The organism is Baekduia sp. Peel2402 (assembly GCF_052567285.1).
The window spans coordinates 3,864,042-3,976,104 of record NZ_CP199582.1; the positions used below are offsets into that span (position 1 = coordinate 3,864,042).

The 112,063-nt window shown below is 72.2% G+C and carries 102 protein-coding genes, 2 tRNA genes and 1 riboswitch (2 of these 105 only partly in view); of the genes, 67 read left to right on the plus strand and 37 right to left on the minus strand.

The window, feature by feature from the left end; genetic code table 11:
* Window positions 1-1,215: the 3' portion of an MFS transporter gene (locus tag ACT01A_RS18865; RefSeq protein WP_445148639.1), read on the plus strand. Its footprint begins 192 nt before the window's first position; the window shows 1,215 of its 1,407 coding nt (coding positions 193-1,407); its start codon lies beyond the left edge, outside the window; it ends in the stop codon at window positions 1,213-1,215.
* On the opposite strand, the gene ACT01A_RS18870 is transcribed toward ACT01A_RS18865, so the two are convergent.
* Both ACT01A_RS18870 and ACT01A_RS18875 read right to left on the minus strand, forming a co-directional pair.
* Window positions 1,163-2,143, minus strand: a complete 981-nt coding sequence (locus ACT01A_RS18870; protein ID WP_445148640.1) for a hypothetical protein — start codon at window positions 2,141-2,143, stop codon at window positions 1,163-1,165. The two genes, ACT01A_RS18865 and ACT01A_RS18870, sit on opposite strands and share 53 nt — an antisense overlap.
* Window positions 2,143-4,248: an FAD-dependent oxidoreductase gene (locus ACT01A_RS18875; protein ID WP_445148641.1), complete on the minus strand. Its 2,106-nt coding sequence runs from the start codon at window positions 4,246-4,248 to the stop codon at window positions 2,143-2,145. The genes ACT01A_RS18870 and ACT01A_RS18875 overlap by 1 nt, the downstream gene beginning before the upstream one ends.
* Window positions 4,249-4,380: 132 nt before the next feature.
* On the opposite strand from ACT01A_RS18875, the gene ACT01A_RS18880 reads away from it, so the two are divergent.
* Window positions 4,381-4,836 carry a universal stress protein gene (locus ACT01A_RS18880; RefSeq protein ID WP_445148642.1) on the plus strand — a complete coding sequence of 152 codons (456 nt, stop codon included), beginning with the start codon at window positions 4,381-4,383 and terminating at the stop codon, window positions 4,834-4,836.
* A 128-nt stretch (window positions 4,837-4,964) separates the two neighbouring features.
* Entirely contained in the window at window positions 4,965-5,276 is a 312-nt protein-coding gene (locus ACT01A_RS18885) for an NIPSNAP family protein (RefSeq protein WP_445152848.1), read from the plus strand.
* Here ACT01A_RS18885 and ACT01A_RS18890 read toward each other — a convergent pair.
* Both ACT01A_RS18890 and ACT01A_RS18895 read right to left on the minus strand, forming a co-directional pair.
* Window positions 5,273-6,364 (minus strand): alkaline phosphatase family protein, encoded by a 1,092-nt coding sequence (locus ACT01A_RS18890; RefSeq protein WP_445148643.1) that lies wholly within the window; start codon window positions 6,362-6,364, stop codon window positions 5,273-5,275. The two genes, ACT01A_RS18885 and ACT01A_RS18890, sit on opposite strands and share 4 nt — an antisense overlap.
* A gap of 10 nt (window positions 6,365-6,374) precedes the next feature.
* Window positions 6,375-7,340: an aldo/keto reductase gene (locus tag ACT01A_RS18895; protein ID WP_445148644.1), complete on the minus strand. Its 966-nt coding sequence runs from the start codon at window positions 7,338-7,340 to the stop codon at window positions 6,375-6,377.
* Between the two features lie 172 nt (window positions 7,341-7,512).
* On the opposite strand from ACT01A_RS18895, the gene ACT01A_RS18900 reads away from it, so the two are divergent.
* Window positions 7,513-10,758: a diguanylate cyclase gene (locus tag ACT01A_RS18900; RefSeq protein WP_445148645.1), complete on the plus strand. Its 3,246-nt coding sequence runs from the start codon at window positions 7,513-7,515 to the stop codon at window positions 10,756-10,758.
* On the opposite strand, the gene ACT01A_RS18905 is transcribed toward ACT01A_RS18900, so the two are convergent.
* Window positions 10,742-11,071: a hypothetical protein gene (locus tag ACT01A_RS18905; RefSeq protein WP_445148646.1), complete on the minus strand. Its 330-nt coding sequence runs from the start codon at window positions 11,069-11,071 to the stop codon at window positions 10,742-10,744. The genes ACT01A_RS18900 and ACT01A_RS18905 overlap by 17 nt on opposite strands.
* A gap of 151 nt (window positions 11,072-11,222) precedes the next feature.
* On the opposite strand from ACT01A_RS18905, the gene ACT01A_RS18910 reads away from it, so the two are divergent.
* Window positions 11,223-12,122: an EamA family transporter gene (locus tag ACT01A_RS18910; RefSeq protein WP_445148647.1), complete on the plus strand. Its 900-nt coding sequence runs from the start codon at window positions 11,223-11,225 to the stop codon at window positions 12,120-12,122.
* A 35-nt stretch (window positions 12,123-12,157) separates the two neighbouring features.
* On the plus strand, window positions 12,158-12,751 hold the full coding sequence (pgsA, locus tag ACT01A_RS18915) for a CDP-diacylglycerol--glycerol-3-phosphate 3-phosphatidyltransferase (RefSeq protein ID WP_445148648.1): 594 nt from the start codon (window positions 12,158-12,160) through the stop codon (window positions 12,749-12,751).
* Between the two features lie 6 nt (window positions 12,752-12,757).
* On the opposite strand, the gene ACT01A_RS18920 is transcribed toward pgsA, so the two are convergent.
* Window positions 12,758-15,235: a diguanylate cyclase gene (locus ACT01A_RS18920; protein WP_445148649.1), complete on the minus strand. Its 2,478-nt coding sequence runs from the start codon at window positions 15,233-15,235 to the stop codon at window positions 12,758-12,760.
* A 43-nt stretch (window positions 15,236-15,278) separates the two neighbouring features.
* Entirely contained in the window at window positions 15,279-16,280 is a 1,002-nt protein-coding gene (mptA, locus tag ACT01A_RS18925; protein ID WP_445148650.1) for a GTP cyclohydrolase MptA, read from the minus strand.
* Window positions 16,281-16,526: 246 nt separating this feature from the next.
* On the opposite strand from mptA, the gene ACT01A_RS18930 reads away from it, so the two are divergent.
* Complete coding sequence (locus tag ACT01A_RS18930) at window positions 16,527-17,684, plus strand: sigma-70 family RNA polymerase sigma factor (protein WP_445148651.1); 1,158 nt, start codon at window positions 16,527-16,529, stop codon at window positions 17,682-17,684.
* Between the two features lie 139 nt (window positions 17,685-17,823).
* On the opposite strand, the gene ACT01A_RS18935 is transcribed toward ACT01A_RS18930, so the two are convergent.
* Window positions 17,824-18,915 (minus strand): sigma-70 family RNA polymerase sigma factor, encoded by a 1,092-nt coding sequence (locus ACT01A_RS18935; protein ID WP_445148652.1) that lies wholly within the window; start codon window positions 18,913-18,915, stop codon window positions 17,824-17,826.
* A gap of 70 nt (window positions 18,916-18,985) precedes the next feature.
* On the opposite strand from ACT01A_RS18935, the gene ACT01A_RS18940 reads away from it, so the two are divergent.
* Window positions 18,986-19,067, plus strand: a tRNA-Tyr gene (locus ACT01A_RS18940).
* Between the two features lie 16 nt (window positions 19,068-19,083).
* Here ACT01A_RS18940 and ACT01A_RS18945 read toward each other — a convergent pair.
* Window positions 19,084-20,433 carry an ATP-binding protein gene (locus tag ACT01A_RS18945; RefSeq protein ID WP_445148653.1) on the minus strand — a complete coding sequence of 450 codons (1,350 nt, stop codon included), beginning with the start codon at window positions 20,431-20,433 and terminating at the stop codon, window positions 19,084-19,086.
* Between the two features lie 250 nt (window positions 20,434-20,683).
* Between ACT01A_RS18945 and ACT01A_RS18950 the strand changes: the two genes are divergently transcribed.
* Together ACT01A_RS18950 and ACT01A_RS18955 are read left to right on the plus strand one after the other, a co-directional pair.
* Complete coding sequence (locus ACT01A_RS18950) at window positions 20,684-21,694, plus strand: hypothetical protein (RefSeq protein ID WP_445148654.1); 1,011 nt, start codon at window positions 20,684-20,686, stop codon at window positions 21,692-21,694.
* 23 nt (window positions 21,695-21,717) lie between these two features.
* Window positions 21,718-22,272, plus strand: a complete 555-nt coding sequence (locus ACT01A_RS18955) for a cupin domain-containing protein (RefSeq protein ID WP_445148655.1) — start codon at window positions 21,718-21,720, stop codon at window positions 22,270-22,272.
* Here the strand turns inward: ACT01A_RS18955 and ACT01A_RS18960 are convergent.
* Window positions 22,269-22,676 (minus strand): YidH family protein, encoded by a 408-nt coding sequence (locus tag ACT01A_RS18960; RefSeq protein WP_445148656.1) that lies wholly within the window; start codon window positions 22,674-22,676, stop codon window positions 22,269-22,271. The two genes, ACT01A_RS18955 and ACT01A_RS18960, sit on opposite strands and share 4 nt — an antisense overlap.
* 65 nt (window positions 22,677-22,741) lie before the next feature.
* On the opposite strand from ACT01A_RS18960, the gene ACT01A_RS18965 reads away from it, so the two are divergent.
* The 4 genes from ACT01A_RS18965 to ACT01A_RS18980 all read left to right on the plus strand — a co-directional run bounded on the left by ACT01A_RS18965 (window position 22,742) and on the right by ACT01A_RS18980 (window position 24,994).
* Entirely contained in the window at window positions 22,742-23,350 is a 609-nt protein-coding gene (locus ACT01A_RS18965; RefSeq protein ID WP_445148657.1) for an FKBP-type peptidyl-prolyl cis-trans isomerase, read from the plus strand.
* Window positions 23,351-23,485: 135 nt separating this feature from the next.
* Window positions 23,486-23,929 (plus strand): hypothetical protein, encoded by a 444-nt coding sequence (locus tag ACT01A_RS18970; RefSeq protein WP_445148658.1) that lies wholly within the window; start codon window positions 23,486-23,488, stop codon window positions 23,927-23,929.
* 64 nt (window positions 23,930-23,993) lie between these two features.
* Complete coding sequence (locus tag ACT01A_RS18975; protein ID WP_445148659.1) at window positions 23,994-24,608, plus strand: response regulator transcription factor; 615 nt, start codon at window positions 23,994-23,996, stop codon at window positions 24,606-24,608.
* Between the two features lie 313 nt (window positions 24,609-24,921).
* Window positions 24,922-24,994: transfer RNA gene (locus ACT01A_RS18980), tRNA-Thr, on the plus strand.
* Window positions 24,995-25,050: 56 nt separating this feature from the next.
* Here the strand turns inward: ACT01A_RS18980 and ACT01A_RS18985 are convergent.
* Window positions 25,051-26,247, minus strand: coding sequence for an ROK family transcriptional regulator (locus ACT01A_RS18985; RefSeq protein ID WP_445148660.1), 1,197 nt, complete (start codon window positions 26,245-26,247; stop codon window positions 25,051-25,053).
* Between the two features lie 103 nt (window positions 26,248-26,350).
* On the opposite strand from ACT01A_RS18985, the gene ACT01A_RS18990 reads away from it, so the two are divergent.
* Genes ACT01A_RS18990 through ACT01A_RS19010 form a run of 5 tightly spaced genes read left to right on the plus strand, consistent with a single transcriptional unit; the run spans window position 26,351 to window position 32,077 of the window.
* Window positions 26,351-27,517: a Gfo/Idh/MocA family protein gene (locus ACT01A_RS18990; protein WP_445148661.1), complete on the plus strand. Its 1,167-nt coding sequence runs from the start codon at window positions 26,351-26,353 to the stop codon at window positions 27,515-27,517.
* A complete protein-coding gene (locus ACT01A_RS18995) occupies window positions 27,514-28,458 on the plus strand; it encodes a sugar phosphate isomerase/epimerase family protein (RefSeq protein WP_445148662.1) in 945 nt (314 codons plus the stop codon). Before ACT01A_RS18990 ends, ACT01A_RS18995 begins: the two co-directional genes overlap by 4 nt.
* Complete coding sequence (locus ACT01A_RS19000) at window positions 28,455-29,975, plus strand: sugar ABC transporter ATP-binding protein (protein ID WP_445148663.1); 1,521 nt, start codon at window positions 28,455-28,457, stop codon at window positions 29,973-29,975. Before ACT01A_RS18995 ends, ACT01A_RS19000 begins: the two co-directional genes overlap by 4 nt.
* Complete coding sequence (locus ACT01A_RS19005) at window positions 29,972-31,000, plus strand: ABC transporter permease (RefSeq protein ID WP_445148664.1); 1,029 nt, start codon at window positions 29,972-29,974, stop codon at window positions 30,998-31,000. Before ACT01A_RS19000 ends, ACT01A_RS19005 begins: the two co-directional genes overlap by 4 nt.
* Before the next feature lie 51 nt (window positions 31,001-31,051).
* Entirely contained in the window at window positions 31,052-32,077 is a 1,026-nt protein-coding gene (locus ACT01A_RS19010; protein WP_445148665.1) for a substrate-binding domain-containing protein, read from the plus strand.
* A 76-nt stretch (window positions 32,078-32,153) separates the two neighbouring features.
* Here the strand turns inward: ACT01A_RS19010 and ACT01A_RS19015 are convergent, their stop codons facing one another.
* Genes ACT01A_RS19015 through ACT01A_RS19025 form a run of 3 tightly spaced genes read right to left on the minus strand, consistent with a single transcriptional unit; the run spans window position 32,154 to window position 36,056 of the window.
* A complete protein-coding gene (locus ACT01A_RS19015) occupies window positions 32,154-33,959 on the minus strand; it encodes a glycoside hydrolase family 15 protein (protein ID WP_445148666.1) in 1,806 nt (601 codons plus the stop codon).
* 2 nt (window positions 33,960-33,961) lie between these two features.
* A complete protein-coding gene (locus ACT01A_RS19020) occupies window positions 33,962-34,909 on the minus strand; it encodes a TIGR03557 family F420-dependent LLM class oxidoreductase (RefSeq protein ID WP_445148667.1) in 948 nt (315 codons plus the stop codon).
* A gap of 52 nt (window positions 34,910-34,961) precedes the next feature.
* Window positions 34,962-36,056, minus strand: a complete 1,095-nt coding sequence (locus ACT01A_RS19025; RefSeq protein WP_445148668.1) for an SDR family NAD(P)-dependent oxidoreductase — start codon at window positions 36,054-36,056, stop codon at window positions 34,962-34,964.
* Window positions 36,057-36,176: 120 nt separating this feature from the next.
* Here ACT01A_RS19025 and ACT01A_RS19030 point away from each other — a divergent pair, with 120 nt between their 5' ends.
* The 3 genes from ACT01A_RS19030 (at window position 36,177) to ACT01A_RS19040 (ending at window position 38,626) form a co-directional block, all read left to right on the plus strand.
* A complete protein-coding gene (locus ACT01A_RS19030) occupies window positions 36,177-37,367 on the plus strand; it encodes a zinc-dependent alcohol dehydrogenase (protein WP_445148669.1) in 1,191 nt (396 codons plus the stop codon).
* A gap of 20 nt (window positions 37,368-37,387) precedes the next feature.
* Entirely contained in the window at window positions 37,388-37,621 is a 234-nt protein-coding gene (locus ACT01A_RS19035; RefSeq protein ID WP_445148670.1) for a hypothetical protein, read from the plus strand.
* A 180-nt stretch (window positions 37,622-37,801) separates the two neighbouring features.
* Window positions 37,802-38,626: an alpha/beta fold hydrolase gene (locus ACT01A_RS19040; RefSeq protein WP_445148671.1), complete on the plus strand. Its 825-nt coding sequence runs from the start codon at window positions 37,802-37,804 to the stop codon at window positions 38,624-38,626.
* A gap of 29 nt (window positions 38,627-38,655) precedes the next feature.
* On the opposite strand, the gene ACT01A_RS19045 is transcribed toward ACT01A_RS19040, so the two are convergent.
* On the minus strand, window positions 38,656-39,576 hold the full coding sequence (locus tag ACT01A_RS19045) for a methyltransferase domain-containing protein (protein WP_445148672.1): 921 nt from the start codon (window positions 39,574-39,576) through the stop codon (window positions 38,656-38,658).
* 177 nt (window positions 39,577-39,753) lie between these two features.
* A riboswitch (SAM riboswitch) is annotated at window positions 39,754-39,873 on the plus strand.
* Between the two features lie 37 nt (window positions 39,874-39,910).
* On the opposite strand from ACT01A_RS19045, the gene ACT01A_RS19050 reads away from it, so the two are divergent.
* The 3 genes from ACT01A_RS19050 to ACT01A_RS19060 are packed head-to-tail and all read left to right on the plus strand — an operon-like array spanning window position 39,911 to window position 45,244.
* The gene (locus ACT01A_RS19050) at window positions 39,911-41,383 is read left to right on the plus strand and encodes a dicarboxylate/amino acid:cation symporter (RefSeq protein WP_445148673.1); all 1,473 of its coding nucleotides are present in this window, start codon (window positions 39,911-39,913) and stop codon (window positions 41,381-41,383) included.
* A gap of 25 nt (window positions 41,384-41,408) precedes the next feature.
* The gene (locus ACT01A_RS19055) at window positions 41,409-42,476 is read left to right on the plus strand and encodes a hypothetical protein (RefSeq protein WP_445148674.1); all 1,068 of its coding nucleotides are present in this window, start codon (window positions 41,409-41,411) and stop codon (window positions 42,474-42,476) included.
* 44 nt (window positions 42,477-42,520) lie between these two features.
* Complete coding sequence (locus tag ACT01A_RS19060) at window positions 42,521-45,244, plus strand: Ig-like domain-containing protein (RefSeq protein ID WP_445148675.1); 2,724 nt, start codon at window positions 42,521-42,523, stop codon at window positions 45,242-45,244.
* Window positions 45,245-45,290: 46 nt separating this feature from the next.
* Here the strand turns inward: ACT01A_RS19060 and ACT01A_RS19065 are convergent, their stop codons facing one another.
* Window positions 45,291-45,608 carry a hypothetical protein gene (locus ACT01A_RS19065; RefSeq protein ID WP_445148676.1) on the minus strand — a complete coding sequence of 106 codons (318 nt, stop codon included), beginning with the start codon at window positions 45,606-45,608 and terminating at the stop codon, window positions 45,291-45,293.
* Window positions 45,609-45,660: 52 nt separating this feature from the next.
* Between ACT01A_RS19065 and ACT01A_RS19070 the strand changes: the two genes are divergently transcribed.
* From ACT01A_RS19070 to ACT01A_RS19120, 11 genes are all read left to right on the plus strand, one after another.
* Window positions 45,661-46,950 (plus strand): zinc ribbon domain-containing protein, encoded by a 1,290-nt coding sequence (locus ACT01A_RS19070; RefSeq protein ID WP_445148677.1) that lies wholly within the window; start codon window positions 45,661-45,663, stop codon window positions 46,948-46,950.
* Between the two features lie 25 nt (window positions 46,951-46,975).
* Complete coding sequence (locus ACT01A_RS19075) at window positions 46,976-47,515, plus strand: hypothetical protein (protein ID WP_445148678.1); 540 nt, start codon at window positions 46,976-46,978, stop codon at window positions 47,513-47,515.
* Window positions 47,491-48,267 (plus strand): nitrilase-related carbon-nitrogen hydrolase, encoded by a 777-nt coding sequence (locus ACT01A_RS19080; RefSeq protein ID WP_445148679.1) that lies wholly within the window; start codon window positions 47,491-47,493, stop codon window positions 48,265-48,267. Before ACT01A_RS19075 ends, ACT01A_RS19080 begins: the two co-directional genes overlap by 25 nt.
* A 115-nt stretch (window positions 48,268-48,382) precedes the next feature.
* Window positions 48,383-48,937 carry a PadR family transcriptional regulator gene (locus ACT01A_RS19085; RefSeq protein ID WP_445148680.1) on the plus strand — a complete coding sequence of 185 codons (555 nt, stop codon included), beginning with the start codon at window positions 48,383-48,385 and terminating at the stop codon, window positions 48,935-48,937.
* 5 nt (window positions 48,938-48,942) lie between these two features.
* Window positions 48,943-49,659: an ATP-binding cassette domain-containing protein gene (locus tag ACT01A_RS19090; protein ID WP_445148681.1), complete on the plus strand. Its 717-nt coding sequence runs from the start codon at window positions 48,943-48,945 to the stop codon at window positions 49,657-49,659.
* A gap of 14 nt (window positions 49,660-49,673) precedes the next feature.
* Window positions 49,674-50,375 carry an ABC transporter ATP-binding protein gene (locus tag ACT01A_RS19095; RefSeq protein WP_445148682.1) on the plus strand — a complete coding sequence of 234 codons (702 nt, stop codon included), beginning with the start codon at window positions 49,674-49,676 and terminating at the stop codon, window positions 50,373-50,375.
* Complete coding sequence (locus ACT01A_RS19100) at window positions 50,372-52,936, plus strand: ABC transporter permease (RefSeq protein ID WP_445148683.1); 2,565 nt, start codon at window positions 50,372-50,374, stop codon at window positions 52,934-52,936. The genes ACT01A_RS19095 and ACT01A_RS19100 overlap by 4 nt, the downstream gene beginning before the upstream one ends.
* Window positions 52,937-52,959: 23 nt before the next feature.
* Window positions 52,960-54,084, plus strand: a complete 1,125-nt coding sequence (locus ACT01A_RS19105) for a DUF2600 family protein (protein ID WP_445148684.1) — start codon at window positions 52,960-52,962, stop codon at window positions 54,082-54,084.
* Between the two features lie 186 nt (window positions 54,085-54,270).
* Window positions 54,271-54,729 carry a helix-turn-helix domain-containing protein gene (locus ACT01A_RS19110; protein WP_445148685.1) on the plus strand — a complete coding sequence of 153 codons (459 nt, stop codon included), beginning with the start codon at window positions 54,271-54,273 and terminating at the stop codon, window positions 54,727-54,729.
* 81 nt (window positions 54,730-54,810) lie between these two features.
* Window positions 54,811-55,242, plus strand: coding sequence for an autotransporter (locus ACT01A_RS19115; RefSeq protein WP_445148686.1), 432 nt, complete (start codon window positions 54,811-54,813; stop codon window positions 55,240-55,242).
* A 7-nt stretch (window positions 55,243-55,249) separates the two neighbouring features.
* Window positions 55,250-56,032 (plus strand): hypothetical protein, encoded by a 783-nt coding sequence (locus ACT01A_RS19120; protein WP_445148687.1) that lies wholly within the window; start codon window positions 55,250-55,252, stop codon window positions 56,030-56,032.
* On the opposite strand, the gene ACT01A_RS19125 is transcribed toward ACT01A_RS19120, so the two are convergent.
* From ACT01A_RS19125 to ACT01A_RS19145, 5 genes are all read right to left on the minus strand, one after another.
* Entirely contained in the window at window positions 56,023-56,775 is a 753-nt protein-coding gene (locus tag ACT01A_RS19125) for a hypothetical protein (RefSeq protein ID WP_445148688.1), read from the minus strand. The genes ACT01A_RS19120 and ACT01A_RS19125 overlap by 10 nt on opposite strands.
* A 114-nt stretch (window positions 56,776-56,889) precedes the next feature.
* A complete protein-coding gene (locus tag ACT01A_RS19130) occupies window positions 56,890-57,459 on the minus strand; it encodes a helix-turn-helix domain-containing protein (RefSeq protein WP_445148689.1) in 570 nt (189 codons plus the stop codon).
* A gap of 135 nt (window positions 57,460-57,594) precedes the next feature.
* The gene (locus tag ACT01A_RS19135) at window positions 57,595-58,908 is read right to left on the minus strand and encodes a sensor histidine kinase (RefSeq protein WP_445148690.1); all 1,314 of its coding nucleotides are present in this window, start codon (window positions 58,906-58,908) and stop codon (window positions 57,595-57,597) included.
* A complete protein-coding gene (locus ACT01A_RS19140; RefSeq protein WP_445148691.1) occupies window positions 58,905-59,600 on the minus strand; it encodes a response regulator transcription factor in 696 nt (231 codons plus the stop codon). Before ACT01A_RS19140 ends, ACT01A_RS19135 begins: the two co-directional genes overlap by 4 nt.
* Window positions 59,601-59,670: 70 nt before the next feature.
* On the minus strand, window positions 59,671-60,168 hold the full coding sequence (locus tag ACT01A_RS19145) for a DUF1269 domain-containing protein (RefSeq protein ID WP_445148692.1): 498 nt from the start codon (window positions 60,166-60,168) through the stop codon (window positions 59,671-59,673).
* Window positions 60,169-60,414: 246 nt separating this feature from the next.
* On the opposite strand from ACT01A_RS19145, the gene ACT01A_RS19150 reads away from it, so the two are divergent.
* Entirely contained in the window at window positions 60,415-62,808 is a 2,394-nt protein-coding gene (locus ACT01A_RS19150; protein WP_445148693.1) for a LuxR C-terminal-related transcriptional regulator, read from the plus strand.
* A gap of 78 nt (window positions 62,809-62,886) precedes the next feature.
* Window positions 62,887-65,574 carry a LuxR C-terminal-related transcriptional regulator gene (locus ACT01A_RS19155; RefSeq protein ID WP_445148694.1) on the plus strand — a complete coding sequence of 896 codons (2,688 nt, stop codon included), beginning with the start codon at window positions 62,887-62,889 and terminating at the stop codon, window positions 65,572-65,574.
* Here ACT01A_RS19155 and ACT01A_RS19160 read toward each other — a convergent pair.
* Both ACT01A_RS19160 and ACT01A_RS19165 read right to left on the minus strand, forming a co-directional pair.
* Complete coding sequence (locus tag ACT01A_RS19160; RefSeq protein WP_445148695.1) at window positions 65,571-65,780, minus strand: hypothetical protein; 210 nt, start codon at window positions 65,778-65,780, stop codon at window positions 65,571-65,573. The genes ACT01A_RS19155 and ACT01A_RS19160 overlap by 4 nt on opposite strands.
* Before the next feature lie 6 nt (window positions 65,781-65,786).
* A complete protein-coding gene (locus ACT01A_RS19165) occupies window positions 65,787-66,008 on the minus strand; it encodes a hypothetical protein (RefSeq protein ID WP_445148696.1) in 222 nt (73 codons plus the stop codon).
* Window positions 66,009-66,097: 89 nt separating this feature from the next.
* Here ACT01A_RS19165 and ACT01A_RS19170 point away from each other — a divergent pair, with 89 nt between their 5' ends.
* Both ACT01A_RS19170 and ACT01A_RS19175 read left to right on the plus strand, forming a co-directional pair.
* Window positions 66,098-67,330 (plus strand): NAD(P)/FAD-dependent oxidoreductase, encoded by a 1,233-nt coding sequence (locus ACT01A_RS19170; RefSeq protein WP_445148697.1) that lies wholly within the window; start codon window positions 66,098-66,100, stop codon window positions 67,328-67,330.
* A 163-nt stretch (window positions 67,331-67,493) separates the two neighbouring features.
* Window positions 67,494-69,176 (plus strand): PucR family transcriptional regulator, encoded by a 1,683-nt coding sequence (locus ACT01A_RS19175; protein WP_445148698.1) that lies wholly within the window; start codon window positions 67,494-67,496, stop codon window positions 69,174-69,176.
* Window positions 69,177-69,196: 20 nt separating this feature from the next.
* Here the strand turns inward: ACT01A_RS19175 and ACT01A_RS19180 are convergent, their stop codons facing one another.
* Window positions 69,197-70,834: an amidohydrolase gene (locus ACT01A_RS19180; protein ID WP_445148699.1), complete on the minus strand. Its 1,638-nt coding sequence runs from the start codon at window positions 70,832-70,834 to the stop codon at window positions 69,197-69,199.
* 119 nt (window positions 70,835-70,953) lie between these two features.
* On the opposite strand from ACT01A_RS19180, the gene ACT01A_RS19185 reads away from it, so the two are divergent.
* The 5 genes from ACT01A_RS19185 to ACT01A_RS19205 all read left to right on the plus strand — a co-directional run bounded on the left by ACT01A_RS19185 (window position 70,954) and on the right by ACT01A_RS19205 (window position 76,810).
* The gene (locus ACT01A_RS19185) at window positions 70,954-72,318 is read left to right on the plus strand and encodes an NAD(P)/FAD-dependent oxidoreductase (RefSeq protein WP_445148700.1); all 1,365 of its coding nucleotides are present in this window, start codon (window positions 70,954-70,956) and stop codon (window positions 72,316-72,318) included.
* A 140-nt stretch (window positions 72,319-72,458) separates the two neighbouring features.
* Window positions 72,459-73,577: an ABC transporter ATP-binding protein gene (locus ACT01A_RS19190; RefSeq protein WP_445148701.1), complete on the plus strand. Its 1,119-nt coding sequence runs from the start codon at window positions 72,459-72,461 to the stop codon at window positions 73,575-73,577.
* Between the two features lie 74 nt (window positions 73,578-73,651).
* Window positions 73,652-74,671 (plus strand): ABC transporter permease, encoded by a 1,020-nt coding sequence (locus ACT01A_RS19195; protein ID WP_445148702.1) that lies wholly within the window; start codon window positions 73,652-73,654, stop codon window positions 74,669-74,671.
* On the plus strand, window positions 74,664-75,623 hold the full coding sequence (locus ACT01A_RS19200; protein ID WP_445148703.1) for an ABC transporter permease: 960 nt from the start codon (window positions 74,664-74,666) through the stop codon (window positions 75,621-75,623). Before ACT01A_RS19195 ends, ACT01A_RS19200 begins: the two co-directional genes overlap by 8 nt.
* A 26-nt stretch (window positions 75,624-75,649) precedes the next feature.
* Entirely contained in the window at window positions 75,650-76,810 is a 1,161-nt protein-coding gene (locus ACT01A_RS19205) for an ABC transporter substrate-binding protein (RefSeq protein ID WP_445148704.1), read from the plus strand.
* Here ACT01A_RS19205 and ACT01A_RS19210 read toward each other — a convergent pair.
* A complete protein-coding gene (locus ACT01A_RS19210) occupies window positions 76,789-78,267 on the minus strand; it encodes an amidase (protein WP_445148705.1) in 1,479 nt (492 codons plus the stop codon). The two genes, ACT01A_RS19205 and ACT01A_RS19210, sit on opposite strands and share 22 nt — an antisense overlap.
* A 24-nt stretch (window positions 78,268-78,291) precedes the next feature.
* Here ACT01A_RS19210 and ACT01A_RS19215 point away from each other — a divergent pair, with 24 nt between their 5' ends.
* From ACT01A_RS19215 to ACT01A_RS19230, 4 genes are read left to right on the plus strand one after another with little or no spacing between them, the layout of a single operon-like run.
* Entirely contained in the window at window positions 78,292-79,434 is a 1,143-nt protein-coding gene (locus ACT01A_RS19215) for a C45 family autoproteolytic acyltransferase/hydolase (RefSeq protein WP_445148706.1), read from the plus strand.
* On the plus strand, window positions 79,431-80,741 hold the full coding sequence (locus tag ACT01A_RS19220; RefSeq protein ID WP_445148707.1) for a flavin monoamine oxidase family protein: 1,311 nt from the start codon (window positions 79,431-79,433) through the stop codon (window positions 80,739-80,741). Before ACT01A_RS19215 ends, ACT01A_RS19220 begins: the two co-directional genes overlap by 4 nt.
* A complete protein-coding gene (locus ACT01A_RS19225; protein WP_445148708.1) occupies window positions 80,738-81,817 on the plus strand; it encodes an NAD(P)/FAD-dependent oxidoreductase in 1,080 nt (359 codons plus the stop codon). Before ACT01A_RS19220 ends, ACT01A_RS19225 begins: the two co-directional genes overlap by 4 nt.
* A complete protein-coding gene (locus tag ACT01A_RS19230) occupies window positions 81,810-83,315 on the plus strand; it encodes a gamma-glutamyltransferase family protein (RefSeq protein ID WP_445148709.1) in 1,506 nt (501 codons plus the stop codon). The genes ACT01A_RS19225 and ACT01A_RS19230 overlap by 8 nt, the downstream gene beginning before the upstream one ends.
* A gap of 13 nt (window positions 83,316-83,328) precedes the next feature.
* Here ACT01A_RS19230 and ACT01A_RS19235 read toward each other — a convergent pair whose 3' ends face one another.
* Genes ACT01A_RS19235 through ACT01A_RS19250 form a run of 4 tightly spaced genes read right to left on the minus strand, consistent with a single transcriptional unit; the run spans window position 83,329 to window position 86,528 of the window.
* Window positions 83,329-84,264 (minus strand): VOC family protein, encoded by a 936-nt coding sequence (locus ACT01A_RS19235; RefSeq protein ID WP_445148710.1) that lies wholly within the window; start codon window positions 84,262-84,264, stop codon window positions 83,329-83,331.
* Window positions 84,261-84,884 (minus strand): 4-carboxy-4-hydroxy-2-oxoadipate aldolase/oxaloacetate decarboxylase, encoded by a 624-nt coding sequence (locus ACT01A_RS19240; RefSeq protein WP_445148711.1) that lies wholly within the window; start codon window positions 84,882-84,884, stop codon window positions 84,261-84,263. Before ACT01A_RS19240 ends, ACT01A_RS19235 begins: the two co-directional genes overlap by 4 nt.
* A complete protein-coding gene (locus ACT01A_RS19245) occupies window positions 84,881-85,594 on the minus strand; it encodes a PIG-L deacetylase family protein (RefSeq protein WP_445148712.1) in 714 nt (237 codons plus the stop codon). The genes ACT01A_RS19240 and ACT01A_RS19245 overlap by 4 nt, the downstream gene beginning before the upstream one ends.
* The gene (locus ACT01A_RS19250) at window positions 85,587-86,528 is read right to left on the minus strand and encodes a DUF6282 family protein (RefSeq protein WP_445148713.1); all 942 of its coding nucleotides are present in this window, start codon (window positions 86,526-86,528) and stop codon (window positions 85,587-85,589) included. The genes ACT01A_RS19245 and ACT01A_RS19250 overlap by 8 nt, the downstream gene beginning before the upstream one ends.
* Window positions 86,529-86,609: 81 nt before the next feature.
* Between ACT01A_RS19250 and ACT01A_RS19255 the strand changes: the two genes are divergently transcribed.
* Window positions 86,610-87,251 carry a GntR family transcriptional regulator gene (locus ACT01A_RS19255; RefSeq protein ID WP_445148714.1) on the plus strand — a complete coding sequence of 214 codons (642 nt, stop codon included), beginning with the start codon at window positions 86,610-86,612 and terminating at the stop codon, window positions 87,249-87,251.
* A gap of 51 nt (window positions 87,252-87,302) precedes the next feature.
* On the opposite strand, the gene ACT01A_RS19260 is transcribed toward ACT01A_RS19255, so the two are convergent.
* Both ACT01A_RS19260 and ACT01A_RS19265 read right to left on the minus strand, forming a co-directional pair.
* Complete coding sequence (locus ACT01A_RS19260) at window positions 87,303-87,638, minus strand: hypothetical protein (RefSeq protein WP_445148715.1); 336 nt, start codon at window positions 87,636-87,638, stop codon at window positions 87,303-87,305.
* A 16-nt stretch (window positions 87,639-87,654) separates the two neighbouring features.
* Window positions 87,655-88,431 (minus strand): PepSY domain-containing protein, encoded by a 777-nt coding sequence (locus ACT01A_RS19265; protein ID WP_445148716.1) that lies wholly within the window; start codon window positions 88,429-88,431, stop codon window positions 87,655-87,657.
* Window positions 88,432-88,529: 98 nt separating this feature from the next.
* Between ACT01A_RS19265 and ACT01A_RS19270 the strand changes: the two genes are divergently transcribed.
* The 9 genes from ACT01A_RS19270 (at window position 88,530) to ACT01A_RS19310 (ending at window position 94,971) form a co-directional block, all read left to right on the plus strand.
* On the plus strand, window positions 88,530-89,456 hold the full coding sequence (locus ACT01A_RS19270; protein WP_445148717.1) for a VWA domain-containing protein: 927 nt from the start codon (window positions 88,530-88,532) through the stop codon (window positions 89,454-89,456).
* 64 nt (window positions 89,457-89,520) lie between these two features.
* Window positions 89,521-89,718: a hypothetical protein gene (locus ACT01A_RS19275; RefSeq protein WP_445148718.1), complete on the plus strand. Its 198-nt coding sequence runs from the start codon at window positions 89,521-89,523 to the stop codon at window positions 89,716-89,718.
* Window positions 89,719-89,723: 5 nt separating this feature from the next.
* Entirely contained in the window at window positions 89,724-90,377 is a 654-nt protein-coding gene (locus ACT01A_RS19280; protein WP_445148719.1) for a response regulator transcription factor, read from the plus strand.
* Window positions 90,374-91,261, plus strand: a complete 888-nt coding sequence (locus ACT01A_RS19285) for a sensor histidine kinase (protein ID WP_445148720.1) — start codon at window positions 90,374-90,376, stop codon at window positions 91,259-91,261. Before ACT01A_RS19280 ends, ACT01A_RS19285 begins: the two co-directional genes overlap by 4 nt.
* A gap of 28 nt (window positions 91,262-91,289) precedes the next feature.
* Window positions 91,290-92,321, plus strand: a complete 1,032-nt coding sequence (locus ACT01A_RS19290) for an AAA family ATPase (RefSeq protein ID WP_445148721.1) — start codon at window positions 91,290-91,292, stop codon at window positions 92,319-92,321.
* Window positions 92,322-92,419: 98 nt separating this feature from the next.
* Complete coding sequence (locus ACT01A_RS19295; RefSeq protein WP_445148722.1) at window positions 92,420-93,211, plus strand: DUF58 domain-containing protein; 792 nt, start codon at window positions 92,420-92,422, stop codon at window positions 93,209-93,211.
* Window positions 93,208-94,167, plus strand: coding sequence for a VWA domain-containing protein (locus ACT01A_RS19300; protein ID WP_445148723.1), 960 nt, complete (start codon window positions 93,208-93,210; stop codon window positions 94,165-94,167). Before ACT01A_RS19295 ends, ACT01A_RS19300 begins: the two co-directional genes overlap by 4 nt.
* A 10-nt stretch (window positions 94,168-94,177) precedes the next feature.
* Entirely contained in the window at window positions 94,178-94,510 is a 333-nt protein-coding gene (locus ACT01A_RS19305) for a hypothetical protein (RefSeq protein ID WP_445148724.1), read from the plus strand.
* Window positions 94,507-94,971: a hypothetical protein gene (locus ACT01A_RS19310; protein WP_445148725.1), complete on the plus strand. Its 465-nt coding sequence runs from the start codon at window positions 94,507-94,509 to the stop codon at window positions 94,969-94,971. The genes ACT01A_RS19305 and ACT01A_RS19310 overlap by 4 nt, the downstream gene beginning before the upstream one ends.
* On the opposite strand, the gene ACT01A_RS19315 is transcribed toward ACT01A_RS19310, so the two are convergent.
* Window positions 94,968-95,903, minus strand: a complete 936-nt coding sequence (locus tag ACT01A_RS19315; protein ID WP_445148726.1) for a helix-turn-helix domain-containing protein — start codon at window positions 95,901-95,903, stop codon at window positions 94,968-94,970. The genes ACT01A_RS19310 and ACT01A_RS19315 overlap by 4 nt on opposite strands.
* A 90-nt stretch (window positions 95,904-95,993) precedes the next feature.
* On the opposite strand from ACT01A_RS19315, the gene ACT01A_RS19320 reads away from it, so the two are divergent.
* From ACT01A_RS19320 to ACT01A_RS19330, 3 genes are all read left to right on the plus strand, one after another.
* Window positions 95,994-96,464, plus strand: coding sequence for a pyridoxamine 5'-phosphate oxidase family protein (locus ACT01A_RS19320; protein ID WP_445148727.1), 471 nt, complete (start codon window positions 95,994-95,996; stop codon window positions 96,462-96,464).
* Window positions 96,465-96,752: 288 nt separating this feature from the next.
* Window positions 96,753-98,789 (plus strand): hypothetical protein, encoded by a 2,037-nt coding sequence (locus tag ACT01A_RS19325; protein WP_445148728.1) that lies wholly within the window; start codon window positions 96,753-96,755, stop codon window positions 98,787-98,789.
* Between the two features lie 97 nt (window positions 98,790-98,886).
* A complete protein-coding gene (locus tag ACT01A_RS19330; RefSeq protein ID WP_445148729.1) occupies window positions 98,887-100,545 on the plus strand; it encodes an EAL domain-containing protein in 1,659 nt (552 codons plus the stop codon).
* A gap of 8 nt (window positions 100,546-100,553) precedes the next feature.
* Here the strand turns inward: ACT01A_RS19330 and ACT01A_RS19335 are convergent, their stop codons facing one another.
* Complete coding sequence (locus tag ACT01A_RS19335) at window positions 100,554-101,210, minus strand: peroxiredoxin (RefSeq protein ID WP_445148730.1); 657 nt, start codon at window positions 101,208-101,210, stop codon at window positions 100,554-100,556.
* Window positions 101,211-101,306: 96 nt separating this feature from the next.
* Complete coding sequence (locus tag ACT01A_RS19340) at window positions 101,307-101,570, minus strand: hypothetical protein (RefSeq protein ID WP_445148731.1); 264 nt, start codon at window positions 101,568-101,570, stop codon at window positions 101,307-101,309.
* Window positions 101,571-101,650: 80 nt separating this feature from the next.
* Between ACT01A_RS19340 and ACT01A_RS19345 the strand changes: the two genes are divergently transcribed.
* A complete protein-coding gene (locus ACT01A_RS19345; protein WP_445148732.1) occupies window positions 101,651-102,700 on the plus strand; it encodes a diguanylate cyclase in 1,050 nt (349 codons plus the stop codon).
* On the opposite strand, the gene ACT01A_RS19350 is transcribed toward ACT01A_RS19345, so the two are convergent.
* Window positions 102,697-106,125, minus strand: a complete 3,429-nt coding sequence (locus ACT01A_RS19350; protein WP_445148733.1) for a SpoIIE family protein phosphatase — start codon at window positions 106,123-106,125, stop codon at window positions 102,697-102,699. The genes ACT01A_RS19345 and ACT01A_RS19350 overlap by 4 nt on opposite strands.
* A 43-nt stretch (window positions 106,126-106,168) precedes the next feature.
* Between ACT01A_RS19350 and ACT01A_RS19355 the strand changes: the two genes are divergently transcribed.
* The 3 genes from ACT01A_RS19355 (at window position 106,169) to ACT01A_RS19365 (ending at window position 108,783) form a co-directional block, all read left to right on the plus strand.
* A complete protein-coding gene (locus ACT01A_RS19355) occupies window positions 106,169-107,338 on the plus strand; it encodes a carboxylate-amine ligase (protein ID WP_445148734.1) in 1,170 nt (389 codons plus the stop codon).
* 171 nt (window positions 107,339-107,509) lie between these two features.
* Window positions 107,510-108,304: a SigB/SigF/SigG family RNA polymerase sigma factor gene (locus ACT01A_RS19360; RefSeq protein WP_445148735.1), complete on the plus strand. Its 795-nt coding sequence runs from the start codon at window positions 107,510-107,512 to the stop codon at window positions 108,302-108,304.
* Window positions 108,305-108,351: 47 nt separating this feature from the next.
* Complete coding sequence (locus ACT01A_RS19365) at window positions 108,352-108,783, plus strand: SRPBCC family protein (protein ID WP_445148736.1); 432 nt, start codon at window positions 108,352-108,354, stop codon at window positions 108,781-108,783.
* On the opposite strand, the gene ACT01A_RS19370 is transcribed toward ACT01A_RS19365, so the two are convergent.
* Together ACT01A_RS19370 and ACT01A_RS19375 are read right to left on the minus strand one after the other, a co-directional pair.
* Window positions 108,767-110,065: an EAL domain-containing protein gene (locus tag ACT01A_RS19370; protein WP_445148737.1), complete on the minus strand. Its 1,299-nt coding sequence runs from the start codon at window positions 110,063-110,065 to the stop codon at window positions 108,767-108,769. The two genes, ACT01A_RS19365 and ACT01A_RS19370, sit on opposite strands and share 17 nt — an antisense overlap.
* A gap of 117 nt (window positions 110,066-110,182) precedes the next feature.
* Window positions 110,183-111,700: an MFS transporter gene (locus ACT01A_RS19375; protein ID WP_445148738.1), complete on the minus strand. Its 1,518-nt coding sequence runs from the start codon at window positions 111,698-111,700 to the stop codon at window positions 110,183-110,185.
* A 125-nt stretch (window positions 111,701-111,825) separates the two neighbouring features.
* Between ACT01A_RS19375 and ACT01A_RS19380 the strand changes: the two genes are divergently transcribed.
* A protein-coding gene (locus ACT01A_RS19380) for a hypothetical protein (RefSeq protein ID WP_445148739.1) crosses the window boundary here: on the plus strand, window positions 111,826-112,063 show its 5' end (the start). Its footprint extends 335 nt past the window's final position; only the first 238 of its 573 coding nucleotides appear in the window; the start codon lies at window positions 111,826-111,828; the stop codon falls past the right edge of the window.

Genomic DNA, 112,063 nt, shown 5'->3' on the forward strand with positions numbered 1-112,063 from the left:
CTCGGCGATCGGCTCGGGCGCCGGCGGGTGCTTGTCGCCGGTCTGATCATCTTCGGTGGTGCGGCGCTCGTCGCCACGACCGTGAGCGACGCGAATGGGTTGATCGCCGTGCGCACGGTGATGGGCGTCGGCGCGGCGCTGATCATGCCGACGACGCTGTCGGTCATCACCGCGACGTTCGGCGAGGGTGAGCGGGACAAGGCGGTCGGCGCGTGGGCGGGCGTCGCGGGCGGGTCGGCGATGCTCGGCGTCCTGGCGTCCGGCGTGTTGTTGGAGTGGTTCGACTGGCCGTCGGTCTTCGCGCTGAACGTCGTGCTCGCGACGGTCGGTTTGTTGATGACCTTGCGCTTCGTGCCCGCCAGCGCGCCGGAGCCGGCTCGGCTGGATGGCGGCGGCGCGGTGCTCTCTGCGCTCGGCCTGGCCGCCGTGGTGTGGGCGTTCATCGAGGGCCCGACGCGCGGGTGGACGTCGGCGACGGTCGCGGGCGGGTTCGTCGGGGGCGTCGTCCTGCTGGGCGCGTTCGTCGCCTACGAGTTGCGCGCCCGTGAGCCGATGCTCGACCCGCGCCTGTTCGCCCAGCGCGGCTTCGCGGCCGGGTCGCTGTCGGTGTTCGTGCAGTTCTTCGCGATGTTCGGGTCGATCTTCGTCGTGCTGCAGTTCCTGCAGTTCGTCATGCGCTACTCGCCGCTGGAGGCGGGCGGCGTGCTGGCGCCCGCGGCCATCGGGATGATCGTCGTGGCTCCGCGCGTGCCGCGGCTGGTGCAGCGCGTCGGGATGCGCTGGGTCGGGCCGACGGGCCTGCTGCTGATCGCCGGCGGGCTGACGATCGCCGCCACGATGAACGCCGGCTCTTCGGTTTGGACGCCGTTGGCCGGCTTCCTGGTCCTCGGCCTCGGGATGGCGCTCGCCGCACCGCCCGCGACCGCCGCGATCGTGTCGTCGCTGCCGGCGGACAAGCAGGGCGTCGCGTCGGCGGTCAACGACACCGCCCGCGAGGTCGGCGGTGCGCTGGGCATCGCGGTACTCGGCTCGGTGCTGGCCGACCACGTCGGCGCGCTGGGGCCGCAGACCGACCCGCAGTCCTTGGTCGACGGCTACCAGGCGGCGCTGCACGTCGGCGCCGCGGTGCTCGTCGCGGGCGCGGCGCTGGTCTTCGCCCGGCTCAGCCGTTCGTCGTCCCAGGTGCGCTCCAGCGCACCTGTCCCGCTTCGATGAGGAAGTTGAAGTGCATGCGCAGCGCGAGCGTGACGCGCTGCTGGGGCACGATCCCGAGCTCGGCCTCGAGCGGATGGCTGTCGAGGTGCTGGAGGACGAGGTCGTAGTCGTGGCGCATCTGGGTCACCTTGATGTCCTTGGTGACCGCTGGCGCCACGACGACCTGCTGGATGTCGGCGCGGCGGCCGTCCTCGGTCGCGCGGATCTGCTTCAAGAACACCTGGTTGACCTTGTGGTCGTGCAGCGCCTTGCCGAACTCATAGGCGAAGTGGAAGCCGAGATCGACCTGCGGCTGGTCGAAGAGCACGTCCTTGATCCACTCGCCGACCGTGTGGATGTCGCCGATCGCCAGCTCGGCCTCGCTCAGCTCGGGGCCGACCGGCGCGAGCTCCATGAGGCGGCGGCGCGCGGGCGCCTCGCCGGACCCGTAGTTCATCCCGAAGACGTCGAGCGTGAAAGAGGCGCTTGAATCCGCAGGTGGCATCTCAGACCAGCCCATGGTCTTGGGGTAGCCGTAGTCCTCCCGGCCGCTGAGCAGCGAGATCGGGTTGTCCAACATCATGGCCGCGCAGAACATCCCGAAGTCCTGGCCGACGAGCTTGCCGTCGTCGTGCTTGACCCGCACGACCGGGATCCAGAACCCCACCTGTGGCTCGCGGACGGAGCCCATCGAGTGCCACGGCTCGAGCGTCGGGGTGATCGCGCCGACGACGCCGAAGGTCACGATCACCTGGTCGCCGAGCGGGCGGTAGTCGACGGCGCCGCCGGTCGGCGTGTTGAACACCTTCTGGCAGAGCGCGTCGAGCTTGGCGTGGTCGGCCTGTAGGCCGAAGACGTACAACGTGGTGTCGTCGCACTGCAACGGGCCGGGCGCCACCGCCAGGCCGCCGTACTCGACGTACTCGGGAAGCTCGTTGTTGGTGCTCATCAGTCTTCTTCCAGCCAGCCTTCGGTTCCGGGGACGACGGCAGGGCTGCCGCTCAGGTGTTGGGCCGCGAGCTTGCCGGACGTGACCGCCGCCTCGACCGAGCCGCCGCAGACCCCGTTGCGGGTCCAGTCGCCGGCGAAGGCCAAGTTGGTGGCCTTGGCCTCCGAGGGGCGGATGCGGTGCTCGACGGAGCCGGGCGGCGTGATCACGTAGCGCTCGCTGCCGAAGATGTTGGCCCGCCAGTACTGGGCGCGACCGCGCTCTTGGCCCTCGCGATCGTCGTAGTCATACAACAATTCCCAGTCGAAGTCCCCGTTCTGGTCGGCGTGCTCGGCGCCGGGCCAGAGCACGCACGCGTGCTCGCGGAGATGTTGGAGGCCTTCGTTGTAGGCGCGCTCGTCGGCGGCCTCTTGGGTGTCGTGCTCGGGCTGGAGCATGGTCCCGCAGAAGTAGCCGATCGAGTGCACGGCGGTGTCTTGCGGCCACCCCTCGCGCGGGAGCAGGTGCGACATGTCGCACAACGTGTCCAGCGGTTTGACGAAGGCGCCGGAGACCATGCCCAGCGGCTTGACGCCGAGCTTCTCCGGATCGCGGTGCATCCAGACCTGGAAGGCCTGGGTGGCGACCGTGCGGCCGTGGTGCAGGGCGCCGGCGAACTTGGGGTCGGTGGCCTTGATCTGCTCCGTGACGGGTGGCAGCGAGGCGAGCGACATGCCGCAGACGACCAGGTCGAAGTCCTCGCCGACGCGCAGCGTGCGGGTGGTGGCGCCGGGGACGGACTCGCAGGCCTCAAAGCGCGTGGCGCGCAGGACGTCGTCGGGGGCGGCGAGCTGCTCGAAGATCGGCTCCGCAGGCCAGGACGGGAGGCCGCCGACGTCGTAGATCAGCGGGTCGTACTCGGTCAGGCCGGAGGCCAGCTCGGCCTGCTGGCGGACGGTGATCGCGTCGACGAGCGTGCCGTCGTCGTTGGTCCCGATCTCGGTGACCTCGGAGAAGAACTCGAACTTCACGCCGCGGGCCTTCAGGGCCTCGTAGATCGGCGCGAAGATCGCGTCGCCCATCCCGGCCTGCATCTTCCACATGATCGAGCCGCGGTAGCCGAGGCACATGCGCAGCATCGCCTGCAGCGCCTTGCCCGCGGCGACGGAGGGGCGGTCGCGGTTACCGTCCTCGTAGGCGAAGCACAGCTGGTAGAAGGCGCGCAGGATCGGCGACTCCTCGATCGTCTCCGGGCGCGCGCCGTGCCGGGCCAGCCAGGCCGTGAACTCCTGGTCGTTGACCTGCGCGAAGCCACCGAGCGAGCGGTCGTCGAGGTGGTCGGAGAGGATCCCGCGGAAGACCGTGGTGGTGAGGTCGAAGGTCATCGCGTAGCGGTCGCCGTCGGTGATCGCCCAGATGACGTCGGTGAGGATCCTCAGGAAGCGGCAGACCAGGGGCTCTTCGGGGCCGTGGCCGTCGGAGTCGCCGAGGTGCAGGATCGGCTTGGCGAACTTCAGGAAGCGCTCCAGGAGCTCGGCCATGTCGGAGTCGTCGTCGGCGCCGAGCAGCTTCTCGAGGCCGGCGAGGAAGGCGTCGAAGAACTTGTCGAGCGCCCGCAGGCGAAGCTCGGTGTGGTCCGGCGGCTCGACGTGGCGGAGCTGGTGGATCGCCTCGCGCAGCATCCGGTGCAGGTCCGGCGGGGTGGTCGGGAGGCCGGGCTCGCCGTCGTTGTCCGGGAAGTGGAAGTGACGCGGGATCCAGCGGCCGGCCTTGTCGGTGTCGTCGAGGAGGACGACCTCGTTGGTCGGGTGAAACGCGTCGCGCCAGGTTCTGAGGGCCGCGCCGGCGGGGCGGTCGAGCTCCCCGTACACGCGGCGCATGACGTCGAAGGCGTTCTCGTAAAAGCCGAACCAGACGTGGAGGCCGTGCTCCTCGATGCGCAGGGCGCTGTTGACGTCGCGGCGGCCCGAGGCGCCCTTGCCGCCGAGGCGCCAGCCGAGCTGGTGCACGGTGACGTCGTAGGTGGCGCGCAGCTCTGGCGTCGCCGTCAGCTCGAAGGCGGCGACGAGGCTTCCAGCGCCGCCTCCCAGGATCGCGACCTTTCGCCGTGCGCTGGTCCCTTCCATAAGGGCCGCGACCGTAGTGGAAGGAACACGGAGGCACAACCGCTGAGCCGTTTAGTGCAGATGTTCGGTGGGCCCGATGAACGCCGTTCCGTCGGAGTGAACGCCTGGACGGTGCACGGAAGAGCGCAAGCAATGCTGGAGACCGCCATCATGACCTCAAACATCGTCGTCCCCGCCGACGGCTCCCCGGCCGCAGAAGCGGCCGCCTGGTACGCCGGCGCGGTCGCCGAGGCGCGTCGTGGGACGGTTCACGTCGTGGCGGCATGGGAGCCGCCCGGCGCACGGGCGCAGGAGCTGGCAAGGACGCTGGGTCGGCGCGCGGAAGTGGACACGGTTCTGGCGGACGTGCAAGGAGCGCTTTCGGCCGCCGGGTTGACGGTGAACGGCCACGTGCGCCGTTGCGGGCTGGTCGCGGCATTGTGCGCGGTCGCCAGCGAGCACGACGCCGAGCTGATCGTGGTGCCCGCGGGATGGACCTCGCTGGCCCGCGAATTGCGCTGGCGCGCAAGCTGTCGCGTCGACATGCTGGTGGTCGATTCGGGACGCCATCCTGGCTTCCGACCGTTCCCCGTCGCCGTAGCACGCTAAAAATGTCTTAACCGACGGCCTCCGTGGTCGTCGCCGAGTGGCGAGTTCAGGCGCCACTCGGCGACGAGCGCGGAGGCTGTTCGCGGTTCGAGCCCGGTTTCGAGGGATGCTCGCCTAGCATCGGCCTCATGCCGCCCGTCACCTGCCACCTGCGTTACGAGATCGATCCGAGCAAGATCGAGGAGTTCGAGCGGTTCGGTCGGGCGTGGATCGGGTTGGTGAACAAGAGCGGTGGGACGCATCACGGCTACTTCTTGCCGTCGGAGGGCGCGAGTGATGTCGCGTATGCGCTGTTCACGTTCCCGAGCCTGGCGGAGTACGAGCGATATCGGGAAGGGTTCGGGAGCGATCCGGAGTTCGTGGCGGCGGATCGGATCCGGGAGGAGAGCGGGTGCGTCCGGCGGTATGAGCGGACGTTCTTGAGGCCGGTGTTGAGCTAGCCCAGCTCGATCGCGCCGAAGGTCGTCGTGGCCTCTTCGGGCGTGCGGCCGCCGTGGTGGCCGAGGAAGGTCTGGGAGTGGCCGTAGTGGGTTGCGAGCCAGGTGGTGTGGTTGCCCGACGGCAGGATGCAGATCGGCGCCAGGCGGGCGAGGAGGCGGGGGCCGGCGATGGGGAAGAGGTCGCGCGACGCGTGGACGGTGGCGCGGGAGCCCAGCGCGGAGGAGAGGTCGGCGATGGTGCGGTCGACGTCATCCGGTGCGACGTGGAGGAAGAGGTCGCGGGGTGAGCCGGCGGGCGCGGCGGTCAGGCGGTCGGCGAGGTCGGGCACGAGCTGGTCGACGTCGAGGATCGTCTGCGGCGACACGTCGATCTGGCCGTGGTCGGCGGTGAGGATCAGCGTCGTGTTCTCCAGCCGCGGCGCCTGCGGCCCAAAGAAGGCGGCGTAGACGGCGTCCAGGGAGCGCAGGGCGATGTCGTCGAACTCCGGCGACGAAGGGCCGAAGACGTGGCCGGTCGCGTCGATGCGGTCCCAGTAGAGGTACGTGTAGAGGCGATCGGCGTCCGCGAGGGCTTCGGTCACCGCCCCCAGGCCGTCGGCCAGCTCGCCGAACTGCGCGCGCGTCGTGCCGCGCAGCGCGACGTCGTCGTACTTCGACGCGGGGAAGGGATGCCAGATGCGCGACGGGACGCCGAGGGTCGCGAGGCGATGGTGGAACGACGGGCCCTCGGGCAGGAGCAAGCGGACGTCGACGTCGGCGAGGTCCTTGTCCACGAACGGGCGGATGACGCGATCGACCGATGGCTCGTAGATCTGCCACTCGTAGAGCCCGTGGGCCTCGACGGGCAGGCCGGTGTGCATCGTCGTCACGTGCGCGACGGTCGTCGAGGGGAACTGCGAGGCCATCGGCGCCAGGACGCCGTCGCGGGCGAGCTTGGCCAAGAGCGGGTGCTGGGCGTGGCGCTCGGCGAACGTCCACCCGAACGCGTCGAGGAAGACCACCGCCACGCGCCGTCGCCCGTCGCGCAGCTCGCGGGCGACGACCGCGGGGACTTCGGCGAAGGAGGGCGGCGCGGCGGCGGTGGTCACCCCGGCGACGCTAGCTGCTGCGCAGCAACCGCAGCATCTCCTCGCCGTAGCGCCCACCGGCGGGCTCCGGCAGCGAGGAGGCGATGGTGGCGAGGTCGGCGTCGGTCAGCTCGACGTCGAGAGCGCCGAGGTTCTCCTCCAGGCGCGAGCGGCGCTTGGTGCCCGGGATGGCGACGATGCCGTCCCACTGCGCCAGGACCCACGCCAGCGCCAGCTGCGCCGGCGTGACGCCCTTGGACGCGGCCAGCGACTCGACCACTGCGACCAACTCCAGGTTCTTGGTGAAGTTCTCCGCGCTGAAGCGCGGGTTCGTGCGCCGGTAGTCGTCCTCCGGCAGGTCGTCGATCGACTTGAACGCGCCGGTCAGGAAGCCGCGCCCCAGCGGCGAGTAGGCCACCAACGTGATCCCGAGATCTCGGAGCACGGGCAACACGGACTCCTCGACGTCACGCGACCAGAGCGAGTACTCCGTCTGCACGGCGGCGATGGGGTGGACCGCATGCGCCCGGCGGATCGTCTCCGGCCCGGCCTCGCTCAGCCCCAACGACCGGACCTTGCCCGCGTCGACGAGCTCCTTCATCGCCCCGACCGTCTCCTCGATCGGCACGTCGGGGTCGACGCGGTGCTGGTAGTAGAGGTCGATCGTCTCGACGCCGAGCCGCCGCAGCGAGCCCTCGACGGACGCGCGGACGTACTCGGGGCGGCCGTTCACGCCGCGCGCCGTCGGATCGGACGGGTCGAGCACGATCCCGAACTTGGTGGCCAGGAAGACCTCGTCGCGACGCCCGGCGATCGCGCGGCCGACCAGCTCCTCGTTGGTGTGCGGCCCGTACATGTCGGACGTGTCGAGCATCGTCACGCCCAGCTCCAGCGCGCGGTGGATCGTCGCGATCGACTCGTCGTCATCGCGGTCGCCGGTGTAGAACGCGCTCATCCCCATGCAGCCGAGGCCGAGGCGGCCGGTGTCGATCGTCATGTCCCCACCGTAGGAGGCGCAGCGCGCGAGACCCTGGCCCCACGAGGACCGGGACCGCCGGGGCCTCCCCCGCTAGGGGGACCCCACTTCTGTGGCGCCAGACCCAACGGATGGCCATCGGACATCGCCCCGGCGCCGCAACGGTCGTTGAACCGGGACAGGAGCCTTCCGGATGCCCTCCCGCCCCGCCGACACCCTTGCTGCGACCGCGCGCCGCCTCGCGTGGTGGTCCGCGTTGCTGGTGACCGCCATCGGCACGATCACGCTCTTCGGCTGGGCCACCGGTATCGAAGGCGTCTCGCGGCTGCTGCCGCATTCCCCGCGGATGTCGCCGAACGCCGCCCTCGCGCTCGCGCTCTTCGGTCCCGCCCTGCTCTGCCACGCCCGCCCGCCGCGCAACCGCCGCCTGCGTCTGGCCGCCCGCGCCGCCGGGACGTTCGCCACCGTGCTGTCGGGCGCCGTTGCCGCCGAGTGGATCCTCGACGTCAACCTCCACGTCGACGCGCTCCTCTTCGCGCTGCCGTCGCACGGCTCGGCCGGCCACCCCGGCCGCCTGTCGCTGACGATGTGCGTGGCGTTGATCGGCCTCGGGCTCGCCCTGGAGCGCGACCGCCGCCGCTCTCCGACGCTGCTCGGCCTGGCCCCGCTGGTGGTCGGCGTCGTGTCGCTGGCCGGCCACGCCAGCGGCGTCACCGCGTTTACCGAGTGGGGTGGCGCGCTGCGGACCTCGCCGCCGGGGGCGATCGCGCTGATCGCCGCGTCCGCCGCGGTCCTGCTCGCCCATCCCACGCGCGGCGTCGCCCGGATCTTCGTCTCAGACGGCCTCGGTGGCCTGATCGCCCGCCGCATGGTGCCCTTCGCGGTCGCGTTGCCGATCGCGCTGGACGGCGCGCGCTCCGGGCTGATCCACCTCGGCACGTTCTCCGGGCGGACGGCCGACTGGGCCTACGCGTCCGCGCTGGTCGTCGTCGCGACCGTCGTCGTCTACCGCCTCGCTCGCGCGCTGGACTTCGCCGACGCCCGCCGCCGCGCCGCCGAGGAGCGCCTGCGCCACAGCGAGGCCCAGGCCCGCTCGGTCACCGACACCGCCCACGACGCGATCGTCGGTGCCGACGCCGACGGCCTCATCACGCTCTTCAACCCCGCTGCCGAGCGCCTGTTTGGCTGGACCGCCGCCGAGGTCCTCGGCCGCCCGGTCACGTTGCTGATGCCCGAGCGCTACCGCGAAGGCCATCGCGCCGGGATCCGGCGCCTGGCCGCGGGCGGCGCCGTGCCGACGCTCGGCGTCGACGCGCCGCTGGAGCTGCACGGCCTCACGCGCGCCGGCCGGGAGTTCGACCTCGAGCTGTCGCTCGCGCACGTCGACGACGGTGGTGGCCGTCGGGTCATCGCGATCATGCGCGACATCTCGGCGCGCAAGTTGTTGGAGTCGCTGGCCCGGGACGAGACCGCCCGCGGCGCACGCGTCGTCGCCGCCCAGAGCGCGATCGCCGAGGGCGCCGGGGAGCTGGGCCCCACGCTCGATCTCGTCGCCCGCGAGGCGCGCACGATCGTCGGCGCCGACGGCGCGGTCGTCGAGCTGCCCGACGGCGACGACATGGTCTACCGCGCCGCCGACGGCGCCGGCCTCGAGCACCTCGGCGTGCGCGTGCCGATCCACGGCAGCCTGGCGGGCGCCGTCCTGGCCACGGGCGAGACCGCGGTCTGCCACGACACCGAGACCGACGCGCGCGTCGACCGCGAGGCCTGCCGGCGCATCGGCGTGCGCTCGATGATCTGCGTCGCGCTGCGCCACCGCGGCACGACGGTCGCCGTGTTGAAGGTCTACTCCGGCCACGCCGGCGCGTTCTCCGAGCGCGACGCCAGCACGCTGGAGCTGCTCGCCGGCCTTGCCGCCGCGACCGTCCACCGCGCGCAGGTCGAGCGTCGCGTCGCCGCGCTGCACGCTGTCGGCGAGGCGCTGGCCGGTGCCGGCTCGCTGGAGGCCGGTCTGGCCGGCGCGCTGCGCGGCGTCATCGAGCAGCTCGGTTGGGGCCTGGGCGCGGTCTGGCTGACCGACGCCCGCGACGGCTCGCTGGCCTGCGCCGAGACCTGGCACCACAACGCGCTGGCCGCCGGGCCCTACCTGGCGCTCACCGACGCCCCCGAGCCGCACGGCGCCGGTGGCCTGCTGGACGTCGTCCGCCGCGCGGGCGCGCCGGTCTGGGTCGAGCGCGCCGACCACTCGCCCGACGTCGCGCTGGATCCCCGTCGCGCCAACGCCGCCGCGCAGTGCGGGCTGCGCACGCTGGTCGCCGTCCCGATCGTCAGCCGCGGCGAGACGCTCGGCGTGGTCGAGCTCGCCTGCGGGCAGCCGCGCACGCACGAGTCCGCGACGCTCGACCTGCTCGCCGACGTCGCCGCCGCGGTCGGCCAGTTCGTGCAGCGCCGACGCGCGGAGGAGCGCATCACGGTCCAGGCGACGAACCTCGCGGCGGTCGCCGAGCTGAGCAAGCTGCTCGGCCGCTCGGACGATCCTGCCGACACGCGCCCGACGCTGGTGCGCGCGATCCGGGACCTCGCGCGGGCCGACTCCGTGCTGCTGGTCGAGCCCGACGGCCCCGGCCATCTGCAGGTGACCGCGGAGGCCGGCGGCCTGGTCGAGCCCGGCCTGCGGTTGGACATGGACAACGAGGAGGCGGTCTCGATCGACGTCTTCCGGGCGGGCCGTGGCCGCTTCGTCTCCGACTTCCTCGACGAGCAGCGCGTCCACGACGCCCAGCGGCGCTCGGGCCTGCGCTCGGCGCACTACGAGCCGGTCATGCGCGACGGCGTCGTCGCGGGCGTGCTGGTCGTTGCCACGCGCGAGCTGCGCGCCAAGGACGCCGGCGGCGTCGGCGCGCTGATGCGCCTGCTGGCCGGCGAGGCGGGCACGGCGCTGGCGCTGTCTGACCTGCTCGCGCGGCTGGACGAGCAGGCGCGGACCGACCAGCTGACCGGCGTGGCCAACCGCCGCACCTGGGACCACGAGCTGCCGCGCGAATTGGCGCGCGCCCGTCGCACCGGCGAGCCGCTGTCGCTGGCGATGCTCGACCTCGATCGCTTCAAGGCCTACAACGACGCTCACGGCCACCCGGCGGGCGACCGCCTGCTGCGCGGCGCGGCTGCCGCGTGGGGCGAGCGCCTGCGCACGACCGACGTCCTGGCCCGCTACGGCGGCGAGGAGTTCGTGGTCCTGCTGCCGGCCTGCGACGGCCTCAACGCCTTGCAGGTCGCCGAGCAGCTGCGCGACGCGGTCCCGGGCGCTGAGACGTGCTCGATCGGGATCGCGACCTGGGACGGCGCGGAGTCCGCGGACGAGCTGGTCGCCCGCGCGGACACGGCCCTCTACGAGGCCAAAGCGGCCGGGCGCGACCGCGTGGTCAGCGCGGCGGTCTAGCGGCCTTTGGCGGGATATATGCACGCATTGTCGCGCCTATGATCACTACGCCGACGAGGCCATGGGGCAGTTCGGCCAGATCCTTTTCGACCTCGAAGGGCGTGACGACGTCAGAGTGCACGGGGCCCTCGTCGTAGCCGACAAGCTTCACGCCGTAGTAGTCCTCCGGGACAATCCCGATCGGCAACGGCTCCAGCACCACGCGCATCGGCCACGGCGTTTCGCCTCGGATCACCACCTGGAACCCGCCCGCGAACATCGGGTGGACTTCGAGGGTCTTCCAGTCCAGCGTGTGTACGACCTGCACGTCCATGCCACGTCCCTCTCTCGCTCGGCGGTCGAGAGATTCGACCACGGTCGGTATAGCGCGTCAAGGTCAGCAATGTTCTTCGTTAAGAAAAAATCAGCGTTAGGGTGGCGGTTGCAGGGAGAACTGCGCTTCCGTAGCGCTACCGTCACCCGTCGTGGAGCCGGCGACGCAGACGGCGCCTGCTCAGGGTCTGCCCGGCCTCGATCGCGTCCCTCCGATCGGTCTGGTCCTGGGCGGCATCACGTCCATCCAGTTCGGCGCGGCGCTTGCCGCGACGCTGTTCGACGACCTCGGCCCGGCCGGGACGTCGGTGCTGCGGCTCGGCTTTGCGGCGATCATCTTGATGGCCTTGTTCCGACCGCGGGTGCGGTCCTACTCGCCGCGCGCGCTGCGGCTGGTCGCGGTGTTCGGGCTGACGCTCGGCGCGATGAACCTGTGCTTCTACGAAGCGCTGGATCGGATCCCGCTCGGCGTCGCGGTGACGATCGAGTTCGCCGGGCCGCTGGGCGTCGCGGTCGCCACGTCGCGGCGGCGGCTGGACCTCGTGTGGGCGGCTTGCGCGGCGGTCGGCATCCTGCTGCTGTCCAACCCGTTCGGCGCGGGGATCGACACCATCGGGTTGATCCTGGCGCTGGCCGCGGCGGCGATGTGGGCGGCCTACATCTTGATCGCGCAGCGGGCGACCGCGCACTTCCAAGGGTCCGACGGCCTCGCGCTGGCGATGGTGATGGGCGCGCTCGTGCCGCTGATCCCCGGCGTCGTCGAGGCGGGCGCGACGCTGCTGGAGCCCCAGTGGCTGGCGATCGGCGCGGGCGTCGCGCTGATGTCCAGCGTCATCCCCTACAGCTTGGAGACCGAGGCGCTGCGGCGGCTGCCCACCAGCGTCTTCGGCGTCCTGATGTCGATCGAGCCCGCGGTCGCGGCGTTCGCGGGCTTCCTGGTCCTGGGCCAGTCGCTCGGCGCGCGCGAGCTCGTGGCGATCGGCTTCGTCGTCGCCGCGTCGGTCGGCGTCTCGCGGACCGCCGCGCCCGCGCCCGCGGCGCCCGAGGCGTAACCGCCGCGCGGTTCGGCGATACTGGGCGGCAAGACGTGCTTCCGCTGAACCTCCCCAATGTTCTGACGGTCGTCCGGATCCTCCTGGTCCCGGTGCTCGTCGTCGCGCTGCTCGGGGAGGCCGGCAACGACGTGCTGGCCGCGAGCGTCTTCGCGGCCGCCTCGGTGACCGACGCGCTCGACGGCTACATCGCCCGCTCGCGCAACTCGATCACCTCGTTTGGCAAGTTGATGGATCCGATCGCCGACAAGCTGCTGGTCGTCGCGGCGCTGTTCGCGCTCGTGTCGCTCAACCGGCTAGAGGCGTGGATCGCAATGGTCATCGTCGCGCGCGAGCTAACCGTGACGATCACGCGCATGGTCGCCACCGCCCAAGGCGTGATCATCCCGGCCGCGGGCTGGGGCAAGATCAAGACGATCGTGCAGGTCGCGGCGATCTTCTTCCTGATCGCCTTCGACCCGACGCCGCTGTGGGTCGACCTATTGGTCTACGCCGCGGTCGGCGTCACGGTGATCTCCGGCATCGACTACTTCTTCGGCCTGCGCCGGATGCTGCGCGAGGCCGACGAGCGCCGTCACCGGGCGGCGGCCGAGGCGGCGGCGTCCGCGCCGAACGCCGAGCGGCCCTAAGCGGCTCTAAGCCGCCGCGGCGACGTCCGTGGCGTCGGTCAGCGCGCCGCGCGCCGCCACGCGCTCCAGCGCCGCGACCGCGTCCGGGTGGAACTGCGCGCCGTCGCAGCGGCGGACTTCGGCGAGCGCGTCTTCAGACGACATCGCCTCGGAGTAGACCCGCGCGCCGGTCATCGCGTCCCAGCCGTCGGCCAGCGCGAGCAGGCGCGCGCCTTCGCTGATCGTGTCCGCCGCCAGCCCGTCCGGGTAGCCGCGGCCGTCGTGGCGCTCGTGGTGGCCGCGCACCCACGCGGTCTGCTCGGCGTCGAGCATCCCGGCGACGATCCGCGCGCCGAGGTCGGCGTGGCGCTTGATGACGTCGTACTCGTCGTCGGTCAGGCGACCCGGCTTGGACAGCACCGCGTCCGGGACGCCGATCTTGCCGACGTCGTGGACGAGCGCCGCGTCGTGCAGGCGCGCGACGTCGGCCGGCGACCAGCCGGACTCGACCGCCAGCTCGCAGGCCAGCGCGGCGACGCGCTCGGAGTGGCGGATCGTCGCCGGATCCTTGGCGTCGATCGCCTTGGCCAGCGCGCCGAGCGCGGCCAGCGCGCGGGCGTGTTCGAGGCGGTCGGCGCGCTCGGTGGCGCTCAGCTCCTCGACGACCTGCGGCGAGTAGCGCACGCACGCGTCGCGGCCGTGGGCCTTGGCCCAGTAGAGCGCGCCGTCGGCCAGGCGCAGCAGCTCCTCGGGGTCGTCGGTCTGGGAGAGGTCGCAGACGCCGGCCGACATCGTCATCGCGCCGGCCAGCTCGAACGGGCGCGCGGTGACGGCGCGGCGGATGCGCTCGGCCGCGGCGTGCGCCGCGTCGCCGCTGACGCCTGGCATCAGCAGCGCCAGCTCGTCGCCGCCGATCCGCGCCACGATCTCCCCGGCGCGGGCGGCGCCGGCCATCCGGCGCGCGGTCTCGGCCAGGACGACGTCGCCGCCGACGTGGCCGAGCGTGTCGTTGACCTGCTTGAAGCGGTCCAGGTCGAAGACGGCCAGAGAGAGGTCGCGGTGCTGGCGGCGCGCGAGCGCGGTCTCCTCGCGCAGCCGCTCGTGGAAGGCGCGGTGGTTGACCAGGCCGGTCAGCGGGTCGGTGGTGGCCTGGGCGACCAGGCGCGTCTGGGCGTCGGCGTTGGCGATCGCCATGCCCATCAACTCGGCGAAGCCCAGCAGCCGCGCCTCGGTGTCGGCGGGCAGGTCGTCGGTGCGGGTCGTGCAGACGATCATCGCGCCCCAGAGGCGGGCCTCGGTGACGATCGGCGCGGCGACCCGCTGCGTGAACGGCGGCATCGACAGCGTCAGCGCGCTGCGCTCGTCGAAGCGCTCCGGCTCGCGCGTGCGCTGGATGCGGTCGATCGCGGAGCCCGGGTGGATCGCGACGTGCTCGGGCTGGGCGGGCATCGGCGCACCGGTCGCGGCGCCCTGGCCGATCACGCGCACGCGGTCCACGCCCGGCTCGAAGGCGACGACGACGCCGACGTCGAGGTCCATCAGCTCGGCGACCTCGCGGCCGGCCAGCTCGGCGACGTCGCGCAGCGTCGCGCCGCCGGCGACCGCGGTCGCCACGCGCCGCAGCGCCGCCGCTTCCTCCGACATGCGCTGGTGCTCGATCAGCATCCGGCGGCGGTCGGCGGTCAGCGCGGAGAGCAGGTAGAGGCAAACCGAGATCAGCACCGCGAAGCCCTGCGCGTGCAGGACGTCGGCGTCGCCGCCGAACGCGAGCGGCCCGTTGTGGTGCACGGTCATGCGCACGGAGATGATCGTCAGGCCGATCGAGCCGATCGACACCGCGGCGGTCGAGCCGCGCAGGACGAGCCAGACGCCGATCGGGATCAGCAGCCAGATCTGGCCGTGGTCGTGGGTGAAGATCAGGCGCGCGGAGATCAGCAGCGCGGCGACGGTCAGCACGTCCTCGGCGATGCGCAGCGGGCGCAGGCGCGGGATCGGCTGTCCGATCGCCAGGATCAGCGGGGCGACGAGCATCATCCCGACCAGGTCGCCGAGCGCCCAGCGGGCGACGGCCTCCGGCCAGGGGCCGTGGAGGCGGTCGGTGAGCGCGAGCGCGGTCTGGCCGATCGCGCCGGAGACCAGCGCGCCGCTGGCCAGCGCCAGGACCGCGGCGAAGCGCCCGAATCCGGGGCGGGTGGCCATGATCGGGCGGACGTAGCGGTCGATCACGCCGACGGCGAGGACCACCTCGACGGTCGGGGCGATCGCGCCGGGGAGCGCCGCGAAGACGCCGTCGTTGCCGAGCTTGGCGGCGAAGGCGCCGATCAGGACGCCGGGCCAGAGCCCGGTGCCGCCGCGCAGCAGCAAGCCCAGCGCGACGCCCGCCGCGGGCCAGACCGCGACGAGGTCATTGCGAACGGGCAGCTCCAGCGCCAGCCGGACGGCGGCCGCATAAGCGACCGCGACGCCAACGATGCGCAGGAGGTGTCCTTGAGAGCCTCGCCCCACAACAGGGACGTCGGCATGCCGCGTCGGGAGTTGAGCGGTGTCGTTAGGCGCCCGCGCCATCGAGCCACTCGCGCATCGTCGTGTGGCGCTCGGCGTGCTCGCCGGAGGTCAGCTCGTGGGTCAGCTCCGAGTGCAGTCCGAAGCGCTCGGCGACCACGTTGTGCTGGTGGATGGTCTCGAGGTTCTCCTGGCGGGCGGAGACGAACGCGCCGGGCGCGAGCCCGTCGAGCCCGTCGACGACGCCCTTGATCATCTCGCGCACGCAGTCCTCGACGAAGCGGGGACGGCGGTGGGCCTTCTCGACGACCGCGCCCTCGTCGGAGCGCTTCATCATCTCGTAGATCTCCGAGGACATCGAGTCCTCGACGATCGCCAACAGCTGGGCGGCGTCGATGTCGAGGGTGCAGTCCTCGGGGCAGCCGATGTGGAGCGTTCCGAGGCCGCGCTGGTTGTGCGTGGCGACGGGCACGTGCTCGAAGATGCGGGCGATCTGATCGTCGTCAAAGCCGTCCGCGGTCAGACGTTGCCGTGCCGCTCCGGCAACTAGTTCCTGGGCGCATGGGCAAGCGGTCATGCCCTGGGCGGCGACGCCGATGAGGCGGCGGGTGCCTTTCTCGGTCGCCACCGCGGTGCCGAACATCGTGTACAGCTCCTGCGTCTGGATGCCGCTGACGGGCGCCGGCTTGTGCTCCGGGTAGCGCGCAGCAATCGTCACTTCGGCGCGTTTGGCGTCTTGGCGCTCGCGCACGAGCTCGGCGATGTTCTGCGCCAGCTCTTCAGCCCGGAAAGCGGAGGATCCAAGGATGACCTCGCCGATCGCGTCGTTGACCGTCTCCTCGAAACGCGACATATGCGCGCCCTTCTGGAGTGGTCCGAGATCGACGAAGCACTCCAGCTTGGCCCAGTAGAGCTGCTCCTGGTCGCCGCGGCGGATGCGGATGACCTTCTCCACGTTCGTGACCCCGACGCGGGACAGCGAGACGTGGACGGTGGGCCGCTGGGCCTGGACGTCCGGGGAGTTCACGAGGCTCGTGGTCGGCTGCATGACGCTTTTCAGCCTATCGCCACCACTTTTTGGGATTCCCTGCTCGTCCTAACGTGTGCTAACAATCCCGACGTCGGCTACGAGCCCCTCCGTCAGAGGACGAAGAGGACCAACGGCTCAGCCTCTGCGGATCTACATCCGCGCGTTGCACCCAGGGGTGCGTTCCGAGTTCGCAGCACCGGGAAGAGGAGAGGGGTCCGGCACGGGGGAGTGCCTGGCCCGGGAACGACGTCCACAAGGATCGGGTTGAGCACCAAGACCGACGTTCTACTCGCTGACGAGGCACCCATCACGGAGCTCGACGAGCTCCGCACGCTCATCCACGAAGGGCAAGAGCGCGGGTTCCTCACCATCGAGCAGATCACCACAACGCTCGAAGAGGTAGAGATCACCAAGGAGCAGCTGTCTGAGCTCCATGCGCATCTCGACGAGCAGGGGATCGCCATCGTCACGGCTGAAGGCAAGCCGGTCACGTCCGAGGCTGGGCGGGCTGAGGCCGCCGCCGAGGCACGCCAGTCGTCTGCGGGCGCAAGCACCGCGGAGACGCGCAAGAAGCCGGAGATCGACCTCACGGTCGAGCCTTCGCTTGACTCCTTGCGGTTGTACCTGCGGTCGATCGGCCGCGTCGCGCTGCTGACGGCCGAGCAGGAGGTGTCGCTGGCCAAGCGCATCGAGCGCGGGGACATGGCGGCCAAGCAGGCGATGGTGGAGGCCAACCTGCGGTTGGTCGTGTCCATCGCCAAGGGCTACCTGGGCCGCGGCCTGACGTTCCTGGATCTGATCCAGGAGGGCTCGCTGGGCCTCATCCGCGCCGTCGAGAAGTTCGACTACCGCCGCGGCTACAAGTTCTCCACCTACGCGACGTGGTGGATCCGCCAGGCCGTGACGCGCGCGATCGCCGACAAGGGTCGGACGATCCGCATCCCGGTCCACATGGTGGAGAAGCTCAACAAGGTCGTGCACGTCGAGCGCCAGCTCGTCCAGTCGCTCGGTCGCGAGCCCTCCCCGGAGGAGATCGCCAAGGAGCTGGAGTGCACGCCGCGCGAGGTGCGAGACATCTTGCGGATGAGCCAGCAGCCGATCTCGCTGGAGAAGCCGATCGGCGACGAGGAGGAGTCCGAGCTGGGCGACTTCGTCGAGGATCAGACGGCGGAATCGCCCTTTGAGCTGGCTGCCGAGAACCTCCGCAAGGAGAACGTGCACCGTGCTCTGGCGGCCCTTCCGCAGCGCGAGCGCGAGGTCATCGAAATGCGCTTTGGACTTACCGGGGGTCGACCGCGTACCCTTGAGGAAGTCGGACGTGCCTTCAACGTCACCCGCGAGCGGATTCGCCAGATCGAGAACCACACCTTGAAAAAGCTCGAGTCGCTCCCCGAGGCACAGCGCCTCAGGGACGCCTCGTAGTCCGGGGAGAATTTCCCGGAGGAGGAGAGGGGTCAGAGGGGTGTGCTGGGGAGCGCATCCCTCACTTTCCCGAGAGGCCGCGCTGGGGAGCGCGGCCTCTCACTTTTAACGGGCGGTCGCGGCGCGCCGCGAGGGTGGCTCAGCTGGTCCAGCTGGCCTGCAGCAGCGCCTGGCGGCAGGAGTCGTACTCGCCTGCGCCGGAGCCGGAGTGGGCGATCGCGGTGAGCAGGGTGGCCTTGGGCCAGGGTTGGTCGATGGTGCCGTCGGTGCAGTCGTCGTGCAGGCCGTCCGGGATCTTCGTGGCGTTCGCGTCGCCCTCCGGCTTGGCTTGTGGTGCGCCGGCGTCCTTGGAGGACGTGGACGACGACGACGGCTGCGTCGCGTCGCCGGAGGGCTTGGCGGCCGCAGGCGCGGCCTCGACCTTCTTGGAGACCGGGGCCTCGGCCACGACCGCCGCGCTGGCGGTCGCCTCCTTGGCCGGCGCCGGCGGCGCGACCTTCGTGCCCGACACCATCGGGATCGATCCCGCGACGACCACGGCCGCGCAGGCGACCTTCGGCGTCGCAGTCGCGGCGACGGGCTCCCAGAAGGCGGCGGCGCGCTCGACCAGCCGGCCGATGAACGGCACCGGCATCCAGGCGGCCACGCGGCGGTCGTCCCGCGCGCGCTTCAGCCCGGCGCGGGCGCGCACGAGCAGCGACTTCACCGCGGGCACCGTCACGTTCAGCTCGTCGGCGATGTCGACGTAGGACTTGCCCTCCAGCTCGCGCGCCACCAGCGCCGAGCGCTGGGTGTCGGGCAGGCGCCCGACGTCGGCGACGAGGCCGCGCATGCCGAGCGAGCGTTCGACCGCGGCGCCCGCGTCCTCGGCCGGCGGATGCGCGTGGTCGACGAGCTCGACCACGGGATGGCGCCGGCGCGACGCGGTCAGGTCCAGCGCGCAGTTGCGCGTGATCCGGTGCAGCCACGGTCCCAGCGAATCCGGCCGCGAGCCGTTGCGCAGCGCGCGCACCGCCCGGACCATCGCCTCCTGGACGACGTCCTCTGCATCGGCCTGGCCACCCGGCACGAACCCACGCGCGAACCGCACCAGCCGCCGCCGGTAGCGCTCGTCGAGCGCCGCAAAGGCGTCATCGCTGCCCGCGGCGATCAGGCCGACGAGCGTGTCATCGCCCATTCCCGCGAGCATCGAGGGCGGCAGGGCAGGGGGTAGGGCATCGATGGCGGCCATCGCGACTAAGACCGTCAGGCGAGACGAAAGGTTGCGGTAGTTCCCGCTAAACTCCGCGCTCGCACCGCCTGGCGGGATACCCGAGCGGTCAAAGGGGCCTGGCTGTAAACCAGGTGGCTACGCCTTCGAAGGTTCGAATCCTTCTCCCGCCACTTTCGTCCTCGCGCTTCATGGCGCAAGCGTCCCGATCGGGATCACGTGCACGCCATCAGGTCGCACGTAGCCGTAGCCCGTCCCCACCACGATCGCTAGGGCCGCTGGCTCGCCGCGTTTCGAGGTGTCCACCCGGCCGGAGAACTTCCGCAAGTTCGCAGCCGCCGCATCCAGGACCTCCGCGCTGGATCCGAGCTTGACCTCGACGGCGACCCACGCGCCAGCGTCGGTCGTCACGATCGCGTCGACCTCCAGCCCGCTGCTGTCGCGGTAGTGGGAGACCGTTGCGTCACACGCCTGGGCGTACACCCGCAGGTCGCGCACGACCAACGACTCGAACAGCAGCCCGAAGGTGTTGAAGTCGGCCAGCAGGTTCTCGGGTGTCGCGCGCAGCGCCGCGGCCGCGAGCGACGGATCGGCGAAGTGCCGCGTCGGACCGGTGCGCAACTGGTAGCTCGAGCGCAGATGCGGCGCCCATGCCGGCAGGTCCTCCACGATCATCAGGCGCTCGAGCGCGCTCAGGTACGCGGCGACCGTCTCGTCCTTGATCCGTGAGTCGGGACCTGAGGCGTCGCGTGCGATCGTCGTGAGCTTCGCCGATGTGGCCGTGTGGCGCGCGAGGCTCTGCAGCACGACCCGGACGCCTTCCGGATCGCGCCGGATGCCATCGACCGCGCTGACGTCCGTCCTACGGACCTGGTCAAGGTAGTCGCGGACCGCACGCGTCGCGGCCGGGCGCTCCAGTCCCCGAAACCCGGGCCACCCGCCACGCACCACCTCCTCCATGAGGTCGTCGACCGTCAGCCCCGGGTCTGGGCTCTGCGTCGTCGCACCGTTGAGCAGCTCACGCAACGAGACCTCGCGGTTGCTCACGCCCGACTCGGCGAGGGCCATCGGCCGCATCCTCAGCCGCCCGAAGCGCCCGGCGCCGGTGTGGCGCGTCGCATCGTCGGCCGGGACGGCGGAGCCGGTCAAGACGTACATGCCGGGCTGTCGCTCCGCGTCGACCGAGCGCCTGACGTGGTTCCACAGCGCTGGATGCGACTGCCACTCATCGAGCAGGCGCGGCCGGTCGCCCGGGAGGACCAGCGCCGGATCCACTGCGACCGCCTGCTGCGCGTTGGCGTCAACGTCGAGCAAGACCTCGCTGGCCGACTGCTGCCGAGCGGTCTCGGTTTTGCCGCACGCCTTCGGGCCCTCGACGACAACCGCCCCGTTGGCGGCGAGCAGGGTCGTGAGCTCGGCATCGACGACGCGCGGAACGTAGCTCATCTCAGAGGGGAGAATATCAAGATTCCAAGGGGAAGAAAGAGAGATTAATAGGGGGGAGAAAAGGAGCGTCGCAGCGGTGAGAATGTCGAGCAATCGACGACCGCCTCCTCGCCCTGCTCGACGACCTCTACCGAGAGGGACAAGAGCACAATGCGCGCCAGGCCGACAATCGGCTCGCGCGGCTGCTGATTCTGCTTCCGGCCTGACGCGCACGTCCATGAGAATTCACCGCTCCTTTCTCATAGAAGGCGGGTTCCGAACGGCGTCAGACGGGGAACAGGTCCCTCGCACAGGTCCAGACAGGGAGGCACCTCAATTGCAGTATCAGCGTCTTCGCCGTGGCATGGCTGCCGCAGCGACGTCCACCCTCATCGCGCTTGCCGGCGCGAGCGCCGCGCAGGCTGCGGCCACGGTCACCGTCACCGGTGACGACGGCAACCCGCTCGCGCTCGCCCAGGGCGCGCCCGCGGCGATCCGCAACATGAGCCCGACCGTCGGGATCGGGTTCGCCAACAAGGAAGGCCGCTTCAGCGTCTCGGTCACCGGGCCGGACGGCGTCGCCGTCGCCAACCCGCTCAGCTGCTTCCTGAACGACAACTTCACGCGCATCGTCGACTACCGCGGCAACGGCAACTACACCATCTCGGTCGTCAACTACGCGAAGGCCGACACGACCTGCAAGACGCCGACGTCGACCGAGACCTACGTCTTCGCGGTCAACGCCTCGGTGGCGGTCACGCCGCCCGCGGGCCCGTTCCTGCGCCGCACGCCGAACACGTACACGACCAACACGCTGTCGCTGCCCGTCGGCCTCAACCCGGGCGCGTCGACCTATGAGGTCCAGTACGCGGCCGGCGCCGTGCTCGCGCCCGACGGCTCGATCAACGGCCCGTCGTCGTCTGGCTACGTCAACAGCTCGACCGGCATGCTCGACCTGACGTTCCCCGCCGCGGGCACGTACACGATCGTCGCGCGTGCGAAGGTCGGCCAGTACACGTCGCCGTGGAGCGCGCCGGTCAACGTCCAGGTCCTGGTGCCGTTCGACCTCAGCACGGTCACGTTCCCGGACTCGATCGGCCCGCGCTACACGCTGCGCGGCTCGCTGCGCGAGACGGCGCGCATCCCCGGCAAGGTCTCGCTGGCGATGGCCCGCCGCGGCGCGAAGAACCGCTACGGCAAGTACCGGTCGATCGGCTCCGCGACGATCACCTCCAAGAACACGTTCACGAAGTCGTTCACCCAGCGCAGGACGGGCTACTACCGGATCCGGATCTCCTACAAGGGCTCCGCGACCGCGCCCAAGACGACCGCGTACGTCAGCGGTCGGATCAGCCGCCGAGCGATCGGCCGCTAGCCGGCACGGGTACGGTCTGCGCCATGCGTGAGGCGAGCATGGCGCAGACCGACGCCGGCCTGGTCCCAGAGGGCGAGGGCTGGTTCATCATCAACGTCGCCGAGGCCGCCTGGCAGACCACGCCAGGCGGCGGCACGTGGTCGCTGCTGGAGCCCGAGGACAGGCGCTTCGGCCAGTTCGGGATCGGCGTCCATGTCCTGCCGCCCGGCGAGGTGCCGGGCTACTACCACTGGGAGAGCGACCAGGAGGGCTTCCTCGTGCTCGCCGGCGCGTGCGTCGCGGTGGTCGAGGGTCAGGAGCGGCGCATGGAGCGCTGGGACTACCTGCACTGCCCGCCGGGGACGCGGCACATCACGATCGGCGCGGCCGGCGACGAGGTCTGCGCGATCCTGATGGTCGGCGCGCGGACGGGCGGCAAGATCACGCGCTATCCCCCCGATCCGGTGGCCGCCCAGCACGGCGCTTCAGTGACGACCGACGCGGCCGATCTGGACTCGCACTCCGCCTACGCGCAGTGGCCCCATCAGCCGCGCGTGTTCGAGACGGTCCGCGCGCCCTGGCCCGCGCCCGCGCCCTAGGCGTCAGCGACGATCACGATCGCCGCCAGCAACCCCATGCCGATTGTCAGCGCGCCGATCAACCACATCGCGCGCGAGTCCATCGGCAGGTAGCGCCCCTCGCGGATCGCCCGGTCCACCTCGCGCCCGCGCCACAGCCCGTAGGCGACGATCAGCACGCCCAGCAGCCCGTAGCCGGCGCCGAGGACCACGAACGGCCACTCGGTCCCGCCGGCGCGCAGGTCCGGCACGACCTTGCCGACCGCCAGCGCCACCGCGGTCGCCGTCAGACCGGTCCGCAGCCACGCCAGGACGGTCCGCTCGCTGGCCAACCACGTGCGCCGCGAGGCGTCGCCGTCCTCGTCGAAGCGGCGGTGCGCTAGCGCCGGCGGAGGGTCGTCGATCGTCCGGCGCTCGGTCGGCACCTGCCAAACGGTATCGATCTGACCACGTGGCCTTAAGAAATTGCGGTTAGCATGCCGCCTTCCTCATGACCAGAACGAGAATCGCACTGTCCCTGAGCGTTCTGTCGCTGGCCATCGCCGGGTGCGGCGGCGGCAGCGACGATGACGGCTTCCGCAAGGACGGCTCCAAGATCGACGGCGACCCGGGGACGACGCTTCCCGCGGCGCTGGCATCGACCAAGTCGACGGTCAAGACCCGCGCGGCGGGCGAGCCCTTGCCGGAGCAGAAGAACATCACCGGGGTGAGCACCGACCTGAAGACCAAGCCGACGGCACCCAAGGCCACCGGCACGGCGCCTAAGGAGCTGCAGGCTTCTGACGTCGTCACCGGCACGGGCGTCGCAGCCAAGGAGGGTGACAAGGTCACCGTCGCCTACGTCGGCCAGCTCTTCGCCGACGGCAAGGAGTTCGACACCTCCTGGAAGAAGGGCCGCGAGCCGTTCGAGTTCACGATCGGCCAAGGCGCGGTCATCCAGGGCTGGGACCAGGGCGTCCCGGGCATGAAGGTCGGCGGTCGCCGCATCCTCGTCATCCCGGCCGACCTCGCCTACGGGGCCGCCGGCTCGCCGCCCACGATCCCGGCCAACGCGCCGCTGGTCTTCGTGGTCGACCTGAAGAAGATCGCCAAGGCCTAGCGCCACTTTCGGCGAGCAGGGCTTCGCAGGGACACCCGCGCGCCGGGCCGGACCTTCCGGCTGGCGCGCGGGCCCTCGCGGTGGGACGATGGTCGCGGCTGACATCGTCATCGCGAGCAAAGGAGTTCCTGCCCCATGGAGTCCTCCACGCCGACCCGGGTCCTCGTCGTCGCGCACCGAACGGCGGCGACACCTGCGCTGCTCGACGCGGTCCGCGAGCGGGCCGCCCGCGGGCCCGCCACCTTCACGCTGCTCGTTCCGAACGCCGCGCACGGCCTGCACCGGGTCATCGACGCCGAAGACCAGGGCGACGACGGCGCTCAGGCGGTGCTCGAGCTCGCGCTGCCGCTGCTCGAGGACGCCGCGGGCGCGCACGTCGACGGAGTGATCGGCGATCCCGAGCCGCTGAGCGCGATCCAGGACGCCGTCAACCTGCACGGGTTCGACGAGATCATCATCTCGACGCTGCCTGCGCGGGTGTCGAAGTGGCTGCACCTCGATCTGCCGTCGAAAGTCGGAGGGCTTGGTCTGCCGGTGACCACGGTGACCGCCAAGGAGCGTCCGAGTACGCCCGTTTAGGGGGGACGCTTGACGGACGCCTCTACAATCCGGCTCGTGCCGCAGGGGAGGCGGCAAGGACGCCATGAGCAACGGCACGAGGGTCAGGGTTTACGTCGCGGATGACCATCCCGTTTTTCGGGATGGCGTCGTATTGGCACTGCGCCGCCGACCGGAGTTCGAGGTCGTCGGCGAAGCCGAGGACGGCCGCACCGCGCTGGAGGAGATCCGGGTCATCAAGCCCGAGGTCGCGCTGCTTGACGTCAAGATGCCGGGCCTCGACGGGCACACGGTGTTGCGGGCGATCCAGCGCGACGACCTGCCGACCGCGGTCGTGCTGCTCAGCGCGACCGTGCTGCCGCCGGAGGCGCGCGAGGCGCTGGCCGCCGGGGCGATGGCCTACCTGTCCAAGGAGGTCAACCGCGACGCGATCTGCGACGCGGTCGCGGCCGCCGCCCGCGGCGATCGTCTCCAGGTCGACGTCGCCGAGCCGGTCTGGGAGCGCCCGCTGCTGTCGCCGCGCGAGCTCGAAGTGCTGCGGCTGACCGCCGGCGGGCAGTCCGCGCCGTCGATTGGCCGCGAGCTGCACCTCAGCCCCGAGACGGTCAAGACGCACCTCAAGAACGTCTACGAGAAGCTCGGCGTGAGCGACCGCGCCGCCGCCGTGGCCGAGGGCATGCGCCGCGGCCTCGTCGAGTAGACGAGCGCGTCTCCACGCTCAGCCGGCTCCCAGGAATTTCCCCCGCTCGGGGGATGAGGAGCGCTCCGAAGACCGCCGATCCTATGGCTACAACGGACGAAGCCCCCACCGACTATCCCCTTCACCAGGTCCCCTCTGGTGGCGTCGGAGTTGTTCGTCCTACATCAGCGATTCGGTCATCCCTGCTCTGGACCGCGTCGTGCCGCGAATCGAGATGGGCGGGCGTGATTCCTGCTCTGCACGCCCGCCCATCTTCGCGTTTGGCGCCTGGCCTGCCACCTGGCAGGTTCTCGCTAGAATTCGCCGCTCGCCCGCCCTCTTAGCTCAGCTGGCAGAGCACTTCCATGGTAAGGAAGGGGTCATCGGTTCGAATCCGATAGAGGGCTCTCACCGAATCCCCGCCTTGAGCGGGGATTTTTTCGTTCCCGGGCCGTCTTGCGTCTTAGGCGACGGACGAGAGCTGTAGCGCGCGGTCCACGGCCTCGGGGGCGAGGACGTGGTCGATGACCATGATCGCCGCGCCGATGACGCCGGCGCGGTCGCCGAGGCGGGAGTTGGCGATCGTCAGGTCGCGGGTCGCGAGCGGGAGGGAGCGCTGGAAGACGACCTCGCGGATGCCGGCGAGGAGGTGGTGCTGGGCCTCGGCGATGTCGCCGCCGACGACGATCGCGCCCGGGTTGAAGAAGTTGACGCAGCCGGCGAGGACGTCGCCGAGGACGCGGCCTGCCTCGCGGACCTTGAGGATCGCCTCGGGACGTCCGGCGCGAACGAGCTCGACGACCTCGCGGCTGCCGGAGGCGTCGATGCCGTCGGCGCTCAGCGCCAGGGCGAGCGCTCGGCCGCCGGCGACTGCCTCGAGGCAGCCGAGGTTCCCGCAGCGGCAGACCGCGTCGTCGTGGTCGCTGACGCGGATGTGGCCGATGTCGCCCGCGGCGCCGTCGGCGCCGCGGTGGATCGTGCGGCCCGAGACGATGCCTGATCCGATCCCGGTGCCGACCTTGACGTACAACAAGTGGTCGAGCTCGCGCCAATGCGACCAGTGCTCGCCCAAGGCCATGATGTTGACGTCGTTGTCCACCAGGACGGGCGCGTCGTAGCGGCTCGCGAACCAGCCCGGGATCGAGAAGCCGTCCCAGCCGGGCATGATCGGCGGGTTGACCGGGCGGCCGGCCGGGAAGTCGACCGGGCCCGGGACGCCGACGCCGATCCCGCGGACCTCGCCGCCATGGCGGCCCGCCCGCTCCAGCAGCGCTTCGAAGTGCTCGCAGATCGAGCCGAGCACCGCCTCGGGACCGTCGGCGATCTCCATGTCGAACGCGACCTCGGCCAGCGGTTGGCCGCTGAGGTCGCTGAGCGCCAGCCGCGAGTGCGTCGCGCCGAGGTCGGCGACGAGCACGACGCCCGCGCGGTGGTTGAAGGCCAGGACGGTGGCGGGGCGGCCGCCGGTCGACGCCTCGTCGCCCGCCTCGTAGACGAGCTGGTGGGCCAGGAGCGCGTCGACGCGCTGGGCGACGGTGGAGCGCGCCAGCCCGGTCCGCCGCGCGATCGCCGCGCGCGTCACGGCGTCGCCGTCACGGATCAGGCGCAGGACGGATCCCGCTCCGAGGATCGGTCCGCTGCGTCCGGGTCCCGTCGCCATGACCGGAAGTATCGCATGATCTCTGGCCCAAGTTGCCTGGGAAATGAAGAATCTCGAAGACTTCTGCTTGACTTTCGAACAAAGTCCGCATTACGGTCGGCCTATGACGAGGAGCGGACTTCGGGTGGGGATCGCGGGCGCCGGGTTCATCGGCGCCGTGCACGCCCGCTCGGCCCGCCTGGCCGGCGCGCACATCGCGGGCGTCGCCGCCTCGACGCCCGACAGCGCCGCCCGCGCCGCCGACCGCCTCGGCGCCGCCAAGGCCTACACCTCGGCCGAAGAGCTGGTCGCCGACCCGGACGTCGACGTGGTGCACATCTGCACGCCGAACCACCTCCACGCGCCGCTCGCCCACGCCGCGCTGGCCGCCGGCAAGCACGTGGTCTGCGAGAAGCCGCTGGCCACGAGCCTCGCGGAGGCCGAGGCCCTCGACGACGCCGCCCGCGTCGCCGGCCGAGTGGCCGCGGTCCCGTTCGTCTATCGCTATTACCCGACGGTCCGCGAGGCCCGCGCCCGCGTCGCGGGCGACGAGCTCGGCGCCGTGCACCTCATCCACGGCGCCTACCTCCAGGACTGGCTGCTGTCGGCCGAGGACCACAACTGGCGCGTGGACCCGGGCCTCGGCGGCGCGTCGCGCGCGTTCGCCGACATCGGCTCGCACTGGTGCGACCTCGCCGAGTTCGTCAGCGGCCACCGCATCGCCCGCCTCGCCGCGCGCACGCACACCGCCGTGCCCGAGCGACGCGACGGCCCGGCGCGCGCCGCGTTCGCCGCGACGGCTGGCGAGGACGACGGCGCGGGCGCGCTGCGCGCGGTGGCGACCGAGGACGTCGCGCTGGTGCAGTTCGAGACCGATCGCGGCGCGGTCGGCTCGCTGGTCGTCAGCCAGGTCTCCGCCGGCCGCAAGAACGCGCTGTGGCTGGAGGTTGACGCCGCCGATGGCGCGCTGGCCTTCAACCAGGAGGAGCCCGAGTCGCTGTGGTGGGGGCGGCGTGCCGCGGCGACGCTGCTGCGCCGCGACCCGGCGACGCTCTCGCCGTCGGCCGCCCGCCTGGCCACGCTCCCGCCCGGTCACCCGCAGGGCTACGCCGACTGCTTCGACCTGTTCGTCGCCGACGTCTACGCGGCGATCCGTGAGGGCGTGGAGCCCGACGGCCTGCCGCGCTTTGCCGACGGCGTCCGCGCCGCGCGGCTGACCGAGTCCGTCATGGCGTCCGCCCGCGACCAGCGCTGGGTCGACGTTCCCGCTCCCGTGGAGGTGTCGCGATGAAGTTGGGGTTCTTGAGCGCGTGCATGCCCGAGCGCACGCTGGAGGAGGTTGCCGCCTGGGCCGGCGCCCACGGCTACGAGGCGCTGGAGCTGGCGGCGTGGCCGCAGCTCGGCGACCGGCCGTTCACCGCCAGCCACCTCGCCCTCGACTCCGGCTTCGGCGAGCGCGAGGCCGAGCGCGTCCTGACCATCTTGGACAACAACGGCCTCGCGCTCAGCGCGCTGGCCTACTACGACAACAACCTCGACCCGGACCCCGCGGCGCGCGCCGCCAACCACGCGCACGTGCGCGCGTGCATCGACGCCGCGGCGCTGCTCGGCGGCGTCCCGGTCGGGACGTTCGTCGGCCGCGACCCGACGCGCTCCGTCGCCGACAACCTGCGCGAGGCCGAGCGCGTCCTGCCGCCGCTGGTCGACCACGCCGGCGAGCGCGGGGTCAAGCTGATGATCGAGAACTGCGTCATGGAGGGGTGGACCCCCGACGGCGCGCCCGGCAACCTCGCCTACTCGCCCGAGCTGTGGGAGTGGATGTTCGCGCTCGGGCTGTACCTCAACTTCGACCCGTCGCACTTGCTGTGGCTGGGCATCGACCCGGTCGCGGCGCTGCGCCCCTACGTCGCCAACGTCGCCCACGCGCACGCCAAGGACGCCGAGACGTTCCCGGAGCGACGTAATCACTATGGGTTCTTCGGGCGCTTGAGCGAGCGCGCGAGCGACCCGTGGGACATGGGCTGGTGGCGCTACCGCATCCCCGGCCGCGGCCAGGTCGACTTCCCCGCCTACGTCGACGCGCTCTATGAGGGCGGCTTTGACGGCGTGCTGTCGGTCGAGCACGAGGACCCGGTCTGGGGCGGCAGCCCGGAGAAGGTCGAGCAGGGCCTGCGCATCGCGCACCGCACGCTGCGCGAGCTGGTCCTCGAAGAGCAGGAGCACGGCGCATGAGCGAGGCCGCCGTCCTCGAGGTCCGCGGCCTCGTCAAGGAGTACCCAGGCGTCCGCGCGCTCCAGGGCGTCGACCTCGACGTCCGCGCCGCCGAGGTCCACTGCCTGCTGGGGCCCAACGGCGCGGGCAAGTCCACACTGATCAAGTGCGTCAGCGGCGCCGTGGAGCCGACCGCCGGCGAGATCCTGTTCGACGGCGAGCCGCTGCCGGCCGGCGATCCGGCCGGATCGCTGAAGCGCGGCGTGGCCACCATCTACCAGGAGCTCGACCTCGTCGAGGACCTCACGGTCGCCGAGTCGATCTTCCTCGGCCACGAGCCGCGCCGCGGCCCGCTGCTGGACCGCGAGCGCATGCGCCGCGACGCGTCGGCGCTGCTGGAGCGCCTCGGCCACGGCACGATCTCCCCGCGCGTGAAGGTCGGCGCGCTGCGCCCGGCCGCCCAGCAGATCGTCTCGATCGCCCGCGCGCTGTCGGGCGACGTGCGGCTGCTGATCATGGACGAGCCGTCGGCGATCCTGGACGACGGCGAGATCGAGACGCTCTTCGAGGTTGTGCGCCGGCTCACCGCCGAGGGCGTCGGCGTCATCTACATCTCACACCGTCTCGACGAGATCCGCCGCATCGGCGACCGCGTCACGGTGCTCGCCGACGGCGCCACGGCCGCGACCGGCCTGCCCGCGACGACGCCGACCGACGACCTCGTCGCGCTGATGGTCGGCCGCCGCGTCGAGCAGCTCTACCCCGAGCGGCCGGTCGGGACCGACACGGTGGTCTTGGAGGTGCGCGGCGCCCGGCGACTGCCCGCGGTCCGCGGCGTCTCGCTTAAGGTCCACGCGGGAGAAGTCCTAGGCCTTGGTGGGCTGGTCGGCTCCGGGCGGACCGAGCTGCTGCGCCTGATCTACGGCCTCGACGTGCCCGAGGAGGGCGAGGTGCTTGTTGATGGCAAGGCCTTGAAGCCCGGCTCGCCGCGGCGCGCGATCGAGGCCGGCCTCGGCCTCGCGCCCGAGGACCGCAAGTCGGAGGGGTTGGTCCTGGACTGGTCGTTGGCCAAGAACGTCAGCCTCGCCGACCTGCCGCGCTTCGGTCGCGCGCTGCTGGACGTGGGGGAGGAGCGCAGCGAGGCGCGCGCCCAGCTGCGCCGGCTCAACACCGTCCCCGACGACGTCGATCGGATCGCGCGGCTGCTGTCGGGCGGCAACCAGCAGAAGGTCGTCCTGGCCCGCTGGCTGCTGCGCCGCTGCCGCGTGCTGCTGCTCGACGAGCCCACGCGCGGCGTCGACGTCGCGACCAAGGCCGAGTTGTACCGCTTGATCTGCGACCTCGCCAAGGAGGGGCTCGGCGTGCTCGTCGTCTCCTCCGAGCTCGAGGAGCTGGTCGGCATCTGCTCCCGCGTGCTGGTGATGCGCGAGGGCGAGGTGGTCGCCGAGGTCGACGGCGCGACGGCCACCGAACGAGAGCTGCTGCGCCACGCCGTGGCGCCCACCGACGCCCCTGATCTCGCCGAGGAGGTTGCATGAGCACGACCGCAACGAGCACGCCCCCGGGCGCCGGCCGCCGCCCCGCGGCGCTGGCCCGGCTGCGCGGGCTGGAGCTGCAGGAGTACGCGCTGGCGCTTGTCGTCGTCGTGCTCTTCGTGACCGGCGCGATCCTCAAGCCGGACACGTTCCCGACCTGGGACAACATCCGCAACATGCTCACCCAGGCCAGCGTGGTCGGGGTGCTGGCGATCGGCATGACCTTCGTGATCGCGACGGCGGGCATCGACCTCTCGGTCGGCTCGGTCGTCGCGGCGGCCGGGCTGTTCGGCGGGATACTGGTCAAGGACGGCAGCGGCGGCACGTTCCTGTTCATCTTGGGCGCGATCCTGTTCGCGACGGCGCTCGGGACGGTCAACGCGACCGCGGTCGCCTACGGGCGCGTGGTCCCGTTCATCGCCACGTTGGCGATGTTCTCGATCGGGCGCGGGCTGGCGCTGTTGTTGAACGACAAGCTGCCGGTCGGCCTGCTCGACCTCAACGGCGGCGCGTTCGGCGAGCCCAAGGCGCTGTCGCTGCTGTGGTTCGGGTCGGGGCGGATCGCCGGGATCCCGGTCTCGGTGTACGTGTTCCTATTGGTCACGATCGGCGGCTGGATCCTGCTCAACCGAACGCGCTACGGCCGCTACGTCGTGGCGGTCGGCGGCAACCGGGAGGCGGCGCGGATCGCCGGCGTCCCGGTGCGCCGGATCATCTTCAGCGTCTACGTGCTCTCGGGCCTGCTGGCGGGAGTGGCGACCGTGCTGCTCTGCGCGCGGCTGGGCAGCGCGTCGCCGGTCAGCGGCAACTTGTACGAGTTGGACGCGATCGGCGCCGTCGTCATCGGCGGCACCAGCCTGGCCGGCGGCCGGGCGACGATCGTCGGGACGCTCCTCGGGGTCCTGACGTTCGCGTTGATCTTCAGCTTGATGACCCAGCTGAACCTTTCCACCGAGGTCCAACAGGTCACCAAGGGCGCGATCGTGCTGGGTGCGGTCCTGCTCCAGCGTCCCGAGGCCCGGTACTAGATGTCATCCATCAGGAGGAGGAGACACCACATGTCGCGCAAGCGGCTTCCCATGATCACCACGGCGGTCGTCGCGCTATCGGGGCTTGGCCTCGCCGCGTGCGGCAGCGACGGTGACACCAAGACGGTCACCGTCCAGGCGCCGGCGGCGCAGACCGCCGACACCGAAGGCGGCGGGACCGGCAAGACCGTCCGCATCATCGCCAGCGTCCCGCCCACCGACCACGGCTGGTTGGGCGCGATCTCCAAGAACGCCAAGGCCGCGGCCAAGCTGCACCCCGACGTCAAGTTCGAGCTGCTGCAGGCCGCCGACGCCGACTCGCAGGCCCAGCAGATCGAGCAGGCGATCGCGCAGAAGCCCGACGCGCTGGTCGTCCTGCCCCAGGACGGCGAGGCCCTGACGCCCGTTGCCCAGAAGGCCGAGGCCGCCGGCATCCCGGTCGTCAACATCGACCGCACGTTCAGCAAGCAGGACGCCGCCACGGCGACGATCTTGGGCGACAACTACCAGATCGGCACGCTGGCGGCCGACTACATCGGCGACCAGCTGAAGTGCAAGGGCAACGTCGTCGAGATCCAGGGCCTGGCCGGCATCTCGGTCACCGAGGACCGCTCGAAGGGCTTCACCGACGAGCTGAAGAAGAAGTGCCCGGACGGCGGGATCAAGATCGTGGCCTCGCAGCCGGGTGACTTCAACCCGGACACGGGCCTCAAGGTGATGGAGAACATCCTCAACGCCCAGAAGCAGATCGACGCCGTGTACACGCACGACGACGACATGGCCCAGGGCGTCGTCCAGGCGATCCGCAACGCGGGCCGCGACAAGGACATGTTCCTGACCGGCGTCGGCGGCTCGTCGGACGCGATGAAGCAGATCAAGGCCGGCGGCCTCTACCGCGCGACCTTCCTCTACAACCCCAACATGGCCGCCTCGGCGGTCAACATGGCGCGCTTGATCGCGCTCGGGCAGGGCCTGCCTGAACTGGTCCCGCCGGAAGTCCCGCGTCAGGTCATCGTGCCCGCCGCGGTGGTCACCAAGGACAACGTGGCCAAGTACGAGAAGTACGCCTTCAACTAGGCACGCTGGCGAACGGCGCGGCGGCTGCATGGGCCGCCGCGCCGGCACCGGCAACGGCGTCGACGAGGACTGCCGATCACGACGCGATGGCCTCCTCGTCCCGCGCCTCGGCGGCGGCCAGCCGTGCGACCGCGCTGATCAGCGCGACATGCGACAGCACCTGCGGGACGTTGCCCATGGGCTTCGACGTCAGCGGGTCGCCCAGCTCGGCGAGCAGCCCGAGGTCGTTGGCGCAGGCCAGCGCACGATCGATCGTGGCGCGAGCAGTCTGCGTGTCGCCGGCCTGTGCCTGGACGGCGGCCAGCCAGAACGTCGTGGGCAGGAACGCGCCGGCGTCGTCGATGCGCTCGACGCGGTGCAGGAGCCCGTCGGCGCCGAGCGCCTTCTGAAGCGCGCGCACGGTCGCGACCATGCGCTCGTCGTCGGCGTCGATGAAGCCGACGAGCGGCAGGATCAAGACGGCCGCGTCGAGCTCGTCGCCGCCCAGGACGCCGGTGAACGCGCCCCGCTGCTTGTTGTAGGCCTCGCGAAGGACGGTCGCGCGGATCTCGTCGCGCGCCGTGCGCCAGCGGTCGGTCTCTGTGGCGGCGCCGAGCCGGTCGGCCAGTCGCAGCCCGCGATCCAGCGCGACCCAGCACATCACCTTGGACAGCGTGTGGTGGCGCTCGCGGTCGCGTTCCTCCCAGATCCCCGCGTCGGGCTGGCGCCATTGCTCGGCGGCCCGGTCGACGAGCTGGCACAGGAACTCTCGAGTGCGCTCGTCCAGCTCCAGGTCGTCGCCGAGCGCGTCGGCGACGTCGAGCAGCTCGCCGAAGGCGTCGAGCTGGCGCTGCTCCCAGGCGGCGTTGCCGATCCGGACCGGGCGGCTGGACGCAAAGCCATCGAGATGGTCCAGCTGACGCTCACCGAGATGGCGCTCGCCTTCGACGCCGAACACGATCTGCACATCCTCGTCCTGCCGGCAGCTGACCGCGGCGCTCATCGCCCACTCGAAGTAGCGGCGGGCCTCGTCAGAGCAGGTCACGCGCAGCAACGCGCGGGCGACCATGCCGCCGTCGCGCAGCCAGGCGTAGCGGTAGTCCCAGTTGGCCTCGCCGCCCGGGACCTCGGGCAACGACGTCGTCGCTGCGCCGACGATCGCACCGGTCGGCTGATAGGTCATGCCCTGCACGACCAGCCGCGCGCGGGCGACCTCCTCGCGGTAGGGCCCGTCGTAGTCGTCGTGCTGCGCTGACCAGGAGCGCCAGGCCTCCGCGGTCGACGCCAACGCACCGTCGGCGTCGATCGCCATCGGCGCGCTCGCCCGCGGACCGGTGACCCGTTGCAGGACGAAGCCGTGGCGTTGTCCTGCGCGCAGGACGAGTCGACCGCGCGCGCCGCGGTCCGACAACTCGAGGGCCTCGCCGCCGGAGAGGAACAGGCGCTCGGGTCCGCCCTCGGTCTGGACCAGGCCGAGGTCGCGGCCCACCCACGGGACGACGAGCCCGTATTCGAGGCGCGGTATGAACGCGACGTCCAGCTCGACCTCGCCCTCCAGCGCTTCGACGACGCGGACCAACGCGTGCGGCGACGCCATCCCGATCTCGTGGCCGCGCGCCGCCGGGTCGAGCGCAAGGGCGTCGGTCACGGACACCGCGCCGGTCGCCGTGCGGTGCTCGGTGCGCAGCACGAGCGTGCCGTCGAGGTAGGCGCGGGTCGTGCGCGCCTCGGCGACGGGGGCGATCGAGAAGTGCCCGGCGTCGGCGTCGAGCAGCTGCGAGAACGCCGAGGGCGAGTCGAACCGTGGGCCGGGCCACCAGACGACCGCGCCCGCCATGGAGACGAGCGCCGCGGTCTGGCAGTCGCTGAGCAGCGCGAGGTCGCCGACCTCGGGAGCCGCCACCGTCAGGCGAACTTCGAGAGCACGGCCGGCGCCCACTCGTCGAAGAACAGGTCCTGCTCGGGTCCGATCTGCTGGACGAACAGCTCGTCGGTCCCAGCCTGCTCGTACTCGCGCAGCGCCTCGACGTGGCGGTCGAGGTCCGGCCCGCACGGCACGGTCTCGGCCACCATGTCCTCGGTCACCAGCTCGCCGGCCTGCTCGAAGTGCGTAGGCGTCGGCAGGATCTGTGCCAGCTCGCCGGGCAGGCCGACGTTGGGCCAGAGGCGATGGGCGGTCGCGCGCGCCGCCTGCTCGTCGCGGCCGAAGCAGACCTTCGCGCCGGCCTGGACCGGGCCCTTGCCGCCCTCGGAGCGGTAGAGGCCGATCAGCTCCTGGTCGGGCGTCGTGGTGCAGTAGCCGTCGCCCAGCCGGGCGGCCAACTTGGTGGCCTTGGGTCCGAAGCCTGAGATGTAGACCGGCGGCGGCGTGTCGGGCAGGTCGTAGACGCGGGCGTTGGAGACGCGGTAGTGGACGCCCTCGTAGGTCTGCTGGCCGCCGCCCCAGAGCAACCGCATGATCTCGATCGACTCCTCCAACATGTCCAGGCGCTCGTCGGCCTCGGGCCAGGCGTCGCCGAAGATGTGCTCGTTGAGCGCCTCGCCCGAGCCGACGCCGAGCACGAAGCGCCCGCCGGTGAGGACGGCGCTGGTCGCCGCCGCCTGTGCGATCACCGCAGGGTGGATGCGCACGGTGGGGCAGGTGACCGCGGTGATGATCGGCAGGTCGGTCGCCTGCGCGATCGCGCCGATCACCGACCACACGAACGGGCTGTGGCCCTGCTCGTCGTTCCACGGGTGGTAGTGGTCGGAGATCCACAAGGCGTGGAACCCGGCGGCTTCAGCGCGCTTGGCCTGGTCGACGAGGGCGAGGGGCGCGTTCTCCTCGCAGGAGAGGGCAAGACCGATCTTCATATTGCGTGGCGATGTTCCCGCTGGCGCGGGCGGGTACTCGGGAGGCGACCGCTCACACGGTGACGCGCCCCGCCCGCTCCGGCGATCGGCGCGCGGTGGCGCCGAGGCTGGCAACTGGCGTGCGGCGCTCCGGCACTGACCGCACGAGCGAGCGGGCGACCGTGGGCAGCTTGCGGGCGGCGAGCGCCAGGTGGGCGGCGAAGCGCAGCGGCGTGCTCGGAGCGGGGAGCATCCGGCGGCCGAGCTGCAGCGGCGCGAGCAGGCTGTCGCGGGCAGGGATTCCGCCGCTGGCCTGCGGGCGCCGCGGCGCGACCCACAGCGAGCCGGGGCGGGCGGCGGCCTCGGCGCCGCTGCGGTACCAGCGGTCGACGAGCAGCAGCACGGCCTCAGCGGCCGGGCGCGTGAGCGAGAACATCAGGTCGAGCAGGCGCGTCTCGCCGCCGAGGACGACCTCGGGCCGAGGCCGGACGGCGACCTCGACGAGCGCCTGGGCGACGACGCCCGCCGCGTAGGCGTCGGGCGCCACCCGCGGCTGGAATGTGGTCGCGCTGGAGGCCTGGGCGAACAGCGGTGTGTCGATCGGCCCGGGATGGACGATCGACACGCGCACGCCGGTGCCCTGCTCGCGCTCCTCGATCGCCAGGCTGTTGAGGAACCCGCGCAGCGCGTGCTTGGCGGCGCTGTAGGACGACCACGTCGGCAGCGGCACGCGCGCCATCAGCGACCCGGTCGCGACGACCAGGCCGTGCGACTCGCGCAGGTGCGGCAGCGCGGCGCGGATGACGTTGACCGCGCCGGTGAACGTCACCGCGAGGGTGCGGTCGAAGTCCTCGGCGTGGACCTCAAGCACATGGCCGAACACCGCCGACGCCGCGTTGGAGACCACGACGTCCAGGCCGCCAAGCGCCTCGGCGGCTTCAGCGACCGCCGCCTCTACCGCGGCCCGGTCGGTGAGATCGACGGGCAGGACGAGCGCGTCGAGGCCGTGCTCGGCCACGACCGCGCGCAGCGCCTCCTCGCCGCGGGCCAGCAGCGCGAGGCGGGCCCCCTCGGCGCCGAAGCGCCGCGCCGCTTCCAGGCCGACGCCGGAGCTGGCGCCGGTGATGAGGACACGGCGGCCGGTGAGACGAGCAGGATGCTGGGACACGATGATCGATCCGGTTCGGGGGACGCGGTAGCGCGTCCTTCGGCTACGGGTCACGGCTCGATCGGGATGACCGCCGAGCCCAGGTGTGCGTCCTCGTATCCGCCGGGTAGCGCAAAAAACATGAAGGCATTGACATGGCAGGGCGTCCACGACGTGCGCGTCGAGACCGTTCCCGATCCGACGATCCAGGAGCCGACCGACGCGATCATCCGCGTCACGTCCTCGGGGCTCTGCGGATCCGACCTGCACCTGTACGAGGTGCTCGGCGCCTACCTCGATGCGGGCGACATCCTCGGCCACGAGCCGATGGGGATCGTCGAGGCGGTGGGTTCTGAGGTCACGCACATCGCGCCGGGCGATCGCGTCGTGATCCCCTTCAACGTGTCCTGCGGGCACTGCTACATGTGCGGCACCGGGCTGCAGTCTCAGTGCGAGACCACGCAGGTGCACGAGTACGGCACCGGCGCCTCGTTGCTGGGCTACACCAAGCTCTACGGGCAGGTCGCCGGCGGTCAGGCCGAGTACCTGCGCGTGCCCCAGGCGCACTACGGGCCGATCAAGGTGCCCGAAGGCCCGTCCGACGACCGCTTCGTCTTCCTCTCCGATGTGCTGCCGACCGCCTGGCAGGGCGTGGCCTACGCCGACGTCGGCCCCGGCGACAGCCTCCTGGTGCTCGGGCTCGGACCGATCGGCGAGATGGCGACGCGCATCGCCCAGCACAAGGGCGTCGAGCACGTGATCGGGGTCGACCTCGTCCCCGACCGCCTGGAGCGCGCCCGCGCCCACGGCGTCCAGGCCATCGACCTCAACGAGCACGACGACCTCGCGGCCGTCATCCGCGAGCAGACCGGCGGCCGCGGTCCCGACGCCGTGCTGGAGGCCGTCGGCATGGAGGCCCACGGCGCCCCGGTCGGCAAGCTCGCTCACCGCCTCGCGGGCCTCCTCCCCGACGCCGCCGCCCAGAAGGTCATCGAGACCGCCGGCATCGACCGCCTGTCGGCGCTGCACAGCGCGTTCGACCTCGTCCGCCGCGGCGGCACGGTGTCGGTCTCCGGCGTCTACGGCGGCGCCGCCAGCCCGATGAACCTGATGCAGATCTTCGACAAGCAGGTCCAGATCCGTGGCGGGCAGGCCAACGTCAAGCGCTGGATCGACGACATCATGCCCTTGCTGACCGGCGAGGACGATCCGCTGGGGACCGAGTCCTTCGCGACCCACCACGTCCCGCTCGACGATGCCCCGAAGGCCTACAAGGACTTCCAGGGCAAGGAGGACGGGACGTTCAAGGTGGTCTTCAAGCCCGGCGCCTAGAGCACGAACCGATCATCGCCATGCCGGAGCGCACGCCTGACGGGCGTCACGTGGTGATCGACGGACGCCGGTGGCGTGCCACCGATCCGTCGATCCCCGAAGCGCGGCGCCGTGAGCTGGTCAGCGAGCTGATGTCGGCGCGCTCGCAGGTCGGGCACGCCAAGCGCCGGGGCGACGCCGCCGCCGAGGCGGCGGCGCGCCGGCGCGTGCACGCCGCGAAGGTCGCGCTCGGCGAGCGCGGGGAGCGCTGGTGACGCCGGGCACCGGCGACTGGGAGCGACTGGGGCGCCGGCAGATCGACCTGATGCTCCACGGCCTCAGCGCGCCCGGACCCTGATGGTCGCGACGCCACGTCGGGGCGGCGTACACCAGGGTGGTCTATTCGGTCCAAGAACTTCGGCGACCTCCATGAGTCGCGGGCTACGTTGGATCGCATGCCCACTATCACCACCACGGACGGCGTCGAGATCTACTACAAGGACTGGGGCAGCGGGCAACCGATCGTCTTCAGCCACGGGTGGCCGCTCTCGTCCGACGACTGGGATGCCCAGTTGATGTTCTTCCTCCAGCACGGTTTCCGCGTCGTCGCGCACGACCGCCGCGGCCACGGCCGCTCGGAGCAGGTCGCAGGCGGCCACGACATGGACCACTACGCCGACGACCTCCTGGCGGTCGTCGAGCACCTCGACCTCAAGGACGCGATCCACGTCGGTCACTCCACCGGCGGCGGCGAGGTCGCGCACTACATCGCGCGCCACGGCGAGAGCCGCGTCGCCAAGGCGGTCCTGATCAGCGCGGTCCCGCCGATCATGGTCAAGACCGAGGCCAACCCGGGCGGGCTGCCCAAGGAGGTCTTCGACGGCATCCAGGAGCAGGTCGCCACCAACCGGTCCTCGTTCTACCGCGAGCTGCCGTCGACCGCCTTCTACGGCTACAACCGCGACGGCGTCGAGCCCAACGACGCGATCATCGGCAACTGGTGGCGCCAGGGCATGATGGGTGGCGCCAAGGCCCATTACGACGGCGTCGTCGCGTTCTCGCAGACCGACTTCACCGAGGACCTCAAGAAGATCTCGGTCCCGGTCCTGGTCATGCACGGCGACGACGACCAGGTCGTCCCCTACGCCGACTCGGGCCCGCTGTCGGCCGAGCTGGTCCAGAACGGCACGCTGAAGACCTACGCCGGTTTCCCGCACGGGATGCCGACGACCGAGGCGGCGACGATCAACGCCGACCTGTTGGCCTTCATCCAGTCCTAGGTAACTCCCGGCGCGGAGCGCGGGCGGATCTACTTGGCGGCGAGGACCGCGACGCGCTTGTTGGGGAAGCCCGGCAGGCCGTCGAGGACCTCGAAGTCTTCTGCCCACTCCGCGCCGGCCTCGGGCGGCGTTCCGACGTCGACGGCCACCGTGAGGCCCAGGTCGCCGAAGAAGGCCTGGTACTCCGAGGCCGACATGTACTCGTGGACTTCCATCTGCTCCACGGCCCAGCGCGCCTCGTCGCCCTGCTTGGGCTTGTTGTACTGGGTCAGCAGCGTGATGAACGTCCGCGCCGGGATCGTGAACGTGCGGCCGTCGTCCTCCCAGGCGATCTCCAGCGGGCGGGACGGGTACTCGCGGGCGATGCGGTGCAGCACCTCCGCGATCTCCGGCGTCTTGGTGCGCACGCGAACGGGCGTGTCGCCCTCCTCGGGGAGGACGTCGTCGGTGATCAGGATCACGCCGCCGGGTGCCAGCGCCGTAGCCGCCGCGCGCAGGATGTCCTCGACGGCGGCGCGCCCGACGGCGTGGTCGATCGCGCCGGTCTGCGGCGAGCGGCCGACGAACGAGTACACCTCGTGGAGGATGTCGAAGAACCCGACGGCGCCGACGTCGCTGCCGTAGGCGGCGAGGTCGCTGGCGTCTCCGGTGCGCCACTGCACCCGCGAGTCGGTCTCGGCGGCGCGGCTGCGCTGGACGATGTCGTCGTCGTAGTCGAGGCAGACGATCGAGTCGATGTCGCCGTACTCGGCGACCATCTTGGACAGGTCGCTGGTGCCGGCGCCGACATCGACGATCGATGACCCCTCCGGCAACGTTCGGCCTTCCAGCAGACGCTGGACCTGGGCGGTCTTGTAGCGCCCGGTGACACCGCCGACCAGGTCGGTCCAGTACGCGTCGCGCTTGCGGCGCATGTGCTCGTCGGGAATGAAGATGGCGTGATCGGTCATGGTGAAGGCTCCTGAGCGAGGTCGCAGGCATTCTGACGCCCGGCGCCGGGCCGGCGCCGGGCTTTCCCTTGACAGACCGGCTCGGACCGCACCCTCCTCGCGCGTCCGAGTAGGCGTTGAACACGCCTAAAAAGACCTTTCCTATGAATTCCGTGGGAATTTGCTATTGTCCGCCGCGGTCATGAGTGCCAGTGCCAAGCCCCGGCTTGCTGGCCGGCAACCCCCGTCCGCGGTGGGGTGCCCCGGGTGAGGACCAGGTTCGCGTGCCGCCGGAATGCACGCTTTCAAGCGCGGATCCCTCGTGGTCCGGACGACCCCATATGGAGGATGCAGGATGCACGTCAATTGGTCGGAGCTGGCGCCGTTGGGCGCGGTGCTCGTCAGCTGGGCCGCCATCTGGTGGCTGCGCAAGCGCGAGTTGAACTTCAGCCTCATCGCGCTGTTCGCGCTGGGGATCGGCGTCCCGATCGGCCTGCTCGCCGGCACGGACGTCGAGGCGATCGACCCGATCGGCCACATCTACATCAACGTGCTGTTGGCGACGGTGGCGCCGCTGATCCTGATCGCGATCGTCTCCTCGATCACGTCGCTCGGCAGCCTGGCCAAGCTGCGCAGCATCGGCCTGCGCTCGATCTTCTGGCTGATGCTCAGCAACGCGCTGGCGGTCGTGCTCGCGCTCGGCCTCGCGCTCGCGTTCCGTCCGGGCCACGGCGTCCACCACCAGCTCGGCGAGAAGTCGACCGACGCGATCCAGGGTCAGGTCCAGGACTTCGCGCAGGTCGTCGTTGGCTTCTTCCCCACCAACATCGCTCAGAACTTCAGCGCCAACGACATCATCCCCATCATCTTGATCGCGGTCACGTTGTCGGTGGCCTACCTGGCGCTGCTGGAGAAGGAGGGCGACAAGGTCCGGCTGTTCGGCGCCGGCGCCGAGGCGCTCAAGTTGGTCATCTTCAAGGCGGTCGGCTACGTCATCCGGCTCACGCCCTACGCGATCGTCGCGCTGACGGCCGCGATGGTCGGCAGCAGCTCGAACCTCGGCGAGGACTTCAAGTCGCTCGGCGGGCTGCTGGCGCTGGTCTGGATCGCGTGCTTCATCCACGCCTACCTGCTCAACGGCGCGCTTCTGAGCGCCTTCGCGCGCGTGCCGGTGGTGGCGTTCTTCCGCAAGATCTTCCCGGCGCAGCTGACCGCGTTCAGCACCCAGAGCAGCATCGGCACGCTGCCGGTGACGACCGGGCAGCTCACGCGCCAGGTCGGCGTGCACTCGGAGATCGCGCACTTCACGGCGCCGCTGGGCTCGACGATCGGGATGCCGGGCTGCGCGGGGATCTGGCCGATCATGATCGCCGTCTGGGGGATCAACGCCTACGGGATCTCCTACTCGGTGACCGACTACATCGTGTTGGCGTTCCTCGGCGTGATCGTCTCGGTCGGCACGGCCGGTGTGCCCGGCGCGGCGACGGTCGCGGCCGCCACCGTCCTGTCGGCCGCGCACCTGCCGCTGGAGTTCGTCGCGGCGACGATCCCCATCGGGGTGATCGCCGACATGGCGCGCACCGCGACCAACGTGACCGCCGCCGCGGTGAGCGCCACGGTCGTCGCGCGCCAGACCGGGCTGCTGGACGACGAGATCTTCGCGGGCCGCGCGGAGTTCGTGGAGGCCGAGCAGCTCGTGTCGCCGTCCCCGCCGCCCATCCACGTCGCGCCCTGGCCGACCGCGGTCGCGGCGACCGGGTCCGAGCTGACGCCCCGCGTCTTCTGGGGCGGCGAAGAGCTCGCGGTCGTCGATCCCTCCCTCCAGTAACTCCCTGAACCGAAAAGGAACTCCAGTGACGGTCTTCCCCCGTTGGCTGCGGCCCGTCCTCGCCGCCGCCGTCCTGGGCGTCGCGGCTCCCGCCGCGCACGCCACGGACATCACCAACCCCGCCGACCATCCCGCTCCGATCGACGTGACGATCGACGGCCAGACCTACCACGACGGCGCGGACACGCTGCCCGGCTACGACGACTACGCCTGCACGCCGATCCCGAACGTCGAGTACGACTTCTCCGAGAACCAGATCCAGTACTACGACGGCGGCGGCGACCTGATCACCACCGCGCACTGGACCGAGTGGTCGCGGATCAGCTCCTACGACACGTGGGTCAAGCAGCAGCAGGCCGCGGGCGGGACGCAAACCACCCCGACGACGACCACCAACAACACCAGCACGCCGTCGACTTCGAGCACGAGCACGAGCGGGACGAACGGCACGAACGCGGCGGCCACCAATCAGGCAGCCGCGAGCACCGGCAGCTCGGGCGCGGCGACGACGACCTCGGGCACCTCGACGTCGGCGGCGACGACCAAGTCCACCGGGTCGAAGACGACCAAGGGCACGGGGTCGACCACGAAGTCCTCGTCGTCGACCTCGAAGGGCTCCACGACGCCCACGACCAAGTCATCGTCCTCGGGCTCCTCGGCGTCCGGCTCTTCGTCGTCCAACGGCTCGAAGGCTTCGAGCAAGTCGTCGTCCTCGCGCGCCGCGACGAGCGGCGGGTCGTCGTCGGCCAAGAGCGGCACCGCGTCGGCCGCCAAGGGTGGCGCAACCGTCGCCGCCACGACGGCAGACGGCACCACCGCGGACGGCGCCGCCGCCACGACCGCGACCGACGGGACGGCCGCGGGCACCGCGACGACCGACGGCACCGGCACCACCGCCGCGGCGACCACCGGCGCGGGCGGCAAGCCCGACTACGAGCTCGTCAGCGCCAAGGGCGCAGGCGCCGGGGTCCCGGACACCCGCGCGGCCGGCATCGGGATCCTCGCCGCCGTGTTCGCCGCAGCCGGCGCCGTCTTCTTCATCGGCTTCGCCCGGCGCCGCGCCTTCGGGCCGCGACGCCCCATCGATCTGTAGACCCCTCAAAACACGAACAAGAAGACAGCAAAGTGAACATTCCCATGCGTTGGACCCGGCCGGCCGGAGTGCTGGCCGCGGCGGCCGCGGTCGTCGCGCTCGCGGCGACGGCTCAGCCCGCCGCCGCGGCGCCGGCTGGCCTCACGAACTACTCCGAGGCGACCTATCTGCAGCACGCCCTCGGCCTGCCCGCCAGTGACACCGACCCGGCGATCGAGCCGGTCACCTACGACCGCTTCCAGTGGCTGCTCCAGCAGCCCGGCGACTTCGCGGTCCTGATCGGCGACCCCGCCCTGGACGCGACGTTCGCCGCTCGTGCGCAGGCCGTAGAGGCCGCCGCCAAGGCCAAGAACGTCAAGAAGGTCTACTGGTTTGACCCGAACCTCTCGGGCAGCGCCAAGGTCGGCACGATCAACGAGCCCGCCCTGGACATCCGCAACGCCGGTGCCATCACGCAGCTGCCCGCGACCTCGCAGGCCAAGTACGACAACGCGTGGCAGAACCTCGTCGGCTCCTACCTCGGCAACGGCCTGACCGTCGTCCAGAACGGCGTCGACTCCGAGAGCGCCACGGTCACCGTCACGACCGGCACCAACACGGTCAACGACAACGGCTCGGTGGCCGGCCACAGCACCAAGGTCGGCGACCTCGACGGCGGCGCGCTCTACAACTACAAGACGGGCACGCCCGCCAACGCGCTGCACAGCTTCTTCTTCATCTACAACAAGGACCACAAGGACGGCGCCGACGCGGCGAAGGTCGTCTCCTGGACCGAACTGACCACGCAGGCCGACGCGGGGTCCACGACGTCGGCGGTCAACACGGCCATCGACAAGGCCGGCGCGGCCAACCTCGAGGAGCTCGACCAGTTCGACTGGTGGAAGGACGAGGTCAACGCCAAGCAGGCCGAGCAGGCCCCGAACGTCGCCCAGGGGGCGAGCAACCCGGTCCTGACCGACGCCGACGGCGCCGACGGCTGGCAGATCGACCAGATCACCTACCCCGAGCTCGTCGACCTGCTCAAGAGCACCGACGGCGAGAACGCGGTCATCCTCTTCGGCGGCACCTGGTGCCCGAACACGCGGCCCGTCCTGCCGGCGATCAACAAGTACGCCAAGCAGCACGGCGTCAAGGTCTACAACTTCGACACGGTTCTCGACGGCGGCGTCGTCGGCGGCGCCACGACGTCGAGCGTCAACCCGCTCCAGACCCGCAACACCCAGCAGTCGGGGTCCGGCGGCTCGGCCGTGCAGAAGGCCAACCCCAGCTTCCTCTACGGGGACCTGGTCAACCAGTACCTCACCAACATCAAGACGCAGTACGACTACACGACCGGCGGCTCGTCGGTCACGTTCTACCCGGGCGGCGACTACGGCAAGTCGCTGACCACGACCTGGAAGCTCCAGGTCCCGTTCCTGGTGGGCTACAAGGGCGGCGCGGGCACCGACCCCAACGCCGGCGTCCAGCGTCAGTGGATCATCAAGAACGCCAACAAGACGTACACGGAGTACATGTCGCAGTGGTACTACACGAGCCCGCGGCCCAACCAGCTCGGCATCACCACGATCCCGCTGACGGCGCCGATCTGGTCGACGATCAACAGCCAGCTGGCGAGCTTCACCTGGCAGTCGGACCCGACCCAGAACTACGTCAACACGGCGATCGACACCGATGACACGCAGTTCCTGGTCGACGCCGACACGGCGACGGTCAAGTACACGGCGGCCAGCGGGTCCACGGCCGCGTCGGTGACGGTCACCAGCGCGGGCACGAGCCCGATCACGATCAGCCCGGCCGCGCTGTCCTCGGCGCTGGCCGCCCTGGGCGCGTCGGCTCCGGCCAACTACGCCGCGGCGAAGACCGCGCTGATCGACGCCAAGACGGCGGCGACGCCGGACGCGGCGCTGGTCTCGAACCTGACCACGGTGGTCGGTGCCTGGGGCGTCGCGCAGACGCGCAAGAACAAGGTCAACGCCGTCTGGGGCAGCGCCACCGCTCCGGGCAGCGTGGCGGGCGGCCTGGCCGCGGTCCACGCGGTCGACGTGTTCTTCACCGGCCTGCCGAACGGCTTTGCCTCGCGGCGGACGGTCACGGCCGACCCGGTGACGGTCGGCACCGCGCCGACGATCACGGTCAAGATCGACAACGACTACGGGTTCGTCCCGGACGGCACGGTCGCGCTGACGGTCAAGCAGGGCGGCACGTCGGTCACGACGGCCTCGGCCACGGTGGCCGACGGCAAGGCGTCGTTCTCGCTCCCGGCGCTGGACGCCGGGTCCTACGACTACGCGTTGTCCTACGCGGGCGACCTCCAAATCGCGCCGTTCACCGAGACCGGGTCGCTGACGGTCAAGCCGGCTGAGGTGACGCCGATCACCACGCCGGACCCGGGGCCGGGCACCAACACCAACACGACGCCCGGCACGGGCGGCGCGTCGAAGAACCCGACGCCGGCTCAGCCCGCGCGCGTGAAGGTGAGCAAGGTCGCCGGCGCCGTGACGGTCAAGCCGACCAGCAAGAAGGGCGGCAAGTACAAGGTGACGGTCACCGCGCCCAAGGGCAGCGCCGCGGCCAGCGGCAAGGTGACGATCAAGCTCAAGAAGGGCAAGGTCACCAAGACGCTCACGGGCACGCTCTCCAAGGGCGTGGTCACGGTCACGCTGCCGAAGCTGGCCAAGGGCACGTGGAAGGTCACGATCACCTGGCCGGGCGACACGAAGTACCTGACCGCCTCGGCGGCCGGGGCCTCGATCAAGGTCATCAAGTAGGTGCGTGCGGCGCGGCCCCGGGGAGCGATCCTCGGGGCCGTGTGCGCTACTGCGTGACCGCGTAGGCCAACGACTCGCCGCAGCGCCAGCAGTAGATCGCGCCGCGGGCGTGGGAGGCGCTGCAGCGCCGGCACTGGCCGGTGACGCCTTCGTCGGCAGCGGCCAGCAAGCGCTCCAACTCGCCGAGCTCGGCGTCGGCGGCGCGCAGCTCGGCGGACCGGCGGACGAGCACGTCGAGGTGGAACTGCCCGGTCTGAGCCATCTCGGCGGTCAGGCCACCGAGGTCGAACTGCAGCGTGGCCACGAGCCGCGCGGTCTCCTTGCGACGGGCCCGCAGGGCCTCGAGCGAATCATCGTTCGTCACCCGATCTAAAGTACACTATGCCTGTGGAGATTAAGATGTATTGGGACGCCGCGTGACGTTGGCGAGGTGCCCATCCTGCGGCGCGCCGCATGGGGCGCAGGCGCGGTACTGCATCCACTGCGGCCAGCTTCTCGGCGAGCGATCGGTCGACCTTGACCGGGCGTTCGAGGTCGCGCGCGAGCGTGAGGCCGAGGAGGCCGCGGCGGTCGAGCTGCCGGCGCAGACGCGCAGCATCTGGCGGCGTCCGGCGGCCTCCGCGTTGGTGAGCACCGCGCTGGCGCTCGGTGTGCTCGGCGGCCTGCTGATCGGGCCCGACGGTCGCGCGGCAGGGCGCGCGCCGGTGCTGCTCGGCGGCGCCGCTGCGCCGGCAGCTGCGGCGGCCAGCATCGCTGAGCCGGCGACGACGGCCGTGCCGCCCGCGACGGAGGGCACCACCGATCTGACGCCGTCGGCCGGCGACGACACCACCGCGGCCGCCACCGGCGACGCGACGGCCGCGGCCGACGACGACACGACCGCGGCCGACACCGCCGCGTCGGACGACACGACGACCACCGACGACACGACGACGTCAGACGACGGCGGCACCACCGCCGACAACAGCACCTCCGACGACGGCGACGGCAGCAGCGATCTCAGCGGGCTCGTCAGCGCGGCGAGCAAGCTGCCGCCGATCAAGCACGTCTGGGTGATCGCCGTGTCCGGCCCGCTGGCCCAGCACGACGGCTCTTATCTCGGCGAGACGCTCTGGTCGCTCGGGACCGTCTTAACCAAGTACGGGCCCGGGGCCACCGACCCGCTGGCCGGCGCCCAGGCGCTGGTGGGCGGCAAGGCGCCGACGCTCGCCCGGCAACTCAAGGACAAGAACAAGACGGCCAAGGTGTACGCCTCGGGTGACGCCGCCTGCGCGCGCAATCCGTTCGCTGCCGTTGCCTCTGACGCCGGTGAGGCCGCGACCTGCGCCGACGCCGCGCAGCTCACCGCCGACCTCGGCGCGCGGGACACCACGCCGGAGCTCTCCTACATCCTGCCCGACCCGACGCTGGACGTCGCCGGCCTGGATCGCTTTCTCGAGCAGGTCGTCGGGCCGATTCGTCGCACCGAGACCTACAAGTCGGGTGGTCTGATCGCGATCGTCCCGACCGCGACCACCGACGCCTCCGCCACGACCGGCGCGCTGCTGCTGTCGCCGTTCGCCGCCGCGGCCACGACCGTCGGCGACGACGTCGGCCCCGGCGTCCTGCTGCGCACCGTCGAGGACCTCTTCGGTCTCGACCCGCTCGGCGCGGCCGCCGCCGACGGCGTCTCCGCGCTGGACTCGGACGTGCTCGCCAAGCCGTAGGCGCCGGGTACGCTCCGCGGCGCCGATGAGCTGGACGCGCCGATACGCCGCCGGAGAGGTCGGGCCCGTCTGGGCGGAGATCGTCGCAGCGGGCGGGCCGCCGTCTGACGAGGCCGTCGCCGTGGCGCGCGAGCTGGCGCGCCGCGCCGGGCGCAACGTCGTGCGGATCCGCGACCACCTCGCCGTGCAGGGTTACGTGTTCGAGACCGAGGAGCCGATCCGGCCACCGGCAGACGACATCGTCGAGCAGCTCGCCGCGATGGAGGAGCAGATCGCGCCGGTCCCGCTCGCGCTGCGCGCGTGGGCCGAGGAGGTCGGCATGGTCAACCTCAACGGGTCGCACCCGGGATGGGCGATCGAGTACGCGGACCCGTTCTGCGTCGAGCTCGATCCGGCCGACGCCGTCGAGGTCCACCGCGACTGGATCGAGACCGGGTGGTTCGTGCGCTGGGGCCAGATCCGGTTCTCGGTTCCGCTGGCACCCGATTTCTTGCACAAGGACGACGTCAGCGGCGGTCCGCCCGCCAAACCGCGCCGTCGGTGGGCGCGGTCGATGACAACCTGATTGCCTTGCGTGCGGCGCTGGCCGACGCGCTCGCCGCCGACGCCGGGATCGTCGTCGCGACCGAGCTGGCGGGCAGCGGGTACGCGTTCGCGGACGCCGAGGAGGCGCGAGCCCACGCGGAGGACCTCGACGGCCCGACGGTCTCCGCCTACCGCGACGCCTCGCAGGCCGGCGGTGGCGCCGTCGTCGTCGGCGGCTTCTGCGAGCGCGGCGACGACGGCAACACCTACAACAGCGCGGTGGCCGTCGAGGCGGGTGAGGTCCTCGCCGTCTACCGCAAGCTGCACCTCTGGCACGACGAGCAGAGCTGCTTCACGCCGGGCGCTGAGGTGCCACCGGTCGTCGAGACCCACCACGGCCGGATCGGCGTGGCCATCTGCTACGACCTGGAGTTCCCCGAGGTGACCCGTTCGCTGGCGCTGCGCGGTGCCGACCTGCTGGCGCTGCCGACCAACTGGCCGCGCACCGTGGTCCCGCCCGGCGAGCGCTCGATGCTCGGCACGCTGGCGATGGCGACCGCGCGCCTGTCGCGCACGTTCGTCGCGGTCTGCGACCGCGCCGGCGCTGAGCGCGGCGTCGACTACGAGGGCGCGTCGATCATCGCCGGCCCGGACGGCTACCCGCTGGCCGAGTCCACCGACCCGCTCGCGTCGCAGGTCCTGACCGCGACCGCCGACCTCGCGCACGCGCGCGACAAGCGCACCGGCCCGCGCAACGACGTCGTCACGGACCGGCGGCCGGATCTCTACTGATCAGCTCAGCGCGGAGGGCGGGGGCTGCCGACCGGCAGCAATCTTTTGTTGCTCATGCCTTTTTTCGCATCCAGCAAAAGAGATAGTCTTGTGTCCGGAAAGGGTCGGAACACAAATGGCGATGATCCAAGAGGCAGTGCTCGGGCTGCTCGCGCGAGAGCCCAGTCACGGGTACGCGCTGTGGCAGACGCTGCAGAGCTGGTCGGTGGACGAGACCATTCAGAGCTCGTCCGTTTATATGGCGATCAAGCGCCTGGCGGATGCCGAGGCGATCGAGGTCGTCGCCCTTGGGCCCGCGCCGCGCCACGGCGAGCGGCCGCGCCACACCTTCGCGATCACCGACGCGGGGCGCGATCGCCTCGACCGGTGGCTGTCGCAACGTCCGGCCACCGTCGAGGATCTGCGGCTGCGGATCGCGATCGCCCAACCGGCGGATGACCTCGCGGTCCTAATCGACTGGGTCAATCAGGCGCTGATCGACACCCAGCGCCGTCTCGGCGCCGCGCCCGCCGCGGCGGTCGAGGAGGCGGCGTCCTGGGAATCCGCCTGCGCGCTGGCGATGTCGACGCTGTCCTTCCACGAGCTCTCCGCCCGCGCGCAGTGGCTGGCGGAGGCCAACGCCCAGCTGCGGCGCCTGCACGCGCTCGCAACGGCGAATCGAGGCGCGTGACCTGCGTGCTGTCACTTGACGGCGTCGGCGTCTGCTACTGGCGCGGGCACCGGCCGTTGCAGGTCCTCCGGGACGCGAGCATGCACGTCCACGCCGGCGAGCTGGTCGGCGTCTGGGCCAAGGCCGGCGGCGGCAAGACGACGCTGCTCGAGGTCTGCGCGGGCGTCGTCGCGCCGGAGGAGGGACGGGTCGTCATCAACGGCGAGGAGCTCGGCGGGCTCGGCAAGCGCCGGACGACCGAGCTGCTGCAGAGCACCGTCGGCCTCGCGACGCGGCAGGGTCCGGCGATCCCCGACCTGCCGATGGTCACGTGGATCGCGCTCGGGCTGATGCGCCACCTCCATCGGCGTGACGCCGAGCGACGCGCCCGGCAGGCGATGGGCCGCGTGGGGCTGGACGCGCTCGCCGACGAGCCGTGGCGCAACCTGTCTGACAGCGAGCGCATCCTGCTCGCCATCGCTCGCGCCGCTGTCTGCGAACCCAGGCTGTTGTTGATCGACGATCCGACGTCCGGGCTGGACATGACCGAGCGGCTGCATCTGCTCGGGCTGCTGCGATCGATGACCTCCGCGACGGGCGTCGCGGTCGTGATGGCGGCCTCCGACATGGCGGACTTGCAAGGCGTCGAGAGCGTCTGGTCGCTGGTCGACGGACATCTCGTCGGACCGCCGCAAGAGTCGGCGACCGTCGTCGAGTTGGCGCAGCGCAGCAAGCGCGGATAGCGTCGCGGGTAGCGATGCTCGAGTTCCGCAGGGTCGTGAAGCACTACGCGATCGGTAACGAGGTGGTCCACGCCGTCGATGGCGTGTCGCTGGACGTCGGGGCGGGCGAGCTGGTCGCGCTCTACGGCCCGAGCGGTTCTGGCAAGAGCACGCTGCTGGGCATCGCCGCGGCGATCCTCGCCCCCGACAGCGGCGAGGTCTGCGTCAACGGCCGCGACATCACCCGGCTGTCATCCCGCGCGGCCGCCGATTACCGCATGCGCGAGCTCGGGTTCATCGCGCAGAGCATCGAGCTGCTGGAGGGCGCAAGCGTCGTCACCAACGCGGCGCTGAAGTTGTACGGGATGGGCATGCGCGTGGGGCCCGCCAATCGCCGGGTCGCGATGATGCTCGAGGCGGTCGGGCTCGGTCACCGCCTCAAGCACCGGCCTCACGAGCTCTCGATGGGTGAGCGCCAGCGCGTGATGATCGTCCGCGCCCTTTCCACCGAGCCGCGCATCGTGCTCGCCGACGAGCCGACCGGCGCCCTGGACAGCGAGCGCACCGTCGAGGTCCTCGAGCTGCTGCGCAGCGTCACGTCCGAGCGCGGCATCGCCACGCTGCTGGTCACCCACGATCCGCAGGCCGTCGCCTACGCCGATCGCCAGTACACCCTCCGCGACGGAGCACTGGCAGAAGGCGCACAGCCGGCCGTGCCCGCCCGGACGGCACCGTGACGGCGACCTGGGATCCACTGCCGCCGCTGCCCGCGCCGACCCGGCTGCGCCTGCGCAGCGTGGGCGTCCTCTACTGGGTGCGGCTGCGCCGCCGCTGGCTGCAGGAGCTGTTGGCGATCGCCGGGATCGCGGTCGGCGTCGGCCTGCTCTACGCCGGGTCGGTGGCCAACTCGAGCCTGTCGGCGGCCGCCCGCCATCTCAACCAGGGCATCATCGGAACCAGCCAGATCCAGGTCGTGGCACGCAGCGGCAGCGGCTTCTCCGATCAGCTCACCAAGACGGTCTTAGCCACCCCAGGCGTGCGCTCGGCGGCCCCGATCCTGCAAGCCCAGGCGAGCCTCGTCGGGTCGACGAGCCGCCGGTCGATGATGGTCTACGCCTCCGATCCGGAGCTCCTGCGCAAGCTCAACGGCGCGCTCGTTCAGGGCTTCAACGCCGCTGAGCTGGCGGGTGAGGAGTTCCTCGCGGTGACGACGGCCGTCGGCGACCAACTGCACTTGCGCACGGGCGACCTCGCCCAGGTCCAGATCGCGGGTCGTGCGCACGTGGCCGGGATCGTCGTGCTTGGTCGCCGGGACATCGGGGTCCTGGCCGATCAGTCGATGGCGCTCGCGCCGCTGCCCTACCTCCAGCGGCTCGGCGGCCTCGACCATCGCCTGTCGCGACTGCTGGTCGAGGCGGATCCCGACCAGGTCGGGGCGGTCCAGAAGCGGCTCGCCGCCGTGACCGGCGGTCGCGTCGACGTGCGCCACTCCGACTACGAGCCCAAGCTGTTTGACAAGACCGCCTGGCCGACCGCCGCCGCGACCCTGGTCTCCAGCACGATCAGCTCGATCGTCGGGTTTCTCTTTGCCGCCTGCGCGATGCTCGTGACGATCACCGCGCGCCGCGTGCTGGCCCTGGACCTGCGGCGCAGCGGCTACTCCAACCGGCAGATCACGGGCATCCTGCTCGTCGACGCGCTGGCGCTCGGCATCACGGCGGTGGCGCTCGGCCTGGTCCTCGGGGAGGCGCTCTCGCGGCACGGCTTCTCCGCGGACGTCGGCTTCATGGAGGGCGCGTTCCCGATCGGCGACGAGCGCGTCGTGACGTGGTCGAGCGTGGCGATCGCGGCCGGGGGCGGTCTGTTCGCAGCGATCGCCGGCGCGCTCGGGCCGCTGGTGCCAACGCTGACGGCCCGCGGCGATCGCCCGTCGAGCCATGCTGCGTCGCGCCGGGTGCGAGAGGCCGCCGGCTTGGTGCTCTTGGCGGCGGTCGTGGTGATCACGATCTGGGTGCCCGGCGCGGTGATCTTCGGCGTGATCGCGCTGACGGTCGCCGTGGTGCTCCTACTGCCGTCGGTGCTCGATGCGACCGTGAGCGGGCTGCGCTGGATCAGCCACCGCAGCCCGCGGACGCTGATGGGCGTCGAGCTGGCGCTTCCGCAGTTGACCGCCCCGGTCTGGCGTGTGCGCTCGCTGGCGATCGCGACGATCGGCGCGCTCGCGGTCCTCGGCGGGGCGGCGGTCCAGGGCGCCCGCTCCAATCTCCAGAGCGGCCTCGACCGTGCCGCGACGGTGGAGTACGACCACACCGCCGACGTGTGGGTGTCCTCCTACGCGCCGGGCGATCTGTTCGGCGCCGCCTCGTTTCCGCTGAGCGCCGCTCGTGGGCAGCTTGCCGCGGTGCAAGGCGTCCGCGACGTGCGGATCTACCGCGGCGGCTTCTTGGACGTCGGCGGCAACCGCGCGTGGGTGCGCGCGCCCGAGCCGGACTCGCCGGGGCCGGTCCCGGTTCGGCAGGTGCTTGACGGCAGCGCTGGCAAGGCGACCGCGCGCTTCCGCGCCGGCGGCTGGGTCACGCTGTCACGGGCGATCGCCAACGCGCTGGACGTCGACGTCGGCGACCGGTTCGTGCTTCCGTCGCCCGTGCCGACGACCTTCCGGGTCGGGGCGATCACCACCAACCTCGGTTGGCCAGGCGGCGCGGTGATCCTCAACAGTGATGACTACGCGCGCGCGTGGGGCACCACCGACGTCAGCGCCTACCAGCTCGCTATGGCGCCCGGCGTGACGCCAGAGGCGGGCGCCGCGGCTGCGCGGCAGGCGCTTGGCCGGCGCTCGCCGTTGCGCGTGGAGACCGCCACCCAGCGCGACGCGCGTGAGATGGCGGCCAGTCGCGGCGGCCTGGCGCGCCTGCGGCAGATCTCCTCGCTGATGCTCGTCGCCGCGGTGCTCGCGATGGGCGCGGCCATGGCGGGCCTGCTCTGGCAGCAGCGTGTTGGCGTCGCGCGTCAGAAGCTCGACGGACACCGGACCGTTGTGATGTGGAGGGCCCTCGCCGTCGAGAGCGGCGTTCTGATCGGGGTCGGTTGCCTGTTCGGCGCGCTCGCCTCGCTGCTCGGCCAGGTGCTGAGCAGTCGTGGACTCCAGTGGATCAGCGGCTTCCCGATCGAGCCGCGGGCCCAGTTGGGGATTTCGGCGGCGATCTTCGGACTGGTCACCGGGATCGCCGTGCTGGCGGTTGCTGTGCCGGGATACTTGGTCGCACGCGTTGATCCGTCCCTCCGCGCGACCGACTAGGGGGATGGGACCGAAGCACGCTCATGAGCCATTACGAGATCGTCGAGCCGTTTGGGGACGGCACCGCCCGCGTCGCACCGCTGACGCTACGGCTGACGGCGGCCACCGCCGCTGGAGCTGGTCGCCAGCTGAGGTGGGGGCTGGGCGGCGTGCGGGAGGAGGTGCGCCGGTGGCGATCGGTGGCCGAGCGCATCCCGAATCCGATCCTGCGCGCCGACGCGTTCGCCTCGCTGGAGAAGCGCTACTACGTCGACGGCGCGGCCCTGTTCTGGATCCTGCCGACGCGCCGCAACCGCGAGTTGCTGGATCTGCTCGTCGCCTACCAGACGATCGCGAACTACCTCGACTGCGCGAGCGAGCGCGGCGCGGCTCACCGGGGCGCGGCGGGCGGAAGCCTGATGCTGGCCCTCGTCGACGCCGTCGACGTCGACGGGCCGATCCACGACTACTACGCCGATCACCCGTGGTCGGGCGACGGCGGGTATCTCACGGCGCTGGTCCAGCGCTGCCGCGCGGCCTGCGCGACGCTCCCCGGCTACGCGGCCGCACGGCCGCTGCTGCTCGCGCAGGCGCGCCTTGGCCGGGCGCTGGAGCTCTGCCATGACCCGGATCCCGTTCGGCGCGACGCCGCGCTGCGGCGCCTGGCTGACGACGTGCGCGCGCCGCACTCGGGCGCGGCTTGGTTTGAGCTGGTCGGCAGCGCGACGTCGCTGCTGGGCGTGATCGTGCTGCTGGCGCTGGCCGCCGACCCTGAGACGACCGACGCCGACCTGCACCTCGCCACGGCCGCCTACATCCCCTGGGTCGGCGCGCTTAGCCTGATGCTCGACAGCTACATCGACCAGGCCGATGACGCGGCCACGCAGAGCTGGAGCGCGATCGCCTACTACCCGGACGCCGAGACCGCCCATCGCCGCGTAGTGGTGCTGATCGAACGGGCACTTGGGACAGTCGCCAGTTTGCACCGCGGCGAACGTCACACGCTGATCGTCGCCGCAATGCTGGCGATGTACCTGACCAGTGACAACGCCACAGCGCCAGCTTTGGCCGCCGAAACACGAGCGCTACAGCGCGCCGGCGGCCCTTTGGCACGGGCGTTGGTGCCGATTCTGCGGGCCTGGCGGCTGCTTTACCGCCAGCGGCGCTGATGTTCCACAGTGGAACATCCACTGTGGAAGCATTCCACTGAGAGTCTTGTAGCAGACAACACAGGCCCCTACGGTAACGCCGTGGCGTTCCCGTCGCGCCCATCGCAGACAAGGTCATCGACGCCGCACCCGGCCGACTGGTGGCGGACGGTTATCGGTGCTCAATCTGAGGAGGAGGAGACGCGCATGATGGGGAACAAGCAGGAGAGGGATCACCGCAGGGAGACGTTGCGCCCGCATCCGGCCCGGGATCAGATCCTCGGCGTGATGCGCAACTACGGCAAGCCGCTGAGCCCGACGCAGATCGCCCGCATCACGGGTGCCTCGCTGGGTGCGACCGCGTATCACGTGCGCACGCTGGAGGAGGCCGGTCAGCTCGAGCTCGCCGACGAGGGTCGTGTCCGCGGGGCGGTCGAGCACTTCTACACGCTCATCGACGGCGCTGATACGCCGCCCGCCAGCGATCCGGCCCGGTTGTTGTTGTCCAGCTGTGGCGCGCTGACGGTGCCAGATCCCGAGGGCGGTTACCCCCGCCCGACGGTCATCGACGACCCCGCGCGCGACGAGCTGCGCGAGCTCATCGACGAGCTGGCTCCCAAGGTGCGGGCAATCGCGGCAGCCGCCAACGCGCGCGCTCGTCGCTGACCTTGCTCATCGGCTTGGGATCGCAACGAGAAAGCCACGCGAGAACCTAGACACACTGGTAGCTTCTGTTATGTGGTCACCATGACCCGGAAGCTCCTCGTCGTCCTCGCGTCACTCGCCGTGGCGGCCCCTGCGGTGGCCGCCACCGGCGAGCACGCAGTCAAAGAACACGTCGACCTGACGTTGGTCAAACGGACCGGTACGACCAAGCTCGAGCACAAGGGCCGCGCGACCGGGACCGTCAAGGGGGCGGTGACGTCGAAGATCACGATCAGCCACTCGGTGGTGATGCGCGGCACGGTGACGATCTCGGCCGCGGGCGGCAAGATCCGCCTGAAGGTCAGCGGGCGAGCTCGCTCGATCGGGGTGCAGACGAAGTTCAACGGGACGGCCACGATGTCGGGTGGCACCGGCAAGTACGCCGGGGCGACCGGCACCGGCACGTTCAAAGGGGTCGTCAACCGTCGCTCGTGGCATGTGACGCTCGATGCGACCGGGTCCTACCACTACTGAGCGTGCCGTGCGGCTGATCGCGCTCGTTGCGGCGTTCGTGGCGCTGGCCGCGGCGCCTGCCCCAGCAGCGGTGCCTAGCGCGCCGCCGCCGATCCGCTTCTCGGTCGCCTTCGGCGACGGCGCTCGGCTGAGCGCCGCCACGTCGCTGCTGATCCGGCTTGCCATGGCGCCCGGCCTACCGCCGGTCACCGAGGTGCGCCTCTTCACGCCGTCGGGCATCGACCTCAGCTCCAGCGAGCTGGGCCTGGCGACGTGCAAGCGGCCGGCGCTGGCGCTTCTGAGCGTGATGAACCTGGTCGATCGCACGCCCTGTCCGGGCAACGCGCTGATGGGCAGCGGACGGGCGCTGGCCGAGCTGCGCTTCGATCCCGAGGAGGTCTACGACGGTGTGGCGCGGCTGGCGCTGTACTCCGGCGAGTCGGTCGGCGACAAGCCCGGCTTGTACGTGATCGCCGACACCTCCCGCCCGATCCGCACGCAGCTGACCTACAACGGCTACCTGTACGTCCCGCCGCCGGGCTTTGGCATCGGGATGGCGATCCAGGTCCGGCCGATCCCGCAGCCGCCGTTTGGCGCACCGGTGGCGCTGTCGTCGTTCCGGATGGTGGTCGGCGCGTCCGACCTGCGCTACGTGGAGACCGTGCGCGGGCAGCCGGTCAGCTTCCACCCGCGCACGGTCCCGTTGCCGGCCAGGTGCCCGGCCGAGGGCTTCCGCTTCCGTGCCGTCGTGCGCCTAGAGGGCGGCCGGCGGCTCACGAAGGACGCCTTCGTGCCCTGCCCTCAGCAGTAGGCCAGCGTCTTCTTCACCGTCTGCTTCTCGCCGGCCTCGGTCGTAAACGTGACCGAGAAGTCGCGCTTGCCGTCCTTGCAGCCGGTCGACTCCAGGAAGCCGGTGCTGCGGCCCTTGGACTTCTTGGTGATCTTCTTGATCGTGGCCGCGGCGGAGACGACCGGGAGGTCGAGGCCGACCTGGTGGCGCAGCGTGTCAGGGACGGTGAACGAGAGACCGGCGGTCGTGCCGTGCTTCGTCCATTTCGCCGGGACCGCCTGAGCGAGCGAGACGGGGCACGTGGGCTGGCGCGCGACGATCCACAGCGCGGCTTTGCCGCCACCCGAGTTGTAGATCTTGAATGGGAGTGAGCAGGTCAGCGCGTCGGCGGCGGGCGTGCCGGACTTGCCGATCAGCGCGGTCAGCGTGCCCTTGCCTAGCAGCGCGTCCTTCGGGCACTTCGCGTCGGTCTGCGCCGCGTCGAGCGCCGCGGCCTTGCAGCCGGGCAGCAGCGAGGAGTTGACCTTGCCGCCCTCGACGTCGATCTCATAGGTCTTGACGACCTGCGGGACGTTGCCCGACGGGTCGCTCAGCTTGAACGTGAACTGAAGCCCGGCGGCTTTGGGCTTGGCGGTCGTGCCGCCGCGGATCGACGTCCCGCCGGTCACCTCGTAGGTGTTGCCGCCGGTCGTCTGGGCGTACGCGGCCGTCGCCAGCGCGACCGAGGCCAGGCCGCAGCCGGCCAGCGCCTTGAAGCGATGCATTTCCTGCTCTCCTTCGGGTTCGTGGGGCACCCAAAGACCGCGCCGGACCCCCATCCGGCCGTCTGGGAACACGGGAGTACACCAAACGTCGTCGTTTCCTGCGCCGTCACCCGCTCACGCCTGCAGGTGCACCCGCTGGCCTTGGGGCCCGAAGATCGCGATCAGCTCCACGGGACCGTCGGCCGCGCCGAACCAGTGCGGCGTCCAGGTGCTGAACTCCGCGGCCTCACCGGGCGCGATCGCGAACTCCTGGTCGCCGAGCACGAGCCGCAGCGTCCCGGTCATCACGTACAACCACTCGTGGCCCTCGTGGCTGGGCAGCTCCTCGGGCGGCTCGCGTCGGCGCCCCGCGATCACGATCTTGTAGGCCTGTAGTCCGCCCGCCGGCCCGTGGCGGGTCAGCGGCACCATCGTCATGTCCTCGAACGTTCGCGCCCGCGCCCGCACGCGCGGGTCGGGGACCGGCGCGGAGCCGAGCAGGTCGTCGCTGCTGACGCCCAGCGCGCTCGCCAGCGCCGGCACGTGATCCAGCGCGAGCCGTCGCTTGCCGGACTCCAACCGGCTCAAGGTGGACATGTCGATGTTCGCGCGCTCGGCGACCTGCGCGAGCGTCAGGCCGCGCTCGGCGCGCAGCTCGCGCAGCCGCCGCCGCACGCGGGCGTCGATGGGCTCGTCGGTCGGCATGCCCGCTAGGGTCGCATGCGTGCGCGGCGCGCTGCGGGAGTACCTGCACGACGAGGAGATCGGCGGCATCGCGCTGCTGCTCGGCGTCGTCTCTGCGGCGCTCGGCGCGCTGTGGCTCGCGCGGCGGGCTTAGCGTCAGCGCGGGGCGGCGGGCAGCACGAGCACGACGTCGCCGCCCGGTCCGTCGCCGAGCACGACGTCGCCGCCGCACGAACGCGCCAGGCGCCGCGCGAGCGGCAGCCCGAGGCCCGCGCCGCCGCCGCTACCCGCACCGCTGACGCCGGGATCGAAGACGCGGTCGCCGAGCGCGGGGTCGACGCCGGGCCCGTCGTCGCGGACCGCCAGCCGTACGCGGCCGCTGCCCGCCGACAGCTCCAGCCGGATGGCGCTGGCGGCGTGGCGGCGCGCGTTGTCGACCAGCGGCGCGAGGGCGCGGCGGACCACGTCGGCGTCGCCCTCGGCGGCGGGCAGGACATCAACAACCCGCACTTCGGCGTCCGGCACCTCGCGCGCCAACGCCGCCAGGTCAACCGCGCCGTCCTCCGGATCCAGCTCGCGCCGCGCGACCGCCAGCAGCGTGTCGACGGTCTCCGTCAGCCGCTGGCCTTGGGCGACGACCGCGTGCAGTGCCGCTTCACGCTCGGCCTCCGCGTCCGGCCCGGTCGCGCCCAGCGCGAGCTCCGCCCGGCCCATCACGCCGGCCAGCGGCGTGCGCAGCTCGTGCGCGACCTCGGCGGCGAAGCGCTGCTCGTGGCGCCGCGACGCCGCGATCCGCGCCAGCAGCCCGTCGAGCGTCGCGGCCAGGCCGGTCAGCTCGTCGCGCGGCGGCCCCAGGCCAAAGCGCCGGTCGAGGTCGTGCGCGCCCCAGTCCTCGGCGTCCTCGGTCATCCGCGCCACCGGCGCCAGCGCGCGGGCGATCGCGCTGCGCAGCGCGACGCCACCCGCGACGAGCACCAACAGCGCGACGACCAGCGACCCGACGAGTACGAGCTGTTGCAGCGTCTCCAGCGACTCGGTGGACATCGCGACGACGACCGCGCCGACCGGCTCGGCGCGCCCGCGCGCGACGATCGGCTCGACGCGCAGGAGCACGTCGTCGCCGCCGTCGTGCTCGCCGAACGCGCGCTCGCGGCCGAGCCGGATCGCCAGCGCGTCCAGCTCCGGGTCGGCGGCCTGCGCGCGCTCGATGACCGCGCCGTCGTCGCCCGCGAGCACCCACGCGTGGCGGTCCAGCGCGGCGCCCGCGTCCTCCGGCCTCGCGCGCACTGTTACTCGCGTGCCCGCGACGTCGAGCGCCGCGCGCTCCGCCTCGGCCTGGGCGCGCAGCTGGTTGGACGCCTCGTGCCCGACGCGCACGTCGAGCAGGACGTTGCCCGCGACGACCAGCGCGCCGAGGCCGACCGCGAGGATGACCAGCGAGGTCAGCAGGATCCGGGTGGCGAAGCTCAAGCGTCGACGAGCCGGTAGCCGACCCCGCGCGCGGTGTGGATCGCGGCGTCGGCGCCCGCGTCGCGGAGCTTTCGCCGCAGTCGCGCGACGTACGCGTCGAGCGTGTTGTCGGCGACGATCGCGCCCTCCGGCCAACCCGCCGAGCACAGCGCCGCGCGCCGCACGACCTCGCCCGGCCGTGCGGCCAGCAGCGCGAGCAGCCGGAACTCGGTCGGCGTCAGCGGGACCGTCGCGCCGTCGTGGAGGATCGCGTGCGCGGCGGGGTCGAGCGTCAGCCCGCCGCCGCGCTGCGCCGCGACGGCTGCGTCGCCGCTCGCCGCGCCCGCGCGCCGCACGAGCGCCTGGACGCGCACGACCAGCTCGGCGATCGCAAACGGCTTGGTCAGGTAGTCGTCGCCGCCCGCGTGAAAGCCGCTGAGTCGGTCGGGCAGCGTGTCGCGCGCGGTGAGGAACAGGACCGGCGTCGCGACCCCGCGCGCCCGCAGCGCCTGGCAGACGTCGCGTCCGTCGGCATCGGGCAGACCGACGTCGAGGATCAGGACGTCGGGCGCGCGCTCTGAGAACGCGGTGACCGCCTCCGAGCCGGTTGCCGTCACCCGCACGGCGAAGCCCTCGCGCTGGAGCACGTCGCGGACGACGCCGCGCAGCTCGGCGTCGTCCTCGCACAACCCGGCGGTGGGGGACAGGCTCATCGCCCGCCCGATGGTAGGCGCGATCGACCCCTACAGGTCGGTGTGGCCGCCCGTCCCCCGCCGCTGCGCTCTAGGCAGGCTGCGGGGCGCCCGCGCTCTCCAGCGCCTCGCGCAGCCGCTCGTCGGCGGCGTCGTCCAGCGACGAGTGGATCAGCGTGCCCTGCACCTGGACGTTCTCGAGCAGCTTGTCCTTGTTGACGTTGCGGACCAGGCCGACCAGCGCGGCGCCGCCCGGCTGCAGCTGCTCGCCGAGCTCCTTCATGAAGTTGTCGTCGACGCCCGCGTCGCTGAACGCGCCGGCCGCGGCGCCCGATGCGGCGCCCACCGCCATGCCGAAGAGCGGCACGAGGAACAACAGCCCGATCAGGCCGCCCCAGGCAGCGCCGCCGAGCGCGCCGACGCCGGCCAGCGACGGCTGATGCAGCTTGATCTTGCCGTCGGCCTTGCGCTCGACGATCACGAGGTCGTCGACGTCCAGCAGCTTGCCTTTGGACGCCTCGCCGATGCGGCCGGCGACGCGGCGGGCGGTGTCGACGTCGGGGTAGGCAATGGCGATGAGGTCGCTCATGGGGTTGGGGGCTCCGTTCGGTGCTCGCGTAAAAGGACGCTTGCGATCGTCCGGTTCGCGAGGGTGAGGACGCCCCGCCCGCGGCGGGTGATGTCCCATAGGTGAGCGTCTGTGCGCCACCTCGGCGAAAACAGCTGTGCGATTTCGATCGTCGCGTTGACTGCGGTCGGTGCTGAGAGGACGCTACGTCTGCGAACCCGCGATGTGACGAGGAGGGCGGAGATCAAGGGGGAGCAGAGCAGGCGCGTGCTGACGTCGACGTCGCCGGAATGGCCGATCGGTCGCGAGGCTCTGCGGGCGCGTCTGGACGCGGCTGCCGACGCGGGTGGCGTCGTGCTGCTCGCCGCTGAGCCAGGGACGGGCAAGACCGTCCTGCTGCGCCAGTGGCTCGCGGGCCGCGTGGTCGCTGCTGACACCGCGGAGCCGCTGTCGCTGACCGATCCCGCCGATGCCGTGGCGCGACTGCGCGACGGCTCCGTGGCGCTGCTCGTCGTCGACGCGGCCGAGACGCTGGACGCCGACGCCCGCGTCGCGCTCGGTGACGCGCTGGCCCACCGCGCGGCGGGCGTCGCGGCGGTGATCGCCAGCCGCGCTGACCTCGGCCTCTGCGCGCTGGAGCTTGGGCGCACCGCGCCGGTCCTGCTCCTGGACGCCGACGACCTCGCGCTCGGCACCGCCGAGGTTCGCGCCGCGCTGGAGGCCTGGGGCTGGGACGGCGTCACGGCGGGCGAGGCGCATGCGGTGGCCTTCGAGGCCGACGGCTGGTGCGCGGGCGTGCGGCTGGCGGCGGCTGCGGGCCGAGGCGGGCTGCGCGGCAGCCATGCGCGCGACGTCCTGGGCGCGGTCGCCGGCGACGCGGTCCTGGACGAGCTGGTCGCGCTGTCGGCGCTGGACGAGCTGGTCGCGCTGTCGGCGCTGGACGAGCTCGACGCGCGCGGGATCGCCGAAGTGCTCGGCCTCGACTCCGACGCCGCCGCGGCTCGCCTCCGATGGCTGATCGCCGCCCGCGTCTTCCTGCGCCGCGGCGCGGACGAGGGCACATGGCGCTTCGCGCGGCCCGTGCTGCGCGCGCTGCGCCAGGAGCTGGCCGCGCGCCCTGCGCCGGCCGTCACGGGCAACGGCGCCGGCGACCCGCCCGACATGGGCGCCGCGCTGTTGGAGGACGACGTCCTCGCCGGTCGTGCCATCGAGCTGCTGCTGGCCGGGCGGCTCGCCGCGCCCACTCCGCGCGCGATCGGCCTCGCCCCGCCGCCGTCGCGCGCGGGTCGCGCTGCCGCGGCGCTCGCGCTCCTGGAGATTGGCGACGCGGAGACCGCCCGGGCGCTGGTCGCACCGGCCGATCTCGGCACGGACGCCGTCGGCCTGGCCGTCGCGGTCGCGGCGGCGCGCGCGGCCGGTGACCGCGACGCGATCGAGGCGGCGGTCGATCGCATCACCGCGCGGGCGCGCGCGAGCGCCGACGAGGACGCCGAGGCGCACGGGCTCGAGGCCTATGCCTTGCTCCAGCTCGCCCGCCTGGAGATCGTCGAGGGCCGCGTCGCCGAGGCCGACGAGCACCTCCGCCTCGCCGCCGGCCTGGCCGAGCGCAGCCGGGCGTGCGCGATCTTCTCTCGCGCGCGGGTCGGTCGCGCCGAGTTGGCCGTAACCGCCGGGCGCCTGGGCGAGGCCGAGCGTCTCGTCGCATCGGTGCCCGAGGACACGCCGCGCGCCGCGACGCGCGCGCGCCGCGCGCTCGTGCTCGCCGAGGTCGCCTACGCCCGCGACGACCGCGCAGTCGCCCATGCGCGACTCGAGCAAGCCCGCGCCGCCGCGCGCGCCACACGCAGCCCTGAGCTCTGGTTCCACGTGCACTTCCTGGACGCGCTGTTGCTCGACGCCGAGGGCGACGACGACCGCGCGACCGAGCGACTCGCCGAAGCCGTCGCGATGCGCGAGCGCTGCGCAGCACCGCCGCCGGACGCGCGCACGATCGAGGTGTTGCGCGTCCGGCTGCTGGCGCGCGCCGGTCGCGTCGAAGAGGCTGGCGCGCTGCTCGCGCGGTTGGAGCGCGAGCGTGACCCGTTCGCGGCGCCGGTGGTCGACCTCGTCGCCGCCCGCGCGGCGCTGGCCCGCGGGGCGCCCGACGAGGCGTCGCGGCGCCTGCACCCGTGGGCGGTCACCGCTCCCGTCCCGGGCCTCGACGTCTGGCACCTGTCGACGTTCGCGGTGGCCACCGATCGGCTCGGCGATCGCGAGGCGGCGCATGCGGCGCTGGAGCGCGCGCTGGATCGCGCCGCGCCCGAAGGGGTGATGCGGCCGTTCTTGGAGGACGGCGTCCGGCTACGCGAGCTGCTCGGCCGGCACCTCGATCGCGGCACGGCGCACGCGGGGTTCGTGCTCCAGCTCGGCGAGCACCTCGCCACCGGGCGGCCTGCGCCCGAGGGTGAGATCCTCAATCCGCTGACCGACCGTGAGCGGACCGTCCTCGGACGTCTCCCGACCGAGCTGTCGGCGGCCGAGATCGCGGATGCCCTGCACGTCTCGGAGGCGACGGTGCGCACGCACATGCACAACATCTACGAGAAGCTCGGCGTCTCGTCGCGCCGCGACGCGGTCTCGCGCGCTAGGGATTTACGACTGCTCACCGCGCAGCAACGCTGATCTTAGGCCAGATTCTGGAGTGACGATCATCGGGATCGATGGAGGCGCCCGATCAAGGCGTGTGCATGAATGGCGATCGTGAGCCGACCTGCGACAGGTACGCCGTCTCGCCCGGCCGGCCGCTCCCGCGGCGGGCCGAACCAGGCCAGGGGCGTCACCGGTCCTCCCCCAGGAGCCGCCCTGGTCCCGCGGCCGCGGCTGGGCGCGCTGCTCGACGGCGCGACCACCGACGGGCTCACGCTGCTGGCGGCGGCGCCCGGCTCGGGCAAGACCGTCGCGCTCCGCGAGTGGGCCGCTGTCCGCACCCGGGCGGATCTCGCGTGGGTTGCTCTCACCCCGCGCGGTGACGGCGACGCCGGCGCGCTCTGGCGCCGGCTCGCCGCCGCCTTGGCCAGCGGTGGCCGCGGCGCCGCCCGGGGCGGCGAGACGGAGGTGCTGCGCGCGCTCGACGCGCGGCGCAGCCCTCTTCTGGTCGTGGTCGACGACGCCCACGAGGCCGACGACGCCGTGTTCGCCGCGTTTGCCGAGCGCCTCATCGACCATCCGTCGGTGCGCCTGATCGTCAGCACCCGCGTCGATCCGCGGCAGCCGCTGCACCGTCTGCGCGTCGAAGGGCGCCTGCATGAGATCCGCGGGGACGATCTCGCGTTCACGGCCGACGAGGCGCGGGCGATGCTCGTGCGTCAGGGCGTCGAGCTGACCGCCGAAGAGTTGGCGCTGCTCGTCCGCCGCACCGAGGGCTGGGCCGCCGGGCTGCGCCTCGCCGCGCTGCTGCTGGTCGACCACGAGCGCCCCGGCGAGGCGGTGCGGGAGTTCGCGGGCGACGACCGCGCGGTCGTCGCGTTCCTCGTGCACGAGGTGCTCGACCGCCAGCCGCCCGAGGTCCGCGAGATGCTCGTGCGCACCTCGGTGCTGCGGCGCGTCTCAGGTCCGCTGGCTGACGCGCTCACCGAGGGCTTCGGTGGGCAGGCCATGTTGGAGGACCTGGTTCGTCGGCACGCGCTGGTCGAGCCGCTGGACCGCCGCGGTCACTGGTATCGCTACCACCCGCTCTTCGCTGACCTGCTGCGCTCGCAGCTGCGCCGCCGTGGCGCCGGCGCGATCGCCGAGCAAGACCGCCGCGCCGCGCGCTTCCTGCGCGACGACGAACCTGCCGAGGCGCTGCGCCACGCCGCACGCTCCGGCGCCTGGGAGCTGGTCGACGCGCTGCTGCGCGACCACGGCCTGCTGCTGCGCGCGGCCGCTGGCGCCGGGGGTTCTGCCGCTGAGGGCGGCTCCGCGGTCGATGACGCGCTGCGTGATGTCCCGCCCGCCGTACTGTCGCGCCATCCGTTCATGGCGCTTTTCGCGGCGGCGCAGGCGCTCGGAGAGGGTCGCGACGCGGCAGCGCGCGCGCTGCTGGCCGAGGCCGAGGCGCACGCGATGGCGCCCGCCGGCGAGCGCCGCGGCCGCCTCGGCGTTGGCCTGGCGCTGGTACGCGCGCTCGCCGCTCTGCGGGCCGGAGACGTCGCGGGCGTGCGCCACCACGCCGCGGTCGTCCTGCACGGCCCCGCGACGCAGGACCGGACCGCGGTCGCGACCCGGGCGGTCGCTCTCCTGGCGCTCGGCGAGGCCCTGGTCGCCGATGGCGACCCGGACGCCGAGCGCCGCCTGCGCGACGCGGCGGTCGAAGCTGGGCGGGCGAGGCTGCCGGGGCTCGCCCGCCGCGCCGAGGCCTTGCGCGCCTGGTGCTACGCGTTGGACGGACACGTGCGCCAGGCCGCGCTGGCCGCGGCGGACCTTTCGGCGGGCGATCGTGGCGCCGCCGCCGGCTCCTGGATCCCCGAGGCCGAGCTGGCCCGGGCGCTCGTCGCCGGCGAGCGCGGCGACATGGTTGGAGCCGGCGTCGCCGTGCGTCGCGCCGCGGCCGCGCTCGCGCTGGCGCCGGGTGGCGGTGGGCGCCTGCCGTCGCTGGCGCTGGAGACGGTCCGGGGCCGCCTCGCGATGGCGGCCGCGACGCCGGCCGAGCGCCAGGCCGCGCTCGGCGGGCTGACGCGCGCGAGCTCCGGATGGGCGACGCCCGCGCCGCGGCGCCTGGCGCGCCTGTCGCTGGCGCTGCGCGCGGTGTTGTTGGTGAACTTGGATCGTGCCGCCGAGGCCCGCGCGCTGCTGGACGACGTCGCCGGGGATGGCGCGTTGATCCAGATCGCGCGCGCCGAGGCCGAGCTGGCGCTGGGCGACGCCGAGGTCGCCCGTGCGCGTGCGGAGGCGGTCGCTGAGCGGTCGGGTCTGCCCCTCCCGCTCGCCGTGACCGCGTTGTCGGCCGCGGCCCGCGCGGCCGAGGCCACCGGCGATCGCCCCGCTGCGCTGCGCCTGATCGGGCGCGCGCTGGACCTCGCCGAAGCCGACGGCCTGCGCCTCGCGCTGGCCGCCGAGGGATGCGCGCCGCTGCTGGCGCGCGTCCTGCGCACGGGGACGAGCCACCGCGCACTGGTTGGCGACGTTCTGGAGCTGACGGCCACCGGGACCGCGCAGCCGGTCGGCGCTCCGGTCGACCCGCTGCGCGAGCCGCTCACCGAGCGTGAGTTGGCGGTCCTGCGCTTCCTGCCGACGATGCTCTCCTCACAGGAGATCGCGGGCGAGTTGTACGTGACGCTCAACACCGTCAAGAGCCACCTGCGCAACCTGTATCGCAAGCTCGGCGTCAACGGCCGGCGCGAGGCGGTCGATCGCGGTCGTGCGCTCGGGTTGCTTGCGCCCGGGACGCTGGGCGCCCGCCCGTCCTAGCGGCCGCTGACGCGCCGCACCTCCACGACCTCGCACCCGAGCTCGCGCAGGAGCGCCAGCGCGCTCTGCAGCTGCGCCTGGTCGGCGATCTCGCCCGTCAGCGTCGTCTCGGAGACGTCGAGCGTGCCGAAGGCCTCCTGGAGGCGACGCACGCCGTCGTCGTCGAGGCGCCCTCGGATCCGGATCTCGACGTCCGAGCGGCCCATCGATGATCACCGCGCCGAGGGGTCGTCGACGCCACCAACCTGCCGCGCCTCCAAGAGCTCGATCCCGAGGGCCGACAGCTGCTGGAGGACGTCGTCCAGGCCGGAGTCGTCGCTGACGTCGGCCCGCAGCACCGTGCTCGCCGGCCGCTCCTGAATCGACCGGACGCCCAACTCCTCCACGATCCCCGCATCGAGGACGCCGCGCACGCTGATCTCATACGACCTCATGGGAGGACGCTCCCGCACGGTCGCGTGGTCGAACGTCACCCGCGGAGGGTGATGTGGTGCCTCACACACCGCGTTCTAAGCTCAGAGCCATGGCAGAGCCCAAGCAGGTGCTGATCGCAGGCGGCGGTGTGGCGGGCCTGGAAGCGGCCTTGGCGCTGCGGGATCTCGCAGGCGACCTGGTGGCGATCACGGTGATCAGCCCGGAGGCCGAGTTCTCCTACCGGCCGATGTCGGTCGCCGAGCCGTTCGGGCGTGGGCACGCGCACACGCACCCGCTGGCCGCGCTGACCAACCGGATCGGGGTGGCGCTGCGGCGCGACGCGCTGGCGTCGGTCGACGCGAGCGCGCGCGAGGTCGTCACGGCGGCCGGAGACCGGTTGTCCTACGACATGCTCTTGGTTGCCGTCGGCGCGGAGAGCGCCTCGGCGTTCCCCGGCGCGCGGACCTGGACGCCCGAGACCGACGCCGAGGTCTTCGGTGGGTTGTTGAGGGACTTGGAAGAGGGCTACACCAAGTCGGTGGCCTTCGTCGTCCCGCCCGCGAACACGTGGCCGCTGCCGGCCTACGAGCTGGCGCTGATGACCGCGTGGGACGCGCGCGGGATGGGGATCGATGACGTCAAGATCACCATCTACACGCCGGAGGCCTCGCCGCTGGCAAACTTCGGCGGGGCCGCGGGGGAGGGGATCCGTGAGGACCTCGATGAGGCGGGCGTCGCGATCGAGCTCAACGCCTACGTCAGCGAGGTCGACGACCAGTTGGTGTTGTTGCCCGACGGCAAGCCGCTGGGCGCGGCGCGGACGATCACGCTGCCGACCGCGGCCGGGCCCGCGGTGTCCGGGCTGCCGAGCGACCGGCTCGGGTTCGTCCTGACCGACCACTTCGGGCGCGTCGCCAACACGCCGGGCGTGTGGGCGGCGGGCGACGCGATCGCGTTCCCGGTCAAGCAGGGCGGCCTGGCGGCGCAGCAGGCCGACGCGGCCGCGCGGTCGATCGCGGTGGCGGCGGGCGCGACCGGCGTCGAGGTCGAGCCGTTTCGCCCGATCCTGCGCGGCGTCGTCCTGACCGGGCGCGGCAAGCGCTGGATCCGGCACGACCCGGCTCAGGACCCGGAGGGCGTCACGGCGCGGCACGCGCTGTTCTGGCCGCCGACCAAGGTCGCGGGGCGGTACCTGTCGCCGTTCCTGGCCGAGCTGGATCAGGCCGAGGAGTTCGGCGACAAGCTGCCCCAGCCGGACGGGCGTCCGGTCGAGCTGGATCTCGAGCGCGAGATCCCGGCGGCCGCCGACGCGCTGCGCGTGGCGCGGTCTCGCGGCGACTGAGCGGATCTCATAGCCCTGACCGAGGGGCGAACCGGGCGGGCGGCAACATGGCCCGTTCGGTGGTTGACGAGCAGGGTCGGGGCGCCGTAGCGTAGGCACGGGTCGTCGGATGTCTCGTCCTGAGGAGGATCGACCCTTGGCCTCGATTGACGCTGCCCGCCCCTTGGCCCCACGCCGGGAGGTTGAAGACGCACGCCCTGATGTTGGGGTTGATGCTGGGAACGGCCTGACGGTCGCTGCCGTCCTGCGGTTCGACGAGCTGCGCGCGGGTGCGCCGGAGGTCGTCGCCGGCCGGGCCGGGCTCGGGTCGCCGGTGCGCTGGGCGCACGCGTCAGAAGTGCCGAACATCGCGGCGCTGCTGCGCGGCGGCGAGCTCGTGCTGACGACCGGTGTGCGGATGCCGACCGACGCGGCGGGCCTGCGTCGCTTCGGCCTCGGGCTCGCCGAGCGCGGCGTGGCGGCGTTGGTGATCGAGCTGGGGACGGCCTTTGACGCGGTGCCGGACGCGCTGGCGCGCGTGGCCGACGAGCACGGGCTGCCGGTGATCGCGCTGCACCGCGAGATCCCGTTCGTTGACGCGACGCAGCGGATCAACTCCTACGTGCAGGCCGGCCACCTCGAGCTGCTGCGCAGGGTGGACGAGCTGCACCGGGCGTTCACGGACATCATGGTCCAGGGCGGCGGGATCCCCGAGTTGTTGAAGGCCGTCGCCGACGAGATCCGCAACCCGGTGGTGTTGGAGCGCGAGGACGGCCAACTCCTATATCAAGCGGTCCACGCGCGCGATCGCGCTGCGGTCGTGGGGGAGTGGGACGCGGTCCGTCGCGGGCTTCCGTCGGCGCCCGTGTCCTGCGCCGTCGCCGTCCCTACTGGCCGCGAGCGCGCGAACGGCCGGCTGGTCGCGCTGGGGATCGACGGCCCGTTGCGCGAGATCACGCGGCCGGCGCTGGAGCGCGCCGCGGGGTTGGTCGCCCTGGCCATGCGTCAGGCCCGCCAGGAGGAGGTGCTCCAAGCCCGCGCGCGGGGAGACGTGCTGGCCAACCTGATGTCGCGCGAGCTGAGCGAGGCCGAGATCGCGCGACAGCTGACGATCCTCGGGTTCCCGGCGGGGGTCGCGCACCTGCTGCCCTGCGTCGTCGTCCCATCGATGCCGACCGGCGCCGAGCACGGCCCCGACGAGATCGCGTGGACGATGGTCTGGCAGGAGGTCCGCCAGCACCTGACTGCGCAGGTCGTGCCCGCGATCGGCGGCCTGCTGCCCGGCGGTCACGAGGTCGCGCTCGTCGTCGGCCTTGCCTCCGCCGACCAGCGCGGCGCCCGCGCCGACGAGCTCGCCCGCGTCTTCGCCGCCGCCTGCAAGCGCCACCTCGGCGACGCCGGCGCCGGGACGCTGCACGTCGGCGCCTCCATCGCCACCTGGACCAAGGTCGCCGACGAGCTGCGCGAGGTCGTAGACGCCGCCGCGTTCCGCCGCACCGCGCCCACGATCGGCTGGTGCGACGCCTCCATCCCGGACCTCGACCGGCTGCTGTGGCAGCTGCGCGACCACCCCGACGTCCGCGCCTTCGTCGAGCGCCGCCTCGAGCCGATCCTCTCCCACGACCACAACCGCAGCTTGAAGCTGTTGCCGACCCTCGAAGCCTTCGTCGTCGAGTGCGGCCAAAAGACCGGCATGGCCCGCGCTCTGCATCTCGAACGCCAGTCCGTCTACCACCGCATCTCCCGCATCGAGGAGCTCCTCGACACCTCCCTCTACGACGAAGACACCCGCCTCGGCTTCCACCTCGCCCTCCGCGCCAAGCGCATGATGGACGGCCCGCCCTGCGGCGGCCCACCTCTCGCCTAGCTCCGTCTCGACTTTCGGCCTCAGGAGGGCGCTTTCTCGAGACCGCCCGCCCGGAAGACGACCTCGCCGTCGACGATCGTCGCCGCGACGGGGACGTCGGGCAGCGCGTCTGCGTCGGTCGTCACGAGGTCCTCGCCGAAGACCGAGATGTCGGCGGCCATGCCGACGCGCAAGCTGCCGTAGGTCACGCCCGGCCCTTCCACCGCCGCCGCCCAGGTCGTGTACCCGCACAACGTCTGTTCGGCCGAAAGCGCCTGCTCCGGCAGGTAGGGAACACGGCCATCGACGACTCCCGGCTTGCGCCGCAGCCGCGTCCAGGCCATCCCGACCCGCGGGTCGAAGTCCGCGACGCTCCAGTCCGACCCGAGCGGGATCACCGCGCCCGCCGCGGCGAGGTCCGCCGCTCGGAACCCGCGCTCCAGGCGGCCGTCGCTCAGCCCGTCCGACCAAGATGATGGTGTTGACGGATCGTCCAAGCCCTCCATGTGCAGCGGCTGCATGGAGGCGGCGACGCCCAGCGCGGCGAAGCGCGGCAGATCAGCATCAAGAACCGTCTCCAGGTGCTCGATCCGGTGCATCCGCCCGTCCGCCGCGGGCCCTGCCTTCTCATAGGCATCAAGAGCTCCGCGCACCGCGCCGTCGCCGACCGCATGCGTGACGCACGAGAAACCAGCCTCCGTGAACCGTCCCACCAACGACGAATAGCGCTCGACCGACGGCCAGAACGGGTCCTTGTTCAACCCGCCCGGCCCTGGCTCCACCAGCCACGCCGTCCCGCTGTCCAGCACGCCGTCCAGGAAGAACTTCGCCGTGCGCACCGCCCAGCGCCGCCCGCCCTCGCCGAGGAGCCCGAGGTGCACGGCGACCTCGTCGTCGGTGATCCCCGGCGCCTGGTGCATGGGCACCAACAACCGCACGCTGAGATCACCCCGCGCCTCCAACGCGCGCACGATCGCCACGATCTCCGGGTCGCCGATCATCACGTGCGCCCCGGTCAACCCCACGCGGTTGAACGCCTGCAACGTCGCGGCGTAGTGGTCCAACGCCTCGGCGTCAGACCACGACGGCACCACCTCGCGCACCAGGTCCATCGCGCCGTTCTCCAGCAGCGCACCGGTCGGCACGCCCGCGCCATCCACCACAACTTCCGCGAACTCCGCGAACGATCGCGCCCCGTCCACGCCCGCCAAGCACAACGCCGGCTGCGTCGCCAGCGCGGTATGTCCATCGTAGAACCCCAACAACGCTGGGACGTCGCCGACGGCGTCCGCAATCGCATCCGCCGTGATCCCCGACGCGTGGAACGGCTCGTAGCGCACGCTGTGCCCGAGCACCCACGTGTCGGGCCCGCAGCGCGCGCGCTCCTGCGTCAACCGCGCGTTGACCTCCTCCAGCGTCAGCGCGTCGCGCAGGTCGACCCCGCGCGTGTTGATCGTCCCGTGGAACGGGTGGATGTGCGCGTCGACCAGGCCCGGCGTCACGTGCAACCCGGCACCATCGAGAACCTCGGTCGACGGCCCCACCACCGAGCGCACATCAGCGTCGGAGCCCACCGCCACGACCACCCCGTCCTTCCACGCCACCGCGCTCGCCACCGGCGCCTCGGGGTCCATCGTCCGGATCGAGGCGCCGAGGATCGCGCCGTCTGCGTTGCTCATGCCCCCAACGCTGACGTCAGACCCCGCCGCCCACAACGGACAGCCCGTCGCCTTTTCACGGCGACCGTGTGACGGCCTGTCGGCAGAACCCCGCACGCGCGCGTGGCAAGGTGATGTCCATGACGATCTCCTTCTGGGACGCGACCTCCGGCCGGACCGCCCCGCCGCGCCCTGCGCTCCAGGGCGCTCGCGACGCCGACGTCTGCATCGTCGGCGCCGGCTACACCGGCCTGTGGACCGCGTATGAGCTCAAGCGCGCCGCGCCGCACCTGGAGGTCGTCGTCCTGGAGGCCCGCACCGTCGGCTTCGGCGCGTCGGGTCGCAACGGCGGCTGGGTCGTCGGCGAGCTGGCGGGCAACCGCGAGAAGTGGGCCGCTAAGACGAGCCGCGACGCCGTCATCGCCCTCGGCCAGGCGATCCGCGACACGGTGGACGAGGTCGGCGCGGCGGTCGTCCGCGAGGGCATCGAGTGCGGCTTCTACAAGGGTGGCTCGATCCACGTCGCGCAGACGCCGCTGGAGCTGGCGATCGTCGAGGCCCGGGTCGCGGAGGACAAGCAGTGGGGCTGGCGCGACGACGACAACCAGCTGCTCGACGCGCAGCAGGCGGCGGCGCGAGTGGCGGTGGACGGAGTGGTGGGGGCGAGGTACACGCCCTGCTGCGCCCGCGTCCAGCCGGCCCAACTCGTCCACGGCCTCGCCGAAGCGGCCGAGCGACTGGGCGTGGTGATCCACGAGCAGTCGGCCGTCCAGGCGATCGCCCCGGGCCAGGCCAAGACCTCGCAGGGCGAAGTGCGCGCGCGCTTCGTCGTCCGGGCGACCGAGGCCTACACCGCAGACCTCCCCGGCCTGCACCGCGCGCTCATCCCCATGAACTCCTCCATGATCGCCACCGAGCCGCTCGACGCCGCCACCTGGAAGCAGCTCAACTGGGACGACGCCGAGACCCTCCTCGACGGCCGCCACCGCTACATCTACGCCCAGCGCACCCCCGACGACCGCATCGCCATCGGCGGCCGCGGCGTCCCCTATCGCTTTGGCTCCAAGACCGACCGCGAAGGCCCGGTCCCGACCCAGACGGTGAACGAGCTGCACGAGCGGCTGAAGCAGCTCTTCCCACCCCTACAGAGTGTCCGCGTCGACGCCGCCTGGCACGGCGTCCTGGGTGTCCCGCGCGACTGGGCGCCCGCCGTCGGCCTCGACAAGGCGACCGGGATCGCTCACGCCGGCGGCTACGTCGGCGAGGGCGTCGCGGCCGCCAACCTCGCCGGTCGGACCCTCAAGGACCTCATCTTGAACGAGGACACGCCGCTCACCAGGCTCCCCTGGGTCGGCCCGCTCGCGCGCCCCTGGGAGCCTGAACCGCTGCGGTTTGCGGGCGTCAACGCGGTCTATGGCCTCTACCGCCGCGCCGACGAACGGGAGGCCCGCACCGGCCGTCCGTCGCTGGCCGCCAAGCTCGCCGGGCTCATCGCCGGGCGCTGAAGGTCTTACAAAATCTCGACACCCGGTCGGACGCGGTTCCGACACGCGGTCGCCCCACATGACACTGTGTGACTCTCGGGCGGCCAGGCAGGGACACAACGGTCGATGTCATCGCCCAACGGCGCCCGTACATTCGCCGCATGGAGCACACGCAGCCGGTGGTGTCCCTGCGGGGCGTCACCAAGCGGTTCGACGACGTCGCCGCGGTCGACCGGCTGGATCTGGACATCCGGGACGGCGAGTTCCTCGCGCTCCTCGGCCCGTCCGGATGCGGCAAGACCACCACCTTGCGGATGATCGCGGGGTTCGAGCAGCCCACCGAGGGCGAGATCTTCATTGGCAACGAGCCGGTAGTCGGGATCCCGCCGCACAAGCGGGAGGTCAACACGGTCTTCCAGCAGTACGCGCTGTTTCCGCACCTCGACATCATCGACAACGTCGCCTACGGGCTCAAGCAGCGCGGCGTCAAGAAGGGCGAGCGCCGCAAGCAGGCCGCCGAAGCCCTCGCGATGGTGCACCTCACCGGGCGCGAGAACGCCAAGCCCTCGCAGCTCTCCGGCGGCCAGCAGCAGCGCGTCGCGCTCGCTCGCGCGCTGGTCATGCGCCCCAAGGTGCTGCTCCTCGACGAGCCGCTCGGCGCGCTGGATCAGAAGCTGCGCAAGGCCATGCAGATCGAGTTGAAGCGGTTGCAGGCCGAGGTCGGCATCACCTTCGTGTTCGTCACCCACGACCAGGAGGAGGCGCTGGCGATGGCCGATCGCATCGCGGTCATGGACAAGGGCCGCATCGAGCAGCTCGCCCCGCCGCGCGAGCTCTACGACGAGCCCGCCACGACCTTCGTCGCCGGGTTCATCGGCGACATGTCGACCGTCAACGGCACCGTGGCCGGCGACGTCGCCGAGCTGCCCGGCGGCCTGAAGGTCCCGCTCGGCCGCCGCCTCACCGACGTCGCCAACGGCACCGCCGTCCACGTCGGCCTGCGTCCCGAATGCGGGACCTTCAAGCCCGCGACCAACGGCGACGCCAACGCGACGGTCGCCACCGCGATGGTCCTCGGCGACCGACTCCAGGTCATTGCCAAGGTCGGCGATGGCGACGAGGTGCTGCTGCGCCAGGCGCGTACGCCCGAGAACGACGCGGCCGCCGCGCTGCGTCCCGGCGACGGCCTGGCGATCGACTTCCACGCCGGCGCGGGCCTGCTGCTCGCGCCGCAGGGCTCAGAAGACCGCGCGCTCTCCGCGACGGCGGTGGTCGCATAGCTGCCACCGCCACGGCGCCGCCGCCGAGCACCGCGGCAACCACCACCGCCAATGCGCCCACGCGCGGCCGCCGCATGCTCAGCGCGCTGATCGGCCTGGCCGCCGTCGCGCTCGTCGCCGTGCTCTACGTCGAGCTCGGTGGCTTCGTCACCGGCCTGGCGCCCGGCGCGCTGCTGGTCCTGATCGCGCTGCCGGTCTTCGTTGCCGGCGGCCTCTTGCTGGCCAAGCTGCGCCTGATCCCGCGGCCTGAGGGCTACCCGCTCACGCTGCTGGGCGCGTCGCTGGCCTACTACGCCGCGTTCTTCCTGGTGCCGCTCGCGTTCCTGGTGGCCTTCTCGGTCGCCACCCCGCTGGGCTACGGCGACGTCTCCTACGGGTTCGACACCCAGAACTTCTCGCTGGCCTTCAACGAGGTCTACATCAAGGTCTTCACCCGCACGCTGCGCTTCGCGGCGATCGGCACGCTGCTGGTGATCGTCGTCGGCTTCCCGATGGCCTACTGGCTGGCCCGCTACGCGCCGGCCAACCGCAAGAACCTGCTGCTCGGGCTGCTGATCGTCCCGTTCTGGACCTCGTTCCTGATCCGCACCTACTCGTTCCTGATCGTGTTGGACCCGCACTTCATCCTGTCGACCGGGCTGGAGGACCTCGGGATCATCAAGGAGCCGCTCCACATCCTGTACACCAACACCTCGGTCCAGATCGGCATCGTCTACAACTACCTACCGCTCTTCGTGCTGCCGGTGTACGCCTCGCTGGACCGGTTGGACTGGAAGCTGCTGGACGCGGCCAACGACCTGGGCTCCAACGCCTTCGCGGCGCTGCGCCAGATCACGCTGCCGCTGGCGATCCCCGGCCTGGCGACCGGCACCTTGTTGGTGTTCATCCCGATGATGGGCGAGTACGTCATCCCGCAGATCCTCGGCGGCGGCAAGGTTGACCTGATGGGCAACATCATCCAGCGGGCGTTCCTGGAGCAGCAGAACTACCCGCTCGGCGCCGCGATCGCGATGGTGCTCATGGGAGCGCTGTCGATCTTCCTGGTGCTCTACCTCTGGCTCTCGACCCGTGCGACGGAGATCCGCGATGCGTGACGCTCTCGGCAAGTTCTCCGCCTTCGCCGGCGCGCTGGTGCTGGTCGCCGGCCTGATCGCGGTCGTCGCGTTCGTCGCCGGCCTGCTCGGCGGCAACCTCAGCGCTGGCAGCCTGGTTGCCGCGCTGGTCGGCGCCGGCCTGATCTTCGCCGCGACGCGGCTGGTGCCGGTCCCGTCGCTGCTGGGCGGCTACAGCGCGCTGGTCTACATCGGGCTGTTCCTCCCGATCATCATCGTGATCATCTACGCCTTCAACGGCGGCCGCTACACGACGCAGTGGGACCACTTCTCGACCTCGGCGTTCTCCAAGGCCTTGGACGACGAAGGCATCACCGAGTCGATCACGCGGTCGTTTCGGATCGGCATCACCACGGCGATCGTCTCGACGCTGCTGGGTACCGCTGCGGCGCTCGCGCTGGCCCGCGCCAAGATGGGGATCCGCACGCCGGCCGAGGTCGTGATCCTGCTGACGGTCGTCGTGCCGGAGGTCGTGATCGCGATCGCCTCGTTGATCTTCTTCGTCAACGTCGGCTTCGAGCTGGGCGAGCTGACGATGTTCCTCGGGCATTGCGTGTTCAACATGTCCTTGGTCATCCTGATCGTGCGCTCGCGCTTCCTGTCGATGGGCGACACGCTGGAGGAGGCGTCCCGCGACCTGGGCGCGGGCCCGATCTCGACGTTCTGGCAGATCACGCTGCCCCGGCTGCTGCCCGCGATCTTGGCGGGCGGGCTGCTGGCCTTCACGTTCTCCTTCGACGACGTCGTGATCTCGAACTTCACGTCCGGCGCCGGCCACGAGACCTGGCCGCTGCACGTCCTCTCGGCGCTGCGCTTCGGCCTCAGCCCGACGCTCAACGCGGCCGCGACGATGATGATCGGCGTGACGCTCGTCGGTCTCGCGTTGGCCGCGCTCGCCCTGCGCGTCGGCAACCGCCAGACGTCCACCACCTGAACACCCTCACGAGGAGCACGCACAACATGCAGGACGACGAGATCAAGATCCTCGCCCCGACGGGTGGGATGACCCGGCGCCGGGCAATGGTCGCGGGCGCGGGTGGCCTGGCCTCCCTGTTCCTGGCCGCCTGCGGCGGCAAGTCCAGCGCGGGGGGAGGTGGCGGCAACGCCTCTGTCACGACGAAGAAGCTCGGTACGGAGATCGAGGCCGGCCCGCTGTTGATGGCCAACTGGCCCGACTACGTCGACCCGGCGCACTACAAGGCCTACACGTCGAAGTTCGGCCCGAAGACCAAGGTGGAGGGCTACGGCTCAAACGACGAGCTGATCGCCAAGCTCTCGGCCGGCGGCTCCAACTACGACATCGTCGTCCCGTCGGGCGGCTACGTCCCCGAGATCGTCCAGAAGGGCCTGGCGCATCCGCTGGACCACTCGTTGCTGCCCAACCTGAAGAACCTCCAGCCCAAGTTCACCCAGAACGCCTGGGACAAGGGCAACAAGCACTCGGTGACCAAGGACTACGGCGTCACGTCGTTCTACTACCGCAAGGACGTCGTCAGCGACCCGCCCGACACGCTGCTGGGCTGGTGGCAGCTGATCCCCAGGCTCAAGGGCAAGAGCATCAACTTCATCGAGGGCTCCGGCGAGACGATCCCGCTGGCGCTGCTCGCGCTGGGCCTCGACGCCTCGTCGACCAAGGACGCCGACTACAAGGAGGCGATGAAGCTGATGAGCGCCGCCAAGCCGGCGATCACCAACATCAACTCGACCTACATCGAGCGCCTCGGCAAGGGCGACATCGACGTCGGCGTCGGCTGGAACGGCGACATCGCTCGCGCGGCCGACACGGCGGCCAAGAAGGGCGTCGAGATCGGCTTCTTCGTCCCGCAGGACCGTGGCTGGTACTGGACCGACGAGTGGCTGATCCCGGCCGCCAGCAAGAACCCGGTCGCCGCCCACGCGTGGATCAACTACGTGCTCGACCCCAAGGTTGCGGGCGAGGAGCAGTCCTACATGGGCTACAACACGCCGATCGAGGGTTCGCTGGACTACGTCCCCGAGAAGGTCGCCGAGAACCCGATGACCGCGATCCCGGAGGACGTCCTCTCCAAGTACAGCTCCGGCATCAACACGCCCGAGCTGACCGCGATCCAGTCCAAGTACTACGGGTTGTTCCGGTCCTGATCGGAAGAGGCGACGGCCAGCGGTGGTCGGCGGGCGGCGGCGAGCGCCCGCTCGACCGCCCGCGCGGCCGCCAGAAGGCCGCGCTCGCCGCGGTGGCGGCCGACGAGCTGCAGCCCCACGGGCAGCCCGTCGGCCGTGAAGCCCGCCGGGACGCTGATCGCTGGGTGGCCGGTCACGGTGATCCGGGAGCAGGACCGCATCCAGGCGATGTAGTCCTCCATCTCGACGCCCTCGACCGACGTGGGGTAGGGGACGTCGACGGCGAAGGGCGCGACCTGGGTGGCCGGCAGCGCGAGGACGTCGAAGCCGTCCGTGGTGACGCGGCGCCCGCCGGGCCCCAGGAAGTCGCGCATGGCGGTGTACGCTCGCTCGCGGGCGCGCAGCGCGCCGCCAATCTGGGCGCCGGTCAGCGCCAGGCCCTTCTCCAGGTTGTAGGTGATGGTGTCCTTCATCCGCCCGGGGTGCTCAGCGGCGAGCGGCGCGACGGTCGTGGCGAAGCCGAGGGCGCGCAGGACGTCGAAGGCCTCGTCGGCGCCGGTGAGGTCGGGCTCGGCGTCGGCGATCCGCGCGCCGGCGTCCTGGAGGCGCGCGCGGGCGTCGGTCAGGACGTCGCGCACCGCGCGCTCGACGGGCAGGCCGCCGAGGTCCTCGCTCCAAGCGATCCGCAGGTCCGCCAGGGCGCGATCGGCGACCGGGTCCAGGGCATCAACGCGCCGCATGGGGAACGACCGCGGGTCGCGCCGGTCGAAGCCGGCCATCGCGCCGTACAGCAGCGTGGCGTCGTCGACGCTACGCGCGATCGGGCCGTAGACCGACAGCGACTCCCACGGGTCGCCGCCCTCGACGTCGGCGGGAATCGCGCCGGGCGATGGCCGCAGGCCGACGACCGAGCAGAACGCGGGCGGGTTGCGGACGCTGCCGCCGAGGTCCGAGCCGTCGGCGATCGGGACCATCCCGCAGGCGACGGCGACCGCCGCGCCGCCGCTGCTCCCGCCACACGTGCGGTCCAGGGCGAACGGGTTGCGCGTAGGGCCGAAGACCTCGTTGAAGGTCTGCGATCCGGCGCCCAGCTCGGGCGTGTTGGTCTTGCCGATGATGATCGCGCCCGCGAGGCGCAGCCGCTGGACCATCAGCGAGTCGGCATCGGGCACGTGGTCGGCGAAGATCGCCGAGCCGTAGGTCGTGCGCACGCCGCGGACGTCCTCGAGGTCCTTGATCGCGACCGGCAGGCCGTGCAGCGGGCCCAGCGGCTCGCCGTAGGACTGCGCGGCGTCCGCCGCTTCGGCCTGCGCCCGCGCGCCGTCGGCGTCGAGCGTGACGATCGCGTTGACCATGGGGTTGACCCGCGCGATCTGGTCCAGGTGCGCCTCCAGCACCGCGGTGGCGCTCAGGCGGCCGGTGGCGATCGCGGCGGCCAGCTCACGCGCCGGCATCCAGCAGATCGTCTCGCCATCCATGCTGCCCGATCGTAGTCGATGAACATGACCCAGACGCCGTGTCCCCCCGACGGGATCGTCACCCATCACTCCGCGCCGATGTCGCCCGCGGAGCGCGGCGAGGAGCTGGGCGTCGCGCACGCCGACGCGATCCAGCGGACGATCGAGGGCTACGAGCGTCTGTTTGGCGCGGTGGCCGGCGGGGTCGTGGACCTGGCCGCGCTCGGCCGCGAGGCGCTGAAGGCGATCGAGGGCGTCAGCGCGGCGTCAGCGGCCGAGGTCCGCGGGATCGCCCTGGGCGCGGGCACCGATCCGGCGCACATCGCGGCGCTCAACGCCCGCACCGAGATATTGGCCTTGCTCGGCGCACGCGGGCGGGGCGAGTGCTCGACCGTGGTCGTGTTGGGTCCCAACGGCCAGCCGCCGCTGACGATGCAGACCTGGGACTGGCACGACCACTTCGCCGACTCGTGGTTCGTCTGGACGATCGAGCACGAGGACGGGCGCGTCGTCCACCTGCTGACCGAGTACGGGATCTTGGGGAAGATCGGCGTCAGCTCCCGCGGCGTCGGGTTGCACTTCAACATCCTGCATCACCGCAGCGATGCCGCCGCGTCCGGCGGCATCGGCGCGCCGCTGCACGTCCTCGCGCGCATGGTGCTGGACCAGGCCGACGACGCCTCCCACGCGCTGGCGCTGCTGGGCGCCGCCGAGGTCTCGGCGTCGAGCGCGCTGACCGTGATCGGCGCCGGCAACGCGGGCAAGAGCGCGGTGTCGGCCGAGCTGGTCCCTGAGGGTCCGCGCTTCGTGACGCCGTCGGCCAACGGGCTGCTGATCCGCACCAACCACTGCCTCGACCCGGCCGCGGCCGTCGGCGACCGCGCGCCCCGCGCCGGGCCGGACTCCTACCTGCGCCAGGACGTCCTGAACCGCGCGCTGTACGGCCGCACTCCGGCCGGACGCGAGGCGTTGCGGTTGTTGATGGCCTCGCACGCCGGGGGCTCGGGTGCGGTCTGCTGCCATCCGGATCCCGCCGCGGAGCTCGGCGACCGCTGGGCGACCCTGGCGACGATCGCGCTCGACGTCCGGGAGGGCGAGCTGTGGGTCCGCCGCAACGGCCCCTGCGACGACGCCTCCCAATGGTGGGCCGCGGGCGCTCGCCGCACCGCGATGATGGAGGCGGCATGAGCCTGCCGGCCTGCCTCGACGTGATCGTCGTCGGGGGCGGCGTCGCCGGGCTCGTCGCCGCTCGTGATCTGAGCGCGGCCGGCCGGCGCGTGCGGCTGGTCGAGGCGCGGGAGCGCTTCGGCGGACGCGTCTGGTCGGCGCCGTTCGGCGGCGACGGGCCGACGATCGAGCGCGGCGGCGGCTGGTTCGACGCCGACCTGCAGCGGCCGCTGCGCGACGAGGTCGACCGCTACAACATCTCGATTGCGCCGGCGGAGCCCTACGCGGCCGCCCGCTGGTTCACGGGCGGGACGCTGCGCGCCGGGCTGCCGGTGCCGATCGCCGAGGGCGGTGACCTAGAGCGCGTCGTCGTCGCGATCAACGAGGCCGGGCGGCGCTACGCGAACGCCGACGCAGCGCAGCGGGCGGCGGCCGACGTCAGCACCGCGGACTGGCTCGACGGCCTCGCGCCGAGCGCCGCGACCAGGGACTTCATCTACGGCTGGTGCGGGCTGATGAGCGGCGCGCCGATGGACGTCACGCCGGCCAGCGGCCTGCTCAGCGTCGTCGCCGAGGGCGGTGGCGCGTGGGCGATGGCCTCGCACCTCAAGCACGTCTTCGCCGACGGCACGAACGCGCTGTCGGGCGCGCTGGCCGCCGACCTCGGCTGCCCGGCCGACCTCTCACGCCCGGTGGTCGCGATCGAGCAGGGCGATCGCGGCGTCTGCGTGCGTACGCTCGACGGCGAGACGCTGGAGGCGCGCTTCTGCGTGCTGGCGATCCCGATCAACGTGATGGGGTCGCTCGACGTCCGGCCCGGGTTCACCGCCCCGCGCAGCAGCGCGCTGGCCACCGGCCATCCGTGCCGGCCGACCAAGGTGTTCATGTCGGCGACCGGCGTCCCGAACGGCCTGATCGGCGCGGGGTGGGGGACACCGCTGCACTGGCTGACCGCGATCGGGCAGCCGCACGGCGACGGCCAGCTCGTCGTCGGCTTCGCGATGGACGGCGCGATCGATCCCGCGGACCACGATGGCCTTGAAGCCGCGTTGCGGGTCTATGCTCCGGACGCGCGCGTGCAGGCGATCGACACCTACAACTGGAACGCGGACCCGTTCTCCAGGGGCGCGTGGGCGACGCCGCCGGCCGGCTGGGAGTCCGCCGGGCTGGCCGACGCGCTCGCCGCGCCGCACGGCCGCGTGCTGATGGCCGGGTCCGACGTCGCGCCCGAGCACGGGGGCTGGATCGCGGGCGCGATCGCCTCGGGCCGCGCGACCGCCCAGCACGCGCTGGCGCTCCTGGCCGCCGAACCCGCCCGCGCCGCATGAGCGACGTGGTGGTGATCGGCGGCGGCATCGTCGGGGTGTCGGCGGCGCTGTTCCTCGCGGAGGCGGGCGCGTCGGTGACGTTGCTGGAGGCCGAGGCCGTCGCCGCCGCGGCGTCCGGCCGCAACGCGGGATCGATCCAGCACCCCATGGATGCGGTGCGCTCTGAGTTGTACGAGGAGTCGGTCGCGATCCACCGGCGCTTTGGCGTGATCGGCGACGAGGCGGCGGGGCTGCTGGTGGTCGGGCCGGACGCCGACGCGGCAGTCGCGGGCGCCGCGGCCTTCCCGGGCCTACGCGCCGAGCCGCTGGACGCCGCGGCGCTGCGCGCGGTCGAGCCCGAGATGGCGGAGGGGTTGGACGGAGTGTTGGTGCATGGCACCGGCTATCCCGCGCACCCCGCCGCCGCCACCCACCGCCTCGCCGAGGAGGCCCGCGCGCTCGGGGCGACGATCGTGGAGGGGGTTCGCGCCGTGCCGGAGGTTGTTGGCGGCCGCGCCGTGGGCGCCCGCGCCGACGATGGCACGCTGCACGCCGCCGACCGCGTTCTGGTCGCCGCCGGCCCGTGGTCCTCCGCGCTCGCCGATCCGACCGGGGAGTGGTCGCCGGTGAGCGCCCTGTGGGGTGTGACGATGCAGGTCGCGCTGCCGCCCGGTCATGGTGTACGTCATCGCATCGAGGAGTGGGACGAGCCGTTCGACGCCGGCGTCCAGTTCGAGGCGACGCCGCTGGACGATGTGACCGTCCTCGGCGCCTCGCGCACCATCGAGACCCCGGATGAGACCACCTACGCCGCTGCCATCCTCTCCCGCGCGGCACGCTTTCTCCCAATCCTCGCCTCCGCGCGTACCGTGAAGGCCGCCACCTGCGCGCGTCCCGTCACGCCGGATGGCCTTCCGCTCCTCGGCCCCGTGCCCGGCGTCGAAGACCTCCATGTCGCTGCCGGCCACGGCCCGTACGGCATCTCGCTCGGCCCGGCCTCCGGCCGCATTGCCGCCGACGTGCTCCTCGACCGCAGCGCTGTACCGACCGCCTTCGCCACCGACCGCCCATCGCTCGGCCGAGGCGCGCATGCCTGACCCGGGCGCGGTCGCGTCGCCCCACCGCGCGGCGACGGCGGCCGGGGAGCGGGCGCTGGCGACGGGCGGCACCGCCGTCGACGCCGCGCTGGCGGCCGCCGCGGTGCTGACCGTCATCTACCCGCACAACTGCGCGCTCGGCGGCGACCTGTTCGCCGTGGTCCGCCACGCCGACGGCACGATCGAGTCGGTCAACGCCAGCGGGCCGGCGGGCGCGCGCGCCGATGCGGAGGCGATCCGCGCGCGCGGTGGGTCGTCGATGCCGATCACCGGCCCCGACACGATCACGGTGCCCGGGCTCGTCGCGGGGTGGGCGGCGCTGCACGAGCGCGGCGCCACCCGCTCGTGGCAGGACGCCCTTCGCGATGCCATTGCCTACGCCGAGGGCGGCGTGCCGGTGGCGCGGTCGCTCGGGGCGACGATCGCCGATGCGGATCTCGCCGACCCCGGCCTGGCCGCGGTCTTCGCGCCCAACGGCCGCCGCCTGGCCACCGGTGATGTCCTTCAACAACCCGCACTTGCCGCGACGCTACGCACGATCGCGACCGAGGGCGCCCAGGCGCTCTACACCGGTCCGATCGCGTGCGCCCTCGCCAGCGTGCCCGGCGTGGCGATCACGGAGGACGACCTCGGCGCCTTCGCCCCCGAGATCACGCCGCCGACCACCGTCGCCGCGCTCGGCCTCGACGTCCACACCAGCCCGCCCAACGCCTCCGGCGTCTTGCTGCTCCAGGCGCTGGCCGTCGTCGATCGCCTCGGCTCGGTGGCACCGCAGCTCCTCGCCGAGCTGTTCCGCCTCGGCGCCGCCGACCGGGATGCGTTGCTCGGCGATCCCCTTCACGGCGGGGTCGGCGCCGGCGCCTTCCTCGATCCCGCACATCTCGCGGACCTCGCCGATCGCGCGGTCACCCAGCGCGCGCCGGTGGCCGTCCAGCGCCGTCCGCGGCCGACCGGTGACACCGTCGCGGTCGTCGCCACCGACGCCGACGGCCGCGCCGTCTCGCTGATCCAGAGCCTCTTCCACGGCTTCGGCTCCGGGATCCTGGAGCCGACGACCGGCATCGTCCTGCACAACCGCGGCGCGTTCTTCAGCCTCACGCCCAACCACCCCAACTTGCTCGCGCCCGGCCGTCGCCCGGCGCACACGCTGCTCCCGGTCCTGGTGACCGACCCCGCCACGGGAGACCTCAAGGGCGCGCTTGGCACGATGGGCGGCCGCGTGCACGCCCAGATCCTCACGCAGGTCCTGCTGCGCTTGCTCGACGGCGACAGCCCGCAGGACGCGGTCGACGCGCCGCGCTGGATCGTCGGCGGGATGGAGCTGGGCGAGCCCGACGACACCGTCCGCATCGAGGACGGCGTCGCCTTCAGCGTCCACGGCGCGCTGGCCGGCGCCGGCGTCCCGGTCGTCGAGGAGCCGCGCGACTCCGAGTGGCTCGGCCACGCGCAGGCGATCTGGGACGGCGTCGCGGGCAGCGACCGGCGCGCCGACCCGTAGGCCTAGGACTCGATCAGTCGACCGGCGGCGTCCCGTACGTGTGGAACGACTCCACCGTCTTGACGCCCCACGCCTGGCCCTTCTTGCGGTCGGCCTCCGTCCAGACGACGACAGGCTCGTCCGGCGCGTAGACGAAGCGCCCGCCGGTCGTGACCTCGATCCGGTTGCCGCCGGGCTCGATCCCGTACAAGAAGAACCCGGCCGCGATCGCGTGCTTGGACGGCGCCGCTTCGATCTCGACGCCCGCGTCGAGCCACAGGTCCGCGGCGCGCAGGCACTCCTCGCGCGTGTCGACCCAGAAGGCGAGGTGATGGAGTCGCCCGTGCGCGTCGCGCGCGTCGTGGGTGTAGATCAGCTCGTGTGCGGCGATCGACGCGCTCATCCACGCGCCGGCCTCGACCCCGTCGTCCAGCTCGATCCGCTCGTACAGCCGATAGCCGAGCGCGTCGGTGCAGAACTCGCGGTTCGCGCGCACGTCGGCCGCCAGGATGTTGATGTGGTCGAGCCGCTTGCAGGCGATCCCGCGCCCGAGGTTGCGTCCCGGGATGTTCTTCAGCGCCGGTTCCAGCCCTGGCGGTGCCACGTAGCGCTCGCACTCGTAGTAGATCTCGAAGACGTGGCCGTCGGGGTCGCGGAAGCGGTAGGACGGCCCGCGCCCGAGGTCGCCGTCGGTCCAGCCTCCGCCCAGGCCGGTCGCCGCGATCGCCGCGACCCGCCGCTCGAGCGCTTCCGGCGACCACGCCCGGATCCCGAGCACGCCCATCCCCGAGCGGTCTGACGCCGTCAGCTTGAGCGACCAGCGCTGGTAATCGCCCCACCCGCGCAAGTAGGTGGAGTCGCCCTCCTGCGCGTGGATCTCCAACCCCATGACGTCGGTGAAGAACGCCAGCGACGCGTCGAATTTGGGCGTGAGCAGCTCGACCGGGCCGAGGTGGGCGATCTCGCTCACGGGCCCTCCACCACCGCGCGCAGCCCGTCCAACTCATAGGACAACGCGCCCGCCTGGAGCTTCTCGCGCTTGAGGCGCTCCTTGCCCTCACGCGCGAGCGACGCCGCCATCACGTCCTCGGCCCGCTCCGCCGCGACGACCGTGGCGCCGTCGGCGTCCATCACCACCAGGTCGGCCGGGCGGATCCGCGCGCCGCCCACGACCACGGGCACGTCCAGCTCGCCCGGCGTGTCCTTGAGCGCGCCGCGCGAGCGCACCCACCGCGCCCAGATCGGCAGGCCCATCTCCTCCAGGTCGGCGCAGTCGCGCACCGCCGCGTCGACCAGGATCCCGGCCGCGCCGTGGATCAGCGCCTGCGTCGCGAGCAGGTCCCCCAACAACGCGACGGGCGTCGGCTCGGGCATCGTCAGCACCAGGACCTCGCCGGGCTGTAGTGCGGCCATCGCCGCGTGGACCATCAAGTTGTCGTCCTGCGCGCAGCGCGCGATGCGGGCGGGGCCGCAGGCGCGCGCCCCGGGGACGATCGGGATCAGGTCGGCGTCCACGAGCCCCTCACGGCCGGACGCCTCGTAGACGGTCGCCGCGCCGAGGCGGGCCAGCTCGTCGGTCAGCGCGCTCACAGCTCCCCCACCACCTGGGGCAGGACGCGCATGAAGCTCTCGCCGTACTTGACCTCGCTGCGGCCCGAGGCCCGGCGCGCGTGGTTGCCGCGGTGCTCGCCGCGCTGGGCGTAGTAGGTCTGCAGGTACTGCTGGGCCTTCATCTCGCCCATCGCCGCGAGCTTCTGCTCCCACACGCTCGTGATGTCGACGTGCACGGTCGGCGTGAACGAGCACAGCTCCGGCTGGTGGGGCTCGAAGAGGAAGAGCTGCGGGGGCTTGATGGTGTCGAACGCGCTCGTCACGCCCGCGCCCGCGGCCAGCGACCGGGCGCGGTCCACGGCGCCGTGGGCGATCGGGTGGTCCGGGTTGAAGGGGTCGGTCGCGGTGTGGGTGATCAGGACGTCGGGCGCGAACGCGCGGATCGCCTCGGCGATCTCCAGTAGGCGGTCGCCGTCGATCTGCAAGGGGTAGTCGCCGAGGTCCAAGCACGTGAAGGACGCGCCGAGGTGGGCCGCCGCGGCCTCGGCCTCGGCGTGCCGGATCTTCTTGACGTTCTCGACTCTCTGCCCTGGCTGCTTCCACAGCTCGCCGGACTCGCCGCGCTCGCCGTAGCTCAAGGCAATCACCTCGGCTTGCCCACCCAAGGACACCGCCTTGGCAACGGCGCCGCCCGCGCGCCACACGAAGTCGGCGCTGTGGGCGCCGATCACCTGCACGCGCTTAGGCATCGGCGTCGACTCCCGCTAGACGTCGCGTGTTGTCCACCGCCATGGTTCGGACCTCCTGCTCGCTGAACCCCGCGGCGAGGAAGGCGTCGGCCATGAGGGCCAGGCCGTCCTCGACCGGCGGGTTGAAGACCTGCCCGAGGTCGCTGCCCCAGACGGTGTGTCGGGCGCCCACGGCGCGCGTGGCGGCGAAGATCTCCTCCCACGTGCACTTGCCGGTGTAGGGCGTGGTGAGCGCGCGCTGGAAGAGCGCGCCGCGGCTTGCCAGCTCCTGCTGGTCGGCGGGCGTCATCCGGTGCGAGGGGAACTCGGGGTTGGTGATCACGATCGTCTTGACCCCGGCGTCTGCGGCGGCGTCCACGACGGCGAAGACCTCGCGGCGTGAGAGGTGGCCGGTGTTGAGGACGAGCCCGTGTCGGGCCACGACGCTCAAGACCTCCAACAACGCCGGGAGCGGCGCACCGTCGGCGTCGAGGACCGGGACCGCGCGTGGTGACGTGCCGGCCGCCCGCAGCTCCAGCTCGTAGCGCACCCACACCGGCACGTTGGCGCCGGGGTTCGCGCCCTCGACCTTGGCGACCTCGCTGCACGCGCTGACCGTCGGCAGCCACACGAACCGCACGCCCTGGCGTGCTGCGACCTCCACCGCCGTCGCGTTGAGCCCGCCGATCGCGTGGTTGAGCACGATCGATCCGAGCGCGACCGGGAGCGGCGCGCCGACGGCGGCGTTGACGACCGCGGCGCGCTCGTAGGTGGCGGTGTAGTGCGACATGAGGCCGAAGCCAGCCAGGCCGAGGTCGGCGCAGCGGCGCGCCAGCTCGAGGTCCGTGATCCGCCGCGGCGCGAAGTCCGGCGCGACGTGGACGTACGGATCGAACGCCCCGCGGACCAGCGCACGGGCGCGCTCGGAGGGGAGGGGATGCTCGGGATCCGGCACGACGTCGTCGACGCTACCAAGATGCGAACAAGATTGTTGACAATCTTGTTCATGGACCGACCGGTCGACTACGCTCCGGCTGTGAGCGAGACCGACGCCTACGAGGCCCTTCACGGCGAGATCGTCGCCGGCGAGCTGTCGCCCGGTGAGCGGTTGGTGGAGGAGGAGCTGGCCGAGCGGCTCGGGGAGTCTCGCGGTGCCGTCCGCGCGGCGCTGCTGAAGCTGGACCACGACGGCCTGGTCGTGCGCGAGCGCAACCGCGGCGCGCGCGTCCGCCGCGTCACGCTGGAAGAGGCGATCGAGGTCCTGGAGGCCCGCGCGGCGCTGGAGTCCCTCGCCGCCGGCTACGCCGCGCTACGCCGCACCGACGACGAGCTGACCGAGTTGCAGTCCTTGATCGCCGACATGGCCAAGCTCCACACCGCCGGCGAGTTGCTGGCCATGTCCGAGCGCAACGCCGCCCTGCACCGCCGCATCCTCGAGATCTCCCGCCACTCCGTCGCCCTCGACGTCTGCTCTCGCCTGCACTCCCAGATCGTCCGCTTCCAGTTCCGCACCGTCCTCGCACCCGGCCGCTCTCCCCGCTCCCTCTCCGAGCACCAGGCCATCGTCGACGCCATCGCCACCTCCGACCGCCGCACCGCCGAACGCGCCATGCACAAGCACCTCAACAACGTCACCCAGGCGCTGATCTCCGTCGCGTCCAACCGCGCGGCGTCCTGACGCACGCCCCCGCCGCGCCCGACAAGGGCGCGGCGGTGGGCGTGTGGAGTCCTACGTCTGCGGCGTCGTGGTCGTCGTGGACGGCGCGGTCGGCGCGGACTGCTGCTGCTGCGAGGAGCCCGAGTCTGAGCCGGAGCCGTCCTTCGGGCACGGGTGGTCGCCGTTGCCCCCGCCGCCGCCGTAGCCGCCGCCGCGCGGCGCGGCGTTGTTGTCGTTGTCCTGCGTCGCCGTCGGGAGCGTCTGGCTCGACGGAGTCGACGAGGAGGTCGACGGCGCGGTGCTCGATGAGGACGTGTCGCCGGAGGCGACGGAGGCGCCGCCGATGATGAGGGCGAGGGCGGCGAGGCTGCCGGCGAGGCCGGCGCGGGTCTTCTGCTTGGTGTCCATCAGGGTCTCCTTGGTCCTAGGGGTGGTTGGGGTGCTGGGCGTCGAGGGCGGACTTGACCTTGGCGGCGTCGAGGCCGAGCTCCTTGGCCAGGGCGGTGGCAAAGGCGGTCTCGCGGTCGTCGCGGATCCCGTCCAGGGCGGACTGGGCCTTGGACTGGGAGATCCCGAACTTGGCGGCGAGCGCCTTGGCGAGGGCGTCGCGGTCACCGCCGCCACGCGTGCCGCCGGCCCCGCGGTCGGGCCGGTTGGCGTCGAGCACCGCCTGGACGTCGCTCTCGGACTGACCGAGCGCCTTGGCGATCGCGGCGGCGCGGCCGTCGTCGCCGCCCTTGTCCTTGTCCTTCGCGGCAGGCCGCGTCGCGTCGAGCGCCGCGGTCAGCTTGGCCTCGGTCACGCCGAGCGCCTTGGCCAACGCGGCGGTGTCGACGTGCCCGCGGCCGCCGCGGCCGCCGTGCCCGCCGCGGCCACCGGCCGGCCGCGTGTCCACCGACGTCACGTTGTAGTCCTTGTCGACGTGGACCTCGACCTCGGTCCCGTCGCTCTTCTTCAGGTGCGCCTCGTACACGCCGCCCGCGTCGGTCTCGACCCGCAGGACGGTCGCGCCCGGCACCTTCGCGAGCGCCGCCGCCTTGACCTGGTCGGCCGTGGTGCCGGTGAGCGCGGTCTCGTTGGGATGGCCGCCCGCGGGCGGGGCGGAGCTGGAGGAGGACGCCGCGGTCGCGATCGCCGCGCCTCCGAGGGACAGTCCGACCGCCGCCGCGACGGCGGTGGTCTTCGTCTTGATGTTGGTCATGCCCCCACCGTCACGACCAGACCGTCACCTTCCCGTCAGCGAATCCTGAGAGCGCGGCGGTGACGGAGAGGTGACGGCCCAGAGGGCACGCTGCACGCATGTCTTTCGGATCACCCGTGCTGCTCGCCGGCCTGGCGCTCGTCCCGATCCTCCTCATCATCTACATCACCTACGAGCGACAGGCCCGGCGCAAGGCGAACACCATCGTCGCGCCCGCGCTGGCGCCCGCGGTCACGCCCAAGCGCGCCGGCTGGCGCCGCCACGTGCCGGTCATCGGCGGCATGGCGTCGCTCGCCCTCCTGCTCACCGCGCTGGCCAAGCCGCAGACGACCGTCGCGGTCCCCGTCGAGCAGGCGCGCGTGGTCATCGCCACCGACCGCTCCGGGTCGATGGAGGCCAAGGACGTCGCCCCGGACCGCCTCACCGCCGCGCGCAACGCCGCGGTCGACTTCGTGGACTCGGTCCCCGACGGCGTCAAGATCGGCGCGATCGCCTTCAACCAGGCGCCGACCGTCCTCGCCTCACCGACCGCGGACAAGGAGGAGGTCAAGGCGGCGATCAAGACCATCACCGCGGCCGGCACGACCGCCACCGGCGACGCGTTGAACCAGGCGCTCACGCTGCTCAAGAGCGACAAGAGCCCCGCGGCGATCGTCCTGCTCTCCGACGGCAAGTCGGTCCGCGGCGAGGACGTGCTCACGGTCGCGCGCGCCGCGAAGGCCGCCAAGATCCCCGTCTACACGGTCTCGCTCGGCACCGCTGACGGCACCATCACCACGAAGACCGGCACCAGCAAGGTCCCGCCGGACACGGCCACGATGCAGCAGGTGGCCTCCATCACCGGCGGCAAGGCCTACACGATCTCCGACGCCGACGAGCTCTCCCAGGTCTACGAGCAGCTCGGCTCCAAGCTGACCAAGAAGGACAAGAAGCAGGACGTCACCAACCAGTTCGCCGGCGGCGCGCTGCTCGTCCTCCTGCTCGGATCGCTAGCGGGCGTGCGCCTGACCGGCCGGCTCGTCTAAGGCTTTCAGCTTCCGCTCAGGTTCCGCGAAGGCTGGCTTCAGCAAGAGGCGCTTGGCTGGTGTCATGCCCTCCAACCGCCTCGCGTTCCTATCGGTCGCCGTCGGCTCGGCCCTGCTCGGCTGGGCCACCGCCGGCGTGAGCGCGATCGGCTCGGACCTGCCCAAGGCCCCGGCGCAGACGCAGACCACCACCCAGCCCCAACCGCAGCCGCTCGACTTCGACCACCACCATCGCGGCCGCCACGGCCGCCCGGGGGTCTGAGCGCGATGCGCGTCCTGCTGGCCGAAGACCACCCCGGCGTCGCCAAGTCGATCGCGACCGGCCTGCGCCGCCACGGCGCGGCCGTCGACGTCGCGCCCGACGGCGGCCAAGCCCTATATCTCGCCCGCGTCCATCCCTATGACGTGGTCGTCCTGGACCGCGACCTGCCGGAGGTCCACGGTGACGACGTCTGCCGCGCGCTCAACAGCGAGCAGCCGGATACCAAGGTCCTCATGTTGACCGCCTCGCGGACGACGGACGACATCGTCCAAGGGCTCAGCCTGGGCGCCGACGACTACCTGCTCAAGCCGTTCCGCTTCGCCGAGCTGGTTGCGCGCGTCGAGGCGCTGGCGCGCCGCGCCGGAAGCGCCCGGCCCGCGGTCCTCGAGAGCCACAGCATCAGCTTGGACCCGGCCAAGCGCACGGTCACCCGCGACGGCGAGCCGATCGACCTCGCTCGCAAGGAGTTCGGCGTCCTGCACGCGTTGATGGCGGCCGGCGGCGACGTCGTCTCCACCGAGGACCTACTCGCCTCTGTCTGGGACGCGAACGTCGACCCGTTCTCCAACATCGTGCGCATGACGGTCATGAAGCTGCGCCGCAAGCTCGGCGAGCCGAACGCGATCGAGACCGTCGCGGGCGTCGGGTACCGCATGTGACCTCGGTCCGCCTGCGTTTGACGCTGTTCTACGCCGGGCTGCTGGCCTTCGCCAGCGGCCTCGTGCTGTTGGCGTCCTACGTCCTGGTTCGCAACCACCTCAACAACACGCTGGACGCTGAGACGGCCCACCACGCGGTTGCCTCGCTGGGCTCGCAGTACGCGATCGCGATCGTCGCGGTGATCCTGCTGGCGGCTGGCGGCGGCTGGCTGGTCTCCGGCGAGGTGCTGGCGCCTCTGGCCCGCGCGATCGCCGCGCAGCGGCGCTTCGTCGCCAACGCCTCGCACGAGCTGCGCACGCCGATGACCGCGATCCGCGTGGGGGCGGAGGTCGCGCTGGACGATCCGGACGCGACGGTCGAAGACCTACGACACGTCCTCCGCGAGACCGTCGCCGCGACCGAGGAGACCGATCGCCTCATGACCTCGCTGCTCGCGCTCGCGTCAGCGACCGACGGCACCCGGGCCGACGAGCCGGTCGAGTTGTCCAAGATTGTCTCCGCCGTCCTACCGCCGAACGCGCGCATTGACGCGCAGCTCCAGTCGACCACCGTCCGCGGCGACGCCGCGCTGCTCCAACGCGCCGCCGCCAACCTGGTGGACAACGCGATGCGCCACGGTCGCACCGGTGCGCGCGTCGAAGTCACGCTGCGCGACGGCGCGCTGACCGTCGCCAACGCGGGCCCGAAGATCACGCCCGCGGACCTCGCGCGGATGACCGAGCCCTTCGAGCGCCTGCGCCGCGGCACCGCGCCGGGCACCGGCCTCGGGCTGTCGATCGTCAAGGCGATCGCGGAGTCCCACGGCGGGCGGTTGAAGCTGGACGCGCCTGCGGAGGGCGGGCTTGTCGCCAAGCTCGCGCTGCCCGAGGTAACCGGCAGGTGACGGGCCGGTCGTCAACGTGATCAACACGATGCACGACGACCGCACCCTCTTCCCCGATCAACCCACTGAACTTGATCCCGACGCCGAGGCGCGCCACGCGCTCTCGGCCGTCCTCGCGCAGGCCAAGCGCGTAGTCGTCGGTCAGGACGCGATGCTCGAGCGCGTGCTCGTCGCGCTCCTCGCCGGCGGCCACGTCCTCCTCGAAGGCGTTCCCGGCCTGGCCAAAACGCTGACCGTCCGCACGCTCGCCCAGGCGCTCGGCGGCTCGTTCTCCCGCGTCCAGTTCACCCCCGACCTGGTCCCGGCCGACATCGTCGGCACGCGGATCTGGCAGCCGGACCGCGGCGCGTTCCGGACCGAGCTCGGCCCGGTGTTCGCCAACCTGCTGCTCGCCGACGAGATCAACCGCGCGCCCGCCAAGGTGCAGAGCGCGTTGTTGGAGGTCATGCAGGAGCATCAGGTGACGATCGGCGGCGAGGCCTACAAGGTGCCCCAGCCGTTCCTGGTCCTCGCCACGCAGAACCCGATCGAGTCTGAGGGCACCTACTCGCTGCCCGAGGCGCAGGTCGACCGCTTCCTGTTCAAGTTGATGGTCGAGTACCCCAACGTGGAGGACGAGGTCGCGATCGCTCGCGGTGTCGTGTCGACCGCCGACATCCGCCAGGTGCTGACGATGGAGGCCCTGGAGGCCCACCGCGCTCGCGCCCGCGAAGTGCTCGTCGACCGCGAGGTCGCGCGCTACGCGGTCTCGCTGGTGGACGCCACACGCCATCCGGCCAAGCATGGCCTACAGGATCTCGAGCGGGCGATCGAGTTCGGTGGCTCGCCGCGTGCGTCGATCGGTCTCGTGCAGTCCGCGCAGGCGCTCGCGCTGCTGCGCGAACGCACCTACGTGACGGTCGAGGACGTCGCCGACCTCGCCAAGGACGTGCTGCGCCACCGGCTCGTGCTGTCCTACGACGCGCTCGCCGACGGCGCCAGCGCCGACTCGTTGTTGGACAAGATCATCGACGCCGTTGCTGCGCCGCGCGCCAAGCACCTGGTCGAGGTCGCCGCCTGATGCGTCGTCCCTCGCCGGCCCGGCAAGGACCCGGGCCGATACCCACGCAGGCGCTGCGGCGCCTGGGGCTCGCGCTCCGTCGCAGGGTTGCCGGGCGCATGCCCGGCGACCAGCCGACCCGCGGGACGGCCGGCGACGGGACCGAGCTCGCGCAGTTGCAGCAGTACGCGCCGGGCGACGACGTCCGGCGCCTGGACCCGGCCGCGTCCGCGCGCACCGGCGAGCCGCACGTGCGGCGGCTGGTGCCCGAGCGCGCGATCACGACCTGGGTCGTGGTCGACGTCTCGCCATCGATGGCCTTCGGGACGACGACGCGGTTGAAGAGCGACGTCGCCGAAGGTGCCGCGGACGTGATCGCTCGCCTCGCGACGCGGTATGGCGGCAGCGTGTCGCTGACCGTCGCCGCGGGCGACGAGGCGCCGGTCGTGCCGCCGAAAGCAGGCCAGCACGCGCTGGCGGGATTGCGGCGTGCGCTGGAGACGGGCGTCGCCGCCGATGGCGTGCGCGGCAACCTCGGTGCTGCGCTGGCGCGCACCGGCCGCCTGGCCAAGGCGCCGGGCATCGTCGCGATCGTCAGCGACTTCCGCGACGAAGGCTGGGAGACCGCGCTGCGGCCGCTCGCCGCGCGGCACACGGTGATCGCCGTCGAGGTCCGCGACCCGCTGGAGGACGCGCTGCCCGACGCGGGCGTCGTCTGCGTCGTCGACCCGGAGACGGGCGACATGATGGACTTGGACACGTCAGACCGTGGCCTGCGTGAGCTGCTGGCGCAGGCCGAAGCGGAGCGCCGCGCGCGCGTCGCGGGCGTGCTGCGGTCGGCCGGCGCGCGACATGTCGTCCTGCGCACCGACGATGACTGGCTGCGCGAGCTGGGGCGGGTGCTCCGATGAGCTTCCACGACCCCATCAACCTGCTCGCGCTGCTGGCGATCCCGCTCGTCTTGTCCGTGTGGTCGATCTCGCGGGCGCGGCGGAAGCGGTTTGCCGTGCGCCTGCCGGGGGTCGCCGCCATGAAGGCGACCGCGGCGGCACGCAGCGGCGGCGCGTCGCGCTGGCGGCGGATCCTGCCCGCGGCGCTGGTCGGAGCGAGCGCGGTCTCGCTGTCGGCCGCCTACGCCAAGCCGCAGCACACGGTCAACGTGCCGGTCGAGAAGGCGTCGGTCGTGCTCGTCAGCGACGAGTCCGGCTCGATGCAGGCGACCGACGTGTCGCCGTCGCGTTTGCAGGCCTCCCAGTCGGCGGCCAAGTCGTTCTTGAAGGCGGCGCCGGACTCGTTGTTGGTGGGCTTCGCCGGGTTCTCGTCGGGCGTGGAGACCAACATCACGCCGACGACCGATCGCGACACCATCAACAGCGCGATCGACGCCGAGAACGCCGATGGCGGAACGGCCACGGGCGATGCGCTGCAGGCGGCGCTCGACCAGCTCGCGGCCCGCAAGGGCTCTGATGGCAAGACGGCGCCGGCGGCGATTGTCCTTCTCAGCGACGGCCAGACGACCAGCGGCTCGGACCCCGTCGAGGCCGCCCAGCGCGCCAAGCAGCTCGGGATCCCGATCTACACGGTGGCCTTGGGGACCGACAGCGGGGTGCTGACCCTGCCCGACGGCCGCTCGATCGCGGTGCCGCCGGATCCGCAGACGCTGTCGGAGATCGCCTCGACCTCCGGCGGCAAGGCCTACACCTCCGACGACGCCGACACGCTGGACGCGATCTACCGCTCGCTCGGTTCGAAGATCGGCACCAAGCCGGAGCAGAAGGAGATGACCGTCGCGTTCGTCGCGGGCGGCCTGATCCTCTTGCTCAGCGGCTTCGGCACCGGCGTGCGCTTCCGCTCGACCCTGACCTGAGACCAAGGACATGAACACGGACACGACCACCACCGACCGCAGTCGCGCCCACGCTCGCGTGGGCACGGCGGCGGGCGCGACCTTCCTGGCGCTGCTGGCGCTGGGGCTGCTGAACTCCGCTGGAGCGGACACGACGACGACCGCGCCGCGCTCGACGCCGCAGGTCCAGCCGCAGTCCGCGACGCCGTCGATGCCGCAGGGTGGCAGCGGGCAGAGCGGCAGCGGCCAGAGCGGCAACGGCTTCGGCTTCCGCCACGGCGGCGGCGGAGGGAACGGCGGCCCGAGCGGCGGCCAGCCTGTTGACCCGAGCACGGATGGCGCGACCGGCGGGAGCACAACATGAGCGAGTTCATCCATCACATCTCCGTCGCCGCGCTGCCGGTGGCGATCGGCCTCGTCGCGCTCGCGCTCGCGGCGTGGGGCGCGCTGGCCGCGCAGCTGGAGGACGCGGAGACGATCCGCCTCGCCCGCACCTACCTGGAGCCCTTGAGCACCTGGGCGCTGATCGCGATCGGCGTCCACGCGCTGTCGCTCTTCGCCGCCGGGGACGCGAGCGGTCTCTCGGTCGCGCTGGCCCTCGCGCTTGCCGCGGGCGCCGTCGCCCTGCGCATGGCGCCCGAGCCGGCACAGCACGCGGCGGACGCCGCGACCCCGCGGCCGCCTGAAGCTCCCCGTCCGCGCGCCCCCGAGCCGGAGCCCGCGCCGCTGCCCACCGGTCCCGTCGCCCCGACCGACGGCCCGCTCTGGGCCGGCCCTCGCGAGGCGCGCCGCGCCCGCGAGGCCACCACCCTCTGGCACGGCTAGCCCGCGCCCAGCTCCCAGGTGATCGGGTCGCCCGCGTGCTCCACCGCGTCAGGCGATCCGAGCTCGGCGAGCACCGCGGCGAGCATCTCGCGGCGGATCGCCCCGTACTCGACGACGTGCGCGACGACCGACCCGTAGGTGAACGACTGCGGCGGCTCGCAGAGCGCGTCGACGAAGCCCTCGTTCCAGGCGCCGCGGTCACGGATCTCGCGGACGATGCGCGTAAAGGCGCCGCCCGCGCGGTCCAGGCGCTGCACCCACGTGCCACCGCCGGGGCCGTCGCGGACCTCGCCGTCGATCGCGGCGGTCCAGATCTCCAGCGTCGCGACCAGGCGTTCGGCCATCAGCGCCGCGGTCGGCTCCTCGCCCTCCAGCGGGTGGGCGACGAACCCCGGGCGCAGCGGCCGTGCGAGCGCTTCGGCGGGCAGCGCTCCCGCGCGCGCGAGCAGCTCGCGAGAGCGCGCGAGATGGTGGCCGACGAGGCGGTCGGCGAGGTCCCGGCCGCCTGGCCCGGCACCGCCCGCCGCGCCACCGCCGTCGCGCGCTCCAAACGCGACGCCCGCCGGCGCGTGGAAGTGCACGCCGTTGGGCGCCGGCAGCCCGATCGGCACGCCGTCGGTCGCCGCGAACGCGCTCGGCGAGATCTTGTAGGCCTTGGTGAACGCGCGCGAGAACGCCGCCAGCGAGCCGTAGCCCGCGCCATTCGCCGCCGCGGTCGGCGTCGCGCCCCGCGCGCGCAGCTCCCACGCCGCGCGTTCCAGCAGCAGCCGTCGCCTCAGCGCGACGGGCGACTCGCCCGTCGCGCGGCCCAGCAGCCGGTCGAGGTGGTCGCGGGAGAAGTGCGCGCGCTGCGCCAGCGCGCGCCCGTCGGCGCCGGGCTCGTCGAGCGAGCGCAGGACGAGGTCGAGGAGGTCGCGCAGGCGGTCGGGCATCCGAAGGCCGACATCATCGCGCGTCGCGGCTTGATCGCATTCGACCTCCGGCTCGCGCGCTGCCTCACCGCGCGCGATGCTCGTTCGCCGATGCCCTCCTTCTCCTCCTTCGAAGCGGCCGCGCCCGAGCTGGCCGCCGCCGTTCGCGCCCGCCTGACCGCCCACACCCACCTCACGCTCGCCACGGTCCGCGCCGACGGCGGGCCGCGGATCTCCGGCACCGAGTGTCGCTTCGAGGACGGCGAGCTGTGGATCGGGTCGATGTGGCAGGCGCTCAAGGCTCGCGACCTCCAGCGCGACCCGCGCTACGCGCTGCACTCCGGCAGCGACGACCCGCCGGCCTGGACCGGCGACGCCAAGATCGCCGGGGTCGTCGAGGAGATCACCGACCCCGACATGATCTTGCGGCTCAACGGCGAGGCCGCGCAGAACGGTCCGTCGCACCTGTTCCGGCTGGAGGTCACCGAGGCCTCCACCGTTCAGGTGGATGAAGCGGCCAAGCTGCTGATCGTGGAGGTGTGGACGCCCGAGCGGGGCGTGCGCAAGATGGAGCGCATGTAGCCCCGCTCGGGCCTCGCACTGGCGAGACGTGCCTAGCAGGGGGAAGGACGTCCCGCGGTCTCCTTCAACGTTCCAAGCCACCGCGGAACGCAAACCGCGATCAGGGTGGACTACCCAATTGGACAGGAGGCGGTCCGGTGCATCGTTGCGCCGCTTCCCGGGCCGTCAACCGTGCGGCTAAGCCGCGTGGACACTGTTGCGTCTGCGCGCCAACTCGCCCGTTCAGTGGGCCTCACTTATCGCCGAACCCCAGGAGCGACGTCCCTGAAAACGATCTTAGGACCGCTCTTGTCTCTCCACCTTTCTGGCGCCGCCGCGCGGCTGCGCCGCTCCCTGCCGCTCGCCGCGGCGACGGCGCTGGCGCTGGCGCTGCCCGCCGGCGCGTCGGCGGCCGACAACCTCGGCGCCGGCGGCGTCGTCATCCCCGGCTCGGCGCTGAAGGTCGGCGTCTCGGGCGCCGCCAACCAGGCCGGCAAGGTCTCGGCCCGCTTCTCGGCCGTCGACAGCCCGCTGTTCTGGGGCTCCGACACCACCAACATGAACGACACGAGCGCGGCGGTCTTCGCGCTGAACACGCCCTCGGGCCTGTACTCCGCGCAGTCGGAGGTGCCGGTCGACAACGCGCCGTTCACGCAGACGTCGGCGCCGGTCCTGACCGGCACGGGCACCGCCGGCGACCCGTACGTCGTCACGTCGCACTTCGACGCCACGGCGAGCATCCACGTCACGCAGACGATCACCCACGTCTCCGGCACGACGCAGTTCAAGGCCACCTGGTCGATCCTCAACAACGGCGGCCCGACGAACATGCAGGCCTTCGAGGCCGCCGACATGTACGTCAACGGCAACGACAACGGCACCGGCACGGCGTCGGGTTCCTCGCCCAACCGCGTGATCGGCTCGGTCGCCTCCGACGGCACGCAGGGTCAGCTCATCGAGCAGGCCGCCTCGCCGTGGAACCACTACTTCAGCGGCATGAACTCGCCGTACTACGACGCGACGGGCGACAGCACCTACGGCTACCTGCCGGACACGATCGACCCCACCGTCCAGGACTCGGGCGAGGGCGTCGAGTGGGACATCACGGTCCCGTCCAACGGCACCAGGACGCTCTCGGTCGTCTGGAACTTCACGCACCCGGCGCTGCCGCAGGCCCCGCAGATCACCGGCGGCGTCCCGGCGGCCAACGCCACGACGACGGCCACGACGGCCAGCCCCGCGTTCACCTACGCCACGGGCGACGCCAGCCACGTGGTGGCCTACCAGTGCGCGATCGACGGCGGCGGGTTCAGCGCCTGCACGACGCCGAAGGCGCTGTCCGGCCTGGCCGACGGCGCGCACACGTTCTCGGTTCGCGCGATCAACTCGGCCGGCGATCCCGGCCCGCAGACCGACCGCACGTGGACGGTCGACACGACGCCGCCCGGCGCCCCGGGCGTCACCGGCGCCCCGACCGGCACGGTCGCCACCGACGCCGCGACGCTGACGCTGACCGGTGAGGCCGGCGCCATGCACAAGTGCTCGGTCGACGGCGGCGCGTTCGTCACCTGCACCAGCCCGCTGAACCTCACCGGCTTGGCCGACGGCAACCACACCGTCTCGGTCAAGCAGGTCGACGCCGCCAACAACGCCGGCACGCTCGTCACGACCAAGTCGTGGACGGTCTTGACCGCGGTCCCGGCCGCGCCGAGCACCGACGCCGAGCCCGAGCCGGCCACGACGCAGACCGACGCGCGCGTGGAGTTCACGACGCCCGCCGGCCTGACCCCCGAGTGCTCGCTGGACGGCGGCGCCTACCAGGCGTGCGCCTCTCCGGTCGACGTGAACGGCCTGTCGATCGGCACGCACACGATGCAGCTGCGGATGGTCAACGCCGCCGGCACGGCCGGCGCGCCGCGCTCCATCACGTGGGAGGTCAAGGCGAGCCCGGTCGCGACGCCGCCGACGACCAACAGCACCAACAACACCACGATCGCCACGACGACGACCAAGACGGAGACGCCGGCCAAGACGTCCGAGACGCCGGCCCAGACGACGATCGTCCCGCCGAGCTGCGTCAGCCGCCGGTCGGTCAACGTCCACTGGGCGCTGCCCGCGGGCGCGAAGGCCAAGGCCTTCAAGATCCTGGTCGACGGCAAGGTCGTCAAGACGGTCTCCGCCAAGGCGCGCTCCTACCGCGTGTCGCTGGCCGGCCGTCCGGCCGCGACCGTCAAGGTCCAGGTCAAGGCCGTCGGCGCCAAGCTCGCCACGACGCGCACGTACAAGACGTGCTCGGCCAAGGCCGGCAACGACGAGCTGGCCACGGTCCTGCTCAAGAAGGCCTAGGCCCTCAGCCACTAGGACACCCGTCCGCTCGGCCTCCCCAATCCCGGAAATGGGGATGGGGAGGCCGAACTGGCATGCCGACATCTGGAATGACGTCATGCCGTTTCCCGTTCGCGCCCACCTTCGCCGTCTCACGCGCGCGAGGCTGCCGTTCGCGGCCCGGCTGGGGCTGTCGCTGGCGATCGGGCTGGGCGCGGCCGGCGCCTGCGCGTACGTGCTGATGCACCACCGGCTGCGCGACGAGGAGATCCGCAGCGACGCGCGCACCGTCGCGGCCGATGCGCGGACGTTCGAGCGGATCGCCCGCGCCTCGTCGACCCAGCAGGAGGCGCGGAGCGAGATCAGCGAGATCCTGCGGGCCGACCGCGACGCGCGGCTGGCGAGCGTCGACCGGACCGTGTTCGAGGTCGCGCTGATCGGCCTGCTCGCCGGCCTGCTGGTGTTCGTCCCGCTCGGCGGCACGCTCGTGCGCGAGCACCGCAAGGCGCTGGAGAACGCGACGCTCGACGGGCTCACGCGCCTACCTAACAGCCGTGCGTTCGCGACCGAGCTGCGCGCCGCGGTTAGCCGCGCTCGCCGCCACGGCGAGCAGGTGTCGCTGGTCGCCTTCGACGTCGACGACTTCAAGTTCGTCAACGACCGCCACGGCCACCGGCGCGGCGACGAGCTGCTGCGCGAGGTCGCCGCGGTCCTGGACGACGGCCGGGCCGGGGACCGCGCGTTCCGGATCGGCGGCGACGAGTTCATGTTGTTGCTCGCGCGCACGTCGGAGGCCGGCGCGCTGGCGGTCTGCCGCAAGCTGCTGGAGCGCCTCGAGCGCGCCGGCATCCGCGCCAGCGCCGGTCTGGCCGACCTGCGCCCGGGCGACGACCACGAGGCGCTGCGCCAGCAGGCCGACGCCGCGATGTACGAGGCCAAGCGCCGCGGCGGCCATCAGGTCGCGCCGTTTAGCGAGATCGCCGACGAGACCTCGGTCACCAGCGCTGAGGCCGGCCTGGCGCTGCGCACGCTGCTGGACCTCGGCGAGGCCGAGACCGTCTTCCAGCCGATCTGGGACCTGCGCCGCGGGCGGCTGCTGGCGGTCGAGGCGCTCGCGCGCTTCCCTCAGGACTACGGCTTCGACGGCCCAGCCGAGGCCTTCGACGTCGCCCAGCGCATCGGCCGCGTCCACGACCTCGACGTGCTCTGCACGCGCGAGGCGCTGCGCCGCGCCACGCGCGAACTGCCGCCCGACACCTTGTTGTTCTTGAACGTCGCGCCCCAGACGCTGGACCGCGAGTCCGGCGGCGACTGGCTGCTACAGGCGCTGGACGAGGCGGGCATGGGCGTCGAGCGCGTCGTGATCGAGGTCACCGAGCGGGTCGGGGCGCGCACCGCGGCGGTCGCGGCGGCGATCGACCGGCTGCGCGACCACGGCCTACGCGTCGCGATCGACGACGTCGGCTCGGGCGCGGGCGGCCTGGAGATGCTGCGCCGCACGCATCCGGACTTCGTCAAGGTCGACGGGTCGGTGGTCGCGGCGGCCGACGGCGACTCCAGCGCGCGGGCGGTGCTGTTGGCGATCGCGGCGTTCGCGACGCAGACCGGCGCCTACGTGATCGCCGAGGGCGTCGAGGACGACGCGGCGCTGGAGCTGATCCGGGCGCTGCCCGGCGCCGTCCGCGTGGATGGCGCGCAGGGCTACGGCCTCGGGGCGCCGAGCCCGGACATGCCGACGGCCCAGAGGCCGCCGGCATCCACGCAGCTCGCCGTGTAGTTCTAGAACTACGGGGCGGGGACGATCCGCAGCCAGGGGCGCGGGGCCTCCCAGCCGTCGGGGTACTTCTCCTTAGCCTGCTCGTCGGAGACGGAGCCGGCGATGATCACGTTCTCGCCCGGCTGCCACTGCGCGGGCGTGGCGACCGCGTGGTTGGCGGTGAGCTGGAGCGAGTCGATGACGCGCAGGACCTCGTCGAAGTTGCGGCCGGTGGTCATCGGGTAGATGAGCACCAACTTGACCTTCTTGTCCGGCCCGATGACGAAGACGTTGCGCAGCGTCGCGTTCTGAGCGGGCGTGCGCTGGGTCGGATCGCCGTCGACGTCGGCCGGGAGCATCCCGTAGGCCTTGGAGACGTTGAAGTCCGCGTCGGAGATCAGCGGGTAGTTCAGCGCCGTGCCCTGCGTCTCCTCGATGTCCGCCGACCACTTCTCGTGGTTGTCGAGCGGGTCGACCGAGAGGCCGATGATCTTGACGCCGCGCGCGTCGAACTGGTCCTTGATCGAGGCCAGGTAGCCAAGCTCGGTCGTGCAGACCGGGGTGAAGTTGCGCGGGTGGGAGAACAGCACCGCCCAGCCGTCGCCGATCCAGTCGTGGAAGGCGATGCGGCCTTCGGTGGTGTCCGCCTCGAAGTCGGGGGCGGTGTCGCCGATCGTGAGCGCCATACGGGGTCTCCTTGCGTGCGTGGGTGAGGGGTTGCGAATTCCCGACCCGGATTATATGGAATTCGAGACCACGTCCCGGACCGTCCCGGGGGACGATCAGCCGGCGCTCACGATCCAGTGGCCGGTGAGCAGGCCGATCAGCAGCGCGAGCAGGACAACGGCGGTGAGTTCGAGGGGCCAGGTGCGCCGCGCGGGGGCGCCGGCGGCCACGGGGCCCGGCGGCTCGTCGAGGACGTCGAGGACGTCGAGGAACTCCAGCCGCGCGCCGGCACGACGGGCGCCGCACCGCAGGCAGTAGCGCGCCTCGGGGCGCAGTGGGGAGTGGCAGGCGGCGCAGGCGTGTGGGGGAGATTCGGGCACGACCGGACAAAGTACAGTATTCCTATGGGGAATTTGTAGTTCGGATTGGGTCTTCGTGGTCGGACCGACGTCCGTCCACAATGCTCAACGGAGCCGCACTGGTGCCGATCACTCCGGTGATGGGATCGCGGCTCCCACAGCGAGACGACCCGCGGCTGGAGCGACGTGTCGCTCTGGCCTTGCTGTTCGTGGGCGGGCTCACCTGCTTCCTGGGCGGGATCATGAAGGCCGACCTGACCGACACGGCGCGCACGGTGCAGTTCTGCTCGGCCGCAAGCGTGCTGGCGCTCGGCACGCTCGTGCTGGTCACGCCCGGCCGGCGACTGCTCATGCACATCGCCGCGATGGGATCGATCGTGTCGCTCGGCGCGATGCTCGCGACCTCCAACTCGCTCGGCCCGACCGCGTTCTTCCTGCTCTGGCCGCTGGTCTTCTTGGCCTACTTCAGCTCGCGCCTGCGCGCGCGGGTCGGGCTGGGGCTGATGGTCGCGACCGTCGGCGTCGCGGCCGCGGTCAACCCCTACGAGGCCAACCGCATGGACATGTTCGTCGGGACCGTCGTCAGCGTGGGGCTGATGACCGGCCTGGTGCGGCTGATGACCGAGCGCGAGCTGGCGCTGCGCCAGGCGCTCGCCGATGCTGCCAACACCGACGCGCTGACCGGCCTGCTGAACCGCCGGGGGATCGAGCCCGAGCTCGAGCGCCTGCTGGCCGCGGGCGGCCTGGCGGTCGTGATGTTCGACCTCGACCACTTCAAGCGCTACAACGACCGTCACGGCCACCTGGTCGGTGACCAGGCGCTGCGCCGCGTCGCGGGCGTGCTGACCGGCGCCGCGCGCGCCGGCGATCGCGTCGCGCGGTTCGGCGGCGAGGAGTTCACGGTGGCCTTGACCGCCGCCGACGCGGCCGCCGCCCACGCCTACGCCGGCCGCGTCATGGACGCGCTGCGCGCCGAGGACGTCGCCGACGACCTCCGCCTCACGGTCTCCGCGGGCATCGCGACGCTCGGCGCCGACGGCTTGACCGTCGAGTCGCTGCTGCACGCCGCTGACGAGGCGCTCTACCGCGCCAAGGCGACCGGTCGCGACCGCGTCGTCTCGGCCGCCGCGCCGCTGCCGCGCGCGGCCTAGGACTGCGCGCGGCGGCGGGCGACGAGGATCGCGACGTCGTCGGTCGGCGGACCGGGCGCGAGCGTGGAGGCGAGGCGCTCGGGGATCGCGGTGACCGCATCGGCTTCGGCGGCCGCGGCGGCGAGGGCGTCCGCCAGGCGGGCGATGCCGGTGGTGATCTCCTCGTCGCGGCGCTCGACGAGACCATCGGTGTAGAGCGCCAGGAGCGCGTCGTCGGCGAGCGTCACCTGGCTCTCCTGGATCGCCAGGCCGCCGCCGGTGCCCAGCGGCGCGCCGCCGCGGGGGTCGAGCGTGGTGGTCGTGCCGTCGGGCGCGACGACGACCGGCGGCAGGTGGCCGGCGTTCGCGTAGCGCAGCTCGCCGGTTCCCGGGTCGAAGATCGCGTGCACGCACGTGACGATCTGGTCGGCGTCCAGCTCCTGGACGACGCCGTCGAGATGTTGCAGCACTTCGGCGGGCGGCAGGTCGAGCTGGGCGTAGGCCCGGACCGCGGCGCGGAGCTGGCCCATGACCGCGGCGGCGTGGACGCCGCGCCCCATCACGTCGCCGACGACCAGCGCGACGCGGCCGCGGGGCAGCTCGACGACGTCGTACCAGTCGCCGCCGACCTGCGTGCCCTCGGCACCCGCGCGGTAGAAGGTCGCGACCTCCAGGCCTTCGGGGCTCGGCGGGCTCGGCGGCAGCAGGCTGCGCTGTAGCTCGTCGGCGATCCGGTGCTCGCGAGCGGCGGCCTCGCGCTCGGCGGTCGCCTCGGCCAGCGCCAGCTCGGCCGCGCGCTGGCGGGTGATGTCCTGGACCGACCCGCGCACCAGCCGCGGCGCGCCGGTGTCGTCGCGGACGACCTCGCCGATCACCCGCGCCAGGATCTCGCCGCCGCCGCGCGGCAGGAGCCGGACCTCCAGGGCCAGCGGCTTGCCCTCCAACCCGGCGGAGAGCGCGTCGCGCAGACGCTGGCGGTCGTCGGGGTGGATGAACTGCTCCGACGCGCCATCGCGTCCGAGCCCGCGGTACTCGCCGTCGCCGACACCCAGCATCCGCAGGTATTGGGCCGACGCGACGACCGCGCCGGTCTCCATGTCGACCTCCCACGAGCCGACCCCCGCCAGCCGCTGCGCCTGGTCCAGCAGCGACCGGCTGCGGTCCAGCTCGTCGCGCGCGCGGCGCACACGGTCGAGCTCCAGGTTGGAGCGCACGCGGGCGCGCAGCTCGCGTGCGGTGAACGGCTTGACGAGGTAGTCGTCGGCGCCGGCCTCTAGGCCCTCGACGGTCCCGTCCTCGCCCGCGCGCGCCGACAGCATCACGACCGGGATCGCCATCGTCGCGGCCTCGGCGCGCAAGGCCTTCAACAACCCGAAGCCGTCGAGGTTGGGCATCATCACGTCGGTCAGGACGAGGTCCGGCGGGTCGACGGTCGCCAGCTCCAGCGCCGCGGCGCCATCGGGCGCGGCGAGCACGTCGTAGTCGCCCGACAGCAGGTCGGCGATGTAGCGGCGCATGTCGGCGTTGTCGTCGGCGACGAGGATCCGCGGGCGCGGGGTGGACGGGCCCGTCATCGTCGCGGCGGCTGCGGCCGCGGCCGCGCTGGCGGCGTCGGCGCCCTCTTCCTCCAGCCATCGCAGCGCCTCGGCGACGAACGCGCGCGCCTGGCGGTCGGCGGCCTCGGCGGCGCCCGCGGCGTCGTCCACGACGTGCTCGGCGGGCAGGTGCGCGGTGCCGAGCGGGAGCGTGACCGCGAAGCGGCTGCCCTCGCCGGGCGCGGAGTGGACCGCGACCTCGCCGCCGTGCAGCGCCGCCAGCTCGGCGACCAGCGCGAGGCCGATGCCCGAGCCCTCGTGGCTGCGCGAGGCCACGCCCGCCACGCGGTGGAAGCGGTCAAACAGCCGCGGCTGCTCCTCGGCCGGGATGCCGACGCCGGTGTCGGAGACCGTCAGCGTCACGCGACCGTCGCCCTCACCGTCGTCCGTCCGCCCGAGCGTCACGCCGATCTCGCCCTCGAAGGTGAACTTCACCGCGTTGGAGAGCAGGTTGAGGACGATCTTGGCCCACATCTCGCGGTCGACGTAGACGGGCGTGTCCAGCGGCGGGCAGTCGATCGTCAGCGTCAGCCGGGCCCGCCGGACCGCCGACTCGAACATCGACGCCAGCTCGGCCGTGTAGCCGCCCAGCTCGACCGACTCGAACGCCGCGTCGGTGCGGCCGGACTCCAGGCGCGAGAAGTCCAGCAGCGTGTTGACGAGCTTCAGCAGGCGCTGGGCGTTGCGGTCGATGACCTCGACCCGACCGCGCTGAGCCTCGCTGAGCGGATCGGCGGCGTCGGCGAGCGCGTCCTCGGCCGGGCCGAGCAGGAGCGTCAGCGGGGTGCGCAGCTCGTGGCTGACGTTGGTGAAGAACTGGGTCTTGGCGCGATCCAGCTCGGCGAGCTGCTCGGCGCGCGTGCGCTCGGCCTGGAACGTGCGCGCACCCGCGATCGCCGCCGAGAGCTGCCCAGCGACGAGGCCGAGGAACGCGCGGTAGGACGCGTCGTAGGGGCGGTAAGGGTTAAGGCCGGCGACCAGGACGCCGTGGGAGTCCTCGCCGCCGCTGGCGGGGAGCGGGACGACGGCGGCGGTGGTGGGCGGGTCCGGCCAGCCACCTGTAGGTAGGTCGGCATGATGGCCGAGCGAGACGATGGAGTCGCTGGCCGCGATGTAGGCCTCAGGCGCCACCGGCGGCGCGACCGCGTGGCCGTCCTGGACGCCCGTGGTCGCCGCCAGCCGCAGGACGCCGTCGTCGCCGGTCAGGTAGGTCAGCGTGAACGGCAGGTCGCGCGCGCCCTCTTGAAGGTGCGCGCCTGCCGCGGCCAGCGCGGCGGCCTCGCTCTCGGGCGACGTCGTGCCGGAGCCCAGTCCGCGCAACGTCTCCAGGCGCCGCTCGGCGATGACGCGCTCGGTGTCCTCGCTGACCACGCACAGCATCCCGACGATCGCCCCGTCGTCGTCGGGCAGCGGGCTGTAGGAGAACGTGTGGTAGCTCTCCTCCTTGAAGCCGCTGCGCTCCAGGTACAGCAGCAGCGCCTCGTCCCACGTCGCCTCGCCGGTGCGCATGACCTGCTCGATGCGCGGCCCGATGTCCGGCCAGATCTCGGCCCACACCTCGTCGGCCGGGCGACCCAATGCCCATGGGTACTTCGCGCCGAGCGTGTCGCGGCGGTAGGCGTCGTTGCAGAAGAACGTCAGCTCCTCGCCCCAAGCCATCCACATGGAGAACCGCGAGCCGAGCACGATGCCGACGACCGTCGCAAGGCTCTGCGGCCATCGCTCAGGAGGTCCCAGCGGCGTGGAGGCCCAGTCGACCGCGAGCAGGTCGGCGCCCACGCGCCCGCGGGCGTCCAGCATCGCGAGCGTGGGGCCGTTCTCCTCACGCTGGTGGCGATCGCGCGACGACAAGGTCACGCAAGCGTACCCCTGATGGTCAGCAACATGACGCGGCATGGCGCGTCGCCACAGCGGGGACGTCTGCGGCGTGCACGCGATCGCCGACGCCTTCGGTCCAGCCGCCCGGCCGCTCACGATCGGGCTGGAGGAGGAGCTGATGCTCCTAGATCCGGTGACGCTCGACCTGACGCCGTGCGCGGCCGACGTGCTGGAGCGGCTGAAGGGCGACCCGCGCTATGTGCCCGAGCAGCCCGCGGCGCAGCTGGAGATCGTCGTGCCGCCGGCGGCCACGGTGGGGGAGGCGATCGCCGAGTTGGCCGTCGCCCGTGTCGACCTGGCGCGCGTCGTCGATGGGCTGGCGCGCCTGGCGGGCGGCGGCGTGCACCCGTTCGCCGCGGGCCTCGGCGCGGTCGCGCCGGGCGCGCGCTACGCGGCGTTGTTGGAGGAGTACGGCGACGGCGTGATGCGCCGCCAGCTGGCCTTCGGCCTGCACGTCCACGTCGCGCTCGGCGGGCCGGGGCGCGTCCTGCCGGTCTACGACGCGCTGCGGGAGGAGCTGCCCGCGATCGCCGCGCTGGCCGCCGCGTCGCCGTTCTACGAGGGCGTCGACACCGGCCTGGCGTCGTTTCGCCCGAAGCTGGCCGAGCTGCTTCCGCGCCAGGGCGTGCCGCCGGAGCTGCCGTCGTGGGACGCGTACGCCGAGGCGCTGCGGTGGCCCGCCCGCTCCTTCGCCGACGCGTGCTGGTGGTGGGAGCTGCGCCCGCATCCGGTGCACGGCACGCTGGAGGTCCGCGTCGCCGACACGCAGACGACGGTCGCCGACACCGCCGCGGTCGCCGCGGTCGTCCACGCGCTGGTCGCCACGCTGGCCGAGCGCCACGACGCCGGCGAGCTGCCCGCGCCCGCGCCGACTTGGCGGATCGCGGAGAACCGTTGGAGCGCGTGCCGTCATGGTGTGCGCGGCACGTGGACCGACCCGCGCACGGGGTTGACGCGGCCGATGGCGGCGCGCCTGCACGACCTCCTCGACGCGCTCGCGCCGGCCGCCGAGCGACTCTGCTGCGCCTCTGAGCTGGAGGCCGCGCGCGACCTGGTCGAGCGGCCTCGCGCTGAGTCGGCGCGGGCGCTGGGGCCGCAGGGCCTGGCAGCGGCTGCGGCGGCGCGCTTCTTGGCGCCAACACCGAGTCCGCGCACGGACATTTTACCCGGGGATCTGGTGGACTGAACCGCTGAGATTGCGTCATCTTATGGATTGCACGAAGCGGCGTTGCACGCAGGCCACGGCAGGCGTTCTACGGCGGAGCCACGTGCGGGAACCGCAACCCGGCGGTCACAGACGCTAAGGGCTTGAGGGCCCCACGCGCATCACGCCGAACCCCTGCCTGAGAGGTCAACGATGGCCACCGCCTACGCACCGGCCCCGCCCCGCGACGCCCCGGGCGACGCGCGCCTGCTGCGCCGCTTCGCGATGACCCGCGATCAGCAGATGCGCGAGCAGCTCGTCGTCCGCTACCTGCCGCTGGCCCGCTACGCCGCCAGCCACTACGTCCGCCACAGCGAGCCGTTCGACGACCTGCTCCAGGTCGCGAGCGTCGGCTTGTTGAAGTCCATCGACCGCTTTGACCCCAGCAACGGCGCGACGTTCAGCAGCTTCGCGCTCCCGACGATGCTCGGCGAGCTGCGGCGCCACTTCCGCGACCGCGGCTGGACGGTCCGCCCGCCACGCACGCTGCAGGAGCACGCGCTGCGGGTCGAGCGCGCGGCTGACGATCTACAGCGGCTGTCCGGACGCTCGCCGACCGTCGATGAGCTGGTCGAGGCCACGGGGCTGAGCCAGGAGAGCGTCCTGGAGGCCCGCCAGGCGGCGGCCGCCCACAGCATGACGTCGCTCTCGGCGCGGATCGGCGACGGCGACGACGCCGGCGAGCTCGGCGACCTGATCGGCGTCGAGGACGACGGCTTCGCCCGCGCGGACGACCGCCTCACCGTCGATGCGCTGCTGGCCACGCTGACGGCGCGTGAGCGCGAGATCCTGCGGTTGCGCATGGAGGAGGACCTGACGCAGAGCGAAATCGGCCAGCAGGTCGGCCTTTCGCAGATGCACGTCTCCCGCCTGCTGCGCGAGATCCTCGAGAAGCTCCACATGGCGGCCGTGCACCACGCCCGTGACCCGGAGCGCGTGTTCGGCTAGCGCCTGAGCTCGGGTAGCGCCCGAGCATGGCCCGCAACGAACGTCTCATGCCTGTCCCGCCGGAGCGCGTCTTCGCCGTGCTCTCAGATCCCGAGTCCTACGGGTACTGGGTGGTCGGGTCCGACACGATTCGCGACGCCGACGACGGCTGGCCCGCGGTCGGAACCCGCTTTCACCACCGCGTCGGGGCCGGGCCGCTGAAGATCAACGACCACACCGAGGTCATCGCCAGCGAGCCGCCCCACCGCCTGGAGCTGCACGCCAAGGCGCGGCCGTTCGGGACGTTCCACATCACCTTGATCCTGGAGCGCCGCGGCGGCGGCACGCTGGTGACGATGATCGAGGACGCCGGCGACCCGTTGACCAAGCTCGTCGCTTGGGGCCTGACGCACGTCCTGATCCGTGGCCGCAACGCGGAGTCGCTGCGCCGGCTGGAGGAGCTGGCCCTGCGCCCCGAGGCCGTCAGCGCGGTGGGCTGAGAAGGCGCAGCCCGACGGCGTGGGGTCCGATCAGCGCGCCGAAGTGCGGGCCGTGGCCGGTCACGCAGCCCAGCTGCGCCAGCCGTGCGACGTCCTGGTCGTCGGCGATCCCGCCGCCGATCGCGCCGAGCGCGAGCGCCTGCGCCGCACCGAGCGAGGCTGCGGCGGTGCGCGCGTGCGCCGCCTGGGCCAGCTCCGGCGCGAGCAGCACGAGGTCGATCGGCAGCGCGGCGAGCTCGGAGAGCGTCACGCTGCCAGTGCCCGCGCCGTCCAGCCCAACCGCGACGCCGAGCTCGCGGAGGTCCTCGACCCCGGAGCGGTGGGCGTCGCGTGCACCCGCGCCGACCAGCGCGCGTTCGTCCACGGCCAGGACCAGCGCGCGCGGTGCGATCCCGTGGGCGGCGAGCGTCGCAACGACGCGCTCGGCGAAGCCCGGCGAGGCCAGCTGGGTCGCGGTCGCGTCCACGACGAGGCCGGTGTCGTGTGGGCCGAGGTCGCGGCAGGCGCGATCCAGCACGTGCTCGCCGAGCGCGACGACGACGCCGTCGTGGTGGGCGAGCGCGAGCAGCTCGTCATGGTCGAGGCCGTTCCAGGCCGCGCGGGCGGCAAAGCCCCACGTGTCGCCCGAGGCGAGGTGGACCAGCGGCGTGTAGCCGATCTCGATCGCGCCCTCGGCGATCGCGGCGGGCAGCGCGGCGGCGAGCGTCTCCAGGCGCGGGTCCAGGACCGGCACGGAGGCGGAAGCGGGTGCGAGCGCGGGCGGCGCGGCGTGCGTGAAGCGCCGCTCGGAGCGGCCCTCGCGCAGCGTGATCGCCTCGGTCGCCAGCGCCGCCAGGTCAGACAGCAGCTCGACGTCGCCCGCCGACCACTCGCGCGGGTCGGGCTCGATCGCGCAGAACGCGCCGATCACGTGGCCGTCGTCGAGGCGCAGCGGGACGCCGCAGTAGGCGATGACGTCGAGGTCGCGCGTGGCGAGGTTGTCGGCGACGAGCGCATCCTCGCGCGCGTCGGTGACGACCAGCGGCGCGGAGCGGTCGACCACGTGCTTGCAGAACGAGTGCGACAGCGGCGTCTCACGGGTGGCGGCCAGCTCCGGACGCATGCCGTCCTCGCTGAGGAAGAACTGGCGGTCGCCGTCGACCAGCGTCATCACCGAGCACGGGACGCGCAGCATCCGCGACGCGAGGCGGGTGAGACGGTCGAACGTCTCCTCGCGGGCGGCGTCCATCAGCTCTGATGCGGCGAGGGCGCCTAGCCGCTGAGGATCGTAAACCGAAGACATCAGGCTCATCCGATCGGCAGGTCGCGCGCGGTGCTTGATGTCCTTTGGACGCGGACGCGCCAAGTCGTTCAAGGGCGATGTCAGGGGCCAGACCAGCGGCGCTGCCGATGAGCGCCTCTACGCGGTCAAGGGCCGCGGGCGCGACGCCGTCGGCCGCTGACGGCCGTCGTCTTCGCCGTCCTCGGCGTCCTGCGCGGTCAGCGGCTTGGCGATGTCCTCCAGGCTGCGGCGCTCGGCGTTGACGCCGAAGAAGATCGCGACGACGCCGGCGGCGACCATCAGCACCGCGCCGATCGCGAACGCGAGCGCCACATTGTCGGGGTTGCCGGTCTCGATCAGCCGCGAGAAGAGCTGCGGGCCGGTGATGCCGCCGATCGCGGTGCCGACCGCGTAGAAGAACGCGATCGCCAGCGCGCGCGTCTCCATCGGGAAGACCTCGCTGACGGTCAGGTACGCCGACGACGCGCCGGTCGAGGCGAAGAACAGCACGACCGTCCAGCACGCCGTGGTCGTCGTCGCGTTCAGCGAGCCCGCGTGGAACAGGTAGGCGGTCACCAGCAGCAGGACGCCGCTCAGGATGTAGGTCCCGGCGATCATCGGCTTGCGGCCGATCGTGTCGAACAGCGGGCCGAGCAGCAGCGGGCCGGCGAAGTTGCCGACCGCGATCACCGCGTAGTAGTAGCCCGTGTGGCCGGAGGGCACGTCGAAGAAGTCGATGAGGATGGTCGCGTAGCCGAAGGTGACGGCGTTGTAGAGGAACGCCTGGCCGACGAAGAGCGACATGCCCAAGATGGTGCGCTTCGGGTAGGCCTTCACCATGGTCGAGGCGATCTCGCCGAAGCCGATCACGCGGCGCTGGCGGATCTTGATGGACTTGTCCGGCTCGGGCAACGGCGCGCCGGTCTCGCGCTCGACGCGCTCCTCGATCTCGGCGACGATCTGCTCGGCCTCGTCCTCGCGGCCGTGGATGATCAGCCAGCGCGGGCTCTCTGGGACGTGGCGGCGCACGAGCAGGATCACGAGGCCGAGCACGACGCCGAGGCCGAACGACAGGCGCCAGCCGACGTTGCCCGGGAACAGCGACTCGTTCAGCGCGACGATCGACAGCAGCGCGCCGAGCATCGCCCCGAACCAGAACGAGCCGTTGATCGCCAGGTCGACGCGGCCGCGGTGCTTGGACGGGATCAGCTCGTCGATCGCCGAGTTGATCGCCGCGTACTCGCCGCCGATGCCGAAGCCGGTCAGGAAGCGACAGGCGAAGAACCACCACGGCGTGAAGGAGACCGCGGTCAGCCCGGTGGCCAGCAGGTAGACCGCCAAGGTGATGATGAACAGCTTCTTGCGGCCGAAGCGGTCGGTCAGCCGCCCGAAGAAGAGCGCGCCCACGCAGGCGCCCGCGACGTAGAGCGACGCGGCCAGGCCGGTGATCTGCCCGGCGGAGAGCGCGAGGCCGCTGCCGTCCTCGGCGATCCGGCCGCCGACGTTGCCGACGATCGTGACCTCGAGGCCGTCGAGGATCCACACGGTGCCCAGGCCGATGACGATCAGCCAGTGCCAGCCCGACCACGGCAATCGGTCCAACCGCGCGGGGATCGACGTCTCGACGGTGCCGGTCTGGACCTTCTCGCTGCTCACGGCCTGGTGGTTTCCGGGCCGTGGGCGAGGCAAACGCCGGTAGGCGGCTCAGTAGTTCCCCCATCGCGGTGCGCGGGAGGCTGCGGCTGGCAGCGGCGCCGGGCGGGCGTAGCGTCAAGGACATCATGAACGCCTTCCTCTCTCGCATCACCAGCCTGACCTCCATCGCCGTCGGTCTCGCGCTCGGCATGGTGGTCGCGGGTGCCCTCGCCCTGGTGGGCGGCGGATACGCCCGGTCGGTCGTCCACGACCAGCTCACGCCCCAGAAGATCAGCTTCCCCGCCAACGAGAAGGCGGGCCTCTTCCCCGACCTCAAGCAGTACGCCGGGCAGACGGTGGACAACGGCGCTAAGGCCAAGGCCT

What these genes read in the sequence shown, in the direction of transcription:
- ACT01A_RS19050 (WP_445148673.1), top strand. Translation starts at nt 39,911, where the DNA reads ATGCACGTCAATTGGTCGGAGCTGGCGCCGTTGGGCGCGGTGCTCGTC.
- ACT01A_RS19220 (WP_445148707.1), top strand. Translation starts at nt 79,431, where the DNA reads ATGAGCCTGCCGGCCTGCCTCGACGTGATCGTCGTCGGGGGCGGCGTC.
- ACT01A_RS18875 (WP_445148641.1), bottom strand. Translation starts at nt 4,248, where the DNA reads ATGGAAGGGACCAGCGCACGGCGAAAGGTCGCGATCCTGGGAGGCGGC.
- ACT01A_RS19210 (WP_445148705.1), bottom strand. Translation starts at nt 78,267, where the DNA reads ATGGATGGCGAGACGATCTGCTGGATGCCGGCGCGTGAGCTGGCCGCC.
- mptA (WP_445148650.1), bottom strand. Translation starts at nt 16,280, where the DNA reads ATGCAGCCGACCACGAGCCTCGTGAACTCCCCGGACGTCCAGGCCCAG.
- ACT01A_RS19180 (WP_445148699.1), bottom strand. Translation starts at nt 70,834, where the DNA reads ATGAGCAACGCAGACGGCGCGATCCTCGGCGCCTCGATCCGGACGATG.
- ACT01A_RS19145 (WP_445148692.1), bottom strand. Translation starts at nt 60,168, where the DNA reads ATGAGCGACCTCATCGCCATTGCCTACCCCGACGTCGACACCGCCCGC.
- ACT01A_RS19160 (WP_445148695.1), bottom strand. Translation starts at nt 65,780, where the DNA reads ATGGGCCGCTCGGACGTCGAGATCCGGATCCGAGGGCGCCTCGACGAC.
- ACT01A_RS18955 (WP_445148655.1), top strand. Translation starts at nt 21,718, where the DNA reads ATGCGTGAGGCGAGCATGGCGCAGACCGACGCCGGCCTGGTCCCAGAG.
- ACT01A_RS18880 (WP_445148642.1), top strand. Translation starts at nt 4,381, where the DNA reads ATGCTGGAGACCGCCATCATGACCTCAAACATCGTCGTCCCCGCCGAC.
- ACT01A_RS19110 (WP_445148685.1), top strand. Translation starts at nt 54,271, where the DNA reads ATGATGGGGAACAAGCAGGAGAGGGATCACCGCAGGGAGACGTTGCGC.
- ACT01A_RS18870 (WP_445148640.1), bottom strand. Translation starts at nt 2,143, where the DNA reads ATGAGCACCAACAACGAGCTTCCCGAGTACGTCGAGTACGGCGGCCTG.
- ACT01A_RS19205 (WP_445148704.1), top strand. Translation starts at nt 75,650, where the DNA reads ATGCAGGACGACGAGATCAAGATCCTCGCCCCGACGGGTGGGATGACC.
- ACT01A_RS19320 (WP_445148727.1), top strand. Translation starts at nt 95,994, where the DNA reads ATGCCCTCCTTCTCCTCCTTCGAAGCGGCCGCGCCCGAGCTGGCCGCC.
- ACT01A_RS18905 (WP_445148646.1), bottom strand. Translation starts at nt 11,071, where the DNA reads ATGGACGTGCAGGTCGTACACACGCTGGACTGGAAGACCCTCGAAGTC.
- ACT01A_RS19130 (WP_445148689.1), bottom strand. Translation starts at nt 57,459, where the DNA reads ATGCCGACCGACGAGCCCATCGACGCCCGCGTGCGGCGGCGGCTGCGC.
- ACT01A_RS19365 (WP_445148736.1), top strand. Translation starts at nt 108,352, where the DNA reads ATGCCTGTCCCGCCGGAGCGCGTCTTCGCCGTGCTCTCAGATCCCGAG.
- ACT01A_RS19275 (WP_445148718.1), top strand. Translation starts at nt 89,521, where the DNA reads ATGCCCTCCAACCGCCTCGCGTTCCTATCGGTCGCCGTCGGCTCGGCC.
- ACT01A_RS19045 (WP_445148672.1), bottom strand. Translation starts at nt 39,576, where the DNA reads ATGACCGATCACGCCATCTTCATTCCCGACGAGCACATGCGCCGCAAG.
- ACT01A_RS18995 (WP_445148662.1), top strand. Translation starts at nt 27,514, where the DNA reads ATGAAGTTGGGGTTCTTGAGCGCGTGCATGCCCGAGCGCACGCTGGAG.
- ACT01A_RS19360 (WP_445148735.1), top strand. Translation starts at nt 107,510, where the DNA reads ATGGCCACCGCCTACGCACCGGCCCCGCCCCGCGACGCCCCGGGCGAC.
- ACT01A_RS19085 (WP_445148680.1), top strand. Translation starts at nt 48,383, where the DNA reads ATGGCGATGATCCAAGAGGCAGTGCTCGGGCTGCTCGCGCGAGAGCCC.
- ACT01A_RS19190 (WP_445148701.1), top strand. Translation starts at nt 72,459, where the DNA reads ATGGAGCACACGCAGCCGGTGGTGTCCCTGCGGGGCGTCACCAAGCGG.
- ACT01A_RS19000 (WP_445148663.1), top strand. Translation starts at nt 28,455, where the DNA reads ATGAGCGAGGCCGCCGTCCTCGAGGTCCGCGGCCTCGTCAAGGAGTAC.
- ACT01A_RS19335 (WP_445148730.1), bottom strand. Translation starts at nt 101,210, where the DNA reads ATGGCGCTCACGATCGGCGACACCGCCCCCGACTTCGAGGCGGACACC.
- ACT01A_RS19215 (WP_445148706.1), top strand. Translation starts at nt 78,292, where the DNA reads ATGACCCAGACGCCGTGTCCCCCCGACGGGATCGTCACCCATCACTCC.
- ACT01A_RS18935 (WP_445148652.1), bottom strand. Translation starts at nt 18,915, where the DNA reads ATGGCCGCCATCGATGCCCTACCCCCTGCCCTGCCGCCCTCGATGCTC.
- ACT01A_RS19195 (WP_445148702.1), top strand. Translation starts at nt 73,652, where the DNA reads ATGCTCAGCGCGCTGATCGGCCTGGCCGCCGTCGCGCTCGTCGCCGTG.
- ACT01A_RS19095 (WP_445148682.1), top strand. Translation starts at nt 49,674, where the DNA reads ATGCTCGAGTTCCGCAGGGTCGTGAAGCACTACGCGATCGGTAACGAG.
- ACT01A_RS19075 (WP_445148678.1), top strand. Translation starts at nt 46,976, where the DNA reads ATGAGCTGGACGCGCCGATACGCCGCCGGAGAGGTCGGGCCCGTCTGG.
- ACT01A_RS19200 (WP_445148703.1), top strand. Translation starts at nt 74,664, where the DNA reads ATGCGTGACGCTCTCGGCAAGTTCTCCGCCTTCGCCGGCGCGCTGGTG.
- ACT01A_RS19305 (WP_445148724.1), top strand. Translation starts at nt 94,178, where the DNA reads ATGAACACGGACACGACCACCACCGACCGCAGTCGCGCCCACGCTCGC.
- ACT01A_RS19310 (WP_445148725.1), top strand. Translation starts at nt 94,507, where the DNA reads ATGAGCGAGTTCATCCATCACATCTCCGTCGCCGCGCTGCCGGTGGCG.
- ACT01A_RS18990 (WP_445148661.1), top strand. Translation starts at nt 26,351, where the DNA reads ATGACGAGGAGCGGACTTCGGGTGGGGATCGCGGGCGCCGGGTTCATC.
- ACT01A_RS18885 (WP_445152848.1), top strand. Translation starts at nt 4,965, where the DNA reads ATGCCGCCCGTCACCTGCCACCTGCGTTACGAGATCGATCCGAGCAAG.
- ACT01A_RS19105 (WP_445148684.1), top strand. Translation starts at nt 52,960, where the DNA reads ATGAGCCATTACGAGATCGTCGAGCCGTTTGGGGACGGCACCGCCCGC.
- ACT01A_RS19005 (WP_445148664.1), top strand. Translation starts at nt 29,972, where the DNA reads ATGAGCACGACCGCAACGAGCACGCCCCCGGGCGCCGGCCGCCGCCCC.
- ACT01A_RS19030 (WP_445148669.1), top strand. Translation starts at nt 36,177, where the DNA reads ATGAAGGCATTGACATGGCAGGGCGTCCACGACGTGCGCGTCGAGACC.
- ACT01A_RS19295 (WP_445148722.1), top strand. Translation starts at nt 92,420, where the DNA reads ATGCCCGGCGACCAGCCGACCCGCGGGACGGCCGGCGACGGGACCGAG.
- ACT01A_RS19230 (WP_445148709.1), top strand. Translation starts at nt 81,810, where the DNA reads ATGCCTGACCCGGGCGCGGTCGCGTCGCCCCACCGCGCGGCGACGGCG.
- ACT01A_RS19020 (WP_445148667.1), bottom strand. Translation starts at nt 34,909, where the DNA reads ATGAAGATCGGTCTTGCCCTCTCCTGCGAGGAGAACGCGCCCCTCGCC.
- ACT01A_RS19170 (WP_445148697.1), top strand. Translation starts at nt 66,098, where the DNA reads ATGGCAGAGCCCAAGCAGGTGCTGATCGCAGGCGGCGGTGTGGCGGGC.
- ACT01A_RS19225 (WP_445148708.1), top strand. Translation starts at nt 80,738, where the DNA reads ATGAGCGACGTGGTGGTGATCGGCGGCGGCATCGTCGGGGTGTCGGCG.
- ACT01A_RS18950 (WP_445148654.1), top strand. Translation starts at nt 20,684, where the DNA reads ATGGCTGCCGCAGCGACGTCCACCCTCATCGCGCTTGCCGGCGCGAGC.
- ACT01A_RS18965 (WP_445148657.1), top strand. Translation starts at nt 22,742, where the DNA reads ATGACCAGAACGAGAATCGCACTGTCCCTGAGCGTTCTGTCGCTGGCC.
- ACT01A_RS19185 (WP_445148700.1), top strand. Translation starts at nt 70,954, where the DNA reads ATGACGATCTCCTTCTGGGACGCGACCTCCGGCCGGACCGCCCCGCCG.
- ACT01A_RS18975 (WP_445148659.1), top strand. Translation starts at nt 23,994, where the DNA reads ATGAGCAACGGCACGAGGGTCAGGGTTTACGTCGCGGATGACCATCCC.
- ACT01A_RS18985 (WP_445148660.1), bottom strand. Translation starts at nt 26,247, where the DNA reads ATGGCGACGGGACCCGGACGCAGCGGACCGATCCTCGGAGCGGGATCC.
- ACT01A_RS19010 (WP_445148665.1), top strand. Translation starts at nt 31,052, where the DNA reads ATGATCACCACGGCGGTCGTCGCGCTATCGGGGCTTGGCCTCGCCGCG.
- ACT01A_RS18895 (WP_445148644.1), bottom strand. Translation starts at nt 7,340, where the DNA reads ATGACGATCGACACCGGCCGCCTCGGCCTCGGCTGCATGGGGATGAGC.
- ACT01A_RS19280 (WP_445148719.1), top strand. Translation starts at nt 89,724, where the DNA reads ATGCGCGTCCTGCTGGCCGAAGACCACCCCGGCGTCGCCAAGTCGATC.
- ACT01A_RS19165 (WP_445148696.1), bottom strand. Translation starts at nt 66,008, where the DNA reads ATGAGGTCGTATGAGATCAGCGTGCGCGGCGTCCTCGATGCGGGGATC.
- ACT01A_RS19270 (WP_445148717.1), top strand. Translation starts at nt 88,530, where the DNA reads ATGTCTTTCGGATCACCCGTGCTGCTCGCCGGCCTGGCGCTCGTCCCG.
- ACT01A_RS19125 (WP_445148688.1), bottom strand. Translation starts at nt 56,775, where the DNA reads ATGCATCGCTTCAAGGCGCTGGCCGGCTGCGGCCTGGCCTCGGTCGCG.
- ACT01A_RS19290 (WP_445148721.1), top strand. Translation starts at nt 91,290, where the DNA reads ATGCACGACGACCGCACCCTCTTCCCCGATCAACCCACTGAACTTGAT.
- ACT01A_RS19300 (WP_445148723.1), top strand. Translation starts at nt 93,208, where the DNA reads ATGAGCTTCCACGACCCCATCAACCTGCTCGCGCTGCTGGCGATCCCG.
- ACT01A_RS19140 (WP_445148691.1), bottom strand. Translation starts at nt 59,600, where the DNA reads ATGAGCCTGTCCCCCACCGCCGGGTTGTGCGAGGACGACGCCGAGCTG.
- ACT01A_RS19330 (WP_445148729.1), top strand. Translation starts at nt 98,887, where the DNA reads ATGCCGTTTCCCGTTCGCGCCCACCTTCGCCGTCTCACGCGCGCGAGG.
- ACT01A_RS19265 (WP_445148716.1), bottom strand. Translation starts at nt 88,431, where the DNA reads ATGACCAACATCAAGACGAAGACCACCGCCGTCGCGGCGGCGGTCGGA.
- ACT01A_RS19060 (WP_445148675.1), top strand. Translation starts at nt 42,521, where the DNA reads ATGCGTTGGACCCGGCCGGCCGGAGTGCTGGCCGCGGCGGCCGCGGTC.
- ACT01A_RS19035 (WP_445148670.1), top strand. Translation starts at nt 37,388, where the DNA reads ATGCCGGAGCGCACGCCTGACGGGCGTCACGTGGTGATCGACGGACGC.
- ACT01A_RS19245 (WP_445148712.1), bottom strand. Translation starts at nt 85,594, where the DNA reads ATGCCTAAGCGCGTGCAGGTGATCGGCGCCCACAGCGCCGACTTCGTG.
- ACT01A_RS19040 (WP_445148671.1), top strand. Translation starts at nt 37,802, where the DNA reads ATGCCCACTATCACCACCACGGACGGCGTCGAGATCTACTACAAGGAC.
- ACT01A_RS18970 (WP_445148658.1), top strand. Translation starts at nt 23,486, where the DNA reads ATGGAGTCCTCCACGCCGACCCGGGTCCTCGTCGTCGCGCACCGAACG.
- ACT01A_RS18900 (WP_445148645.1), top strand. Translation starts at nt 7,513, where the DNA reads ATGCCCTCCCGCCCCGCCGACACCCTTGCTGCGACCGCGCGCCGCCTC.
- ACT01A_RS19115 (WP_445148686.1), top strand. Translation starts at nt 54,811, where the DNA reads ATGACCCGGAAGCTCCTCGTCGTCCTCGCGTCACTCGCCGTGGCGGCC.
- ACT01A_RS19370 (WP_445148737.1), bottom strand. Translation starts at nt 110,065, where the DNA reads ATGTCTTCGGTTTACGATCCTCAGCGGCTAGGCGCCCTCGCCGCATCA.
- ACT01A_RS19315 (WP_445148726.1), bottom strand. Translation starts at nt 95,903, where the DNA reads ATGCCCGACCGCCTGCGCGACCTCCTCGACCTCGTCCTGCGCTCGCTC.
- ACT01A_RS19260 (WP_445148715.1), bottom strand. Translation starts at nt 87,638, where the DNA reads ATGGACACCAAGCAGAAGACCCGCGCCGGCCTCGCCGGCAGCCTCGCC.
- ACT01A_RS19355 (WP_445148734.1), top strand. Translation starts at nt 106,169, where the DNA reads ATGGCGCGTCGCCACAGCGGGGACGTCTGCGGCGTGCACGCGATCGCC.
- ACT01A_RS19345 (WP_445148732.1), top strand. Translation starts at nt 101,651, where the DNA reads ATGCTCAACGGAGCCGCACTGGTGCCGATCACTCCGGTGATGGGATCG.